The organism is Arthrobacter woluwensis (genome assembly GCF_030816155.1).
Taxonomy (GTDB): domain Bacteria; phylum Actinomycetota; class Actinomycetes; order Actinomycetales; family Micrococcaceae; genus Arthrobacter_E; species Arthrobacter_E woluwensis_A.
Window position 1 is genome coordinate 2,863,434 of sequence record NZ_JAUSXR010000001.1, and the last position, 114,074, is coordinate 2,977,507.

99 protein-coding genes, 1 tRNA gene and 4 pseudogenes (2 of these 104 cut by a window edge) are annotated in these 114,074 nt (G+C 68.2%); 59 read left to right on the forward strand and 45 right to left on the reverse strand.

All coding sequences use genetic code 11. The features are described from left to right. Positions 1–458: the 3' end of an FtsX-like permease family protein gene (locus tag QFZ52_RS13080; RefSeq protein WP_307498027.1), read on the forward strand. It extends 898 nt beyond the left edge of the window; the window shows 458 of its 1,356 coding nt (coding positions 899–1,356); the start codon falls outside the window, past its left edge; it ends in the stop codon at positions 456–458. An 89-nt stretch (positions 459–547) separates the two neighbouring features. Here the strand turns inward: QFZ52_RS13080 and solA are convergent, their stop codons facing one another. The 3 genes from solA to QFZ52_RS13095 form a co-directional block, all read right to left on the reverse strand. Continuing rightward, positions 548–1,726, reverse strand: a complete 1,179-nt coding sequence (gene solA, locus QFZ52_RS13085; RefSeq protein ID WP_307498028.1) for an N-methyl-L-tryptophan oxidase — start codon at positions 1,724–1,726, stop codon at positions 548–550. Between the two features lie 136 nt (positions 1,727–1,862). Further along, positions 1,863–2,900 (reverse strand): LacI family DNA-binding transcriptional regulator, encoded by a 1,038-nt coding sequence (locus QFZ52_RS13090; protein WP_307498029.1) that lies wholly within the window; start codon positions 2,898–2,900, stop codon positions 1,863–1,865. 1 nt (position 2,901) lies between these two features. Next, positions 2,902–4,146, reverse strand: coding sequence for a Gfo/Idh/MocA family protein (locus QFZ52_RS13095; RefSeq protein ID WP_307498030.1), 1,245 nt, complete (start codon positions 4,144–4,146; stop codon positions 2,902–2,904). 272 nt (positions 4,147–4,418) lie between these two features. Between QFZ52_RS13095 and QFZ52_RS13100 the strand changes: the two genes are divergently transcribed. The 6 genes from QFZ52_RS13100 (at position 4,419) to QFZ52_RS13125 (ending at position 9,783) form a co-directional block, all read left to right on the forward strand. Beyond that, on the forward strand, positions 4,419–5,729 hold the full coding sequence (locus tag QFZ52_RS13100) for an ABC transporter substrate-binding protein (protein ID WP_307498031.1): 1,311 nt from the start codon (positions 4,419–4,421) through the stop codon (positions 5,727–5,729). Positions 5,730–5,795: 66 nt separating this feature from the next. Then, complete coding sequence (locus tag QFZ52_RS13105) at positions 5,796–6,764, forward strand: carbohydrate ABC transporter permease (RefSeq protein ID WP_307498032.1); 969 nt, start codon at positions 5,796–5,798, stop codon at positions 6,762–6,764. Further along, positions 6,761–7,699, forward strand: coding sequence for a carbohydrate ABC transporter permease (locus QFZ52_RS13110; RefSeq protein WP_307498034.1), 939 nt, complete (start codon positions 6,761–6,763; stop codon positions 7,697–7,699). Before QFZ52_RS13105 ends, QFZ52_RS13110 begins: the two co-directional genes overlap by 4 nt. Before the next feature lie 82 nt (positions 7,700–7,781). Continuing rightward, entirely contained in the window at positions 7,782–8,573 is a 792-nt protein-coding gene (locus QFZ52_RS13115) for a DeoR/GlpR family DNA-binding transcription regulator (protein ID WP_307498716.1), read from the forward strand. 130 nt (positions 8,574–8,703) lie between these two features. After that, positions 8,704–9,168 (forward strand): type II 3-dehydroquinate dehydratase, encoded by a 465-nt coding sequence (gene aroQ / locus QFZ52_RS13120; protein WP_307498035.1) that lies wholly within the window; start codon positions 8,704–8,706, stop codon positions 9,166–9,168. Positions 9,169–9,231: 63 nt separating this feature from the next. Continuing rightward, positions 9,232–9,783, forward strand: a complete 552-nt coding sequence (locus QFZ52_RS13125) for an NUDIX hydrolase (protein WP_307498036.1) — start codon at positions 9,232–9,234, stop codon at positions 9,781–9,783. A gap of 10 nt (positions 9,784–9,793) precedes the next feature. Here QFZ52_RS13125 and QFZ52_RS13130 read toward each other — a convergent pair whose 3' ends face one another. Beyond that, positions 9,794–10,978: a MarP family serine protease gene (locus QFZ52_RS13130; RefSeq protein ID WP_307498717.1), complete on the reverse strand. Its 1,185-nt coding sequence runs from the start codon at positions 10,976–10,978 to the stop codon at positions 9,794–9,796. 179 nt (positions 10,979–11,157) lie between these two features. On the opposite strand from QFZ52_RS13130, the gene QFZ52_RS13135 reads away from it, so the two are divergent. Next, a complete protein-coding gene (locus QFZ52_RS13135; RefSeq protein WP_066215953.1) occupies positions 11,158–11,835 on the forward strand; it encodes a Crp/Fnr family transcriptional regulator in 678 nt (225 codons plus the stop codon). A 90-nt stretch (positions 11,836–11,925) separates the two neighbouring features. On the opposite strand, the gene QFZ52_RS13140 is transcribed toward QFZ52_RS13135, so the two are convergent. The 3 genes from QFZ52_RS13140 to QFZ52_RS13150 are packed head-to-tail and all read right to left on the reverse strand — an operon-like array spanning position 11,926 to position 13,531. Next, a complete protein-coding gene (locus QFZ52_RS13140) occupies positions 11,926–12,849 on the reverse strand; it encodes an NUDIX hydrolase (protein ID WP_307498037.1) in 924 nt (307 codons plus the stop codon). A gap of 23 nt (positions 12,850–12,872) precedes the next feature. After that, entirely contained in the window at positions 12,873–13,373 is a 501-nt protein-coding gene (locus QFZ52_RS13145) for a RidA family protein (protein WP_278267336.1), read from the reverse strand. Positions 13,374–13,375: 2 nt separating this feature from the next. Continuing rightward, entirely contained in the window at positions 13,376–13,531 is a 156-nt protein-coding gene (locus QFZ52_RS13150) for a DUF4177 domain-containing protein (protein ID WP_169795532.1), read from the reverse strand. Positions 13,532–13,568: 37 nt separating this feature from the next. Here QFZ52_RS13150 and QFZ52_RS13155 point away from each other — a divergent pair, with 37 nt between their 5' ends. The 8 genes from QFZ52_RS13155 (at position 13,569) to QFZ52_RS13190 (ending at position 23,548) form a co-directional block, all read left to right on the forward strand. Continuing rightward, complete coding sequence (locus tag QFZ52_RS13155; protein ID WP_307498038.1) at positions 13,569–15,875, forward strand: transglycosylase domain-containing protein; 2,307 nt, start codon at positions 13,569–13,571, stop codon at positions 15,873–15,875. A gap of 2 nt (positions 15,876–15,877) precedes the next feature. Then, on the forward strand, positions 15,878–16,861 hold the full coding sequence (locus QFZ52_RS13160) for a metallophosphoesterase (RefSeq protein ID WP_307498039.1): 984 nt from the start codon (positions 15,878–15,880) through the stop codon (positions 16,859–16,861). 99 nt (positions 16,862–16,960) lie between these two features. Further along, positions 16,961–17,374, forward strand: coding sequence for a hypothetical protein (locus QFZ52_RS13165; protein WP_307498040.1), 414 nt, complete (start codon positions 16,961–16,963; stop codon positions 17,372–17,374). Further along, on the forward strand, positions 17,371–17,784 hold the full coding sequence (locus QFZ52_RS13170; RefSeq protein WP_307498042.1) for a hypothetical protein: 414 nt from the start codon (positions 17,371–17,373) through the stop codon (positions 17,782–17,784). Before QFZ52_RS13165 ends, QFZ52_RS13170 begins: the two co-directional genes overlap by 4 nt. A gap of 192 nt (positions 17,785–17,976) precedes the next feature. Next, positions 17,977–19,836, forward strand: coding sequence for an ABC transporter ATP-binding protein (locus tag QFZ52_RS13175; RefSeq protein ID WP_307498043.1), 1,860 nt, complete (start codon positions 17,977–17,979; stop codon positions 19,834–19,836). Beyond that, positions 19,833–21,791: an ABC transporter ATP-binding protein gene (locus QFZ52_RS13180; RefSeq protein ID WP_307498044.1), complete on the forward strand. Its 1,959-nt coding sequence runs from the start codon at positions 19,833–19,835 to the stop codon at positions 21,789–21,791. Before QFZ52_RS13175 ends, QFZ52_RS13180 begins: the two co-directional genes overlap by 4 nt. A gap of 146 nt (positions 21,792–21,937) precedes the next feature. Further along, positions 21,938–22,014, forward strand: a tRNA-Pro gene (locus QFZ52_RS13185). Positions 22,015–22,126: 112 nt separating this feature from the next. After that, complete coding sequence (locus tag QFZ52_RS13190) at positions 22,127–23,548, forward strand: glutamate decarboxylase (RefSeq protein WP_307498045.1); 1,422 nt, start codon at positions 22,127–22,129, stop codon at positions 23,546–23,548. Positions 23,549–23,873: 325 nt separating this feature from the next. On the opposite strand, the gene QFZ52_RS13195 is transcribed toward QFZ52_RS13190, so the two are convergent. Then, a complete protein-coding gene (locus QFZ52_RS13195) occupies positions 23,874–24,137 on the reverse strand; it encodes a hypothetical protein (RefSeq protein WP_278267346.1) in 264 nt (87 codons plus the stop codon). A gap of 197 nt (positions 24,138–24,334) precedes the next feature. On the opposite strand from QFZ52_RS13195, the gene QFZ52_RS13200 reads away from it, so the two are divergent. Then, positions 24,335–25,594 carry a helix-turn-helix domain-containing protein gene (locus QFZ52_RS13200; protein ID WP_307498046.1) on the forward strand — a complete coding sequence of 420 codons (1,260 nt, stop codon included), beginning with the start codon at positions 24,335–24,337 and terminating at the stop codon, positions 25,592–25,594. Positions 25,595–25,833: 239 nt separating this feature from the next. Here QFZ52_RS13200 and QFZ52_RS13205 read toward each other — a convergent pair whose 3' ends face one another. Beyond that, on the reverse strand, positions 25,834–26,751 hold the full coding sequence (locus QFZ52_RS13205) for a phosphoribosylaminoimidazolesuccinocarboxamide synthase (RefSeq protein WP_307498047.1): 918 nt from the start codon (positions 26,749–26,751) through the stop codon (positions 25,834–25,836). Then, complete coding sequence (gene purD / locus QFZ52_RS13210) at positions 26,748–28,070, reverse strand: phosphoribosylamine--glycine ligase (protein WP_307498048.1); 1,323 nt, start codon at positions 28,068–28,070, stop codon at positions 26,748–26,750. Before purD ends, QFZ52_RS13205 begins: the two co-directional genes overlap by 4 nt. A 220-nt stretch (positions 28,071–28,290) precedes the next feature. On the opposite strand from purD, the gene QFZ52_RS13215 reads away from it, so the two are divergent. Together QFZ52_RS13215 and QFZ52_RS13220 are read left to right on the forward strand one after the other, a co-directional pair. After that, positions 28,291–29,307, forward strand: coding sequence for an asparaginase (locus QFZ52_RS13215; protein WP_307498049.1), 1,017 nt, complete (start codon positions 28,291–28,293; stop codon positions 29,305–29,307). Positions 29,308–29,315: 8 nt separating this feature from the next. Further along, on the forward strand, positions 29,316–29,696 hold the full coding sequence (locus QFZ52_RS13220; protein WP_307498050.1) for a sterol carrier family protein: 381 nt from the start codon (positions 29,316–29,318) through the stop codon (positions 29,694–29,696). A gap of 3 nt (positions 29,697–29,699) precedes the next feature. Here QFZ52_RS13220 and QFZ52_RS13225 read toward each other — a convergent pair whose 3' ends face one another. Further along, positions 29,700–30,419, reverse strand: a complete 720-nt coding sequence (locus QFZ52_RS13225) for a Pr6Pr family membrane protein (protein ID WP_307498051.1) — start codon at positions 30,417–30,419, stop codon at positions 29,700–29,702. 168 nt (positions 30,420–30,587) lie between these two features. After that, positions 30,588–31,973 (reverse strand): sugar porter family MFS transporter, encoded by a 1,386-nt coding sequence (locus QFZ52_RS13230; protein WP_307498052.1) that lies wholly within the window; start codon positions 31,971–31,973, stop codon positions 30,588–30,590. A gap of 284 nt (positions 31,974–32,257) precedes the next feature. On the opposite strand from QFZ52_RS13230, the gene QFZ52_RS13235 reads away from it, so the two are divergent. Further along, positions 32,258–32,662: a thiol-disulfide oxidoreductase DCC family protein gene (locus QFZ52_RS13235; RefSeq protein WP_307498053.1), complete on the forward strand. Its 405-nt coding sequence runs from the start codon at positions 32,258–32,260 to the stop codon at positions 32,660–32,662. A 124-nt stretch (positions 32,663–32,786) separates the two neighbouring features. Here the strand turns inward: QFZ52_RS13235 and QFZ52_RS13240 are convergent, their stop codons facing one another. From QFZ52_RS13240 to QFZ52_RS13260, 5 genes are all read right to left on the reverse strand, one after another. Continuing rightward, the gene (locus QFZ52_RS13240) at positions 32,787–34,163 is read right to left on the reverse strand and encodes an MFS transporter (RefSeq protein WP_307498054.1); all 1,377 of its coding nucleotides are present in this window, start codon (positions 34,161–34,163) and stop codon (positions 32,787–32,789) included. Beyond that, on the reverse strand, positions 34,156–34,317 hold the full coding sequence (locus QFZ52_RS13245; protein WP_307498055.1) for a hypothetical protein: 162 nt from the start codon (positions 34,315–34,317) through the stop codon (positions 34,156–34,158). Before QFZ52_RS13245 ends, QFZ52_RS13240 begins: the two co-directional genes overlap by 8 nt. Positions 34,318–34,482: 165 nt before the next feature. After that, a complete protein-coding gene (locus tag QFZ52_RS13250; protein WP_307498056.1) occupies positions 34,483–35,274 on the reverse strand; it encodes an SDR family oxidoreductase in 792 nt (263 codons plus the stop codon). A 56-nt stretch (positions 35,275–35,330) separates the two neighbouring features. After that, positions 35,331–36,065: an aspartate/glutamate racemase family protein gene (locus tag QFZ52_RS13255; RefSeq protein WP_307498057.1), complete on the reverse strand. Its 735-nt coding sequence runs from the start codon at positions 36,063–36,065 to the stop codon at positions 35,331–35,333. A gap of 103 nt (positions 36,066–36,168) precedes the next feature. Beyond that, the gene (locus QFZ52_RS13260) at positions 36,169–37,632 is read right to left on the reverse strand and encodes an NCS1 family nucleobase:cation symporter-1 (protein WP_307498718.1); all 1,464 of its coding nucleotides are present in this window, start codon (positions 37,630–37,632) and stop codon (positions 36,169–36,171) included. Between the two features lie 557 nt (positions 37,633–38,189). Here QFZ52_RS13260 and aceE point away from each other — a divergent pair. Both aceE and QFZ52_RS13270 read left to right on the forward strand, forming a co-directional pair. Next, entirely contained in the window at positions 38,190–40,937 is a 2,748-nt protein-coding gene (gene aceE, locus QFZ52_RS13265) for a pyruvate dehydrogenase (acetyl-transferring), homodimeric type (RefSeq protein WP_307498058.1), read from the forward strand. 102 nt (positions 40,938–41,039) lie between these two features. Further along, positions 41,040–41,690 carry a nucleotidyltransferase family protein gene (locus tag QFZ52_RS13270; RefSeq protein WP_307498059.1) on the forward strand — a complete coding sequence of 217 codons (651 nt, stop codon included), beginning with the start codon at positions 41,040–41,042 and terminating at the stop codon, positions 41,688–41,690. A 50-nt stretch (positions 41,691–41,740) separates the two neighbouring features. Here the strand turns inward: QFZ52_RS13270 and QFZ52_RS13275 are convergent, their stop codons facing one another. The 6 genes and pseudogenes from QFZ52_RS13275 to QFZ52_RS13300 all read right to left on the reverse strand — a co-directional run bounded on the left by QFZ52_RS13275 (position 41,741) and on the right by QFZ52_RS13300 (position 49,054). Beyond that, positions 41,741–44,563, reverse strand: coding sequence for a molybdopterin-dependent oxidoreductase (locus QFZ52_RS13275; RefSeq protein ID WP_373425718.1), 2,823 nt, complete (start codon positions 44,561–44,563; stop codon positions 41,741–41,743). A gap of 162 nt (positions 44,564–44,725) precedes the next feature. After that, a pseudogene (locus QFZ52_RS13280) lies at positions 44,726–45,622 on the reverse strand (FAD binding domain-containing protein); the annotation flags it as partial. 129 nt (positions 45,623–45,751) lie between these two features. Then, entirely contained in the window at positions 45,752–46,066 is a 315-nt protein-coding gene (locus QFZ52_RS13285) for an XdhC family protein (protein ID WP_307498721.1), read from the reverse strand. Positions 46,067–46,727: 661 nt separating this feature from the next. Continuing rightward, positions 46,728–46,940, reverse strand: a pseudogene (locus tag QFZ52_RS13290) (XdhC family protein); the annotation flags it as partial. A gap of 67 nt (positions 46,941–47,007) precedes the next feature. Beyond that, positions 47,008–48,555: an NCS2 family permease gene (locus QFZ52_RS13295; protein WP_307498060.1), complete on the reverse strand. Its 1,548-nt coding sequence runs from the start codon at positions 48,553–48,555 to the stop codon at positions 47,008–47,010. A 13-nt stretch (positions 48,556–48,568) separates the two neighbouring features. Next, on the reverse strand, positions 48,569–49,054 hold the full coding sequence (locus tag QFZ52_RS13300) for a nucleoside deaminase (protein WP_307498061.1): 486 nt from the start codon (positions 49,052–49,054) through the stop codon (positions 48,569–48,571). Between the two features lie 391 nt (positions 49,055–49,445). Here QFZ52_RS13300 and QFZ52_RS13305 point away from each other — a divergent pair, with 391 nt between their 5' ends. Continuing rightward, positions 49,446–50,795, forward strand: a complete 1,350-nt coding sequence (locus QFZ52_RS13305; protein ID WP_307498062.1) for an 8-oxoguanine deaminase — start codon at positions 49,446–49,448, stop codon at positions 50,793–50,795. Positions 50,796–50,894: 99 nt separating this feature from the next. Here QFZ52_RS13305 and QFZ52_RS13310 read toward each other — a convergent pair whose 3' ends face one another. Beyond that, the gene (locus QFZ52_RS13310) at positions 50,895–51,104 is read right to left on the reverse strand and encodes a hypothetical protein (RefSeq protein WP_307498063.1); all 210 of its coding nucleotides are present in this window, start codon (positions 51,102–51,104) and stop codon (positions 50,895–50,897) included. Between the two features lie 412 nt (positions 51,105–51,516). On the opposite strand from QFZ52_RS13310, the gene pucL reads away from it, so the two are divergent. After that, positions 51,517–52,428 (forward strand): factor-independent urate hydroxylase, encoded by a 912-nt coding sequence (gene pucL, locus QFZ52_RS13315; RefSeq protein ID WP_307498064.1) that lies wholly within the window; start codon positions 51,517–51,519, stop codon positions 52,426–52,428. Between the two features lie 273 nt (positions 52,429–52,701). Next, positions 52,702–54,171 (forward strand): nucleobase:cation symporter-2 family protein, encoded by a 1,470-nt coding sequence (locus tag QFZ52_RS13320; protein WP_278267372.1) that lies wholly within the window; start codon positions 52,702–52,704, stop codon positions 54,169–54,171. 62 nt (positions 54,172–54,233) lie between these two features. Here the strand turns inward: QFZ52_RS13320 and QFZ52_RS13325 are convergent, their stop codons facing one another. Together QFZ52_RS13325 and QFZ52_RS13330 are read right to left on the reverse strand one after the other, a co-directional pair. Further along, the gene (locus QFZ52_RS13325; protein WP_307498065.1) at positions 54,234–55,040 is read right to left on the reverse strand and encodes a hypothetical protein; all 807 of its coding nucleotides are present in this window, start codon (positions 55,038–55,040) and stop codon (positions 54,234–54,236) included. 293 nt (positions 55,041–55,333) lie between these two features. Then, positions 55,334–56,090, reverse strand: a pseudogene (locus QFZ52_RS13330) (IclR family transcriptional regulator). Positions 56,091–56,318: 228 nt separating this feature from the next. Between QFZ52_RS13330 and QFZ52_RS13335 the strand changes: the two are divergent. The 6 genes from QFZ52_RS13335 to QFZ52_RS13360 all read left to right on the forward strand — a co-directional run bounded on the left by QFZ52_RS13335 (position 56,319) and on the right by QFZ52_RS13360 (position 63,272). Beyond that, positions 56,319–57,734, forward strand: a complete 1,416-nt coding sequence (locus QFZ52_RS13335; protein ID WP_066216008.1) for an NAD-dependent malic enzyme — start codon at positions 56,319–56,321, stop codon at positions 57,732–57,734. A gap of 74 nt (positions 57,735–57,808) precedes the next feature. After that, positions 57,809–59,407, forward strand: coding sequence for a malate synthase A (aceB, locus tag QFZ52_RS13340; protein ID WP_307498066.1), 1,599 nt, complete (start codon positions 57,809–57,811; stop codon positions 59,405–59,407). Next, complete coding sequence (locus QFZ52_RS13345) at positions 59,407–60,672, forward strand: DUF6986 family protein (RefSeq protein WP_307498067.1); 1,266 nt, start codon at positions 59,407–59,409, stop codon at positions 60,670–60,672. The genes aceB and QFZ52_RS13345 overlap by 1 nt, the downstream gene beginning before the upstream one ends. A gap of 18 nt (positions 60,673–60,690) precedes the next feature. Then, positions 60,691–61,521, forward strand: a complete 831-nt coding sequence (locus QFZ52_RS13350) for a bifunctional allantoicase/(S)-ureidoglycine aminohydrolase (RefSeq protein ID WP_307498068.1) — start codon at positions 60,691–60,693, stop codon at positions 61,519–61,521. Between the two features lie 153 nt (positions 61,522–61,674). Beyond that, positions 61,675–62,340 carry a type IV toxin-antitoxin system AbiEi family antitoxin domain-containing protein gene (locus QFZ52_RS13355; RefSeq protein ID WP_307498070.1) on the forward strand — a complete coding sequence of 222 codons (666 nt, stop codon included), beginning with the start codon at positions 61,675–61,677 and terminating at the stop codon, positions 62,338–62,340. Then, positions 62,337–63,272 carry a nucleotidyl transferase AbiEii/AbiGii toxin family protein gene (locus tag QFZ52_RS13360; protein WP_307498072.1) on the forward strand — a complete coding sequence of 312 codons (936 nt, stop codon included), beginning with the start codon at positions 62,337–62,339 and terminating at the stop codon, positions 63,270–63,272. Before QFZ52_RS13355 ends, QFZ52_RS13360 begins: the two co-directional genes overlap by 4 nt. 145 nt (positions 63,273–63,417) lie before the next feature. Here the strand turns inward: QFZ52_RS13360 and QFZ52_RS13365 are convergent, their stop codons facing one another. Genes QFZ52_RS13365 through QFZ52_RS13380 form a run of 4 tightly spaced genes read right to left on the reverse strand, consistent with a single transcriptional unit; the run spans position 63,418 to position 69,753 of the window. Further along, positions 63,418–66,588, reverse strand: a complete 3,171-nt coding sequence (locus tag QFZ52_RS13365; RefSeq protein ID WP_307498074.1) for a glycoside hydrolase family 2 TIM barrel-domain containing protein — start codon at positions 66,586–66,588, stop codon at positions 63,418–63,420. After that, positions 66,585–67,499 (reverse strand): carbohydrate ABC transporter permease, encoded by a 915-nt coding sequence (locus tag QFZ52_RS13370; protein WP_307498075.1) that lies wholly within the window; start codon positions 67,497–67,499, stop codon positions 66,585–66,587. Before QFZ52_RS13370 ends, QFZ52_RS13365 begins: the two co-directional genes overlap by 4 nt. After that, the gene (locus QFZ52_RS13375; protein ID WP_307498077.1) at positions 67,496–68,419 is read right to left on the reverse strand and encodes a carbohydrate ABC transporter permease; all 924 of its coding nucleotides are present in this window, start codon (positions 68,417–68,419) and stop codon (positions 67,496–67,498) included. Before QFZ52_RS13375 ends, QFZ52_RS13370 begins: the two co-directional genes overlap by 4 nt. Further along, positions 68,416–69,753 (reverse strand): ABC transporter substrate-binding protein, encoded by a 1,338-nt coding sequence (locus QFZ52_RS13380; protein ID WP_307498078.1) that lies wholly within the window; start codon positions 69,751–69,753, stop codon positions 68,416–68,418. Before QFZ52_RS13380 ends, QFZ52_RS13375 begins: the two co-directional genes overlap by 4 nt. Before the next feature lie 136 nt (positions 69,754–69,889). On the opposite strand from QFZ52_RS13380, the gene QFZ52_RS13385 reads away from it, so the two are divergent. From QFZ52_RS13385 to QFZ52_RS13395, 3 genes are all read left to right on the forward strand, one after another. Continuing rightward, positions 69,890–70,489, forward strand: a complete 600-nt coding sequence (locus QFZ52_RS13385; protein ID WP_307498079.1) for a TetR/AcrR family transcriptional regulator — start codon at positions 69,890–69,892, stop codon at positions 70,487–70,489. Positions 70,490–70,568: 79 nt separating this feature from the next. Beyond that, a complete protein-coding gene (locus QFZ52_RS13390; protein ID WP_307498080.1) occupies positions 70,569–71,213 on the forward strand; it encodes an NADPH-dependent F420 reductase in 645 nt (214 codons plus the stop codon). Between the two features lie 155 nt (positions 71,214–71,368). Continuing rightward, a complete protein-coding gene (locus QFZ52_RS13395) occupies positions 71,369–72,427 on the forward strand; it encodes an App1 family protein (protein WP_307498082.1) in 1,059 nt (352 codons plus the stop codon). 29 nt (positions 72,428–72,456) lie between these two features. Here QFZ52_RS13395 and QFZ52_RS13400 read toward each other — a convergent pair whose 3' ends face one another. Both QFZ52_RS13400 and QFZ52_RS13405 read right to left on the reverse strand, forming a co-directional pair. Further along, entirely contained in the window at positions 72,457–73,041 is a 585-nt protein-coding gene (locus QFZ52_RS13400) for a histidine phosphatase family protein (protein WP_307498083.1), read from the reverse strand. 129 nt (positions 73,042–73,170) lie between these two features. Continuing rightward, positions 73,171–73,905, reverse strand: a complete 735-nt coding sequence (locus QFZ52_RS13405; protein WP_307498084.1) for an NUDIX hydrolase — start codon at positions 73,903–73,905, stop codon at positions 73,171–73,173. A 102-nt stretch (positions 73,906–74,007) separates the two neighbouring features. Here QFZ52_RS13405 and QFZ52_RS13410 point away from each other — a divergent pair, with 102 nt between their 5' ends. From QFZ52_RS13410 to QFZ52_RS13420, 3 genes are all read left to right on the forward strand, one after another. Further along, on the forward strand, positions 74,008–75,006 hold the full coding sequence (locus QFZ52_RS13410; RefSeq protein ID WP_307498085.1) for an SPFH domain-containing protein: 999 nt from the start codon (positions 74,008–74,010) through the stop codon (positions 75,004–75,006). A 12-nt stretch (positions 75,007–75,018) separates the two neighbouring features. After that, positions 75,019–75,921: a hypothetical protein gene (locus tag QFZ52_RS13415; protein ID WP_307498086.1), complete on the forward strand. Its 903-nt coding sequence runs from the start codon at positions 75,019–75,021 to the stop codon at positions 75,919–75,921. A gap of 79 nt (positions 75,922–76,000) precedes the next feature. Next, positions 76,001–76,549 carry a hypothetical protein gene (locus tag QFZ52_RS13420; RefSeq protein WP_307498087.1) on the forward strand — a complete coding sequence of 183 codons (549 nt, stop codon included), beginning with the start codon at positions 76,001–76,003 and terminating at the stop codon, positions 76,547–76,549. Positions 76,550–76,577: 28 nt separating this feature from the next. On the opposite strand, the gene QFZ52_RS13425 is transcribed toward QFZ52_RS13420, so the two are convergent. After that, the gene (locus QFZ52_RS13425) at positions 76,578–76,766 is read right to left on the reverse strand and encodes a KOW motif-containing protein (protein ID WP_307498089.1); all 189 of its coding nucleotides are present in this window, start codon (positions 76,764–76,766) and stop codon (positions 76,578–76,580) included. Between the two features lie 61 nt (positions 76,767–76,827). Here QFZ52_RS13425 and QFZ52_RS13430 point away from each other — a divergent pair, with 61 nt between their 5' ends. Next, positions 76,828–77,451: an adenylate kinase gene (locus QFZ52_RS13430; RefSeq protein WP_307498090.1), complete on the forward strand. Its 624-nt coding sequence runs from the start codon at positions 76,828–76,830 to the stop codon at positions 77,449–77,451. Positions 77,452–77,518: 67 nt separating this feature from the next. Beyond that, a complete protein-coding gene (locus QFZ52_RS13435; RefSeq protein WP_307498091.1) occupies positions 77,519–78,001 on the forward strand; it encodes a GNAT family N-acetyltransferase in 483 nt (160 codons plus the stop codon). A gap of 56 nt (positions 78,002–78,057) precedes the next feature. Here QFZ52_RS13435 and QFZ52_RS13440 read toward each other — a convergent pair whose 3' ends face one another. From QFZ52_RS13440 to QFZ52_RS13450, 3 genes are read right to left on the reverse strand one after another with little or no spacing between them, the layout of a single operon-like run. Continuing rightward, positions 78,058–78,666: a DnaJ family domain-containing protein gene (locus QFZ52_RS13440; RefSeq protein ID WP_307498092.1), complete on the reverse strand. Its 609-nt coding sequence runs from the start codon at positions 78,664–78,666 to the stop codon at positions 78,058–78,060. 4 nt (positions 78,667–78,670) lie between these two features. After that, complete coding sequence (locus QFZ52_RS13445; RefSeq protein ID WP_307498094.1) at positions 78,671–79,063, reverse strand: OsmC family protein; 393 nt, start codon at positions 79,061–79,063, stop codon at positions 78,671–78,673. 41 nt (positions 79,064–79,104) lie between these two features. Further along, positions 79,105–80,529: an APC family permease gene (locus tag QFZ52_RS13450; RefSeq protein WP_307498096.1), complete on the reverse strand. Its 1,425-nt coding sequence runs from the start codon at positions 80,527–80,529 to the stop codon at positions 79,105–79,107. Positions 80,530–80,701: 172 nt separating this feature from the next. Between QFZ52_RS13450 and QFZ52_RS13455 the strand changes: the two genes are divergently transcribed. Then, positions 80,702–81,133, forward strand: coding sequence for a MepB family protein (locus tag QFZ52_RS13455; protein WP_307498097.1), 432 nt, complete (start codon positions 80,702–80,704; stop codon positions 81,131–81,133). A 54-nt stretch (positions 81,134–81,187) separates the two neighbouring features. On the opposite strand, the gene QFZ52_RS13460 is transcribed toward QFZ52_RS13455, so the two are convergent. After that, the gene (locus tag QFZ52_RS13460) at positions 81,188–81,601 is read right to left on the reverse strand and encodes a hypothetical protein (RefSeq protein WP_307498098.1); all 414 of its coding nucleotides are present in this window, start codon (positions 81,599–81,601) and stop codon (positions 81,188–81,190) included. Between the two features lie 371 nt (positions 81,602–81,972). On the opposite strand from QFZ52_RS13460, the gene QFZ52_RS13465 reads away from it, so the two are divergent. From QFZ52_RS13465 to QFZ52_RS13480, 4 genes are all read left to right on the forward strand, one after another. Further along, positions 81,973–83,226: a hypothetical protein gene (locus QFZ52_RS13465; RefSeq protein WP_307498100.1), complete on the forward strand. Its 1,254-nt coding sequence runs from the start codon at positions 81,973–81,975 to the stop codon at positions 83,224–83,226. A gap of 89 nt (positions 83,227–83,315) precedes the next feature. Beyond that, the gene (locus QFZ52_RS13470; RefSeq protein ID WP_307498101.1) at positions 83,316–83,678 is read left to right on the forward strand and encodes a hypothetical protein; all 363 of its coding nucleotides are present in this window, start codon (positions 83,316–83,318) and stop codon (positions 83,676–83,678) included. Further along, the gene (locus tag QFZ52_RS13475; protein WP_307498102.1) at positions 83,599–88,767 is read left to right on the forward strand and encodes a hypothetical protein; all 5,169 of its coding nucleotides are present in this window, start codon (positions 83,599–83,601) and stop codon (positions 88,765–88,767) included. The genes QFZ52_RS13470 and QFZ52_RS13475 overlap by 80 nt, the downstream gene beginning before the upstream one ends. A 303-nt stretch (positions 88,768–89,070) precedes the next feature. After that, entirely contained in the window at positions 89,071–89,790 is a 720-nt protein-coding gene (locus QFZ52_RS13480) for an AAA family ATPase (RefSeq protein WP_307498103.1), read from the forward strand. A gap of 107 nt (positions 89,791–89,897) precedes the next feature. Here QFZ52_RS13480 and QFZ52_RS13485 read toward each other — a convergent pair whose 3' ends face one another. Further along, positions 89,898–90,383 carry an SRPBCC family protein gene (locus QFZ52_RS13485; protein WP_307498104.1) on the reverse strand — a complete coding sequence of 162 codons (486 nt, stop codon included), beginning with the start codon at positions 90,381–90,383 and terminating at the stop codon, positions 89,898–89,900. An 18-nt stretch (positions 90,384–90,401) separates the two neighbouring features. Beyond that, entirely contained in the window at positions 90,402–90,773 is a 372-nt protein-coding gene (locus QFZ52_RS13490) for an ArsR/SmtB family transcription factor (protein WP_307498105.1), read from the reverse strand. 290 nt (positions 90,774–91,063) lie between these two features. On the opposite strand from QFZ52_RS13490, the gene ggt reads away from it, so the two are divergent. After that, on the forward strand, positions 91,064–92,845 hold the full coding sequence (gene ggt / locus QFZ52_RS13495; RefSeq protein ID WP_373425719.1) for a gamma-glutamyltransferase: 1,782 nt from the start codon (positions 91,064–91,066) through the stop codon (positions 92,843–92,845). Between the two features lie 97 nt (positions 92,846–92,942). Here the strand turns inward: ggt and QFZ52_RS13500 are convergent, their stop codons facing one another. Further along, a complete protein-coding gene (locus QFZ52_RS13500) occupies positions 92,943–93,866 on the reverse strand; it encodes a hypothetical protein (protein ID WP_307498106.1) in 924 nt (307 codons plus the stop codon). A 469-nt stretch (positions 93,867–94,335) separates the two neighbouring features. Between QFZ52_RS13500 and QFZ52_RS13505 the strand changes: the two genes are divergently transcribed. From QFZ52_RS13505 to QFZ52_RS13515, 3 genes are all read left to right on the forward strand, one after another. Next, complete coding sequence (locus tag QFZ52_RS13505; RefSeq protein WP_307498107.1) at positions 94,336–95,769, forward strand: AAA family ATPase; 1,434 nt, start codon at positions 94,336–94,338, stop codon at positions 95,767–95,769. 2 nt (positions 95,770–95,771) lie between these two features. Then, complete coding sequence (locus tag QFZ52_RS13510) at positions 95,772–96,416, forward strand: hypothetical protein (protein WP_307498108.1); 645 nt, start codon at positions 95,772–95,774, stop codon at positions 96,414–96,416. Between the two features lie 63 nt (positions 96,417–96,479). Further along, the gene (locus QFZ52_RS13515) at positions 96,480–96,875 is read left to right on the forward strand and encodes a VOC family protein (protein ID WP_307498109.1); all 396 of its coding nucleotides are present in this window, start codon (positions 96,480–96,482) and stop codon (positions 96,873–96,875) included. 448 nt (positions 96,876–97,323) lie between these two features. Here QFZ52_RS13515 and QFZ52_RS13520 read toward each other — a convergent pair whose 3' ends face one another. Then, positions 97,324–97,752, reverse strand: coding sequence for a hypothetical protein (locus QFZ52_RS13520; protein WP_307498110.1), 429 nt, complete (start codon positions 97,750–97,752; stop codon positions 97,324–97,326). 422 nt (positions 97,753–98,174) lie between these two features. Between QFZ52_RS13520 and QFZ52_RS13525 the strand changes: the two genes are divergently transcribed. The 10 genes and pseudogenes from QFZ52_RS13525 (at position 98,175) to QFZ52_RS13570 (ending at position 109,371) form a co-directional block, all read left to right on the forward strand. Further along, the gene (locus QFZ52_RS13525; protein WP_287904579.1) at positions 98,175–98,957 is read left to right on the forward strand and encodes a hydroxypyruvate isomerase family protein; all 783 of its coding nucleotides are present in this window, start codon (positions 98,175–98,177) and stop codon (positions 98,955–98,957) included. A 71-nt stretch (positions 98,958–99,028) separates the two neighbouring features. Then, positions 99,029–99,907, forward strand: coding sequence for a 2-hydroxy-3-oxopropionate reductase (locus tag QFZ52_RS13530; protein ID WP_307498111.1), 879 nt, complete (start codon positions 99,029–99,031; stop codon positions 99,905–99,907). A gap of 196 nt (positions 99,908–100,103) precedes the next feature. Then, complete coding sequence (gcl, locus tag QFZ52_RS13535) at positions 100,104–101,882, forward strand: glyoxylate carboligase (RefSeq protein WP_307498113.1); 1,779 nt, start codon at positions 100,104–100,106, stop codon at positions 101,880–101,882. A 142-nt stretch (positions 101,883–102,024) separates the two neighbouring features. Then, on the forward strand, positions 102,025–103,161 hold the full coding sequence (locus QFZ52_RS13540; RefSeq protein ID WP_307498114.1) for a glycerate kinase: 1,137 nt from the start codon (positions 102,025–102,027) through the stop codon (positions 103,159–103,161). 12 nt (positions 103,162–103,173) lie between these two features. Further along, positions 103,174–104,533: pseudogene (gene allB, locus QFZ52_RS13545) on the forward strand (allantoinase AllB). Between the two features lie 9 nt (positions 104,534–104,542). Continuing rightward, the gene (locus QFZ52_RS13550; RefSeq protein ID WP_307498115.1) at positions 104,543–105,223 is read left to right on the forward strand and encodes a winged helix-turn-helix domain-containing protein; all 681 of its coding nucleotides are present in this window, start codon (positions 104,543–104,545) and stop codon (positions 105,221–105,223) included. Positions 105,224–105,470: 247 nt separating this feature from the next. Next, positions 105,471–105,950 (forward strand): thioredoxin-dependent thiol peroxidase, encoded by a 480-nt coding sequence (bcp, locus tag QFZ52_RS13555; RefSeq protein ID WP_066216386.1) that lies wholly within the window; start codon positions 105,471–105,473, stop codon positions 105,948–105,950. Positions 105,951–106,145: 195 nt separating this feature from the next. Further along, positions 106,146–107,192, forward strand: coding sequence for a GAF domain-containing protein (locus tag QFZ52_RS13560; protein ID WP_307498116.1), 1,047 nt, complete (start codon positions 106,146–106,148; stop codon positions 107,190–107,192). A gap of 284 nt (positions 107,193–107,476) precedes the next feature. After that, positions 107,477–109,000: an acetaldehyde dehydrogenase ExaC gene (exaC, locus tag QFZ52_RS13565; protein ID WP_307498117.1), complete on the forward strand. Its 1,524-nt coding sequence runs from the start codon at positions 107,477–107,479 to the stop codon at positions 108,998–109,000. Then, positions 109,000–109,371, forward strand: coding sequence for a DUF779 domain-containing protein (locus QFZ52_RS13570; RefSeq protein WP_307498118.1), 372 nt, complete (start codon positions 109,000–109,002; stop codon positions 109,369–109,371). Before exaC ends, QFZ52_RS13570 begins: the two co-directional genes overlap by 1 nt. A gap of 108 nt (positions 109,372–109,479) precedes the next feature. On the opposite strand, the gene QFZ52_RS13575 is transcribed toward QFZ52_RS13570, so the two are convergent. The 4 genes from QFZ52_RS13575 to QFZ52_RS13590 all read right to left on the reverse strand — a co-directional run bounded on the left by QFZ52_RS13575 (position 109,480) and on the right by QFZ52_RS13590 (position 113,550). Next, a complete protein-coding gene (locus tag QFZ52_RS13575) occupies positions 109,480–110,280 on the reverse strand; it encodes an ABC transporter permease (RefSeq protein ID WP_278267423.1) in 801 nt (266 codons plus the stop codon). A gap of 11 nt (positions 110,281–110,291) precedes the next feature. Beyond that, complete coding sequence (locus QFZ52_RS13580) at positions 110,292–111,227, reverse strand: ABC transporter permease (RefSeq protein WP_307498119.1); 936 nt, start codon at positions 111,225–111,227, stop codon at positions 110,292–110,294. 2 nt (positions 111,228–111,229) lie between these two features. Then, positions 111,230–112,417, reverse strand: coding sequence for an ABC transporter substrate-binding protein (locus QFZ52_RS13585; protein ID WP_307498121.1), 1,188 nt, complete (start codon positions 112,415–112,417; stop codon positions 111,230–111,232). Positions 112,418–112,545: 128 nt separating this feature from the next. Beyond that, a complete protein-coding gene (locus QFZ52_RS13590) occupies positions 112,546–113,550 on the reverse strand; it encodes an ABC transporter ATP-binding protein (RefSeq protein ID WP_307498122.1) in 1,005 nt (334 codons plus the stop codon). A 312-nt stretch (positions 113,551–113,862) separates the two neighbouring features. On the opposite strand from QFZ52_RS13590, the gene QFZ52_RS13595 reads away from it, so the two are divergent. Further along, positions 113,863–114,074, forward strand: the beginning of a protein-coding gene (locus QFZ52_RS13595; protein WP_307498123.1) for a FadR/GntR family transcriptional regulator. Its footprint extends 571 nt past the window's final position; 212 of the gene's 783 nt are visible here — the first part of the coding sequence; it begins with the start codon at positions 113,863–113,865; the stop codon falls past the right edge of the window.

Sequence of the window (114,074 nt, forward strand, 5' to 3'; positions counted from 1 at the left end):
GAGCGGTCGGTCTCGCGATGGCCGCCATCACGGAGGACCACCCCATGGATGACGCCTCGCGCTGGCTCATGCGGGACATCTCCACCGGGGTGCTCGTGACGGTCGCGGCGTCGTTCGTGATGGTCGCGTGCTCCGTCGGGATCAACCAGGCCGCCTCGACCCTGGACCGCGCCGCCGTGCACGTCTCGCTGGACCGGCTCGGCATGCCCCGCGCCGTGATGGTCGAGGCGAGCCGCCGTTCCGTCATGTCGGCCTTGTGGGTGGTGGCGGGCGGCTCCGCGGCGTGCGCCGCAGGTCTGCTGTTCCCGCTGGTGGGCTTCGCCGTCTTCGTTCAGCCGCTGGCCGTGATCACGACGGCGGCCGTGTTCGTGGCGGGCTTCCTGGTGGTCCGCGGCGCGGCGGCGCTGGCCGCCCAGCTGGTGCCGGGGATCCTGGCCCGGCCGGAGCGCGTGCTCTAGAACGCACTTCTGAGGACGAAGGGGTGGACGCCGGCGGTTTCCGGCGTCCACCCCTTCGTTCCCGGCTCCGTTCCCGGCGCGGCGATGGCTCAGTGGTGGAGCTGGAATGTGGGCACGAAATCGGGGTCCGTGATCGCCGGCCTCCGCAGCGAGAACGCTTCGATGGGGTGCGACGTGGAGCCGTCGGTCAGCAGCTCCGCGAGGATGCGCCCCATGAGAGACGCGAACTTCCCCGCGTGCCCCGCCCCGTTGAACACGGCCACATGTGGCGCGCCCGGAATGGTGTCCAGCACGAAGTCGCGGTCCGCCGGCATGTCATATACGCACGTCTTGTTCGCATACACAGGCCCGACGGCGCCCGGCAGGTGCCGCCGCAGGAACCCTTCCAGCAGCGCGGCTTCCTCGGCGTCGCCTTCGTAGACGCGCTCGTCGCTGCTGATGAAGCGGCCGCGCATGTCCCGCGCGATCTTGACCGCCGGCTCACCGTAGACCGGGAACCCGTAGTGGTCCTGCTCGCCGTGGAAGATCCAGATGGGGAACCGGTCCGGGGTGAACTCGGACAGACGGGCCGACGTGAAATAGCTGACCTGTTCCTGCGACAGCGTGAGGCGGTAGTTCAGCCCGAGGTCCGGCATCAGCTCGCCGAGCCACGAGGACACGGCCACCACGAGCCGGTCCGCATGAAAGTCGCCCCGCGTCGTCCGGACCGTCACGCTGTCAGGCCTCACCTCGACCCCGGTGGCCCGGGTGTGCGGGAGGAAGGTCACCCCGTGGGCGAGGGCCAGGGAGGTGTGGGCGGCGACGCTGGCCCGGATGTCGATCAGCCCGCCGGCCTCCTGGTACATGCCGGTGACATCATCCTCGATCCGCCACTGGGGCCAGCGGCGGCGGATCTCGTCCGCGTCGAGGTCCTCATAGGGGATGCCCTGCGCCGCGAGCGCGCTGCGGTAGCCGTCCAGGGAAGCACGCGCCGCGGGTGCTGAAGAGGCGAGGTCCAGCCCGCCCGTCCGGAGGTAGAGCGGCAGTCCGGACTGTTCCTCCACGTGCGCCCAGGCGTCGAACATGGCGGGCGTCAGGGCCGTGTACGCGGTGCTGTGATACGCGTGCCGGATGATGCGGGAGACGTCACCCGAGGAGTTCCGCGTGTTGACCAGCTCGTCCTGCTCCAGGACGAGCACACGGGTGCCCGGGGTCTGAGAGAGCCAGTAGGCGGCCGCGGAGCCGATGGCCCCCGCGCCGATGACGATGTGCGTGTACCCGCCCGGCATGGCGTTCTCCCGTCGTTGAGCGATCCTTCCGAGAGTGGCACACGGGCTGTGACGCACGGTAGTCCGTGACGCCGCTTTGCGGGCGGCGGAAGTGCGGGGCGACGGGGGTGGTGGAGATGCGCGGCGGCAGGTGCGCTCAGGAACCCTCGGCCCGGCAGCCACAGGACCGCCGCAGGATCAGCTCGCACTCGAACACCTGGTTCCGGGAGGGCTCGTCGCGCTCGGCCCCGATGATCGCCCGGACGCCGGCCTCGGCCATCTCCTTGACGGGCTGCCGCACGGTGCTCAGCGGCGGCCAGCAGTATTCCGCCTCGGCCGAGCCGTCGAACGCCATGACCGCCACGTCGTCGGGCACGCTGAGGCCGGCCTCCTGGACCGCACGGAGGAAGCCGATGGCCTGCTGGTCCGAGCTGATGAAAACAGCAGTCGGCCGGGGCGTGACGGCGAGGAACTGCTTCCCGGCCTCGTAGCCGCCCTGCCGGTCGAAGGTGCAGCGGAAGATCCGGCCTTCCGATTCACCCAGGCCTTGCAGGGCCGCACGCCAGCCACCTTCGCGGCGGTCCGGCGCATTCCCGGTGGTGAGGCCCATGACCAGGGCGATGTCCCGGTGGCCGTGCGAGGCCAGGTGCTCCACCGCGCGTCGTGTGCTCTCGGAGAATTCGGGGCCGATCGCGTCCACGGACGGGGACTCCTCGGAGAAATTGAGCAGCACCGTCCGCACGCCGCGCTCCCGGAGCTCCTGGATGTCCGGCTGCACCAGGACCGAGCAGAGGAACACGCCATCCACCTGCCGGTCGATGAAGTTCCTGAGATGCCGCCGCTCGACGGACAGCGAGTCCCGGGAGTCGGCCAGGAGCATGGCGAACCCCTGTTCCTCCGCGGCCTGCTCGACGGCCTCGGCCAGGCTCGCGAAGAACGGGTTGCTGATCTTCGGGACCACCATGCCCAGAATCTGCGACGACCCCTTCTTGAGGGCCCGCGCCGCCGCATTGGGCCGGTAGCCGAGCGCCGCGATCGCCTGCCGGACCTTCTCCTCGGTGGCCGGGGCCACGTTCTTGGGGCCCCCGTTGACCACATAGCTCACGACGGCGGTGCTGACGCCCGCCAGGCGGGCGACGTCCTTCCGCGTGATCACGGGTCGGGGTGAAGCGGAGAGGTCCGGCATAGCCACCATGCTAGCCGCGGGCGGCCTCGGTGCTGCGGGCTGCCGGAAGCTCCGGGGCGTCTCCGAAGTCGTGGATGGGGAGCCGTTCCCCGCCCCGCAGCGCCGACTGGTGGGCCACGATGCCCGGCAGCGTGAAGCGGGCGGCCGTCCAGGCGTTCACGGGCGGCAGCGTGCCGGCGGCCACGGCGGTCACGAAGTCGTCCACCAGGAAGGCGTGGCTCCCCTCGTGCCCGCTCGGCAAGGCGCGGAGCTCCGCGGGGAGCCGGGACGGATCGTGGACGGGGGCGAGGCCCGAGACGAAGGCGTCGCGGAGGGAGGGGTCGACGTCGGCGAGGGACGGGTCATCAAGCGGGATGCTGGGCAGGGTGCTGATCTGCTCACTCACATCGGTGAAGCCCTCCTTGTCCTGCCACACGGCCGTCTCGACGAGCTGCTCGAAGCTGCCCTCGGTGCCGAAGTACCGGAACCGGCTCTCGCGCAGATGAGACGGGTAGCCCACGCGACGGAATTCATTGATGCGGATGCTCCCGCCGCCGTCCATCTCGAACAGGGCCGTGGCGTTGGAGAAGTCATTGTCGAACATGCTGATCTCTCGGTCGAAGACGCCGTCGCCACGGTCGTCCCGGACGCCGATGCAGCTCACGCTCGTCACATGGCCCCCGATGCCGCCGAGGACGCCGCCCAGGGAGTGCGTCGGGTAGAGCATGGGCGGGTAGCTGGCGGTCTTCTGCCACTCCTCCCCGCCGCTGTACTGGTAGGCGGCGTAGAAACCGAGGTCCATGTCGTGAACGTAGTCGCCTTCGGCATAGAAGATCCGGCCGAACGCGCCTTCGGCCTTGCGGTCGCGCGCGTAGATCGTGGCGGGGTTGTAGTAGCTGGTCTCGCCCATCATGTAGGTCAGCCCGGTCTCGTGGACGGCCTCGATGATCGCGGCGATCTCCTCTTCGCTGATCGCCATCGGCACAGCGGAGTAGACGTGTTTGCCCGCCTTGAGGGCCTGGACCACCAGCGGCCCGTGGGTCCAGCGCTGCGTGAAGATCGCGACGGCGTCGACGTCGGAGGCCAGCATGTCCTCGAAGCTGGGGAAGGTGCCGGCCAGGTTCTGCCGGGCTGCCAGCGTCTCCGCCCGCTCGGCGAGCACATCGGTGACATAGACGTCCCGGACAAGGGGGTGCGCCTTGAAGAGTTTGGCGAACTGGCCGGAGAACTGGCCGGCGCCGACGATTCCGAGGGAGAACGGTGAGATCTGAGTCATGCGGAAGAGTCTCCCAGCACGATCTACTCGAGTCAATAGGTTCGAGATTCTTCCTGAAATGCTTGCGTTACATAGAAGTGACCCGTGTAGATTGTTGGCTCAGGCCTCCCGTTGAACCCCGCCAATCCGTGCCACGGAGGCCGTTGTGCCGACGCGACACCCAGATCGATTCTGAATCTTTATGTTTGCGAAGGTTTCTTCTTGTTCACTTTTGTTCCATTGACTGCTAGTGTGGCGCACATCACAGGCAATGGGTTCTTGAAGGAGAAAAAATGCCACAGCCTCAGATGCCGGCCGGCAGCGTAGTCGCCCCGCGTCGCACCGTTCTCAAATCCTTCGCTCTCGGCGCGGCCGGCCTCGCCGGCGTTCCGCTGCTCGCGGCGTGCACCGGCGGCTCCGGCCCCTCCGGTGGCGGCTCCGCGGCCACCACGTTCACCCTGGGTTCGAGTCTTTCCGACGAGGTGCCGAAGAAGGCCCTTGCCGACACGCTCGCCGCCTTCCAGAAGAAGGCCGGCAAGTCCGCCACCATCAACACCGTTCCCCACAACGATTTCCAGAACAAGATCAACTCGTACCTGCAAGGGTCCCCGGACGACGCCTTCACCTGGTTCGCCGGCTACCGCATGCAGTACTACGCGGGCAAGGGACTTCTGGCGCCCATCGACGACGTCTGGTCCAAGATCGGGGGCAACTACTCGGACGCCCTCAAGAAGGCCTCCACCGGCCCCGACGGCAAGATGTACTTCATCCCGAACTACAACTATCCCTGGGGCTTCTTCTACCGGAAGAGCGTCTGGGCGGCCAAGGGCTACGAAGTCCCCACCACGTTCGACCAGCTCAAGACCCTGTGCGCCAAGATGAAGAGCGACGGCATCATCCCGATCGGCTTCGCCGACAAGGACGGCTGGCCGGCGATGGGCACCTTCGACTACCTGAACCTGCGGCTCAACGGCTACCAGTTCCATGTGGATCTCTGCGCCCACAAGGAATCGTGGGACCAGAAGAAGGTCAGCGACGTCTTCGACACCTGGAAGGCCCTTCTGCCCTACCAGGATCCGGGCGCACTCGGCCAGACCTGGCAGGACGCCGCCAAGGCTCTCGCAGGCCAGAAGACCGGTATGTACCTGCTCGGTTCCTTCGTGACGCAGCAGTTCACCGATCCAGCCGTGCTCAAGGACATCGACTTCTTCCCGTTCCCCGAAGTGGCGGTCGAAGGCCAGGAGGCAGTGGAGGCTCCGATCGACGGGTTCCTGCTGTCCAAGAAGGGCGGCGACAACCAGGCGGCCAAGGACTTCCTGGAATTCATGGGCGCCCCGGAGGGCCAGGACGCCTACTACAAGGGCGACCCCTCCAACATTCAGACCGCGAAGGGCTCCGATCAGAGCAGCTTCACCGCCCTGAACAAGAAGTGCGCGGACGTCATCGGCCAGGCGAAGTCCATCACGCAGTTCTTCGACCGCGACGCCCTCCCGGCGATGGCCAACAACGTCATGATCCCGGCGCTCCAGGCCTTCCTCAAGGACGGCACCGTCGACGTCAAGAATCTCGAGTCCCAGGCCAAGGCCCTTTACTCGGCCCAGTAGCCCGGACCCACCCGGTGGCCGGGGCGCTCTCCAGGACGCCCCGGTCACCGCTGCAAGGAGACCCCCATGACCACCTCTTCCACCGCCTCCCGGACGGGCGGCGGCCCCGCACCCCGGAAGGGCCCGGGCCGGAAGCGCCCGGGCCGCGTCCGCCGGCTCAGCAGACGCGATGTGCTCGTCCTGAGCGCCATGGTCGCCATCCCGACCCTCATCCAACTGGTCTTCGTCTGGCTGCCGACCCTCTTCTCCATCGGGCTCAGCTTCATCAAATGGAACGGCCTGGACTTCGCGGACATGAAACCCGCGGGCGTGGACAATTACCGCTTCATCCTGCAGGACTATCCGCCCTTCTGGCCCGCCATCCAGCACAACGTCCTCTGGCTCGTGTTCCTGGCCGTCATCGCCACCCCGATCGGCCTGCTCCTCGCGGTCCTGCTGGACCAGAACATCCGCGGGACCCGGATTTACCAGAGCATCTTCTTCGGGCCTGTCATGCTCTCGCTCGCGCTGGTCGGCATCATCTGGCAGCTCTTCTACCAGCGGGACAACGGCCTGCTGAACTTCCTCCTCGGCACCGCGGGGACCCCGCAGGCGGTCGACTGGTTCGGGGACTCCTCGGTCAACATCTGGGCCGCGCTGATCGCCGCCACCTGGCGCCACGCCGGCTACGTCATGCTGCTCTATTTAGCCGGTCTCAAGGGCGTGGACCCCACGCTCCGTGAGGCGGCCGCCATCGACGGCGCGAACAGCTTCCAGACCTTCTTCCGCGTGGTGTTCCCGGCGATGAAGCCCGTGAACATCGTGATCGTGGTCATCACCATCATCGAATCCCTCCGCGCGTTCGACGTCGTCTACGTGATCAACCGCGGCACGAACGGCCTGGAGCTCCTCTCTGCGCTGGTCATCCAGAACCTGGTCGGCGAAGGACAGGTCCTCGGGGTCGGGTCGGCACTGGCCACTGTCCTCCTGGTGGTCTCCCTCGTCCCGATCGTCTTCTATCTCACCCGCACCTTCGGAAAGGACAGCAGATCGTGAGCAGCACCACCGCACCCCGCACCCGCAGCGCCGGGCGACAGGCCGGCGTCGCCGTCGCGCACGACGCCGTGCAGCGGGGCTCCAAGCGCAAGCGCCACTATGGGACGCACCTCTTCCTCGTGGTGATGGCCGTGATGTGGCTGGTGCCGCTCGGCTGGGCGCTGTACACCGCCCTCCGGCCGAGCTGGGCGACCAATCAGTACGGGTACTTCAGCGTCCAGGGCCCTTTCAACTTCGACAACTTCGTGCAGGCGTGGACCCAGGGCGGGTTCTCCAAGTACTTCTGGAACTCGGTGATCATCACGGTGCCGGCCGTGCTCCTGACGCTGTTCCTCGCCTCGCTCATGGCGTTCGCCGTCAGTCGTGTGAACTGGAAGTTCAACATCACCCTGCTGATCATGTTCACCGCCGGCAACTTGCTGCCGCCCCAGGTGCTCGCCGCACCGCTGTTCCTGATGATGAAGCACTTCCAGGTGCCGTACGCCGTCAGCGACTCCGGCAACATGCTCAACACCTACTTCTCCGTGATCGCCGTGAACACGGCCTTCCAGATCGGCTTCTGCACCTTCGTCCTGTCGAACTACATGAAGGCGCTCTCCCCCGACCTCACGGAGGCGGCGCTCGTGGACGGGGCCGGACTGTGGCGGCAGTACTGGGAGATCATCATGCCGCTCTGCCGTCCGGCCTTCGCCGCGCTCGGCACCCTGGAAGTCATCTTCATCTACAACGACTTCTTCTGGCCGCTGCTCTTCATCCAGAACGGCGACCGGCTTCCGGTCACGACGGCGATCAACAACCTCCAAGGCCAGTTCTTCAACGACTACAACCTCCTGGCGGCCGGTGCGGTGATCACGGTGATCCCCACCCTGGTCATCTACCTCCTGCTGCAACGGCAGTTCGTCGCGGGCCTCACCCTCGGGTCCAGCAAGGGGTGAGCCGCGCCGTCAGCCCCGCTCCGACACCGCAGCACTAGACTTCATCCAGACACAGGAGACGATCATGAGGAGCGAGTCGCACATGCTGCAAGCCGCCCGGCATCAGGCCATCCTGGAGATGGTTCAGAAGGAACGCATCGTCAAGGTCTCCGATCTCGCCGACGCCCTCAAAGTCTCCGCCATGACGGTCCGCCGTGACATCGAAGCCCTCAGCGACACGGGCCTGCTGGAGCGGATCCACGGCGGCGCCAAGATCCTGGGCGACGCCGGAACCCACGAACCGGGTTTCGAACTGAAGTCCACGCAGTTCACGGCGGAGAAGCAGGCCATCGCGGCCGTCGCCGCGGGCTCCGTCTCCGAGGGCATGGCGGTCGGGCTCAGCGCCGGGACCACCACCTGGGCGCTCGCCCAGGAACTGGTCAAGGGTCCGGCGATCACGGTGGTCACCAACTCCATCCGCACCGCGGAGATCTTCTACCGCTCCACCGTGGTCAACCCGAAGACCGAAGTCATCCTCATCGGCGGCCAGCGCACGGCGTCGGACGCCCTCGTGGGGCCGGTCGCCACCCAGGCCCTGAAGAGCATGAACCTGGATGTCACCTTCCTCGGCGTGCACGGCATGGATCCGCAGGCCGGATTCAGCACGCCGAACGTCCTGGAGGCCGAGACGGACCGCGCGTTCCTGGCGTCCAGCCGCAAACTCGTCGTGGTGGCCGACCACTCCAAATGGGGCATCCAGGGCATCAGCAGCATCGCGGCCCTCGAGGACGCGGATGAGCTCGTGACCGACCCCGGGCTGGGACAGAAGGCTCAGGCGATCCTCGCCGAAAGCGTCCGCCGTCTCCGCATCGCACCCCTCGCGCCGGCTTCCTGAACTGAGCTGACCAGATGCGCCGGCCCGGACGCCGCGAGATAACAGATGACGCCCTGAAACACTCGTTTTCGGGGCGTCACCTGTGACTTCGCGAGCGACTTCCCGGGAGGCTGAGGAGTAGGGTGAAAACATGACCGAGTCCGCAGCCGACACCCCCGTCCGCAAGACCATCCTGGTTCTCAACGGCCCCAATCTGAACCTTCTGGGCACCCGCGAGCCGGAGAAGTACGGGCAGGCCACGCTAGCCGACGTCGAGTACCTCTGCGAGACGGCCGCGGCACGGCATGGCCTGGAAATCCGGGCGTTCCAGTCGAACCACGAGGGCGCCCTGGTGGACGCGATCCACGAGGCCCGGCATGACGCGCTCGGCATCGTGATCAACGCGGGCGCCTACACGCACACGTCCGTCGCGCTGCGGGACGCGATCTCCGCCGTCGCGCTCCCCGCCGTCGAGGTGCACATCACCAACGTCCACCGGCGCGAGGAATTCCGGCACCACTCGTACCTCTCCGGGGTGTGTGAGGCGGTCATCGCCGGCGCGGGCGTGCTGGGTTACCGTTTCGCCATCGACTACCTGGCCGAGCGGGACGCCTGAGCTGAGGGGCGTCGACGGCGGCGCGACCGGCCGTCGCACGGGCCGCGGGGCTATCATTCCCAGGTGACCCTCCTCGACTCCGCGCTGCACGCCGTCTCCACCTGGAAGCCCCTGTCGCCTTCCGAGGAGGCGGAACAGGCCGAATTCCTGGCGGCCCTGGATCAGGGCGCCGACGTGCTGTCCCGGCGTCCCCTGCCGTCACATCTGACGGCCAGCGCCTTCATCGTCGACGCCGAGCACGACCACGTCCTGCTGGTGTTCCACGGCAAAGGCAAGTTCTGGGTGCAGCCCGGCGGGCACCTGGAGAGCGAGGACGCCGGCATCCTGGAGGCGGCCCTCCGCGAGGCCACGGAGGAGACCGGGCTCCGGCCCGAGCAGCTGAGCGGACTCCGAGTCGTGGACCTGGACCATCACCAGCTGTCCGGGGCATTCGGGCACTGCCGGTCCCACCTGGATGTCGGCGTCGCGATGATCACGGACGGCACGCCCGAACCCACCTCGAGCGAGGAGTCCGAGGACGTGCGGTGGTTCCCCGTCAACGACCTCCCCGAGGACGCCGTGCACGGCTTGGGTTCCCGGCTCGCGGACGTTCTGGAGCGCCTGCGTCAGGTTTGAGGAATTGCCGCTACTTGGTGGTGCACTGGCCCGGGGACACCGGAACGTCCAGGCTCGGGGCCCGCGTCGCGACAGGCTTGAGTCCATCCATGGTGATGGCGAAACCGACCCCGCTGCTGGCGCTGGCCTTCGCGAAGACCACACCGGCCACCTGACCGTCGGGGCTCAGCAGCGGTCCGCCCGAGTTGCCCGGCTGGACGTCTCCGGCGATCTGGTAGACGTCACCCATGACGTGGTTCTTCCCGTAGATGTCCGGGATCTCCACCTGGGAGATGCCCTGCACGCGAGCGGGCTTCGCCTGGAACGGCCCGCCGTGCGGGTACCCCTCGAAGGCGGCTTCACTGCCCGTCGGCAGGTTGGTCCGCAGCGGCAGGGGGTGAGCCGTCAGGCCGTTGACCGCCAGCACCGCGAGGTCCCGCTGCGGATCGAAGTACACCACGCGGGCCGCCAGGGCGGAACCGTCCGGGGACTCCACCACGGGTTCGCTGACACCGGCCACCACGTGGGCGTTCGTCACGACACGCTCGGAGGACACGACGAATCCGGTGCCCGTCTGGTTCTGCCCGCACTGGAACGCCGTGCCGGTGATCTTGAGGACCGACTGTGCGGCGTTCTTCAGTTCCGGCGTGTCCGCGGAGCCCACCGGAGCGGGTCCGGTCAGGAGCGGCGCGGCGCTGTCGATGATCTTGGGGATCCCCTCGCCCATGAGGCTCGACCGCAGCTGGGCCATGGCGCCCTGCACGGGGGCGGGGGTGGCGCCGTCGATGAACCTGATGACCCGCGAACCCGCCACCTGCTGGGAGATGACCGGAACACCCATCGAGTTGAGGCCGAAGGAGAGCAGGGACATGACCAAGGCCGTCATGACCACGCTGGCCGCGGCCCCTGCGAGCCGGTCCAGGCCCCGCAGGGAGCGGACTGCACGCGCCGAGCGGATCCGGTGGCCCACCGAGGCGCCCAGGCTGTTGCCGAGGACCACGAGCACGACGGCGGTCACCACCACGGCGGTCAGGCGCCACTTCGCGTCGCTCACGAGCGAGCTGACCAGCGGCATGGCGAAGAACGCCGCCACCGCGCCGAGCGCGAAGCCGACGATCCCGCCGACGGTGACCAGGAAACCGTTCCGGAAGCCGTAGATGGCGTACGAGATGAGCGTCACCAGCAGAACCAGGTCCAGTACGGTCAACCCGAACACGGTGTTCCTTCCAGTCACGACGAATCCTTGCGTCCGCCATGCTACTGAGCACGCCTGACATTTTGCCGTGAAAGACTGGTCTTCACGGCCCCTGCCCGGCACGGGCGCCGGTGCGCGCCGCGCATCGGACGGCATTTTCTGAAAGAATGTGCTCAGCGTCAATTTTCAGAGGAGATTACATGGACATCGAGGTACTGCGCCGGGCACCGCTTTTCGCCACATTGGATGACGACGCCTTCCGCCTGCTCACGGACGAGCTGAGCGAGGTGGACCTCTCCCGTGGTGCGTCCGTCTTCCGGGAAGGCGACCAGGGCGATCAGCTCTACTTCATCGTCTCCGGCAAGGTGAAGCTCGGCCGCACGTCCGCGGATGGCCGCGAATCCCTGCTGGCCATCCTCGGCCCGGGTGAGCTCTTCGGCGAGATGGCCCTGTTCGACCCGAGCCCCCGCACGGCGACCGCCACGGCCGTCTCCGAGACCCGCCTGGCCGGTCTGAAGAACGAGAGCCTCAACGCTCTCCTCCGCACGCGCCCCGAGGTCTCCGCCCAGCTGCTCCAGGCGCTGGCCCGCCGTCTGCGCCGCACCAATGACTCGCTGTCCGACCTGGTGTTCTCCGACGTCCCCGGCCGCGTGGCCAAGGCGCTGCTGGACCTGGCCGACCGCTTCGGCCGTCCCGCCACGGACGGCATCCTGGTGGCTCACGAGCTCACCCAGGAAGAGCTGGCCCAGCTGGTCGGCGCGTCCCGCGAGACCGTGAACAAGGCCCTGGCCGAGTTCGTGCAGCGCGGCTGGCTGCGCCTGGAGGCACGCGCCGTCGTGATCCTGGACATGCAGCGTCTCCGCCAGCGCTCCCGCTGAGCACACCCGCTGACGAAGTAGGCCCGGCACCCCGCGAGGGGTGCCGGGCCTTTCGTGTTTCCCAGCTGCTGTGGTTCCGGGCCGGCCCGGTCAGGACGACGGCGGGACCACGGGAAGCGCGGTCGTCGCCGGCGGGCTGGGCGGCACGACCTCGAGCTTGAGATCGCCGTCCACCTCCACGAGCGTGGGCTGGTAGACGTGCGTCTTGCGCTTGTGACTCAGGTACGCGACGCAGCCCTTGGCCGTGCCGAGCTTCTCGAGGATGATCTCCGTGCCGGGCACCATGAGCTGCCCCAGCGTCCTGCCCCGGGTGTTCTCCTGGCTGATCTCATCACCCAGCGAGGTCCCCGTGCGGTCGCTCAGGAGCTTGGGGGCGCAGACCCAGCGGCCCCAGACGCCCTTGCTCCCTAGCAGTCGGGGCTCCTGACCCAGCGGAAGCGTCGCCGCGAAGTAGCGGGTGTTGAACCGCCGGTGGGCGAAGTCGGGGCTGAGCCAGTTGACCAGCGGCTTCAGGAGGTCCGTGCGGAGCGAGAGCCCGCGACGGTCCAGGACGTCCGCCAGGGTCTTGTCCTGTGCGGCCACGGCTTCCCGCGCCGCCATCCACTCCTGCGGGTTGGTCACCGCGACCGTGCTCCCGGCGTCGGGGCCGGCCAGCAGGACACCCGTCTCCTCGAACAGTTCCCGGATCGCTGCCACGACGTGACGGCGGGCCAGCGCGGGGTCCTCGATGCCGAGGGCGTCAGCCCACTGCGCCGGTGACGGGCCGATCCAGGGCATGGGGTCGTCGTCGTGCTCCTCGACGGAGCCGCCCGGGAAGGAGACCACGCCGAGCGGCGAGGATCCGCTCCGGTACGCGAGCCAGGTGGACATGCCGTCCGGCGTGTCCTTGATCAGGACGACGCTGGAGGCATAGCGGGGAGCCGCGGGTGTGCGCTCTCCGTGTTCGAGCCAGCTGCGTGCGGCGTTCTCGAACTGGACGGGCAGCTCGAAGAGCCGCTTTGCTGCTTGGGGCACTGCTTCGGCCTATCTGACAGGATTCAGGCGAACTCGGCGATGAGTTCGACCTCGACGGGGGCGTCCAGCGGGAGGACCGCGACGCCGACGGCGGAACGGGCGTGCTGCCCCTTCTCACCGAAGATCTCGCCCAGGAGCTCGGACGCGCCGTTGATGACGCCGGGCTGGCCGGTGAAATCGGGGGTGGACGCCACGAAACCGACGACCTTCACGATCCGGGTGACCCGGTCCAGGTTGCCGATGACGCTCTTGACGGCCGCCAGCGCGTTGATGATGCTCGTGGCCGCGAGTTCCTTGGCGCGCTCGGGGGTCACGGTGCCCTCGGCGCCATCCGCGGAGACCTTTCCGGTCGCTGGGAGTTTGCCTTCAATAAAGGGGAGCTGACCTGCGGTGTAGACGTGGGCGCCGCTGACCATGGCCGGCACGTAGGCCGCCACCGGCGCGGCGACCTCCGGGAGGCTCAGTCCGAGCTCCGCCAAGCGGGCCTCGATCGCGCTGTTCTCAGCATTGACGTGGGACGACATGCTCAGGCCTTCTCCCTCTTCAGATAGGCGACCAGGCCGTTGCCGTCGGGTCCGGGGACCACCTGGACGAGTTCCCAGCCATCGTCGCCCCAGGTGTCCAGGATCTGCTTCGTGGCGTGGATGATCAGTGGTACGGTCGCGTACTCCCATTTGCTCATGGGGTCAAGCGTAATGGCTCCGGTTAGACTGGAGAACATGGCTCAAGCGAAGAATCCGCTATTCGACACTGCCACGGTCTTGGGGAAGATCGTGGCATTTCTGGGCGTCAGTGCTCTCTGCGGGGTCCTGGTGGCAGGACTCCTGGTCCCTGCCGCCGCGGTGACCGGCAGTGCGGCGAGTGGCTCCGTCCAGTTCTTTGAGGACCTTCCCGGAGAATTGACGGTCGCTCCCCCGGGGCAAGCGACCCGTGTCCTGGCGGCCGACGGCTCCCAGATCGCGACGATCTTCGCTGAGAACCGGACCCGTGTGGCGCTCAAGGACATCTCCCCGTTCGTCAAGGACGGGATCGTCGCCATTGAGGACAGCCGCTTCTACGAGCACGGCGGCGTGGACCCCACCGGCATCGCACGTGCCCTGGTCGCCACGGCCAAAGGCGGACGCCAGGGTGCCTCTACCATCACGCAGCAGTACGTCAACAACGTCATCAACGAATCCCTCGTCGCCGAGGGCCGTTCCGATGAGGTGAAACTGAACGGCACCTCGAGCAAGACGGTCGGCGTGAAGCTCCGTGAGATGAAGCTCGCCATCGCGCTCGAGAAGAAGATGTCCAAGGACCAGATCCTCGAGGGCTACCTCAACATCGTCTTCTTCAACGCGAACGCCTATGGCATCGAGGCCGCGGCACGGTACTTCTTCTCCACGTCCGCGAAGAATCTGACGCTGCCCCAGGCCGCGATGCTGGCCGGCGTGGTCAACAACCCGTCGGCCTACGACCCGGTGACCAATCCGGAGAACGCCAAGATGCGCCGCGATCTGGTCCTGAACGCCATGCTGAAGAACGGCAAGATCACCCAGAAGCAGCACGACGACGCAGTCAAGACCCCGGTCACCACGAAGGTCACCGTGCCTCGTCAGGGCTGCCAGTACGCCGCCACGGCCCCGTACTTCTGCGACTACGTGCAGCACCTCATCCTGAACAACCCGGCCTACGGTGACACCCCTCAGGACCGCCTGAACCTGCTGCAGCGCGGCGGTCTGACCATCAAGACCACCCTGGACCCGCGGCTCCAGAAGCCCGCCCAGGTGCAGGTGGACGCTTCCGCCGGACCCGAGAACACGGACAAGTGGGGCGCGTCCCTCATCACCGTCCAGCCGGGAACGGGCAAGATCCTGACGATGGCGCAGAACAGCCGGGTGGTCAAGACACCGGGCATCCCCATGGTCACCGACTACAACTTCAACGTGGACCGGGCCGATGCGAACGGGAACTCACTCGGGGGCATCGGCGGTTTCCAGCCCGGTTCAACCCTGAAACCGGTCACTCTGGCCGCCTGGCTGAACGAGGGCAAACGCACCGATGAATACGTCGATTCGACGCGGCGTGTTTACCCCATCGACTTCCCCTGGAAGACGACGTGTAAGCCGGTGGAGGGCGCGTTCGACCCGTCCATCCCGGGCTCCCAGGAACTCCAGAACGCCACGGACGGCAACTACCGTCGCATGACGGTCCGCGAGGGCATCACCCTCTCCGTGAACACCGCGACGTTCGCCTCCGCCGCCGCTCTGGACGACTTCTGCGACATCCAGCGGATGGCCGACGCCCTGCAGATGCACACCGGTGACGGCAAGAGCAAGCTCGGTCTGAACACCCTCGGCAACCTGCTCGGTGGCAACAACGTCGCCCCGCTGACCATGGCGAGCGCGTTCTCCACCTTCGCCAACAACGGGACCTTCTGCGAGCCGATCGCGATCGACTCCGTGGTGGACGCCCAGGGCAAGAAGTACCCGGCCCAGACCTCCAGCTGCAAGGAGGTCATCAAGCCGGATGTCGCGAAGACCGTCACGAACGTGCTGCAGGACGTGATGAGCAAGGGCTCGGGTGTCCTGATCCCGGAGAAGGTCCAGGCTCCGATTGCGGGCAAGACCGGTACCAACAACACGAACAGCCAGACCTGGGTTCTCGCGTACACCAAGGGCCTGGTCACCGCTTCGTACTTCGGGCAGGTCTACGGCGATCCGAACCAGTTCGTGGGTCAGAACATTCGCGTGAACGGCCAGTACTACGACTCCATCGACGGCGCGTACATCGCCGGTCCTCAGATGGCGCGCTACATGCAGCAGGCGGCCGGGCTCTACGACACGGGCGAGTTCGACCCGGCACCCGATTCCCTCCTGGGCACCTCCTACGTCCCGCCGCCCGTCCAGCCCGAGACCCCGGCCACGAACACGCCGGAGGACAAGAAGCCCACGGACACCAAGCCGACCAGTGGCAACACCGGAGGCGGCGGGAACAACGGCGGTGGCAACAACAACGGCAAGCCCAACCCCAAGAAGACGCCGTGACCATGGGTGACCCAACGACCGGGCAGCTGAACGCTGCCGCGTCGCTTGCAGGCCGCGTCCGGGAAACCGGGCGCGGCCTCGCCGCAACCGCAGCGAAGACGGCCGTGCTGGCCGGCGTTGCGGGCGCTGCGGGCCTGGCGTATGGCTCCTGGGAGAAGAATCAGTTCGGCGTCCGCCGCGAGGAACTGGCTATCCTCCCCGAGGGCAGCGAGCCGTTCCGCATCCTCCACCTGAGCGACATCCATTTCATTCCGGGCCAGCGCAAGAAGGCCGACTGGCTGCGCTCCCTCGACGAGCTCCATCCCGATCTGGTGGTCAACACCGGCGACAACCTGAGCCATCGGGACGCCATCGATCCGCTGCTGGACGCTCTGAAACCACTCCTGAACCGGCCCGGCGTCTTCGTTCCCGGCTCAAACGACTACTACGCGCCCCGACTGAAGAGCCCTCTGGCTTACTTCGCGGGCCCGTCCCGCCAGCGCAAGGAACCGGTCGCACTCGACTGGCCGCGCCTGCGCGCCGGGTTCGGCATGTCCGGGTGGGTCGATCTGACCAACCGCAACCAGTCTCTGGTGTTCAACCGGATGCGGTTCGACTTCTCCGGCATGGACGATCCGCACATCGAGCGGGAGAAGTTCACCGGCTGGCCCCAGGGCATCACCGCCGGGGCGGCCCCGTCGCTGCGCATCGGCGTCGTGCACGCCCCGTATCAGCGGGCGCTGGACACACTCACCGAAGCCGGCGCCGAATTGATCCTCTCCGGCCACACCCACGGCGGCCAGGTCTGCATCCCCGGCTACGGCGCGCTCGTCTCCAACTGCGATCTGCCCACCTGGCGGGCCCGCGGCCTGCACGATTGGGAGACCAACGGACACACGACGCCGGTCAACGTCTCCGCAGGAATCGGCACCTCCCGCTTCGCGCCGTACCGCATCGCCTGCCGTCCGGAGGCCGTGGTGCTGGAGCTGACGGCGCGCGAGGGCTGACCCGCCGCCACGGTTGCGTGCTCAGTAGTTGCGGGTTCCGCGCCCCGGGACCCGCAACTACTGAGCACGCAACCAGCCGGACCGGCTAGAGTCCACCCCATGGGGGACACACAAGAAATCACGGCGCCGGCCTTCTCATCTACGGCCGGCACAGTATCAACGGCCGGCACCGCTCGCGCGACACCGGCCGCCCTCTGGCTCTTCACTGTCCTGGCCGCGATCTTCCTGTGGTTCCCCGTGTCCGGCATCGGCGGCGGACTGGCCTCCGTGCCGCACACCGGCAGAGGGTGCGACGCCGGCTCCGGGCCGATCTGCGGGAACCAGGCCGAGGCGCTGTGGGCTTCTGTCATGTTCGCCGCAGTCATCGTGGTGCTGTATCTCGGCGCCGTGGTGATCGTCGCCGTCGAGCATCGCGGGCGGACCAGGAGCCTCCGCGCCTGGCCGCCGCTTCTGGCCTTGGCGGGCTACGTCGCGGCACTGTTCCTGGGTTCCTACCTGCTCGGCCGCTCATGACGCACACGCTCACGGCCGCGAAGATCTCGCCCGCCTGGGGAAAGCAGAACCTGATCCTGCTGTGGTCCCTGTCCGCTTTCGCCGTGGTCCTGCTCGTGGCGCCGGCGATCGGCACCGGGACCCTGCTCGCCCAGATCCCCCATACCAACCGCGGTTGCACGGCGGACGACGGTCCGATCTGCGGCGATCAAGCGTTCCTTCTGCAGTTGTCCTCGGTGTCCGCTCTCATCCTGCTGTCCTTGTACGCCTACGGAATGCTCATCCTCAAGGTCGGATCGAGGGAACAGGGCTCGTGGAGGCCGATGTTGTCCGCGGGGCTGGCCGTGCTCGGCTGTGCCCTCCTGGTGCTGGCGATCGCGTACGCCGTGGAACTCAACCGTCCGCCCGCCGTGCTGCCGCCGGGCCTCTGACCGGTCCTGACCACGGGTCCTGACCACCGGCCGCCGCACCCCTCCCCCGGGGCCTTCCGCCCCGGCCCACGCCCACTTGCGTTCATCTGAAGCCGTGTGACAGACCGGGCATAAAACCCCGGCGTAGGCTGGTTGCCACAGGTAACGAACACTCACGGCACGGCTCATCGGGAAGCGAAGCGATCACCCAGTATGGCGCAGACTCAGACCACGTTCTTCCACTCACTCAGTCGCCTTTACCCCCATCTGAAGCCGATCATGCCGCGGCTCGTGATGGGCCTCCTCTCCGCGCTGGGCGCCAGCCTGGTCGCCCTGGCGATCCCGCAGGTGCTGCGGAGCCTCATCAACGACTCGCTGCACCCCGGTGGTCAGCCCTCCGAGGTCTGGATCGCCGTCGCGGCCGTCCTGGGGCTCGGCGTCCTGGAAGCCGGGCTGATCGCCCTCCGCCGCCAGTTCGTCATCAACCCGGCCACAACCGTGGAGAACGGCCTGCGCGTCTCCCTGTACCGGCACCTGCAGGATCTCGCCGTCGACTTCCATGACCGCTGGGGCTCCGGTCAGCTCCTCTCGCGCGCTATGGCGGATCTCAATTTCCTGCGGCGCTGGATGGCGTTCGGCGCGATCATGCTGGTGGTCACGTCGCTCACGGTCGTGATCGGCGTGGGCATCATGTTCAGCATGAGCTGGCAGCTGGCGCTCGTCTTCCTGGCCGCCGCCATCCCGATCGTCGCCACCGGCACCCGCTTCCGCCGCAACTTCCTGCGCGTCGCCCGCCGCAGCCAGGACCAGGCCGGCGACCTGGCCACCGCCGTGGAGGAGTCCGTCCACGGCATCCGCGTGCTCAAGGCGTTCGGCCGCGGCCGCGAAGCGCTCGAGAACTTCAACAACCAGGCCGAGGAGCTCCGCCAGACCGAAATCCTCAAGGCCCGCCAGCTGGCCTTCTTCTCGCTCGTGTCCACCCTCCTGCCGGAACTGGCCCTCGGCGTCGGGCTGGTGCTCGGCATCGCCCTCACGGCGGACGGCCAGCTCAGCATCGGCGCGCTCGTGGCCTTCTTCGCGACGGCGGCCGTGGTCGCGGGACCGGTCGAGGCCGTCGGCATGCTGCTCTCCATGGCGCTGACCGCGAAATCCGCCATCGACCGTCACTTCGAAGTCATGGACAGCCCCGTCACCATCGCTGGCCCTGCCGCTCCACACCGCCCGGCCGAGATCGACGGCGCGGTCCGCTTCGAGGGCGTCCGCTTCGCCTTCGCGGACAGCCTGGAGGCCAACCCGGACGACCCGCAGTACCTCCTCGAGAACATCACCCTGGACCTCGCCCCCGGCGAGACCATGGCCCTCGTCGGCGTCACCGGATCCGGGAAGTCCGCGCTCCTGCAATTGGTGCCGCGGCTTTACGAGGTCACGGACGGCCGGATCACCATCGACGGCCAGGACCTGCGCGAGTTCAGCCTGGCCGAACTGCGCAGCATCGTGTCCGTCGCCTTCGAGGACACCACGCTCTTCTCCAGCTCCATCCGGGACAACGTGCTGCTGGGCGCGCCGGCCGACGTGACCTCCACCGAGGAGAGCGCGACGGCGGCACTCACCGAGGCGCTCGACGTCGCGCAGGCATCGTTCGCGTACTCCCTGCCGGACGGCGTGGACACCCGCATCGGCGAGGAGGGGCTGAGCCTGTCCGGCGGCCAGCGGCAGCGCATCGCCCTGGCCCGCGCGATCGCGGCCCGGCCAAAGGTCCTGGTGCTGGATGACCCGCTGTCGGCCCTCGACGTCGCCACCGAGGAACTCGTGGAAGCCCGGCTCCGGGAGGTCCTGAGCGAGACGACCACGCTGATCGTCGCCCACCGCCCGTCCACCGTGGCCCTGGCCGACCGGGTGGCCCTGCTGCAGGACGGCCGGATCGCCGCCGTCGGGACCCACAGTGAGTTGCTCGCGACGAACGAGCACTACCGCTACGTCATCGCGAGCCTCGACCCGGATCCGGTCGATCTGGACAGCGAGCTCGAAGACGAGCTGGAGGACGCGGAGTTCGACAACGAGGTGAACGCATGAGCACGGCACAGACCACGACGCCCGGCTTCGGGACGTCGAACGAGGACTCCTCCCGGCTCGCCGCCGCGGAGAGCCGGGCCGTGCGCAAGCGGTCCCTGAGGCTCCTCGGCTCGCTGATCCGGCCTATCCGGGTCAGGTTCTGGCTGACGGTCGCCATGGTGGTGATCTCGCAGGCCGCACACGCCGCAGGGCCGGCGCTCATCGCCTTCGGCATCGATCGCGCGCTCCCGGCCCTGACCCACGGCGACTCGGTGCCCCTGCTCCTGGCCGGCGTCGCGTATCTGCTGGCCGCCGTCGTGACGGCGTGGCTGACCGCCCTGTACGTGACGAGCACCGCCAAGCTCAGCCAGGCGATGCTGCTGGACCTGCGGGTCCGCGTCTTCCGGCACACCCAGCGGCTCAGCCTGGAATTCCACGAGAAGTACACCTCGGGCCGGATCATCGCCCGGCAGACGTCGGACCTGGAGGCGCTCCGGGAGCTGCTCGACTCCGGGGTCAGCTCCCTCGCGGCCGGGTTCATGTTCATGGTGTTCACGGCGCTGACGGTGTTCGCGCTCGACTGGCCGAGCGGCCTGATCATGCTCGGCGCCGCCATCCCGGCGACGTTCCTGACACGCTGGTACCAGAAGCGCTCCGAGATCACCTACCGCGAATCGCGCGTGGTGTCCGCCCGGATCATCGTCCACTTCGTGGAGACCATGACGGGCATCCGCGCCGTGAAGGCGTTCCGCAAGGAGGCCCAGAACACCCGGGAGTACACGGACCTGTCCGAGGAGTACCGGCAGGTCACCGTGCGCTCCATCAACCTCAACGGCATCTTCCTTCCCGCCCTGGTGCTGCTCGGCAACATCACGGTCGTGGTGGTCCTGGCCGTGGCCGGGTTCCGCGTCCTGCACGGCGAGCTGGCCGTCGGCGTGCTGCTGGCGCTGGTCCTGTCGGTCAAGCGGTTCTTCCAGCCGGTCGACCAGATGGCCATGTTCTACAACTCGTTCCAGAGCGCTCAGGCCGCCCTGGAGAAGGTGTCCGGACTGCTCGAAGAGGTCCCGACCGTGCGTCCGCCGCGCGAGCCGGTGCCACTGCCCGCAGCCGAGGGCCGAATCGAGTTCAAGGAGGTCGAATTCCGGTACGGCGACGGGCCCGTGGTGGTCCCGGAGCTGAACCTCACCATTCCGGCGGGGCAGACCGTGGCGCTGGTCGGTCAGACGGGTGCGGGCAAGTCCACGCTCGCCAAGCTGATCGCCCGCTTCTACGACGTGAGCGCGGGCTCCCTGACCCTCGACGGGGTCGAGCTGTCCCGGATCTCCACGCCGGAGCTACGGCGGGCCGTGGTCATGGTGACGCAGGAGGCGTTCCTGTTCAGCGGCAGCGTGGCGGACAACATCGCCCTGGGCCGTCCAGGAGCCAGCCGCGAGGAGATCGAGGCCGCGGCCCGGGCCGTCGGCGCGGACACCTTCATCCGCGCCCTCCCCGACGGGTACGACACCGACGTGAACAAGCGCGGCGGGCGCGTCTCCGCAGGGCAGCGGCAGCTCATCAGCTTCGCCCGCGCGTTCCTGGCCGACCCGGCGGTGCTCATCCTGGACGAAGCCACCTCTTCCCTCGACATCCCCAGTGAGCGGCTCGTGCAGGAAGGCCTCGCGCGGCTCCTGGGCGGCGGCGCGGACTCCCCCACCCGGCGCCCCGCGGCCGACGACGGCGCAAGCGGGTCCGCCGTCGTCGCGCCGGAGAGCGGGGCCGGGGAAGCCGTGCCTGGGGAAGCTTCTGGCAGCGAGGCGGCAGCGCACCGGCGGACGGCCCTCATCATCGCGCACCGGCTCTCCACGGTGGAGATCGCGGACCGCGTCCTGGTGGTCCATGACGGACGGATCGTGGAGGACGGGACCCCGGAACAGCTCATCAGCGACGGCGGCCGGTTCGCCGCCCTGCACGGCGCCTGGCGCGACTCGCTGGTGTGAAGCGTCCCCGGTGATGGGCGCCATCGGGCCTGATCACCGGGGAGTCACGGGCCCGAAGCGGTCCGGCCTCCGCCGATTTCAAAACTCGGGCCGGATCCGCTATTCTTGTAGGGTTGCTTGTCGGGGAAACCCACGGGTCAACGGATCGGGATGTAGCGCAGCTTGGTAGCGCGCTTCGTTCGGGACGAAGAGGTCGCAGGTTCAAATCCTGTCATCCCGACCACGGAAAAGCCCCGCTCTCAGGAGCGGGGCTTTTGCTTTACCCGGGCAGGTTCCCAGCCCCTTCCCAGCCGACGGGGGTTCACCGCGCCAGGCCGCTCTCCTAGGCTGGGCACATGACCGCTCCCCGCAGAAAGTCCCATCACTCCTCCGCCTTCGGCAGCGACACCTCGAACGCGTCCATCGAGCTGAATCCCCTGTTCAGCCGCCCGGGTGAGGCCACGGAGTTCCCCCGCTTCACCCTTCCGGAGGGTGCCGCGTTGCCCTCGACGGCGTACCAGATCGTCCACGACGAGGCTATGCTGGACGGCAACGCCCGCCTCAATCTGGCCACGTTCGTGGGGACCTGGATGGAGGCCGAAGCCGGCAAGCTCTACGCCGAGACCGTCGATAAGAACATGATCGACAAGGACGAGTACCCGAAGACCGCGGACATCGAACACCGCTGCTGGCGCATCCTCGCCGATCTGTGGCACGCACCCGATCCGGAGCGTTCGGTGGGCACGTCCACCATCGGATCGTCGGAGGCCTGCATGCTGGCGGGTCTCGCTCTCAAGCGGCGCTGGCAGCACGCCCGGCGGAAGGCCGGCCTGTCCACGGAACGGCCGAACATCATCATGAGCTCCGCGGTCCAGGTCTGCTGGGAGAAGTTCTGCAACTACTTCGAGGTGGAGGCCCGGTACGTCCCGATCTCGGAGGATCACCCGGTCCTGGACGGCCACGAGCTCGAGAAGTACGTGGATGAGAACACCATCGGCGTCGTGGCGATCATGGGCGTGACCTACACGGGCATGTACGAACCGGTCGAGAAGATCTCCAAGGCACTCGACGCCCTCCAGAAGGCGAGCGGCCTGGACATCCCGATCCACGTCGACGGCGCCTCGGGGGCCATGGTGGCGCCGTTCCTCCAGCCGAAACTGGCGTGGGACTTCCGCGTGCCCCGCGTCATCTCCATCAACACCTCGGGCCACAAGTACGGCCTCGTCTACCCCGGCCTGGGCTGGGTGGTGTGGCGGGACGAGTCCGATCTGCCGGAGGACCTGATCTTCCACGTCAGCTACCTCGGCGGCGACATGCCCACCTTCGCCCTGAACTTCTCACGCCCCGGCGCCCAGGTGCTCCTGCAGTACTACCTGTTCCTGCGGCTCGGCCGGGAGGGATACCGCTCCGTGCATGCGGCCTGCCGCGACGTCGCGCACTACCTGGCCCACGAGATCGGGGCCATGGAGCCCTTCCAGCTCTGGAACGACGGCTCGGACATCCCCGTCTTCGCGTGGCGGCTCAAGCCCGGCTTCGCGGGCGAATGGACCTTGCAGCATCTCTCGGACCGGCTCCGCATGGCGGGGTGGCTGGTGCCCGCCTATCCGATGCCGGACGGAATGAAGGACCTGACCGTGCAGCGCGTCGTGGTCCGGAACGGTTTCACCCGCGATCTCGCGGAGAGCTTCCTGCAGGACCTGCGCACCGCCGTCGAGTTCCTCGAAAAGGCCCCGACGCCGCTGCCGGAACCCGGCGAGGCGAACGCGTTCCACCACTGAGCCCGTCAGGGGGCCGGACCTTCTGTGACCTCGTCCTTCCGCTGATGTGAAGTTCGTGACCGCGGCCTTCACACGACGGCGGGCGCGGAGGGCCCTGCGCGGGTCTCGGAGGGGCTTCGTGGGGCCGTGGAATTCGGCCCGCCTGACAATCTCCGCTCCTGGTCCGAGGCCCTTTTTGACATTCCCTGTCACCTCGGGAATAGAGCACTCCCGGGACGAAATAGGGCGCCGCTCTCCGGGCAACAGAAAGCGGGTGCCTCGCACATTTGCGAAGCACCCGCTCCTGGTGTCTCAGGTCCCTCCGGAGGAAGGGCCGGACGACGGTTTAGAAGGGATCAGGCCAATTGCCCACGTTGAGGCGGGCGGTGTCCGTGACGAGGCTGGTCTTGGTCTTGGGACCGGCCGCGAAGGTGGTGGGATCGGGCCAGTTTCCGACATTCAGGCGCGCCGGGTCGGGCCAGTTGCCCACTGCCTGTACGCTCGAAGGATCGGGCCAGTTGCCGACGTTGGCACTCGCGGCGGGGACGCTCAGCGCACCGAGGCCCAGGGCCGCAGCCAGGGCAACGCCTGCTGTGAGTTTCTTCAACATGTTCTGCTCTTCCGTGTGGATCTATGGGGAGTGTGAGCTTCAGTGGCACATACCGCCAGCGATGCGTTGGTACTGACTGGATCGGGAGATCGCTACGGACAAAAGATGATCCGCATTGACATACATTGTAAAGTAATCACAAACGATAATGTCAAGGTTTGAGTGGCTTCCCGGTCTCTTAAACTTGAGGAGGGGCAATGGGCAGCGGATTTGGTGAGCGGCTTCGGGCCGAGCGCCTGGAACGCGGAATGACGCAGGCTGAGCTGGGCAAGGACCTGTACTCGCCCAGTTACATCTCCCTGTTGGAGACCGGCCGGCGGGAGCCGACCCGGGACGTCATCCAGGAACTCGCCCGGCGTCTGGAACTCGCCCCCAAGGCGCTCGAAGAGTGGAACAACCGGGTCACGCAGAACGACGCGGACTACGTCCTGGCCGCCCTGTACGCCCGCCAGGCCTGGGATCTGCGCGACTACGAGCTGGCAGCCCAGCACGCGGCGGAAGCCGCTCGCATCGCCCTGGACGCCAAGAACGTCAGCGCCTGGTGGAACATGCGGTACATGCAGGCCGAGTGCCTGCTCAAACAGGGCAAGTACTCCGAATGCCAGGGTGTGGTGGAGCAGCTCGTGGAGCACCGCCTGGCCGTCGAGAGCGCGGGGCTGGGCGTGCGCGCCCGCCAGATGCTCGCCGCCGTCTGCCATGGTCAGGGCCGGCTCGCGGACTCCGTGGAGCATGCCCGGCAGGCTGTGGCCCTCGGCGCTCAGCTCCCCAAGGACTCCCCAATCTACTCCAGCGCGCTGCGGATCTACATCGGGGCCCTGGCGGAGACCGGCCGTCTGGACGAGGCCTGGGAACAGTGCAAGATTCTGTCCAAGGAAGTCAGCTCCAAGTCCGTCGATCACATGTCCGGCATCGTCGCCTGGGTGATCGGCAACGTCGCCTTCATGCGTCACGACTACGAGGAGGGCGTGGCTCAGCACGACCGCGCCGCCAAGCTCCTCTCCCCCGGCAACGACATCGAGCAGTGGGCCAACTTCAACAAGGCCTCCGCCGCCATGCGCCTGAACTCCGGGATCGTGGAGGCGTCCACGCTCGCGGCGCTGGAACGCGCCGAACTCGCGCACACCATCGTCTCCGGCACCTTGCGCGACGGGCTCGAACTCCGGTTCATCCGTGCCAAGTGGCTTTACTTGACGGATGAGCTTCCTGCGGCCATCGAGATCCTGCGCGAGGTCGTGGCACAGGAGGATGAGATCGGCATGCACGTCGCGGCCGAGGTCCACCTGCTCCTGGGCAAGGCCCTCAAGGCCACCGACGACCTCCAGGAGGCCATGGCCTACCTGTCCCGGGCCCAGCAGCTCTTCGCCTCCGCCGGAGCCTCCGAGGGCATCCAGCAGGCCATGGACGCCATGCTGGAGATCCGACTGGCCGAGCGCCGCGCCAAGGCCAACAGCGCCTGACGCGCCGGGCTGCGCACAGCAGACACGAAGGAGGGGTTCGACGGCGGTGCTCACCGCCGCCGAACCCCTCCTTCGTTGTCTCATGCGCCGGCCGGACAACTACCGCGCGGCGCTCCCCCAACCCGAGTTCGTGGTTTCCGGGTGAGTTCGTGGACAGAATCCACGAACTCAACCGGAAACCACGAACTCAGCGAAGACCGGCCGAGCGGATGGGCCGACGCCGTGGGGCGGGGCTCCGGCTACGCCTCCGGGTCGAAGGCGCGGCCGGTGAGCCGTTCGTAGGCCTCAATGTAGCGGGCGCGGGTCTTCTCCACGACCTCGGCAGGCAGCGCGGGCGGCGGGGTGTCCGACGACTTGTCCCAGCCCGATTCCGGGGAGGAGAGCCAGTCGCGGACGAACTGCTTGTCGAAGCTCGGCTGGGCCTTGCCCGGCTCGTAGGCCAGCGCATCCCAGAACCGGGAGGAGTCCGGGGTCAGGACCTCATCGCCCAGGGTGATGACACCCGTGGCCGGATCGGTGCCGAATTCCACCTTGGTGTCGGCCAGGATGATGCCGCGCTTCCGGGCGATCTCCTCGGCCCGCGTGTACACGGTCAGGGTCAGCTCGCGCAGACGGTCTGCCACGTCAGGACCCACGGCGTCCACCACGGCTTCGAAAGTGATGTTCTCGTCGTGTTCGCCCACCTCGGCCTTGGCCGAGGGGGTGAAGATGGCCGGTTCCAGGCGGGACCCGTCCACGAGTCCCTCCGGCAGCGGCAAGGAGCACACGGTACGGGATTCCCGGTACTCGGCCAAGCCGGAACCCGTCAGGTAGCCGCGCGCGATGCACTCGACGGGGAACATGTCGAGCTTCTTGCACAGCATGGCGCGGCCCACCACGGCCGCGGGAACGCCGTCGGCTTCGGTGGAGCCGAGCACGTGGTGCTCGACTCCGAGCTGGTCGAACCACCACAGGCTCAGCTGGGTCAGGACCTTGCCCTTGTCCGGGATGGTCGATTCGAGGACGTGGTCGAAGGCGCTGATGCGGTCACTCGCCACCACCAGGAGACGGTCGGTCGGCGCGTCCGGCCCGACGGGCTCGTAAAGATCGCGGACCTTCCCGGAGTAGACGTGCCGGTACCCCGGCAGCTCCAGGACCTCGGTGTCCAGCCCGCTCATGCCTGCTCCCCTTCCGTGGCCACATGACGCCCCGGCGCCCGGCGTGACGCCACCACGATGTCCCCACGGGCGGCCTTCGCCGCGATGTCACGGCGGAACTGCCCGCCGTCCAGCTGAATGAGTTCGATGCCGTCGTAGGCCTTCTCGCGGGCCTCCACCAGGTCATCGCCCAGCGCGACGACGGCGAGCACGCGGCCGCCCGCGGAGACCACCTTGCCTTCGCCATCCAGCGCCGTCCCGGCATGGATCACGTGGACGCCTTCCAGCGCATTGGCTTTCTTGAGCCCGCGGATCCGGTCGCCCTTGCGGGGAGTGTCCGGGTAGTTCTCCGCGGCCAGGACCACGCACACCGCGCTCTCGCGGAACCAGCGGAGGTCCTCGGCCTGGTCCAGCTCGCCCTTGGCCGCGGCGAGGAGCAGTCCGCCGAGCGGTGTCTTGAGGCGGGCCAGCACGGCCTGCGTCTCCGGGTCGCCGAAGCGGGCGTTGAATTCGATGACGCGCATGCCGCGCGAGGTCAGGGCCAGTCCGCAGTACAGCACGCCGATGAAGGGGGTGCCGCGGTGGGCCATCTCGTCCACGGTGGGCTGGGCGACCCGGTCGATGACCTCGCCCACGAGTTCCTCGGGGGCCCAGTCGAGCGGGCTGTAGGCGCCCATGCCACCGGTGTTGGGGCCCTCGTCGTTGTCGAAGATGCGCTTGAAGTCCTGGGCCGGAGCCAGCGGGACGGTGGTCTTGCCGTCGCAGAGCACGAAGAGGGAGACCTCGGGGCCGTCCAGGAACTCCTCGATCACCACGGTGCCGCCGGCGTCGAAGCAGGCCTGCGCGTGGGCCAGCGCCTCGTCACGGTCCGACGTGACGACCACGCCCTTGCCGGCCGCCAGACCGTCGTCCTTGACCACGTAGGGCGCGCCGAACGTGTCCAGGGCGTCCGCGGCCTCGTCGGCGTTCACGGCGACCTTGGCCAGGGCCGTGGGCACGCCGGCTTCGGCCATGACCTGCTTGGCGAACGCTTTGGAGGCCTCGAGCTGGGCTGCCTCGCGGCTCGGGCCGAAGACCGGGAATCCCGCCTCGCGCAGAGCGTCGGAGACCCCGGCGGCGAGGGGCGCCTCGGGGCCGACGACCACCAGGTCCACCTCGAGCTTCACCGCGAGCGCGGTGGCCGCGGCCGGGTCATTGGCGTCGACGGCGTGGCACGGGACCAGCTGCGCGATTCCGGCGTTGCCGGGTGCTGCGTGGACCTCCGCGACCTGCGGATCGGAGAGGAGGGAGCGGATAATGGCGTGTTCGCGGCCACCCGGGCCAAGGACGAGTACCTTCACAGACACCAAGGGTACTGGGCGGGCCTCGGGCACGCCCAGTCCACGAGGAACGGTGACGTCCCGGCGGGCCCGGACCCGGTATGCGCCGGTGCGCGCTCGGCCTGCGCGCTCGGTATGCGCTCACCTTGTGTGCTCAGCAGATGCGAGTGCACGGCCGAAACACCCGCAGCTGCTGGGCACGCAACCCGGGAGGACCGGCGCGGGGCCATAAACTGGCGGTATGCCCCACACCTCACAGGCGACCTTCGACGCCGACTCCGCGGTGGAACTCGCCGTCCTGGAACGCAGCGGCTTCATCGAATCGCGCCACCTCGGGTCCGCCGTCGTGCTCTCCGGAGACGGCCACGTGGTCACGGCCCTCGGGGACGTGGACGCCCCCGTGTTCGCCCGCTCCGCGCTCAAGCCGTTCCAGGCGCTCGCCTCGATGCGCGCGGGTGTCCCCCTGCGGGGCGCCCAGGTGGCGCTGGCCGCCGCCAGCCACGTCGGGTCGCTGGAGCACATGGACGTGGTCGAGGGGATGCTCCGGGCCGGCGGCAACAAGGAGACAGACCTCCAATGCCCGGCGGACTGGCCGCAGGACGAGACCGCCCGCAACTGGCTGGTGCGCACGGACAAGGGCCGCAGCCGGGTGGCGTTCAACTGCTCCGGCAAGCACGCCGCGTTCCTGTGGGCGTGCACCGAGAACGACTGGAACAAGTCGGGCTACCTGGAACCGAACCACCCGCTGCAGCGCCTGGTGGCCAGCGTGATCGAGGAGTTCACCGGCGAGCGCATCGCTCACCTCGGCACGGACGGCTGCGGCGCCCCGGTCGCAGCGGTCTCCCTGACGGGGCTGGCCCGCGCGTACTCACGGCTGGCGCAGGCGCCTGGTGACAAGAACGCCGACGCCCGTGCCGCCACGATCGCCACGTCGATGCTCGACTACCCCTGGGCCGTCCAGGGCAAGGGCGAGGCGAACACCGTGGTGATGGAGGAACTGGGCGTGATCGCCAAGCTGGGCGCCGAGGGCGTCATGGTCATGGCCGCGCCCTCCGGCGCGACGGTGGCCCTGAAGATCCTGGACGGCAACCTCCGCGCGGCGTCCCTCGTGGCGCTGACCCTGCTGACCGCGGCCGGGGCCCTCGAAGTGGGACCCGTGGCGGCCGTCCTGGAACAGATCGTGGAACCGGTGCTCGGCGGCGGGCGTCCCGTGGGTGGCCTCCGCCTGGGCACTCCCGTCATGTCGCTGCTGGGTTAGGAGCGGGAATGGCAGGCGCACGACGGCGGATCGACGTCGCGGAAGGCCAGGCGGCGCTGGCGTCATGGCAGGCGGCCCGGGCCGGGTCATCGGACGCGGCCCTTCCCCGCGCGACGACCGCCATGGCCGTGCGGTACGCGCTGGAGGAACTGACGTCCCGCGCCCCCGGCAACTCCGTGGAGGTCCGGGTCCCGCCGTTCGGAGTGACCCAGTGCATCGAAGGCCCCCGGCACACCCGCGGAACCCCGCCCAATGTGATCGAGACGGATGCCGTGACCTGGCTGGAGCTCGTCACCGGAACCCTGAACTGGGCGGACGCCGTGACGGCCGGTCGCGTGGTGGCGTCCGGGACGCGCGCCGACCTCAGCGAGCAGTTGCCGCTGAGCTGAGCCTCAGGCGTCGAGGGGCCCGTCCGGTTGCGCATCCGGCTCGCGGTGCTGGTGCAAATGGACGCGCGAGCCCGCCAGCCGTGTGGACAGCGCCGCGGCGGCCACGAACACGAACGCCGCCACCGCGATCACCACGCTCATGACCGCCACCTGCCCGTACCCGGAGATGCGCGGATCGAGGAAGGGATAGGGGTACCAGTCCACGAGCGGGCCGCGGACCAGGCTGTACACCAGGTACAGCGCGGGGTAGGCGAGCCAGATGAGCGCCGTGCGCAGGCCGATCCGCGGCGACGGCAGATCGACCAGCCAGTCGATGACCGTGATGGTCGGAATCGTGTAGTGCAGCACCACATTGACCCAGGGCAGTGAGGTGTCGACGTCGATGTCGGACAGTAACAGGCTGTAGACCACGCCCGTGATCGAGATGTAGACGGTGGCCGCGCCCCGGAGATAGTCCAGCCAGCGGGCGCCCCTCCCACGCCACGCGGCGACGGCGGCGATCGTCAGCACGACCACCACGATCACATTCGACTGGATGGTGAAGTAGCTGAAGAAGTTGCTTACTTTCCCAGGCGGCGTCCGCAGCAGCAGGGCGACCAGCTGCGTCACGATGGCGGCCAGTCCCAAGAGCGCGAAGAACGCGCGGAACAGCGCCAGTCCGCGGTTAACGGGAGCGCCCCGGTGGGCGGCGTCGTTGCTGTTCACCCTGCGATTCGTGTCCACACTGCGAGTCTAGGTCCGCCCGGCCGGAACGGCGAGGGTTCCGGCGTCCTCAGAGCCGCCCCAAGCCTGGGCGGCGAGGCGCGCTCAGCCGCTCCCCTCCCCCGGACACGACGACGGCGGCGCCCCCTCAGCGTGAGGGGGCGCCGCCGTCGTAATGCGGACTGAGGGCTAGCCCTTCGCCTCCCAGCGGCCGCCGTTCTCCCAGAAGATGCGGATGTCCTCGAGGTTCTTGCCCTTGGTCTCCGGGGCGAACTTGTAGACGAAGCCGAACGCCGCCAGCGCCAGGAGGCCGAAGACCAGGAACGTCCCCACGCCGCCGAGACCGCTGAGCATCGGCAGGAACAGGAAGCCGACGATCACGTTGGCGACGAGGTCGCTCGTCAGCATGACCGAGGAGCCCAGGGAGCGGAGCCGAGCCGGGAAGCTCTCACCGGCGTAGACCCACACCAGGGCGCCGAAGCCGAACGTGAACCCGACCGTGAAGAGCAGGACCCCGATGAAGCCCAGGGCCGTGAGGATGCCGCCGAAGCTGCTGCCACCGGCGATGAAGACCCCCACCAGGAGGATGTTCGCCGCGATCATCATCGCGATGCCGCCGAGCAGGATCGGACGGCGCCCGACCCGGTCCACGAGGGAGAGCGAGATGAAAACGGCCACCAGAGCGACGGCCTGGACGAGCGCGGGCAGGCCCAGGATGGCGGCGTTGCCCTCGAAGCCCATGGACTTGAAGAGGATGGGGCTGTAGTAGACGATCGCGTTGATGCCGGTGATCTGGATGAAGAAGCCGAGGATGACCACGAAGATGGTGGCGCGGAGGTAGGGCTTGCAGAGCATCTCCTTGAGGGCGCCGCCCTTCTCCTCGCTCAGCGCGGCCCGCATGTCGGCGATCTCGCGGTCGATGTCCGCGTCGGGTTCGATGTTGGCGAGGGTGGCGCGGGCCTCGTCGATCCGGCCCTTCATGACGTACCAGCGGGAGGTGTCCGGGATGCGGATCACGAGGAAGAAGACGAGCAGGGAGGGGATGGCGGCGAGGCCGAGCATCCAGCGCCAGGCGCCGGCGTCAGAGAGCGCCCAGGCCACGAGGTACCCGAGGATGATGCCGAACACGGTGGCCACCTGATACGCCACGAGCATGGCGCCGCGGATCTTCGCCGGCGAGCTCTCGGCCACGAACACCGGGACCACCACGATGGAGACACCGACGGTCAGGCCGAGGAACAGACGGGCCGCCACGAGGACCTCGAGGTTCGGGGTCAGGCCGCTGAGCAGGGCGAAGACGGCGTAGCCCGCGGCCACCAGGACCATGGAGAGCTTGCGTCCGAGCTTGTTGGCAAGCACGCCGCCGAGCAAGGCGCCCACCACCTCGCCGATGACGACCGTGGTGGTCACCAGGCCCAGGCCGGCATCGTCGAGCCGGAACTCATCCTTGAGGAAGAGCAGCGCGCCGCCGATGTTGGAGGAGTCGTAACCGTAAATGATGCCGACCGCGGCGGCGGTAATGCCTGCCAGAAGCCCCGCACGGGGCGTGCTCCTGATGTCCTGGATAAGCGACACTGCATCTCCTGAAGGTTGGGGACCGATCCGGCCCTTTCTGTCCTCGCGGCCGGGGCCGGGCGGGGACCAGAGGAATTCTGTTGTCCTCAGTCTACGCAGAGTGTGATTGATCTCGCACTATTGAAGGCGATATTGATCACAAAAAATCATCATTGTGTGGTTTTGGTCACTTCGAGGGGCGGGCGGGATCACAGACTCACACTTCCGCAAGCGGAGTTACGATGAGAGCAGGCCACGCGCCCGGATCACCGGAACCGCGGGCCGCAAGGACTACGGGGGTTCTCATGGACGCGGTGTTCGACGGGCAGTGCGGGTTCTGCACCCGCGCCGTGGGCTGGGTGCGCCGGCTGGACCGCCACCGCAGGATCACCTTCCACCCGTTCCAGGATCCTCTCACGCTGGACGCCTTCCGCCTGAGCTACGAGGAAGCGCGGTCCTCCGTCTGGGCCCTGACCGACGACGGCGGTCGGCACGCCGGCGCCCGCGCCATCGCCGCGATCCTGGACACCGCCGTGGGAGGCCGCTTCTTCGCCACGTTCTACCGGATCCCCGGCGTCGGACGCGTGCAAGAGGCCGCCTACCGCTGGATCGCCGCCCACCGCTACCGGCTGCCGGGCGCCACTCCCTGGTGCACGGAACACCCCCAGGACTGCTCCGCCGCCGTGCCGGGAGCCGGCTGCGCGCTCTGAGCCGGTCCGACTCGCCTTAAGCCGGCCCGACTCGCCTTAGTAACCGGGGCTGACAGCCCACACACCAACGCCCCAGGGACGCGGTTCACACCGCGTCCCTGGGGCGTTCTGCGAGCGAAGGGCCTCAGGCAGCCTGCTCCGTGAGAGCCGCCGGGTTCGGCGGGATGGGCTCGATCCGGCCGAGCACCACCGTGTAGAAGATGATGCCGATGACCAGCATGACGCCGGCCACGACGAACGCCATCGCGAAGCTGCCCGTGAACTGGACGATGAAGCCGGTGACGATCGGCGCCGTCGTGCCGATGATGTTGTTCACGGTGTTCATGACGGCTCCCGTGGCGCCCACGGCGCCTTCCGGGGCGATCAGGGCCGGCAGCGAGTTCGTCACGCTGAAGGCGATGGTGATGCCCGTGGTCCCGAGAGTGATCCACACGAGCGACCAGAAGAGGTCCGTGGTGAAGGCGGTGCCGGCGATCGTGATGGCCAGCAGCATGCCCCCGATGATGAAGACGCGGCGGACGGTGGTGCTGGACTTCCCGTTCTTGATCAGACGGTCGAGCCACCAGCCGGGCAGGGCGTACTGGACGATCACGGCGAACAGCCACGGAATGGCGGTGACGAGGCCGGACTTGGCGACGTCCATGTGCATCTGGGACTGCAGGAAGCCCGGGAGCCAGGTGAGCAGCATCCACTGGACGTAGCCCGCACAGCCGAGGCCGAGCGACATGCCCCACACCTTGCGCTGGCGCAGGATGTAACCGAGGTTGTTGAGGGGGTTGGGCTTGGGGGCGTCCTCATCCTGAGCACCGCCGGAGACGATGTGCTCGAGCTCGGCGTCGCTCAGCTTGCCCTTGCGGTTCATCTCCTTGGGGTCCCGGTAGCGGAAGAAGAAGACGGCCGTGTAGATGAGGCTGAGGACACCGATGGTGATGAACGCGCCGCGCCAGCCGAACATGGCCACGGCGGCGCCGACGATCGGGAAGCCGATCACATTGGACAGGCGCTGACCGCTGTCGAAGATCACGGTCGCCATGCCACGCTCAGACCGCGGGAACCAGTAGCCGGTGGTCTTCATGGCGCCCGGGAAGATCGGAGCTTCGGCGAGGCCGAGGATCAGACGGGCGACCAGGAGCAGGCCCATGCCGCTGACCGCAGCGGTCAGGAAGCAGGAGATCGCCCACAGTGTGGTCGCGACCCGCATGACCCACTTGATCCCGATCTTGTCCAGCAGCATGCCCATGGGGATCTGCATGATGGCGTAGGTCCAGCCGAAGCTGCCGAGGATGATGCCGATCTGGCCTTCGGTCATGCCGAATTCCATCCGCATATCGTGTTCCGCCACGGACATCGAGCTGCGGTCGATGTAGTTGATGAGAACCGCGAAGAACAGCAGGATGCCGATGGACCAGCGGACCATGCCCCTCTTGCCCGCCCGCGCGATGTTCGCCGGAAGCGGCGTGGTGGCCGAGTTCTGATCCACGGCCCTCTGATTGTCAGACATGGCGTCCCCCCACCGGGACGCTCGGGCTGAATCGCCCGATCGTGAGACCTGCTACGACGGCGATCAGAATCTGGAGGAAGAGCGGCCGGTGACCCGGCGTCTTCGTCCGCGGGGCCGAACTCGCCTTCAGCTCCGCTTCGGTGGGGATCTTCATGTCCTGAACCATTCTCTTGGGATTGCGCCCGGTTTCCGGGTGAACCCCAAGGTAACGAAGATCACATCGATTCCACAAGGGAATAATTTGTTTCCATCATGTGAAATCAGTAATATCCGCTTTATTCGGAATGGCTCATAATTTCAGGCCCTCCCCGGAAGGCCCTCAACCCCGTCCGACGAAGGGCATGCCGGCCGCCGTGACCAGGAGGCTGCCCACCGAGGCGCTCGGCGGCATCGACGCCATCAAGAGCACCGCACGGGCCGCGTCCTCGACCGGGAACATGGGCTCGACTTTGCGCGAACCGTCCGCCTGCAGCGCTCCGTCCCCCACGCCGATCACGTCCATGATCTCCGTGCGGGTGTTGCCGATGTCGATCTGGCCGCAGCTGATGCCGAACGGCCGCCCGTCCAGTTCGATGCTCTTGGTCAGGCCGCTGATGGCGTGCTTGCTCACCGTGTAGGCCACCGAAAGGGGGCGGGGTGAGTGCGCCGAGATCGAGCCGTTGTTGATGATCCGGCCGCCCTGAGGCGCCTGCTCCTTCATGACGCGCACCGCCTCCGCCGCACAGAGGAACGAGCCGGTGACGTTGATCCGCAGGGTCTCCTCGAAGCCCTCGGGATCCACGGCGTCCACCGCCCCGCTGGGGCCGAAGATCCCGGCGTTGTTGAACAGGACGTCCACCCGTCCGAAACGCTCGCGGGCCGCGGCGAAGAGGCGCGCGACGTCGTCGGGGACGGTCACGTCGCAGGGCGCCGCGAGCGCCCGGGGCGAGCCGGCCGCGGTCTCCTCGAGCGCGGCGGCCCGCCGCCCGGCGAGCACCACGCCCCAGCCCTCGGCCAGGAAGAGGCGCGCGACCGCGCGACCGATACCTGACCCGGCCCCCGTGACGACCGCGATCCTCGTGGGGGCACTGCTGTCCGTCGACTGGGCTGCGCTGTTCACTGTGCTGTTCATGGCGCTGTGGTGTTCATGATCGATCCTGCTCTGCTGGAACCGGGCTGTTCTGGGGACTACCGTACGGGACCCTGGGTGATGGGCCAGCCGATGACGGTCTTGGGCCGCGGCGTCGCGTAGGTGCGGACCTTCGAGGTGGACAGGCCCAGCCGCACGAGCGATTCGGCGATCAGCACGGCCGCGGCCACGCCGTCCACCACAGGGACGCCGCAGCGCTCCCGGATCTGCTCGTCGAGATTCGCCATGCCGCCGCACCCGAGCACGATCACCTCGGCCTTGTCCTCCGTGACGGCGAGCTCGGCCTGGCGGACGATCGCCTCGACGGCGCGGTCCGGGTGCTCTTCGAGTTCGAGCACGGCCATGCCGCTCGCGCGGACCGAGGCGCAGCGGTCGTCCAGGCCTGCCAGCTTGAGCCGGTCCTCGATGAGCGGCACGGCCCGGTCCAGCGTGGTGACCACGGAGTACTTGTGGCCCAGGAACATCGCGGTGCTCGCGGCGGCCTCGGTGATGTCCACCACCGGGACATCGAGCAGCTCCTGCAGGCCCTCCCGGCCGTGCTCGCCGTAGCCGGCCTGCACGACGGCGTCGAACTCGCCGTCGTAGTTCACGATCGAGTCCATGACCGCGATCGCGGCGAGGTAGCTTTCAAAGTTCCCCTCGCAGGAATCTGCGCCGAACCGCGGCGTGATGCCCACGATCTCGGTGTCGGGGGCGGCGACGGCGCGGGCCTGCGCCGCGATGGAGTCCGTCATGGTCTGAGTGGTGTTGACGTTGGCAACCAGGATTTTCATGTGTTTCTCCCCAGGATCCGGCGGGGCGCGGATGCCGCGCCCCGCCGTCGTCTGCTGTCGGTGTCTGTGGCTCAGTCGGTGTCTGTGGCTCTGCGCCGGCGGGCTAGTGCGTGCTCGCCACGGCGATCACTTCGCCGTCCGAGTCGAGGTACCGGGCGCCGCGGTCCGCGATGAAGTAGTAGACCAGAGCGCCGATGCCCGCTCCGAAGAACCAGGCGAACGCCGCCAGGTGATCCAGGGCCGGGACGAAGGCGATCAGCACCGCCACGGCGGCGGCCACCAGGAGGGCCGTGATGGCCTTGGGGTTGAAACCGCGCTTGTAGAAGTACGGGCCCTGCTCATCCTCGGTGTACAGCTTGACCACTTCCACCTTGCCGCGGCGGACCAGCCAGTAGTCCGCCATGACCACGCCGAACAGCGGGCCGAGGAGGGCGCCCAGGCCGCCGAGGAAGTACACGATGACGAACGGGTTGTTGTAGAGGTTCCACGGCAGGATGACCAGGCCGATGGTGCCGCTGACCCAGGCCGCCCGGCGGAAGTCGAGGTGCTTGGGGAAGAGATTGGTCAGGGCGTAGACGGGGGCCACGAAGTTGGCCATGAGGTTCACGGCCACGGTCAGAACCAGCAGCGCGAGGCAGGCCAGCACCAGCAGGAGGGTGTTGGGGATCAGCTGCACCACGTCGGACGGCGAGGTGATGAGGGTTCCGTTGATCTTGAACTGACCACCGGCCAGGACCACCACGATGCCGCCGAAGAGCAGCATGTTGATCGGGATGCCCCAGAAGTTGCCCTTGACGATCGAGCTCTTGCCCACCGCGTTGCGGGTGAAGTCGCAGAAGTTCAGGACGAAGGTGCCGTAGATGGAGACCCAGAGCGCGCCACCGGCGAAGATGTTCCGCCAGGTCTCGCCGGCGTCCATGTGCTTGATGCCGTTGATCTCGATGGTGCCGCCGGCCTGCACGAACACCCAGATGGCCAGGGCGGCCATGGTCACGAGGATGATCGGTCCGGCGAACGCTTCGTACTTGCGGATCATCTCCATGCCGAAGCTGACGATCACCAGTTGGATGATCCACAGGATGACGAAGGCGATCCAGCCGAGCGTGGACAGGCCGAGAACGTCGTTCCGGTCCAGGGGCGCCAGTCCCGGGATCAGCTTGATGATCATGATCCGGAAGATCACCGAGGCGAGATAGGTCTGAATGCCGAACCAGGCGACCGCGACGGCGCCGCGCACCACGCTGGCGATCTGCGCGCCGCGGATGCCGAAGCTGATGCGGCTCATCACCGGGAACGGGACACCGGTCTTCTGCCCCATGAACCCCGAGAAGTTCAGCAGGAGGAACAGCAGGACCGCGCCGACGCCGAGCGCCAGCAGGATCTGCCAGGCGCCCATGCCCAGGGCGAAGAGGCCCACCGCGAAGGCGTAGTTGCCGAGGCTGTGCACATCGTTCGCCCAGAGGGTGAAGATGCTGTACGCGGTCCAGGTACGCCCGGCCTTGCGGGTGGGGGCGAGGTCCTTGTTGTACAGCCGGGGGCTGAGTTCGACGCCGGTCATCTCCGACATCCGGGGAAGGTCACCCGTGAAGTCGTGGTGATGGTGGTGGTGATGATCCGGCGTTTCCGGACCTGGCTGAGCCGCCACCGGGGTGGTGGGCTCGACGCCGCTGGGGTTCGTCTGCATGGGTGCTCCGTTTCGATGCTGACGGTTCCGCACCCGTCGGTCGCGGACTCCCCATTGGGCCGGCTTCCATAATGCGGAACTGATTTATTGAAGTATGGAATACAGAATATGGCCCGGATCACAGGCGGTCAATGGTTCCGCGGTGTCCGCAGTCACATTTGGCATACCAGCCTGGTCGTCCGGAGCGTCTCCCCTGGTGGGCGGCCGGGGGGCGGCGAGGTCCGGCCTGCCGGCCGGTCTCGAATGCGGGGCTGACGCCCCTCTGGTCGCGCTGATACCAGGCGAAGCAGCCCGGACTGTCGCAATCCGAACGGTGGGAGATTCCGTTGACGCCGAGCGGAGTGCCCGATAATCTCGATAGACAAAATTATTTTTTCGCATGTCGGAAAGACGTTGCCATCGCGACGCCAGCCCAACCATTCGATGAAGAGAGGTCCCCTGTGGCTGCTGAAGAAATCACGCCCTCCATCCTGAGTACGCTCACGAACAACCTGCCGGACTCGGATCCCGAGGAGACCGGAGAATGGGTTGAATCGTTCGACGCCCTGGTGCGTGAGCAGGGCACGGAGCGCGCTCAGTTCGTCATGCGCTCCCTGCTGCAGCGGGCCGGGGCCCAGTCCGTGGGCGTCCCCATGGTCACGACCACCGACTACGTGAACACCATCCCGGCCGATCAGGAACCCGAGTACCCGGGCAACGAGGAGTACGAGCGCGCCTACCGCCGCGCCATGCGGTGGAACGCCGCGATCATGGTGCACCGCGCGCAGCGGGCCGACATCGGCGTCGGCGGCCACATCTCCACCTACGCCGGCGCGGCGACCCTGTACGAAGTCGGCTTCAACCACTTCTTCCGCGGCAAGGACCACCCGGGCGGCGGCGACCAGGTGTTCTTCCAGGGACATGCCTCACCGGGCATGTACGCCCGCGCGTTCATGGAAGGCCGTCTCACCGAAGAGGATCTGGACGGCTTCCGCCAGGAGAAGTCCAAGGAGGGCCACGCGCTCTCCTCGTACCCGCATCCCCGCTTGATGCCCCACTTCTGGGAGTTCCCCACGGTCTCCATGGGCATCGGCCCCATGAACGCCATCTACCAGGCGCAGGCGAACCGCTACCTCCAGGACCGCGGCCTCAAGGACACGAGCGACCAGCAGGTGTGGGCGTTCCTCGGCGACGGCGAGATGGACGAGCCGGAGAGCCGTGGTCTTCTCCAGCTCGCGGCGAACGAGGGGCTCGACAACCTCAACTTCGTGATCAACTGCAACCTCCAGCGCCTCGATGGCCCGGTGCGGGGCAACGGAAAGATCATGCAGGAGCTCGAGGCGTTTTTCCGGGGCGCGGGCTGGAACGTCATCAAGGTCGTCTGGGGCCGCGAGTGGGATGACCTGCTGGCGAAGGACCGGGACGGTTCGCTGGTGAACATCATGAACGACACCGTCGACGGCGATTACCAGACGTTCAAGGCGGAGAACGGCGCGTTCATCCGCGAGCACTTCTTCGGGCGCAGCGCCCAGACGAAGGAGCTGGTCTCCGACCTCACCGACGACCAGATCTGGAACCTCAAGCGCGGCGGTCATGACTACCGCAAGGTGTACGCGGCCTACAAGGCGGCCACCGAGTTCAAGGGCAAGCCGACCGTCATCCTCGCGAAGACCGTCAAGGGCTACGGCCTGGGCGCGCACTTCGAGGCCCGGAACGCCACCCACCAGATGAAGAAGCTGACCATGGAGGACCTCAAGGCCTTCCGCGATCTGCTCCGCATCCCGGTCAGCGACGAGGTCCTCGAGAAGGACCTCTACCGCCCGCCGTACTACCACCCCGGCATGGACGCCCCCGAGATCGAGTACATGATGGAGCGCCGCTCGGCTCTGGGCGGGTCCGTTCCGGAACGCCGACCGGACCATGTCCCCGTGACGCTCCCGGACGCGAAGTCCTACGAGATCGCCAAGAAGGGCTCCGGCAAGCAGAAGGCCGCCACCACCATGGCCTTCGTCCGCATGCTCAAGGATCTCCTCCGGGACAAGGACTTCGGCAAGCGCCTGGTCCCCGTGGTCCCGGACGAATCCCGCACCTTCGGCATGGACGCGTTCTTCCCGACGGCCAAGATCTACAACCCCAAGGGCCAGAACTACCTGTCCGTGGACCGCGAACTGGTCCTCGCCTACAAGGAGTCCCCGCTCGGCCAGCTGATCCACCCGGGCATCAACGAGGCGGGCGCCGTCGCCGCCTTCACCGCGGCCGGGACCGCCTATGCCACGCACGGCCAGCCCCTGGTGCCGATCTACGTGTTCTACTCGATGTTCGGTTTCCAGCGCACCGGCGACTCCTTCTGGGCCGCGGCGGACCAGATGACGCGTGGCTTCATCATCGGCGCCACCGCCGGCCGCACCACGCTCACCGGCGAGGGACTCCAGCACGCCGACGGCCACTCGCCGCTGCTCGCGAGCACGAACCCCGCCGTCGTGACGTATGACCCGGCGTACGGCTACGAGATCGCCCACATCTTCCGCGACGGTCTCGAGCGCATGTACGGCCCGGACTCCGAGGACCGCAACCTCATGTACTACCTCACGGTGTACAACGAGCCCATCACCCAGCCGGCCGAGCCGGAGAACCTCGACGTCGAGGGCGTCCTCAAGGGGATCTACAAGGTCGCCCCCGCGGAGGATGCCGAGGGCAAGCCGCGAGCCCAGATCCTCGCCTCGGGCGTCTCCGTCCCGTGGGCCCTGGACGCCCAGCGGATCCTCGCCGAGCACTGGGGCGTGGCCGCGGACGTCTGGAGCGTCACGAGCTGGAACGAACTGCGCCGCGACGGCCTGGCCGCCGAGGAACACGGATTCCTCAACCCGGGCGAGGAACCGCGGGTGCCGTTCGTGACCCGGCAGCTCGAGGGCGCCGAGGGTCCCGTGGTGGCCGTGTCCGACTACATGAAGGCCGTGCCGGATCAGATCCGCCAGTTCATCCCGAACGAGTACGGCGTCCTCGGCGCGGACGGCTTCGGCTTCTCCGACACCCGCCAGGCAGCCCGCCGCTTCTTCAAGAACGACACCCACTCCGTGGTGGTCAAGACCCTGCAGATGCTCGCCCGTCAGGGCAAGGTCGACCCCCAGGCCCCGGCCCAGGCGATCGAGAAGTACAGCCTCCTCGACGTGACCGCCGGAACCACGGGAGGCGCGGGCGGCGACGCCTGATCCACCTGACGCGACTGACGCGCCGAGACGCCAAAGGTGCCCGTATCCGCGAGGAATACGGGCACCTTTCGGCGTCTCGCGGGAAGGACTTAGGGTGACAGCATGACCCCGAGCACAGCGGCCACGGCCGTCCTCCTCGCCGCGGGCGCCGGGACCCGTCTGGGCCTCGGCCCCAAGGCGCTGCTGCGACGCCACGGCACTCCCCTGGTGGACCATCTCGCGACCGTGCTGCACGACGGCGGCTGCCAGGGCGTCGTCGTGGTGCTGGGCGCGGAGGCCGGGCGGGTGCGCGAGGAGGCCGCGCTGACGGACTGCGCCGTCGTGGTCAACGACGACTGGCCCAGCGGCATGGGAGGCTCGCTGAAGGCCGGGCTCGCGGCCGTGCCGCCGGGGCATCACGCGCTGGTCGCCCTGGTGGACCAGCCGGCGCTCACCGCGGAGGCCGTCGCCGCGCTGCTGGCCGCACACCGGCCGGGGCGCGTGACCGCCGCGGCGTACCCCGACGCGTCGGGAGAGCTGAAACGAGGGCATCCGGCGCTGTTCGACGCGTCGCTGCTGGCCGCCGTCGCGGACTCGGCGCACGGCGACGCCGGGGCCCGGGACTTCCTCCCGCGCGCGTCCGGAATTGGTGGACCTGGTCGATTGCCGGGTCTGGGGCGACGGGCGGGACGTGGACACCCCCGCGGATCTGCCGCTGCTGGAAGGGTGACTTCTGGAACGCGGACTTCTGAAACGCTGACGGCCGAACCGTGAACGTGCCGGGGCCCGGGACCTGAGGTCCCGGGCCCCCGTCGGGCAGTGACTTACACCAGCGTCAGACCCGCCTCCTTGAGCCCCAGGTACACGGCGTCCTGGGTCAGCGGCAGCGTGCTGAACCGGACCCCCGTCGCCTGGCGGATCGCATTGGACAGGGCCGGAGCCACCGGGTTGAAGGGGCTCTCACTCATGGACTTGGCGCCCAGCGGGCCCGTGGAATCCTCGGTCTCGGCGAAGTACACCTCACTCCGAGGCGTGTCCGCGAAGGTCGGGATGTGGTACTGCCGCAGGATGTCGGTGTAGACGCGTCCGGTGTCGTCGACCCGCACCGCCTCGTACAGCGCCGCGCCCAGCGCCTGCGCGATCCCGCCCTCCACCTGCCCCCGGCACTGGCGCGGATTGACGACCTTGCCGGCGTCGGCGGCCTGGACGCTCTGGAGGATGCGGATCTCGCCCGTCACGCGGCTGACCGCCACCCGGAAGCCGTGCACATTGAAGGCGACGGAGCGCGGCGTGCCACCCCATTCGCCGTCGGCCACCAGGGACAGACCGCGCTCGACGGCGGCGGCGTGCAGCCGCTCGAGGCTCACCGTGCCGCCGGGGTGGGCGACGCCGTCGGGCCCCAGGACGCAGTCCTCCACCGGGGCGCCCAGCAGGTCGGCGCCCAGCGTACGGAGCCGGTCCGCGAGCTCCGTGGCCGCCGCGAGCGTGGCCTTGCCCGCCACCACGGTCCCGGTGGACCCGAAGGCCCCGGTGTCATGCCGGGTGTTCGCCGTGTCCGCCTGGCGGTAGTCGACGGCGTCGGTGCTGGTGCCGAGCGCCTCAGCGGCGAGCTGGGTGTGCACGGTGGTGGTGCCGTTGCCGAACTCGGCCGTCCCGAACTCCACGAGGTACCGGCCGTCGGCCCCGAGTGAGACCCGGCTGTGGGAGAAGTGCCCGCGCGGCGGGACCGTGTCGATCATGGACAGCGCACTCCCCTCCCCCACGAGCCATTCCTCGCCGAGCTCCGTGCCGAACGACGCCTCCCGTTCGGCGCCGCGGCGCAGGGCGTCCTCGGCGAGCTGCACGCACTGGTCCAGACCGTAGCTGCCGTAGAGCACGTCCTCCTCGGGTTCGCTGTGCGAGGAGAGCATGGGGTCGCCCTTCCGGACCATGTTCTTCCGGCGGAACTCCCAGGGGTCCATGCCGATCCCGTGGGCCAGCTCGTCCATGGCGGATTCGACCGCGAAGATCATCTGGCTGAGGCCGTAGCCGCGGAAGGCGCCGGAGGGCAGGGTGTGGGTGTAGACGGCCTGGGCGTCGAGCCGCTTGTTGGCGCAGTTGTAGACCGCCACGGACTCGCCGCAGCCGTGGAACATGACGCCCGGGCCGTGGTTGCCGTACGCCCCGGTGTTCGTCAGAACGTCGAGCTGGAGCGCCGTCAGCGTGCCGTCCCGGCGGGCCGCGGCCTTGAGCCGGATGTGGAACGGGTGGCGCGTGGTGGTGGCCGTGAACTGCTCGGAACGGGTGAATTCGAGCTGCACGGGCACCCCGAGTTCCAGGGCGGCCAGAGCGGCGAGGTCCTCGGTGATGACCTCCTGCTTCCCGCCGAAACCGCCGCCGACGCGGCCTGTCAGGACCCGGACGCTGTCCCGCGGCCGGTCGAAGATCCGGGCCAGGGTGCGCTGTGCCAGGAACGGCACCTGGGTGGAGGAGCGCACCGTGAGCACGCCGTCCTCCACCCAGGCGATGGAGCAGTGGGTCTCCAGCGCCACGTGCTGGACACGATGGGTCCGGTACTCCTTCTCGTGGACCACGTCCGCCGTGGCGAACGCGGCGTCCACGTCCCCCAGCTCGGAGTGCAGTTCGGCCAGGACGTTGTCCTGCGGCCGGGAGATCCGGGCGACGGCGCCGTCCTTTTCCCCGTGCACCGTGGGCGCCCCGGGCAGGATGGCCTCCTCCGGCGTGAACACGGCGGGCAGCACCTCGTACTCGACCTCGAGGGCCCGGACCCCCGCTTCGGCGGACTGAACGGAATCGGCGACGACGGCGGCCACCCGCTGCCCGACGAACCGCACCACGGTGTCCAGCATGCGCATGTCATCCGGGTCGTCCTCCACCAGCTCGTGCTGCGCGGTGGAGTAGAGGAGGTCCGGGACGTCCTCATGCGTGAAGACGCGTACGACGCCGGGCACGGCCAGGGCGGCCGACGTGTCGATCGAGACGATCCGGGCGTGCGCGTGCGGCGAGCGCAGGAGCTTCATGTGCAGCAGTCCCGGGAAGTCCGCGGGATCCACGTCCAGGGTGTACTGCACGGCGCCCGTGACGACGCCCGGCCCGGCCGGGGCGGGGACGTTGTCCCCCATGCCGCCGCTGTGACCGCGGTTCTCGCCGTCGGCGTCGCCCCGGATCGCATCCTCGATGGCCCGGTAGCCGGTGCAGCGGCAGAGGTTGCCCTTCAGGTTCCGGGGCAGGTCCAGCTTCTGTTCTTCGGAGAAGGTGGCGCTGGTCATGATCATGCCCGCCGTGCAGAAGCCGCATTGGAAGCCCTGGGTCTCCAGGAACTGGCGCTGCATCGGGTGGAGGGCGCCGGCGTCACCCGGGGAGTCTGCGTCGTGGTCGCCGTGCGAGCCGTGCGAGCAGGTGGCGGCGAGGCCCTCGATGGTCGTCACCTCGTGGCCTCCGGCGAGCGCGGCCGGGTAGAGGCACGAATGCACGGGCTTGCCGTCGACGTGCACGGTGCAGGCGCCGCAGTCGCCGCCGTCGCAGCCCTTCTTCACGCCGGTGTTGCCCTGTTCGCGCAGGAAGGTCCGGAGGCACTGCCCGGCGCGCGGTTCGGCCGTGGCGGGGCCGCCGTTGATGACGATCTGCGGCTCAGACTCCACGCCCAGTGCTGTCCCCAGTCCCGTCCCCACCGCTGAGTTCGTGGGTTCCGTGTGAGTTCGCGGATCTTGCCCGCGAATTCGACCGGAATCCACGAACTCGCCCGAGGTGGGCGGGTCGCCGAGCGCGTCCAGGCCGATCGCGGCGAGCTCCGCGGACGCCTCCTTGGGCGCGACGGGCGGCCAGAAATCGCCGGACACGACGACGCCGTCCCCGCCTCCTGCGGTCGCTGCACCGCCCAGCTCGGCCAGGATCTCGCGCGCCAGGCGCAGCGTCATGTCCCGGCGCCACGCGGGAAGCCCGTGGATGTCGTCGTGCCAGAGCGCGTCCGGGACCACCGTCACGATGTCCCGGGTCAGGGCCGACGCGTCCGGGAGGGACGGCGCTCCCGCCGTCCCCTCGTACCGCAGCTGAACGGGCCGCTTCGTGGACGCCGTGATCGTCAGGACGAAGGTCCCGTCCTCGTCCAGGCGCCCGATCAGCAGCACGCCGGACCGGCCGAGCTTGCTGAGCGAGAGGCGCCGGAACGCCACCCGGGCGCGCAGGGCCGTCGCGGGCAGGAAGACGCTCCGCAGCAGTTCACCGGGGGCCAGGACGTTCCGCGCGTCGCCGGTCACGAAGTCGGCGACCGGCACCCGGCGTGACGTTCCGTCCGGGGAGAGGATCAGCGCGACGCCGTCGAGCCCTGCGGTCAGGGAGATCATGGGACCGGCGGGCAGGGAGGTGCAGAGGTTGCCGCCCAGGGTGGACATGTTCCAGATCTTGAAGGACGCCACGAAGGAGTCGCAGGCGGGGCGGAACAGCGCGAGGCCCGGCCAGTCGGCGCGGCCGGTCAGTTCGCCGGGCAGCGCGTACACGCGGGCCACCGTGCACGTGGCGGCGAGTTCGAGCCCGTCCTCGTGCACGGTCACCGGCTCCCAGCCGGCGTCGTGCAGACTCAGCAGCCTCTTCAGGGTGCTGCTCCCGTAGGAGTACAGGACCGTCCCGCCGGCCAGCCACGCATCCCCGTCACGCCACTGCGCCGGGTCGGCCGTGGGCACCACCTGCTCGATGGTGTTCATGTCCATGTCGTCCTCCTTACTGCGATGCCCCGGCGCCGGAACGGTGCTTCGTCGCGCCGTCCCGCCGCCGGTGGCAGGGTCTTTCCGATGTGCCGGCCGTGAGCGCACGGCCTGGCGAGCTGGTCAGTGATGTGGTCAGTGATGCAGGGGGCCGCTCCCCCGCGAGAGGGAACCCGCCGTGCCGGGCGCGCCGTGCAGGACGCCCACCAGCTCCGCGGCGATCGACACCGCGACCTCCGCCGGGGTGACGGCGCCGAGGTCCAGTCCGATGGGTGAATGCAGCCGGTCCAGGAGACCAGATTCCAGTCCCTGGTCCACGAGGGACGCGCGGCGCTGCCGGTCGCTGCGCCGCGACCCGAGGGCCCCGACATAGGCCAGGTCCAGACGCAGCGCGGTGAGCAGCAGAGGGACGTCGAACTTGGGATCGTGGGGAGAGAACGAACAGCACACTGCGTTCGTCCAGCAGCCCCTCCTCGGCCTGGCGTTCCAGGTAGCGGTGCGGCCAGGTGCGCTCCACGGCGTCAGCCGGAGCGAACCGCGTCTGGGACACGAACCCGGGCCGGGCGTCGCACAGGGTGACGTGGAAGCCCAGGAGTTTCAGGACCGGGAGAAGCGCCTCGGAGAAGTCGTTCGCCCCGACCACCACGGCCCGCGGCGCGGGGAGCCGGCTTTCCACGAACAGCTCCAGCGGGCGCGTGCCGGCCTCGCCATCGTGGCAGCCTTCGGGCGGCGCCACCCGGACGAGCCCGGAGCGGCCCTGCCGGAGCAGCGGCTCCACCTGAGTGCGGGCCCGGGCCAGGAGTTCCTCCTGGATCGGCTCGGGTGCGGCCCCCAGACCGAGCAGGCCCACCCAGGCCTCCCGGGCGATGCCGGCCCCCGACGACGGCGCGGCCAGCGTCACTGCGGGCGCGCCGTCGTCGTCGAGGCGGCGCAGCAGCGCCACCGGCGCGGAGGCGAGGGCCATCCGCTCGGGCTCGCTGAGCCGGCTCAGGTGGATTTCCAGCTCCCCGCCGCAGGTCAGTCCCACCGCGAACGCGTCCTCGGCGCTGTAGCCGAAGCGTTCGCGACGAGCCCTGCCGCAGGCCAGGACCTCCTGCGCCGCGGCCACCACGGCGCCCTCGACACAGCCTCCGGAGAGACTGCCGAGGATGCCGCCTCCCGCGGCGACGAGCATGGACGTCCCCGCGGGGCGCGGTGTGGAACCGCTGGTGGCCACGATGGTCGCGACCACCAGGTCCTCGCCGTCGCGGGCGGGGGCCCAGCCGTCGAAATGCCGTCCGAGTTCCAGCACCGCGCTCCTCCTTTCCTCAAGGTTCCTTCTCACGTGCGGGGCGTCCGGCGCCGGTGCGCCGGATGTTCCTGTCAGGATGCCCCCTGCGGGGCGGTTCCCGTCAGACGCCCATCAGCGTGTTGATCGGGCCGCGGGCGAAGTAGACCAGGAATCCCACGGTCACCACCCACATGAGCCAGTGGACCTTGCGGGCCTTCCCGGAGGCCGTGGCGACCACGGTCCAGGAGATGAAGCCCGCCCCGATGCCGTTCGCGATCGAGTAGGTCAGCGGCATGGTCACGATGGTCAGGAACGCGGGCAGGGCCACGGAGAACTTGTCCATCCGGATCTCGCGGATCTGGGACATCATGAGGGCGCCCACCACCACGAGCGCTCCGGCCGCCACTTCGAGCGGGACCACGGACGTCAGCGGGGTCAGGAACATCGAGCCGATGAACAGCAGGCCCGTGACGATCGACGCGAGGCCGGTGCGTGCGCCTTCGCCGATGCCGGCGGCCGAGTCGATATAGACGGTGTTCGAGGAGCCGCTGTTGAGGCCACCCGCCACCGCGCCGAAGCCTTCCACGATGAAGGCGCTCTTCAGCCGCGGGAAGGTGCCGTCCTTGTAGGACAGTCCCGCGCTCTTCGCCAGGCCGGTCATGGCGCCCATGGCGTCGAAGAAGTTGGTGAAGACCAGGGTGAAGACGAGCATGGTCGCGGCCAGACCGCCGATCCGGCCGAACGCCCCGAAGAAATCGACCTGGCCCACCAGGGACAGATCCGGCACGGAGACCAGCTGTCCCGAGATGACCGGGGTGTTCAGGTGCCAGCCGCCCGGGTTGTCGGGTCCGGCGGCGCCGATGTGGAAGACCTGTTCCGCCACGACCGCCAGGATGGTGGCCACGACGATCCCGATCAGGAGACCGCCCTGCACCTTGCGCGCCACGAGGACGCTCATGAGGAGCAGCCCGATGATGAACACGAGCGTGGGGATGGTGGCGATGGACCCGTCGGTGCCGAGCTGGACCGGCGGACCGCCGGGGGTGCGCGTCACGAAACCGGAGTCCACGAAGCCGATGAAGGCGATGAACAGACCGATGCCGACCGTGATCGCAGCCTTGAGTTCCTTGGGCACGGCCTTGAAGATGGCCGTCCGGGCGCCGGTGATGCCGAAGAGGACGATCAGGATGCCGTTGATGACCACGAGGCCCATGGCTTCGGGCCAGGTGACCTCGTGGATGACGGAGACGGCCAGGAAGGAGTTGATCCCGAGACCCGCGGCGAGGCCGAACGGGAGCCGCGCCACCAGACCGAAGATGATGGTCATGACGCCGGCGGTCAGGCCGGTGACGGCCCCGACCTGGAGGGCGGGAAGCCAGCCTCCGAGGACGTCCCGCGGGGCGCGGTCCGCCGAGAAACCGCCCAGGATGAGCGGGTTGAGCACCACGATGTAGGCCATGGTGAAGAACGTGACCACGCCGCCGCGGATCTCACGGGCCACCGTGGAGCCGCGCCGGGTGATCTCGAAGAAGCGGTCCAGGGGGCTCGTGCCGCCCGGAGTGCCGCTCGTCTGGGCAGGTCCGCCGGACGGGCCGGCCTTCTTGCCCCGTGCGCTGGTGTTCCCTGAATTCCCGCCGTGAGTACCGGACTGGGTTGAGGTGATGGACATCGGGACGCCTCCCTCAGTAATCGATCCGGGAGTCGAGCGTGTTCCAGGTGGTGAAGGGGTCCATGCGCTGGGGGCCTTCGGCGTCCAGCTCGGCCCGGATCACCGGCATGATGCCGCGGGTCTCCGGCTTGTCGAAGTAGTCGTAGAAGACGGCGTCGTCGAAGCCTGCGGAGGCCGCGTCATGGCGGTCCGCCGCGAAGACCACGCGGGAGACGCGGGCCCAGAGTGCGGACGCGAGGCACATGGGGCACGGCTCGCAGCTCGTGTAGAGGGTGGCGCCGCTGAGGTCGAAGGTCCCGAGCGCCGCACAGGCGGTGCGGATGGCGGTGACCTCGGCGTGGGCCGTGGGATCGTTGGTGGCGGTGACGCGGTTGACGCCGTCGAAGCGGTGACCGTCGGAGGTGACGATCAGGGCGCCGAACGGGCCTCCGTTGTTGAGGACGTTGTCTGTGGCCAGCTGGACTGCGGCGGCCAATTCCTTGGTGGCGGTGGTGCTCATCTCAGAGACTCCCTTGCGAAGGCTGGATCCGGCCGCGCGGAAGCCACTGAGAGCTGCGCGGGCTTCGTCGACCAGGATCCAACGTTGTGCTGTGAAGGATTTGTTGTAACGCCTGGTAGATAGCGTCCCGTGTTCGGGGTGCCCGCCTTTGGCAGGAACGAATCTAGCAGAGGACCTGTGAGCTGCGCCACACTTTTTTGAAATTTGATTTCCATCTTGTGGAACAATGCGGCTGAGCTGGGAGGACACCGTCCCCTTGATGTTTCCGCGTCTCCAGCAAGGCGGTCATGATTGACCGCGAACCGGCCCGGCCCTACCCTGATGACACCTGGATCAGCAGACAGGCCATAACTGAGCTGGCACACATTCCCCGCACGGAAGGAAGCCAGCCATGAGCCGGATCTGGATCAAGAACCCCCTCGCCGCTTACACCGCCACGGAGCAGGATGCCGGCGGCGGCATCGTCACCAAGGACGGCGTGATCGCCGAGATCCTCGCCTCGGGCCAGAGCCCCGCGACGCCGGTCGACGAGACGTTTGACGCCTCCGCCCACGTGGTCACGCCGGGCCTGATCAACACGCACCACCACTTCTACCAGACGCTCACGCGCGCCTGGGGACCGGCCGCGAACGCCAAACTGTTCCCGTGGCTGAAGAACCTCTATCCGGTCTGGGCGCGGCTCACCCCGGAGAGCCTGGAGCTCGCGGTCACCGCGGCCCTGGCGGAGCTGCTCCTCTCGGGCTGCACGACGGCGGCGGATCACCACTACGTCTTCCCCGCCGGTCTCGACGACGCCATCGACATCGAGGCCGGCGCCGTCCGCAGCCTCGGCATGCGCGCGACCCTCACCCGCGGCTCCATGACGCTCGGCGAGAAGGACGGCGGACTCCCGCCGCAGAGCGTGGTCCAGGACGGCGACACCATCCTGGCGGACGCCGAACGGCTGATCGACACCTATCACTCCACCGCCCGCGACGCCGACCTCCACATCGCGCTCGCCCCCTGCTCGCCGTTCTCGGTCACGCGGGAGATCATGACAGAGAGCGCCGACCTCGCCGCACGCCGGGGCGTCCGACTGCACACCCACCTCGCCGAGACCCTCGACGAGGAGGACTTCTGCCGGGAGATGTTCGGCCTGCGCACCGTGGACTACCTCGAAAGCGTCGGCTGGCTGGGGCCGCAGAGCTGGCTCGGCCACGGCATCCACTTCGACGACGCCGAGGTGGCCCGGCTGGGCGCCGCGGGCACCGGCGTCGCGCACTGCCCGACGTCGAACATGCGTCTTGCCTCCGGCATCGCCCGGGTGGTCGAGCTGGAGGACGCGGGAGCTCCCGTGGGCCTCGGCGTGGACGGTTCGGCCAGCAACGACGCGTCGAACATGATCCAGGAGGCCCGGCAGGCCCTCTATCTGCAGCGGCTGCGGTACGGCGCGGACATCCCCGTGGAGCGCGCGCTCGGCTGGGCGACGCTCGGATCTGCACGCGTGCTCGGGCGGGATGCCGACCTGGGCTCCCTCGAGGTGGGCAAGCAGGCCGATCTGGCGTTCTTCCGCCTCGACGGACTCCGCTTCTCCGGCAGCCACGATCCGCTCGCGGCCCTGCTGCTCTGCGGCGCCGACCGTGCCGACCGCGTCATGGTCGGCGGACAGTGGCGCGTGGTGGACGGCGAGATCCCAGGTCTGGATCTGGAGGACCTCATCCGCCGGCACAGCGCCGCCGCGCGCCGGATCATCTCCGTCTGACGGCACACCCACCTGGTCCCGCACACCGAAGAACCCCCGGGCGTCGTCGACCGGGGGTTCTCAGGGTTCGGGGCGAGTTCGGACTCTGGAGCCAGTGCCTCAGGAACCGGAGGCGGGCTTACGGAAGAAGGGCAGACCCTTGACCCAGCGGTTGGCGGGGCGGCCCTTGGCAGCCTCCGCTTCGCGGGCCCGGCGATAGGCCGGCAGGCAGAAGTCGGGATCGGTGCCGCCGAGCGGCAGGTAGAACTCCTGAGTGCGGGCCTGAGCCGCGAGTTCGTGAATCCGTGTGGTGCTGCTGCGATCCTGCATGATCTACTCCTTACCGTTCGCCCAGGGTCCGCATCGAGCGGACGATCCGTAGCTGATGTTCCGCTTACTTCCGTATTGCGGAAGAACTTTTCTGTTCTACGAAAAGTCTACGGAGGGGCCCCCGGGGCCGTCAAGACCCCCTCCGGGGACGTCATCAACGGCCACTGTCACAATCGCCTCTTTTGAATCAGTCAGAAAATGTGATTTACAACACCGGAAACCCGGGTCTAGGATGAGTCTCAATTCGTGACGCAGATCACGAATACCTGAGAGCAGCAGGCAGGGTCGTAATGAGCTGGCATCCACGGATGTCGGCTCATTTTTTTGTGCCGGGATCCGCCAACAGGCGCCGCACGGCGCACGACACGACAACGGTGGACTGAGCATCCATCAGGAAAGTTGGGACAAGACCATGAGCAACAACATCGTCCTCGGCAAGAACCAGTACGGCAAGGCGGAGAACCGCGTCGTCAAGATCACCCGCGACACGGACCGCCACGAGATCGAGGATCTCAACGTCACCTCGCAGCTCCGCGGCGACTTCACCGCGGCGCACATCGACGGCGACAACGCCCACGTGGTCCCCACCGACACCCAGAAGAACACCGTCTTCGCCTTCGCCCGTGACGGCATCGGCTCCCCCGAGGAATTCCTCATCCGCCTGGCCAACCACTTCACCGGTGAGTTCGAGTGGGTCACGGGCGGCCGCTGGGAAGCCGAGCAGTTCGCCTGGGAGCGCATCCTCGCCGGCGGTGAGGAGCACAACCACTCCTTCGTCCGCAAGGGCCAGGAAGTGCGCAACGCCGTCGTCACCAAGGACGGCGACGACCTTTACGTCATCTCCGGCCTGAACGACCTCACGGTCCTCAAGTCCACCCAGTCCGGCTTCGTGGGCTACCCGAAGGACAAGTACACCACCCTGCAGGAGACCACGGACCGCATCCTGGCCACCGACGTCTCGGCCCGCTGGCGCTACCGCAACGACGCCGTCGCCGAGGGTGGCATCGACTACAACGCCACCTACGAGTCCGTGAAGGCCCTCCTCCTGGAAGGCTTCTCCGAGGAGTACTCCTACGCGCTGCAGCAGACCCTGTTCCAGATGGCGCAGAAGGTCTTCGCGGCACACCCGGAGATCGACGAGCTGCGGTTCTCCACTCCGAACAAGCACCACTTCGTGGTGGACCTGTCCCCGTTCGGTCTCGACAACCCCGGCGAGGTCTTCTTCGCCGCGGACCGCCCGTACGGCCTGATCGAGGCCAACTTCGAGCGCGAGACCATCTCCGACCCGGGCAACGCCTGGGACGGCATCGTCGGCTTCTGCTGATCCCCTGACTCGCCCGGGCTGCGCGCCACCAGCGCCCCTCGTGCCTGCTCTGCACCGAGGCGGCCGCGAGCGCAGCCCGGGTGACACCCCCTCCCGGAGCGCACCCACCCGGCGACCCGGCGTCGTCGTTCCCTTGATCTTGTGACCGTTTCCGGCAATGGCGCCGGAACGCGCCGCACCACCTTCCCAGGCCCCCGGTGCCCCCACCGATGCCGGCCGATCGTCGCAACGCCGCGGCACCCCATCAATCATTAGGCAGACAGGAAGTCTGAAATGAGTGCAACAACCGTCAAACCCACCACCCGGCCGGAGGATGAGCGCCTCTCCCTCGGCAGCACCTTCGCGTACGGATTCCAGCACGTCCTCACCATGTATGGCGGGATCATCGCGCCGCCGCTCGTCATCGGCCAGGCCGCGGGCCTCAAGCCGGACGAGATCGGCGTCCTGATCGCCAGCTGTCTGTTCATGGGCGGCGCGGCGACCCTCCTCCAGACCCTCGGCATCAAGTTCTTCGGCTCGCAGCTCCCGCTGGTGCAGGGCGTGTCCTTCGCGGGCGTCGCCACCATGGGCGCGATCGTCTCCCAGGGCGGCGGTCTCCCGGCCGTGTTCGGCTCGGTGATCGTGGCCTCGATCATCGGGCTCGTGATCGCACCGCTCTTCTCGCAGATCCTGCGCTTCTTCCCGCCGGTGGTGACCGGCACCGTGATCACCACCATCGGCCTCACGCTGATGCCGGTGGCCGCCAACTGGGTCATGGGCGGCAACGCCAAGGCCGACAACTACGGCAGCATGGCCAACGTCGGGCTCGCGGGCCTGACCTTCGTGATCGTCCTGGTCCTCTCCAAGGTCGGCAGCGCCACCATCTCGAGGCTCTCCATCCTGCTGGCCATGGTGATCGGCACGATCATCGCCGTGTTCACGGGCCAGGCCAACTTCTCCAACGTGGGCAACGGACCGATCTTCGCGTTCCCGACCCCGTTCGCCTTCGGCCTGCCGACATTCAACGTGGCCGCCATCATCTCCATGTTCATCGTGATCCTGGTGACGCTGACCGAGACCAGCGCGGACATCATCGCCGTCGGTGAGATCGTCGGCACCAAGGTGGACCGCAAGCGCGTGGCCGATGGTCTCCGTGCGGACATGATCTCCAGCGCCGTCTCCCCGGTGTTCGGTTCCTTCACTCAGAGCGCCTTCGCCCAGAACGTGGGTCTGGTGGCCATCACGGGCATCAAGAGCCGCTTCGTGGTCAGCGCCGGCGGTGTCATCCTGATCGTCCTCGGTCTGCTCCCCGTCATGGGCCGCGTGGTGGGCGCCGTGCCCATGCCGGTCCTCGGCGGCGCGGGCATCGTCCTCTTCGGCACGGTGGCCGCCTCCGGCATCCGCACCCTGTCCACGGTGGACTACAAGGGCAACATGAACCTCATCATCGTGGCGTCCTCGCTGGGCTTCGGTCTGCTGCCGGTGGTCAAGCCGGACATCTACCACGCTTTCCCGGACTGGTTCGTGACCATCTTCCACTCCGGCATCAGCTCGGCCGCCCTCATGGCGATCCTGCTGAACCTCCTGTTCAACTACTTCAAGACCGGCAACTCCAAGAACTCCTCGGTGTTCGTGGCCGGCACGGACCGCGTCCTCACCCCGCAGGACCTCCGCGGCTTGCGGGAGGGTGACCGCTTCGAGAACGGCAAGCTGATCGACTGCGACGGCAAGGAAGTCAAGGTCGAATCCGGCGGGGCCCACTAGCGCCGTCCTTGTCCTCCACGCGAGGGAACAGCTGATGCCCGGAAGATGTGCTCTTCCGGGCATCAGCTGTTCCCTCGCGGAGTGGAAGGCTCCCAACCGGCCTTCAGCAGCGCTTCCCGGACACGCACGACGGCGAACGGCCGGCTTCCCTTGAGGTCACCGTGGCCGATCCGCACCTCCGTCCACCCGGCTTCCTCGGTCAGCCGCTGACGCTCGAAGTCGCGACGGAACTGCGCGGAGTCCCGGTGAGTCTCGCCGTCGTACTGGAGGGAAAGCCGCCACCCCGGATAGGCGAGATCCGGCCAGACGCACGGTCCTCGCCAGGGGAGATCGAGAGCGTGATTGAGCACGGGTTCCGGCAGGCCGTGATCGGCCAGCGCCAGCCGGAGAAAGGTCTCCTGGGCGGAATCCGCGCCGGCCCTGATGAGGTCCAACGCTGCTCGGGCGTTCTTCACCCCGCGTTTTCCCGGATGCGCCGCGACGACACGTCGGAGGTCGGCCGTGGTGCACAGGGGGATTTTCGGGCGTGGGTGGGATTCCGGATGCTCGCTGACGAAGTAGTCCCCCACGGCGACGAGGTCATGAAGTGGGAGCAGTTCGGCCAGGTCAAGGAACGTACGCGCCGGGGAGGTCACCCGCACACCCTCCGTCACGACCACCTCACCCGGAGCGAAGCTCAGCTTCCGGCCGGTGACCCGCCTCCGCCGCGGCTGCCCGGAGCCACGCGACCGCGCCAGTCGGATCTCAGCCGAGGCCTGGATCCAGAAGGGCAAAGGCGCACCCCAGATCCCAGCAGCGCTGAGGTCCACCAACGTGACCGAGGGGTCGAGTTCCGTGTAGGCGCGCAGAGCGTCCGCGTGAGACTCCACCGGCCCCGAAGGAATTCGGATCCCTCGCGACGGAGCGTGCAGATCCGACCCGTGGGTCCGTTTCCGTGGAACACCCAGCCGGTCGGAATGCGGGAGAGCGAAGGAGGTGCTCACCAACTCGGGTGGCAGGGATGTAGGGCGGCGGGGCATGCCTCATTCTGCCCACCCGCACACACCTCGCGAGACGTTATCCACAGGATCACGAAGCCCCACACCGCGAAGTCACAGATGGCGCCCCTAAAACCTCTCGGTAGGGGCGCCATCTGTGACTTCGCGTGGGGAGGGAGAGAGGGTCAGACCCGGTTGAACTCCTGGGACAGGGCGTGGGCGGCCTCCGTCAGCATCGGGACGGCCCGCTCGGAGAACGCCTGGTCCACGCGGGTGATCGGGCCGGAGACCGAGATGGCGCACGGGGTCGGCGCGTTCGGCACGGCCATGGCGAAGCACCGCACGCCGAGCTCCTGCTCCTCCTCGTCGATCGAGTAGCCGCGTTCGCGGATCAGGGCGAGGTCGTCCAGCAGGGCCTCGACGGACCCCAGGCTCTTGACGGTGGGCGTCGGCATCCCGGCGCGCTGCACGATCCCGCGCACGGTCTCGTCGTCGAGCTGAGCGAGGATCGCCTTGCCCACACCGGTCGCGTGCATGTGGGCACGGCGGCCCACTTCGGTGAACATGCGCATGGCGTGCGGCGAGGGCACCTGAGCGACGTAGATGATCATGTCCGTGTCCAGCACCGCCATGTTCGCGGTCTCGCCGAGACGGTCCACCAGGAACTTGAGCTGCGGGCGCGCGACGGCGCCGAGCTGCATCGAGGCCGCCTCGCCGAGGCGGATCAGCCGCGGGCCGAGGGCGTAGCGCCGGTTGGGCAGCTGCCGGATGTAGCCGAGCGACACGAGGGTCCGCAGGAGCCGGTGGATCGTGGGCAATGGCAGATCCGTGGAGGAGGACAGCTCACTGAGCGTCACGTCTCCGCCCGCATCAGTGATGAGTTCCAGCAGTTCAAAGACCGCGTTCCACGGACTGAACTCCGCCTGAGGTCTTCTCCGCCATCTCAACTCCTTCCCGCTTCGTTGCGTATGGTGCGGTACCGTCCGGTAAATCTTATCCGCATAGTGGAAAGAGCCGTGGACCGTCTGCCTACCATCCAACAGTTAGAAACGGTCCAGAAGCAAGAGCAATTGCTCTTGTCTTTCCACTTTGTAGAGAATAATATCCATAATACGAAAACATCTCGCGGGAGGCTGACGCTCCGCGGGCCCAACACTGGAGGAGAATTCAATGGCGAATCCCAGCCCCGGAAATTCCATCACCCTGCGGGTCGAGGCCCCCTCGAGCTTCACCGCGACCAGCGAACTGGCCGCCGCCGTCGGCAACGCCGGCGCTGCCGTCACCGCACTGGACGTGGCGGAATCCCACCACAACACCATCGTCGTCGACGTCACCTGCAACACCACGGATGACGAGCACGCCAAGCGCGTCGAAGCCGCCCTGAACGCCCTCGACGGCGTCAAGGTCCTCCACGTCTCGGACCGCACCTTCCTCATGCACCTCGGCGGCAAGCTCGAGGTGGTCCCGAAGGTCCCGCTCCGCAACCGTGACGACCTGTCCCGCGCCTACACGCCCGGCGTCGCCCGCGTCTGCATGGCGATCGCCGAGGATCCCTCCGCCGCCCGCAACCTGACGGTCAAGCGCAACACGGTCGCCGTGGTGACCGACGGTTCCGCCGTCCTGGGCCTCGGCAACATCGGCCCGGCCGCCGCCCTCCCCGTCATGGAAGGCAAGGCCGCCCTGTTCAAGCAGTTCGCCAACGTCGACGCCTGGCCGGTCTGCCTGGACACCCAGGACACCGAGGAGATCATCCGCACCGTCAAGCTCCTGGCACCCGTCTTCGGCGGCGTGAACCTCGAGGACATCGCCGCTCCCCGCTGCTTCGAGATCGAGGCCCGCCTGCGCGACGAGCTCGACATCCCGGTCTTCCACGACGACCAGCACGGCACCGCGATCGTCACCCTCGCCGCCCTCGTCAACGCCCTGCGCGTGGTGGGCAAGAAGATCGAGGACGTCAAGATCGTGGTCTCGGGCGTCGGCGCCGCCGGCTCCGCCATCATCCAGCTCCTCAAGGCCCAGGGTGCGCAGCACATCATCGCCGCCGGCCGCTCCGGCGCCATCCACAAGGGTGAGAGCTACGACGACCACCACCGCACGTGGATCGCCACCAACACCAACGAAGAAGGCTTCTCCGGCAGCCTCCACGACGCGCTCGTGGGCGCCGACGTCTTCATCGGCGTCTCCGCTCCGAACATCCTCGCCGAGGAGCACGTGGCGTCCATGGCCGACGACGCGATCGTCTTCGCCATGGCCAACCCGACCCCCGAGGTGGACCCGGTCGTCGCGTCCAAGCACGCCGCCGTCGTCGCCACCGGGCGCAGCGACTTCCCGAACCAGATCAACAACGTGCTGGCCTTCCCGGGCCTGTTCCGCGGTCTTCTGGACGCCGGGGCCAGCGACATCACGCCGGACATGCTCGTCGCGGCCGCCGAGGCCATCGCCAACCGCGTGGCGGATGATGAACTCAACGCCAGCTACATCATCCCGAGCATCTTCGATCTTCAGGTGACCAAGGACGTCGCCGCGGCCGTCGCCGCTGCCGCCCACGCCAATTCGGCCGCTGCTGAGGCAGTGGCAGCCCTCTGACCGGCTGGGTAATCCAGCACTCGCCGTCCGGCCCCGCGGGGCCGGACGGCACCGTGGAGAAGTAAGGACAGCACATGACCATCACCGTCACCAACCCCCAGCCGGTGGAGCGCGCCGAGGAGATCCTCACCCCGGAAGCCCTCGCTTTCGTGGAGGCCCTGCACCAGAAGTTCGCGGCACGCCGCAATGAGCTGATCGACGCCCGCGTCACCAAGCGCGAGCAGGTCGCCAAGACCGGGACCCTGGACTTCCTTCCCGAGACCGCCGAGGTCCGCTCGGGCGACTGGAAGGTCGCCGAGGCCCCCGCGGCCCTGCAGGACCGCCGCGTCGAGATGACCGGACCCGCCTCGCCGGCCAAGATGGCCATCAACGCCCTGAACTCCGGCGCCAAGGTCTGGCTCGCCGACCTCGAGGACGCCAGCACCCCGACGTGGCACAACGTCATCGACGCGATCCTCAACCTGCGCGACGGCGCCCGCGGCACCCTCTCCTACACCTCCCCGGAGGGCAAGGAGTACCGGCTGCGCACGGATGCGCCGCTCGCCGTCGTCGTGACCCGTCCGCGTGGCTGGCACATGGACGAGAAGCACGTCCTGGTGGACGGCCAGGTCGCCGTGGGCGCGCTCGTGGACTTCGGTCTGCACTTCTTCCACGTGGCACAGCAGCTGATCGAAAACGGTCACGGCCCGTACTACTACCTCCCCAAGATGGAGAGCCACCTCGAGGCCCGCCTCTGGAACGACGTCTTCACCTTCGCCCAGGAGTACGTCGGCATCCCGTACGGCACCATCCGCGCCACCATGCTGATCGAAACCATCCCGGCCGCGTTCGAGATGGAGGAGATCCTCTACGAACTGCGCGATCACGCCTCCGGCCTGAACGCCGGCCGCTGGGACTACATGTTCAGCATCGTCAAGTACTTCCGCGACGCCGGCGAGGACTTCCTCTTCCCGGACCGCGCCTCCGTGCAGATGACCGCGCCCTTCCTGCGCGCCTACACGGAACTGCTCGTGAAGACCTGTCACAAGCGCGGCGCCTTCGCCATGGGCGGCATGGCCGCCGTCATCCCGAACCGCCGCGAACCCGAGGTCACCGAGGCCGCATTCGCCAAGGTCCGCAACGACAAGACCCGCGAGGCCACCGACGGCTTCGACGGCTCCTGGGTGGCGCACCCGGACCTGGTCCCGATCTGCGTCGAGGTGTTCGACTCGTTCCTCGGCGACAAGCCGAACCAGCTGGACAAGCAGCGCCCCGAGGTCGAGGTCACCGCAGCCCAGCTGCTCGACGTCGCCTCCGCCAAGGGTGAGGTCACCGAGGCCGGCCTGCGCCTGAACCTCTACGTGGCCGTGGCCTACACCGCCGTCTGGATCTCCGGCAACGGCGCCGTCGCCATCCACAACCTCATGGAGGACGCCGCCACCGCCGAGATCTCCCGCTCCCAGGTGTGGCAGCAGATCAACGCCGGTTCCGTGCTGGCCGACACCGGCAACACCGTCACCCGCGAGCTCGTCCGGCAGATCCTCACCGAGGAGACCGACAAGCTGCGCGGCGAGGTGGGCGAGGAGGCCTTCGAGAAGTTCTACTCCCCCGCCAGCGAGCTGATCGCCGAGCTGTGCCTGGGCGAGGATTTCGTCGACTTCCTCACCACCCCGGCCTACGAGCTGGTCGACTGATGGCGGGCACTTCACTCTCCGCCGCCGATCTGGCGGACGTCGAAACCCGGCTCGCGGCCACGGACACCCTCCTGGACCGCAACTACCCGGGCGATGACGGCAGCCGCCAGCCCATCCACACCGTCTACGTCTCCGCGGACCGCTTCACGCCGGACTTCGCCGCGGAATGGGGACAGGCCGCGAACGACGTCGTCGCGCAGCACGGCGGGCTCGAGGCCCTGGGCGCGCTGCTGGGTCAGTCCGAGGAGCTGAACGCCGCCGTCGCGCCGCGCGTCGCGGCCAAGCTCGCGAACGAGCCGATCGAGGACCTCCGTCTCGACTTCGAGGACGGCTACGGCAACCGTGGCGACGAGGCTGAGGACGCCGACGTCGTGACCGCGGCCAAGGCCGTCCACCAGGCGGTGGAGGCCGGCACGGCTCCCCCGTTCATCGGCATCCGTTTCAAGTGCTTCGAGGCTCCCACCCGGGCCCGTGGCCTGCGCACGCTGGACCTCTTCGTCTCCACCCTGGTGGAGCAGGGCGGCCTGCCCGACGGCCTGGTCCTGACCCTGCCGAAGGTGACCACCGTGGACCAGGTCACGGCCATGGACCACGTGGTCTCGCGCCTCGAGGAGATCCACGGGCTGCCCGCCGGCCGCTTGCGCTTCGAGGTGCAGGTGGAGACGCCGCAGCTGATCCTCGGCCATGAGGGCACGCACCCGGTGGCGCAGCTGCCGCACGTCGTGCCGGGCCGCATCAGTTCGCTGCACTACGGCACCTACGACTACTCCGCCAGCCTGCAGATCGCCGCCGAGTACCAGTCCATGGAGCACCCGGTGGCCGATGTGGCCAAGGAGATCATGCAGCTGGCCGTCGCCGGGACGGGCATCCGCCTCTCCGATGGCTCCACGAACATCATCCCCGTGGGCGACAACGTGGAGAACGCCTGGAAGCTGCACGGCCGCCTGGTCCGCCGCTCCCTGGAGCGTGGCTACTACCAGGGCTGGGACCTGCACGCCCACCAGCTGCCGAGCCGGTTCGCGGCGAGCTACGCCTTCTACCGCGAGGGCCTGGCCGCGGCCACCACCCGCCTGAAGAACTACTTCTCCCAGACGGACGCGGGTGTCATGGACGAGCCCGCCACCGCGCGGGCGCTGGCCAACTTCGTCCTCCGCGGCGTCCAGTGCGGCGCGGTCGGCGAGGACGAGGTCCTGGCCCTGACCGGCGTCGCACTCCCGGAGCTGACGGTGCTCGCGCACCCGCGGCTCGCCACCACTTCTCACTGATTCACGAAGGAGTCCTTCATGGGAAATCTCTACTACCCCACGGGTGGCCTGCCGCCGCAGACCCATCTCACCACCGAGCGCGCGATCGTCACCGAGGCGTACACGGTCATCCCCAAGGGCGTTCTCACGGACATCGTGACGAGCCTCCTGCCGGGCTTCACGAACACCCGTTCGTGGATCATCGCCCGCCCGATCTCGGGCTTCGCCACCACGTTCTCCCAGCTCATCGTCGAGGTGGGGCCGGGCGGCGGCGCGCCGAAGGCCGAGTTCGAGTCCGGCGTCGAGGGCGTCATCTTCGTGGTCAAGGGCACGCTCACGCTGAACCTCAAGGGCGAGCAGCACGTCATGGAGGAAGGCGGCTACGCCTACCTGGCCGCCGGCGACGAGTGGGGTGTGGAGAACACCACCGGTGACATCGCCACGTTCCACTGGATCCGCAAGGCCTACGACCGTCTCGAAGGCTACGAGGCCACGTCCTTCGTCACCAACGAGAAGGACGTCGAAGGCACCGCGATGCCGGACACCGACGGCGTCTGGAAGACCCAGCGCTTCGTGCCGTCAGACGACCTGGCGCACGACATGCAGGTCAACATCGTCACCTTCCAGCCCGGCGGCGTGATCCCCTTCCCGGAGACCCACGTCATGGAGCACGGCCTCTACGTCCTGGAGGGCAAGGCCATGTACCTGCTCAACAAGGACTGGGTGGAGGTCGAGGCGGGCGACTACATGTGGCTCCGCGCATTCTGCCCGCAGGCCTGCTACGCGTCCGGCCCCGGCCAGTTCCGCTACCTGCTCTACAAGGATCAGAACCGCCAGATCAAGCTCACCGGCGCTCCGCTGCCGGGCTGACCGGCACCGGTCTTCCGGCGCTGAGGCGCTGACCGCGACGGCCGCCGTCGTGCACTCTCCACGGAGGGGCACGACGGCGGCCGTCGGCGTTGGGGGGAGGCGCGGGGCGGAGTGGCTATGTTCGTTTATAGCGCTCAGCGCTATAATTGATGTATGACATATGAGGCTGTGACCATTCTCGGTCACCTTGGGGAGGTCCGTGGAGGCCTGGTAACTTCCGCCCAGGCCAGTGCGGCGGGTGTTTCGCCGTTCCAGGTGTCCCGGATGGCGGATGCGGGAGTGCTGATTCCCGTGGGGCGTCGGGGTGTTTATCGGATGGTCGGGGCGCCCGAACTCGAGCATGAGGACATCACGGCGACATGGCTGTCACTGAAAGGGATCGACGCCCCGGCGTCGGAGCATGGCGCGCAGGGTCTGGTCGTCGCCGGTGTCGACGCCGCGATCCTGCACGGCCTCGGTGATTTTTACCCCGGTGACCACGAGTTGATCTCTGCATCCCGGAAGACCACACGGCAATCGGATGTGCGGATCCGGCACGCGCAGCTGCACCCAGAGGACGTGACGTGGGCCGCCTCGGTGCCCGTGCTGACCGTCGAACGGATGATCGCAGACCTCATGGCCACCTGGGTCGAGTCGAGCCTGGTGATCGACGTGGTCAGGGACGCGATCCAGGCTGGACGGCTCGTTCACCCTCAACGGCTTTCCGAAGCGCTGGCACCGATGGCTGCGGCCCGGGGTTTCGCGGCCGGTGACGGTGCTGCAGTCGCGGAGTGGCTGTACGAACACGCCGGACTGCAACCGCTAGGAGCTGTCGCGTGAGCGAAGGCTACGCCTCGTGGACGGCACTGGCTGCGGCACTGAAGGCCAAGGCCCAGCAGGACCTCAAGAACGGCGCGACCACTAAAAGCGTGCACGAGCAGCTGACGATCGCTCGTTTCGACCGGTTCCTCTCCCGTGTCTTCGCCGATGGTGGCGAAGGCTGGATGCTCAAGGGTGGAAACGCCATGCTCGCGCGCATCCCTGACACCCGGGCCACGAAGGACCTGGATCTGGGAACCGATCAGGACCTCGACGACGCGATTCGCGACCTGGAACAACGCACTCGTGTCGACTTCGGCGACCATCTGCGCTTCGAACTGGTCCGCACGATCGCGACCGGCCGCGGCAGCAATCAACCCGGAGTCCGGTTGCGCAAGGCCGTGTTCGTCGCCCGCGACGCTGAGACCGGCAGGAACCTGGGCGAGGTCTCCGTCGATGTCGCTCTTACTCCCGCGCCCATCGGAAAAACGGACGTTGTGCAACCGGCCAACCGCATGGCGCTGGGAAAGAAACTCAGAACGTCCCCCTACCGGCTCTACCCCTTGGCCGATCATGTCGCCGACAAGGTCTCCGGCGTCATGTCGACCTTCGGTGGCCGGCCCTCCACGCGAGTGAAAGACCTCGTGGACCTGGTCGTCATCGCGGGTACTCAGCAACTCAACGCCAGAGAGCTCCAGAAAGCACTGGACGCCAGAAAGGCCACCGGTCAGCTCTCCCCCGAGAACATCACTTTCCTGATTCCCAGGCCATGGACGACAACTGCTGGACGACGCGAGTTCGAACGCCTGGCGCACGTCGTCGGCGCCGACCTGAATCCCGTGAACGCTGAGGCGCTCGTCGGGCGGATGGTGGATCCTGTGCTGTCCTCCGAACCGATGCCGGACGCTGTGACCTGGGTGCCTGGGCACGGGTGGGTCGGAAGCCCGGAGTAGGCGGCGTCGCAGAGCCGTCAGCGGAGGGACGAGCTTCCTCAGCGCTGAGCCGCTGACCGCGACGGCCGCCGTCGTGCACTCTCGAAGGAGGGGCACGACGGCGGCCGTCGGCGTTGAGGCACAGGCGCGGGGCCGCGCCTCCCGCTCAGAGCGCCGTGAACCTCAGCAACAGCGTCCGGGCCTCGGGGCGCAGGGCGTGCTCGGGCCACACGTCCGGACCACAGGCCCGCGAGCCGAGGCCGTTCTGCGCGGCGTCGAGGTAGAGCCACGTGCGGCGGGATTCCGGGAGCTCGTGCGGGTGCGCGGCGCCGGAGAGCTCCTGGGCCGTGTGCCGGGACAGCGTGAACCCGGGCAGGCGCCCGGCGGCGTCCCGCTCCGCCTCCACCCGGAGCCAGGGCTTGCCCGGACCACCGTCGCTGCCAGCACCGCCAGCACCGTCAGCACCACCACCAGCGCCCCCCAGCAGCAGCTCCAGTTCCCGCACGTCGCTCCGGTGACCGTTCTCCTGAGGCCGCGAGTACGCCGTCCCCAGACCCTCCACGGAATCCGCATACCGCCCGACGAGCGCCGCGTGACGGCTGTCCGGGTACGACTCACGGGGACCGGTGCCGAACCACTCCGCGCCGGACACCTCCGACGGCAGGCCGAACCGCACCCCGATCCTGGGCAGGAGCAGGTCCCAGGCCCGGTCAGGGACGTGGTTCCCGCTCGGAGTGAGGTCGAGCCGCAACCAGAGTTCCTCCCCGGACAGCTCCCAGTGCTCGTCGAGGTGGAAGGACCGGGCGGTGTCCGCGGCGGCGTACCGGGCGCGGACCGTGAGCGAACGGTCCGTCGCCTCCATGGATTCGATCCGGCGGTGGAGCCGGTCCAGTCCGGCCGACCGCCATACCTCCTCCCAGGTCGGCGCGGGCTGACCCGTGCCGAGCCCCCGGACGCCCGGCGAGCGCGGGTCGGCGGCGTCATAGGAGCCGAAGCCCTGCCCGCGGTCGTTGTCCGTGGGCGCCCGCCAGAGCTCCAGCCGCGGCGCCTCCACGGACTGTCCGGCCAGCGAGGTGAGCAGGCCGCCGTCGAACACCGCAGGGCCCAGCTCCAGCCGGCGCGGAACACCGGAAGAAGCACCGGAGGAGGCGCTGGAAGAGGCCGCCGCCGGACGGGGCCCCGCACGACGTTCCCGCGCGGGGGTCAGGTCGAGCTGAGCGGACGCGAGGACGTGCCCCTCCTCCGCCCACGCGGTGTCCGCGGCGAGCACGACCTCGGCCGTCAGCCATGTCTCACCCTCCGGGGACACCGGCACCGCGGGAAGAGCGTAGGCGGCCGACGCCCCGGCAGCCAGCGCCCCGCCGTCGTCGCCCACGATCGCAAGCGCACCCGTGTCCACCGGGCGCCCGTCGTGCTCCAGCCGCAGGTTGATCCGCACGTCCGACGCCGGCGCGCTGTGGCGGCGGTTCTCCACTCGGACGACGGGTGCAGCGGCCGTCCCGCTCAGCGTCAGCCGCAGCGGCGAGACCACCTGGCGGTACTCGTGGAGTCCCGGGCTGGGGGTGCCGTCGGCGAGGACCATGCCGTCCATGACGAAGTTCCCGTCGTGGATCTCCTCCCCGAAGTCACCGCCGTACGCGTAGAACGGGATGCCGTCCTCCGCGTGGCTGAGCAGTCCGTGGTCGCGCCATTCCCAGACGAAGCCGCCGTGCAGCCGGGGGTGCCGGTCCACGAGGTCCTCGTACTGGTCGATCGCTCCCGGTCCGTTGCCCATGGCGTGGATGTACTCGCAGAGGATGAACGGCTTGCGGCGCTGCCGCAGCGACTCCGCGGCACTGCACCCCAGCAGGAGATCGGTGGCGCCGTCCGTCCCGATCGACTCGGTCTCCGGGATGGAGGAGTACATCCGGGAGTACACATCGGTGTACGCGCCGGTGTAATCGCCCTCGTAGTGCACGGGCCGCTCGGGGTCCCTCGCGTGCACCCAGGCGGCCATGGCGGCGAGGTTCGCGCCGGTTCCGGATTCGTTGCCCAGCGACCACAGGACGACGCTGGGGTGGTTCTTGTCGCGCTCCACGGTCCGTTCGATGCGGTCCAGCAGCGCGTCGCGCCAGACGGGGTCGTCGCCGGGGTTGCCGTCCCAGCCGTGCCGCTCGAAGCCGTGCGTCTCCAGATCGCATTCCAGGATCACCCAGAATCCCAGCTCATCGGCCAGATCCAGCAGGCGCGGATGCGGCGGGTAGTGGCTCGTGCGGATCGCGTTGACATTGAAGCGCTTCATCAGCAGCAGGTCCTCGCGGGCGAACTCCTCGTTGAAGGCACGCCCCCGCTCGGGATGCGTCTCGTGCCGGTTGACGCCGTGGAACACCACGCGCCGGCCGTTGACCAGGAACCGGTCGCCCTCGATCCGCACCGTGCGGAAGCCGATCCGCTGGGTGACGGTCTCGCCCTGCGCCTCGACGGTCGCCTCATAGAGCCGCGGCGTCTCGGCACTCCACGGCTCGACGCCGGCCACCACCACCGGGGTCACGTCGCCGGGGCGCTCCCAGACGACGTCGACGTCCAGTTCCGCGATCCGGAACCGGACCGGGAACGCTGCCTCCCCCGCACTCACCTCGGGCACGATCGTGCCCTGCCCGGTTCCGGATGCGTCGCCGTCGTACGCGGTGCGCAGCCAGAGGTCATCGATCCCGCCCACGGGACGCGCCAGCAGCGTGACCGAGCGGAAGATGCCCGGCAGCCACCACTGGTCCTGGTCCTCGAGATAGCTGGCGGCGGACCACTGGTGCACCCGGACCGCGAGCACGTTCTCCCCCGGGCGCACGGCCTCGGTGACGTCGAATTCCTGCGCCAGGCGGCTGCCCGACCCCACGCCGATCTCCGTCCCGTTGATCCACACCTTGTACCGCGACTCCACCCCGTCGAAGCGGAGCAGGACGCGTTCGGCGCCGTCGAAGCTCTCGGGCAGCGTGAAGACGCGGCGGTGGTCACCGGTCGGGTTCGCGTCCGGGACGAACGGCGGCTCACAGGGGAACGGGAACTGGACGTTCGTGTAGATCGGACGGCCGTACTTCCCGTCACCCTGGAGCACCCAATGGGACGGGACCGGCAGGGTGTCCCAGTCGTCGGTGCTGAAGCCGGGGGCCGCGAAGTCCTCGGCGCCTTCGCCGTCGGGCAGGGCCAGTGCCCCCGCCGGGGTTCCGGGCGCGGCCGGAAGGAGGCGGAAGTCCCAGTCGCCGTCGAGGCTCAGCTCCGGGGCGTCCGAGGCGAGCCGCGCACGGGCCGGGCTGCGGCGTCCCTCGCCGGGCGCGGTGCTGGTGAGGTAGGCGGCGGTCATTTGACGGCTCCTTCGGTCAGGCCCCCGCGCCAGAAGCGCTGCAGGACGATCATGGCGATGGCCAGCGGGATGATGGAGAGCAGCACGCCGCCTGTGGTGAGTTCGTAGAACTCGGGCAGGCGGTCCACCTGGGACAGCCAGTTGTTCAGGCCGAGCGTGATCGGGTACAGCTTGCTGTCCGAGAGCATGACCAGCGGCAGGAAGTAGTTGTTCCAGATTCCGACGAGCTGGAACAGGAACACCGTGACCAGGGCCGGCGTGAGGACGCGCAGACCGATGGTGTGGAAGATCTTCAGCTCCCCGGCGCCGTCGATGCGCGCCGCCTCGATCAGGGCCGTGTCCACCGTGGCCTGGGCGTAGATGCGGCAGAGGAACAGGCCGAACGGGGACACCAGGGACGGGATGAGCACCGACCAGTAGGTGTTGGCGAGGCCCAACTGGCTGAACAGCAGGAACATGGGCAGGGCCGTGGCGGTGCCCGGGACCAGGACGCCGCCGAGGATTGTGCCGAACACGGCGTTGCGGCCACGGAACTCGTACTTGGCGAGGGCGTAACCGCCCGCGGCGGCGAGATAGGTCGCCAGCAGCGCGCCGACTCCGGCGTAGAGGACCGAGTTCAGGAACCAGCGGAGGAAGACGCCGTCGTCGTAGCTCAGCACCCTCGCGAGGTTGTCCCAGAGGGCGAACTGCCCGGAGAACAGGAAGCCGTTCGTGGAGAAGAGGTCCTGCGTGGTCTTGGTCGACGCCACCAGGACCCAGTACACGGGCACCAGGAAGTACAGCGCGACGACGACGAGGATCGCCGTGACAATGATGGTGCTGGACCGCTTGCGGCCGGTGCGCGGTGCGGCGCCGGAGCGGGACGCCTCGGCGGCGCGACGGGTGGCGGGAGTGGCCGTGGTGCTGGTCATGAGGACTTCCTGTTCGTGAGGCGGAGGAAGACGAAGGAGAGGATGAAGGCCGCGAGCGCGATCAGGACGGCCTGCGCGGCGGCGACGTTGTAGTCGTTGTAGGCGAACGCCGTCGAGTAGGCCGAAAGGTTCGGCGTGTACTGGCTGTCGATGGCCGGGGCCGAGGTCTTCAGGACCTGAGCCTCGGCGAAAAGCTGCAGGGTTCCGATGATGGAGAACACCGTGGTCAGGACCAGCGCCGGGGTGATGAGCGGCAGCTGGATGCTCCGGGCGATCCGCCACGGCGAGGCGCCGTCCACGCGGGCCGCCTCATAGAGCTCGGCCGGGATGGCCTTGAGCTGCGCGACGATGATGAGCATGTTGTAGCCCGTGTAGCTCCAGGTCACGATGTTCGCGATAGACCACAGCACGTGATCGGGCCCCAGGAAGTCCAGCGTGATGCCCATGCTCCCGGCGATGTCGATGAACGGGCTCAGGCCGGGCACGTAGAGGAAGGACCACAGGATCGTGGCGATCACGCCGGGCACGCCGTATGGCATGAAGTAGGCGGCGCGGAAGAAGCCGGGCCACCGGGCCGAGGCCGATTCCAGCAGGAGGGCCAGGACGGTGCAGAGGACGATCATGACGGGCACCTGCACGACGCCGAACAGCAGCACGCGCCCGATCGAGGCGATGAAATTGGCGTCGCCGAGGGCCTGGGCGTAGTTGTCGAAGCCGGCGAACCCGCTGGTCACGCCCTTCTCCCCGAAGAGCCCGCTGCGCGTGACCTTGGTGAAGCTGGAGACGAGGGCCACGAGGATGGGCAGGACGAAGGTCAGGGTGAAGAGGGCCAGGAAGGGCGCCAGGAGGATCCAGGGGGCGCGGGCCGCGGCCCGGGATCGGCCGCCCCTGGACGGTGCTGCGGCTGGTGTGCTGCTCATGCCTGTTCCTTCCTGATGGTCAGGCCCTTGTTCCTGAAGACGGTCATGACGTCCTTCTCGGCGGAGGCCACAGCGTCCACCAGGGAGGTGCCGCTCGCCTTCTTCCGGAAGCCGTCACTGAGGATGTTGAAGCTCTGTTGCGTGACAGGCCACCAGGACCACTTCGGGTTCTGTTCGCGGCTCGCCGGGATCAGCACGTCCTTGAAGTAGTTCTGCCCGCTGAAGAACTCCGAGGGCTGCTGACGGGCGGTGCCGACGAAGTCCTTGGCGGGTGACCAGCCGATGCCGCTGTGCTTGATCATGGCGTCGATGCCCTCGTGGGAGGTCGTCAGCCAGACGGCGAATTCGAGGGCCTCGCGGGGGTGCTTGCTGCCGGCGAGGATGGCCGTGGTGGAGCCGCCGAGGTAGCTGGACCCGAACCCGGTCTTGCCCCAGACCGGCATGGGGGCGGCCTTCCATTTGCCCTTGCCGCCGCTGACGCCTTCCACGAGGGCGTCGCCCCAGCTGCCGGACGTGATGGAGGCGATGCCGCCCTTGGCGGCCGCGGCGAACCAGGCCGGGCTGTAGTGGGCGAAGCCGGTCTGGACCAGGCCGTCGTCGATCGCCTTGTCGAAGAAGCGCGCGACGTTCAGGGTGGCGTCATCCGTCATGTTGATGACCCAGCCGTCCTCCTCGGGCCGGAACCAGGTGGCGCCCGCCTGGCCCGCGAAGCCGGCGAAGGGGCTCGCGTCGCTGATCGCGAAGCAGTCGATGTAACTGCCCGCGCGCCGCAGCTCCTTGCCCACGGCGGCCCACTCGTTCCAGGTCTTCGGAGGGGTGGCCCCCACCTTCTCGAGGAGCGCGGGCTGGTAGAAGGTCGCCATGGGGCCGGAGTCCTGAGGGATCCCGTAGACGCCGCCGGTGAAACTGACCTGGCCCCAGAGCGTGGGGTCGTAGAGCGGGGCGAACTCCTGCGCGCCGTAGCGGTTCAGGTCCACGAGGCCGTTGACCAGCATGAACTCGGGGATGGACCGCAATTCGATCTGTGCCAGATCCGGGCCGGCGCCGGCGGCGAGCGCCGAGTACATCTTCTGGTATCCGCCCGAGTTGCCTCCCGGGATCCAGACCACGTCCACCTGGACCTGGGGATTCTTGGCGTTCCAGAGGTCGGCCACCTTCTGGAAATCCTTGAGCCAGGCCCAGTAGGTGAGCCGGATCTTCTCCCCCGTCGCGGCGGGGATGGCCGGATCGGCGTTGACGGAGTGCGTGCCGGGAGTGGCGCAGGCGCCGAGTGCGGCCAGGGACAGGGCGCCCAGCCCTGTGCCGAGCAGCCGTCTCCGGGAAACATGGGGCATGACACATACCTCTCTGTACCTGTAGCGGGCGCCGGACGACGGAGGCCGGCGCGGCCAGTGTGACGAGGCTAACACAAATTTCGAGTACTCACTCTGATTTCACCGAGTTCGCCACACCGGCGCTAAGCTCCACTCCATGAGCGTCCAGCGAGCACCCCGCACCGGCAAACGCGGCCCCTACGCCAAGACGGCGGCGACCCGCCAGAAGATCGTCGACGCCGCCCTGAACGTGTTCGCCACGCGCGGCTATCACGCGGGAAGCCTGCAGGATGTGGCCGACGAGGTGGGCATGAGCCAGACGAGCCTCCTGCACCACTTCAAGCGCAAGAGCGACCTCCTCCTGGAAGTCCTCGAACAGCGCGACATCGGAGGCGTGTCCCGCCTCGGACCCATGCCGTTCCGGGACATGGTGCTCCTGCAGGCGCGGGCCAACGTGGACATCGCGGGCCTCACCCAGCTCTACGCCGTGCTCAGCGGCGAATCGACTACGGAAGGCCATCCGGGGCGGGATTACTTCACCCAGCGCTTCGAGCGGCTGCGAGAGGAGTACACCAGCGAACTCGAGGCGCTGCGTGCAGCCGGGAAGCTGCGCCCCGGCGTCGACCCCGCGCAGGCGGCCGCATCCCTGATCGGCCTCTGGGACGGTGTGCAGCTCCAGCGCCTCTACGCGCCGGACACGGTGGATGTGGCCGCCAGCCTGGAGGCCTATCTCGACCTGATCCTGCTCCCGGAGTGACCCCGGCCCCCACTGATTCATTCCGCGTCATATTTCTCAATGCCGGAATGGAGTCCGCCCGGAGCCGGTTGTGCCGGACATGAGCGAAACCATTGGAATCATCGGAGCAGGAAACATCGGCAGCCAGGTCGCCCGCAAGGCGGTAGAACTGGGGTACGACGTCGTGATCAGCAACTCGCGCGGGCCGGAGACCCTCACTGAGCTGGTGACGGAGCTCGGCCCCCGGGCGCGGGCCGCGACGGCTGAGGAGGCGGCAGCGGCCGGCGACTTCGCCGTCGTCACGGTCCCGCTGAAGGCCTATCAGGACGTCCCCGTGGCGCCGCTGGCGGGCAAGGTCGTCATCGACACCAACAACTACTACTGGGAGCGCGACGGGCACATCGACGCCCTGGATCGCGGCGAAGCCACCACCTCCGGACTCCTGCAGGAACACCTGCCCGAGTCGAAGGTCGCCAAGGGCTTCAACCACATCGCGGCAGCCGACATCACCACGGACGGCGCCCCCTCCGGCACGGAGAACCGCCGCGCCCTGGCCACCGCGAGCGACGTCCCCGAGGCGGCAGCCCTCGTCACGCGCCTCTACGACGAGTTCGGCTTCGACACCGTGAACGTCGGCCCGCTCTCGGAGAGCTGGCGCGTGGAGCGTGACCGCCCGGCGTACGTCGTCCGGCAGAACGCGGCCGAGCTGGAAGCGAACCTGGCGAAGGCGCCGCGCACCATCTGAGCCAAGGGCTCCCTGAGTCGGACGGGTCGGACGGTCGGCCCGGGGACCACCGCTGTTCGCGGGGTGCACAGTTGTGACACCGTCCGGACCAGGGCAAACAGACTGCGGGCCGCGCCGCCGGGGCGCGGCCCGCAGTCTGTGACAGAGTTAACCCCATGCAGCATGAGCCAGCCCGCCGCTCCTGGGCAGGCAACCCGCTCTTCGGGGCGGCCCACAGGATCTCCTCCTTCATCAATTCGGCGCGCCTGAAGATGGCCCGGAAGACGCATTTCCAGCCTGCGACCGTCCCCTATATGGGCTATGGCTCCACCACGCAGGTCCGGATCCTGGCCCGCGTCATGCTCGCCTCCCGTCTGCTGCCGGGCAGTCGCGCCGACCGCGCGGCCCGGAACGGCAATCAGAACATCCGCGGCTGGCGCGCCTTCACCTCTGTTCCGATTCCGGAGCGCGAAGTGGACATCGAGATCGGCGACGCGCGGGTGCGGGTGAAGGCGGACCGCGGCGGCCTCGTCGACACCACCGTGGAGGTGAGCCTGGAACCGGGCTGGCACACCGCCACGATCCGCGCCTCCGGGACTCCCGCCGCCGAGGCGGCGCTGCTGGTGCTGCCGCCGGACATGGAGTTCGGCATCCTCTCCGACATCGACGACACGGTCATGGTCACGGCGCTCCCCCGGCCCCTGCTGGCGTTCTGGAACGCCTTCGTCCTGAACGAACGCGCCCGGATGGCCACCACCGGCATGGCCGTGCTGTACGAACGGATTCTGCGCGCCCACCCCGGCGCCCCCGCGTTCTACCTCTCCACCGGCCCGTGGAACGCCGCCCCGACGCTGAGCCGTTTCCTGCACCGCAACCTCTACCCGGTGGGACCCATGCTCCTGACCGATTGGGGTCTCACCGAGGACCGCTGGTTCCGCAGCGGCCGGGAGCACAAGCAGGACAACCTGGAACGGCTGGCGCAGGAATTCCCCCGGGTGAAATGGCTCCTGGTGGGCGACAACGGCCAGCACGACGAAGCCATCTATTCGGAATTCGCCCAGCGGCATCCCGAGAACGTGGCGGCCGTCGCCATCCGGCAGCTCTCCGTGGGCGAAGCCGTCCTGGCCGGCGGACACACCCCGGACATGGACCACTCGGGTTCGGCCATCCCGTGGGTCTACGCCCCGGACGGCGCCGGGCTGGCGGAACAGCTCCGGAAGATCGGGCTCGTCTAGGCCCGGACTCGTCCCGTCCGGACCGGCTGCTAGTCCCGGACGAGCTGCGCGGCGGTCTCCACCCCGGCGACCCGGACCTCGCCCGTGGCGGCATCCCAGACCAGGGTGTGCACGGAGCAGTTGGTGAGCGTGGAGTAGTCGTACGCCTCGCCGACCAGCGTGCGCAGGACCATGGCCATCCAGCCGCCATGGCTCACGACGGCGATCTCCTCACCGTCGAATGCCGCGGCCAGTTCCTCCAGCGCTCCGAACGCTCGCGCGCGCAACTCCTCATCGCTCTCCCGGCCCGGGATCTGCTCGCGGTCGGGGAAGAGGCGCTTGACGTCGTCGTCGTGCATGCCTTCGGCCTCGCCGAAGTGCCGCTCCATGAGGCGGGCGTCCGCGGCGGGAGCGGGGAGGTCCTGCGCGTCGGCAATGGCCCGGCCGGTGGCCACGGCGCGGCCCAGAGTCGAGGTCACGACGGTGGCCAGCGGCACCTCACGCAGCGCCTCGGCGACCCCTGCCGCTTGCTCGACGCCGGTCTGGTTCAGAGGGATGTCCGTCTGCCCCTGGAAGCGGCGCTGCACGTTCCAGTCCGTCTGGCCGTGTCGGACGAGATGCAGAGTGCTTGCCATGGGATGCCTTCCGGAGCGGGGTGGGTCTGATTCCAGTGTCTCAAAGACGGGCGCTCCGACGAACCAGCCGGCCGCGGTCCGGGCCGCCACCCGCGATGCGCGCCTCGAACCCCGGCTCAGACCGGAGCGTCAAACCACCGGTCGCATGAGCGGCGGGTTCAGCACCGCGCGGTTTCCTGTGCGGGCCTCCGGTGCCAGCCGGTACAGGGCGGCAGGCCGGCCGGCATCGCCCGAGGACACCTCGCCCGTCTCCTCGAGGAATCCCGCGGCGCCCGTGGCCTTGCGGTGGAAGTTCCGCGGATCGAGGCGGACGCCCCACACCGCCTCATAGACGCCCCGCAGCTGTGCGATGGTGAATTCGTCACCGCAGAACGCCGCCCCCAGGGGCGAGTACTCCAGCTTGGCGCGCGCCCGCTCCACGCCGTCGGCCAGGATCCGCGCATGGTCGAAGGCCAGGGCGCCGGCGTCGCCCAGCACCCGGTCCACCGGGACCCAGAGGGCCTCACTCGCGTCGCCGCCGCCCGCGACCACGGGGAAGTCCGGCGCGAGCACCAGGTGGGCGACCGTCAGGACATCGCCCCGGGGGTCACGGCCGGCGGGGCCGTAGCTGGCCAGCTGCTCGAGATGGCCGGGCAAGCGTTCGACGCCGGTCTCCTCGGCGAGCTCCCGTCGCGCCGCCGCGGGAAGCTCCTCCCCCGGCAGGACGAAGCCGCCCGGCAGCGCCAGCCGGTCCTTGAACGGCTCGAGCAGACGGCGCACCAGCAGCACGTGCAGCGCGGCATCGCGCACGGTGAGCGCGACGATGTCCACGGTGACCGGGAAGGCGTGGAAAGCAGCGAGGGAGTCAGACTTCCGGTTCGTCATGATGCTCAGCCTAGCATTTATCGTCACCTTGACATTAATGGCCGAGACCTTCTAGAGTTCAGTTATCGTCAAGTTGACGATAACTAGTGAAGGAGAGACATCATGACCACCATCAAGAGCTACCCCTGGATCAACCACTTCCTCGGCGGCCCCACCGGCTACGTGGTCCACGTCCAGGGTGGGCAGGTCCGCCACCAGGGAGTGGGACAGGCGTTCTGGTACCGTCCCGGGATCTCCGTGCTGAGCGAGATCCCCGTGGAGGACCGCGAACTGCCGACCCTCTTCCACGCCCTCACCCAGGATCACCAGGACGTCAGCGTCCAGGCCAACATCACGTACCGCTTCACCGACCCGGTGCTCGCGAGCGCCCGCCTGGACTTCGGCCTCAAGAAGAAGGACGAGGCCCCCGCGACCGGCGCCCAGCAGGTCGAGACGATCATCGGCCAGCTCTGCCAGGCGGCCGCGAACGACCACGTCGCCCGCTTCACCCTGGCCGACGCCTTAAGCAACGGGGCTGCCCCGCTGCGGGACGTCCTGTTCGGGACCCTGACCCGGGACGCCCGCCTCCAGGACACCGGGATCGCGGTGCTCGGCGTGCACGTCCTCGCCATCCGGCCCGAGGCCGAGGTGGAGCGTGCGCTGCAGACCCCGGTCCGGGAGCAGCTCCAGGCCGAGGCGGACCGCGCCACCTTCGAACGGCGGGCACTCGCCGTCGAACGTGAACGCGCCATCGCCGAGAATGAACTGGCCAATCAGATCGAACTCGCGGCCCGCCGGGAGAACCTGGTGGCCCAGGAGGGCGCCAACGCCCGCCGTGAGGCGGAGGAACGCGCAGCGGCCGCCGGCATCGAAGCGCAGGCCGCGGCCGAGCGCGGCGCGATCGCGGCGGAGGCCGAAGCTGGCAGGATCAAGCTGGTGGGTGAAGCCGAGGCGGCCCGCGAGAAGGCCACCATGGACACCTACCGCGGTCTCGACCAGGGCATCCTGCTGGCGCTGGCGCTGAAGGAGGCCGCGGCGAACCTGCCCGGCATCCAGAACCTGACCATCACTCCGGACATGCTCGGAACCGCACTGGCCGCCCTGACCGCGGCGAAGAAGTAGAGAGGACTGATCATGGCCAATCCCCGGATGGTCCTGGTCCACCGCCGGACCGAGCTGGACGAACTTCTGGACCGGCACGGGACGCGTGGCCAGGTGGAGTTCTTCCTCAAGGTCCGCGACCGCGATCTGGCGGAGGTGCAGGCGGCGCACGACACCCTCACCGAAGCCCGCGCCGCGCTCCGCCAGGCGGTTCCCGCCGGCTGGCGGACGGGAGAAGTGGAACGCGCGGACCTCAGCCGCTTCCTCATGGCGCCCGACGACGTCGTGGTGGTGGTCGGGCAGGACGGCCTGGTGGCGAACACGGCGAAGTACCTCGCGGGCCAGCCCGTGATCGGCGTCAACGCCGAGCCGCGCCGCAACCCGGGAGTGCTCGTCCGCCACAGCCCGCAGCGGGCGGCGGCGCTGCTCGCCCAGGCCGCCGCCGGGACGCCGGGCGCCTGGGGTCTGCCGCAGGAGCGGCTCTCCATGGTGACTGCTCGCACGGATGACGGTCAGGAGCTCTCCGCCCTCAACGAGGTGTTCCTGGGGCACGCCTCGCATCAGTCCGCGCGCTATGAACTGCGCACCCCGGACGGGCAGCGGGAACGGCAGTCCTCCTCCGGCCTCATCGTCTCCACGGGAACCGGGTCCACGGGTTGGTGCGCGTCGATCGCCGGGGAGCGGGGAGGACGGACCCTGCCCGCGCCGACCGATCCGCAGCTGGCGTGGTTCGTCCGCGAGGCCTGGCCTTCCCCGGCGACCGGGGCGACGCTGACCGAGGGGCTCCTCCAGCCCGGCGAGTCTCTCAGCGTCACGGTGTCTTCGGAACAGCTCGTGGTGTTCGGCGACGGCATGGAGGACGACCGGCTGACCTTGACCTGGGGCCAGGAGGTCCTGGTGGGACTGGACCCGGCCCCCTTGAATCTGGTGGCGTGAACCCGGCCGTTCACTGCTTCCCCGACGATCGTGATGGGATCGTCACCGCCGTCTCCCTCATCTCCGCCAGAATGAGGGCATGAGCACTCGCAGCGATCCTGCCACGCGCCTCTGGCGCCTGTTCAACCTCGGTCTTCTCGGCCTCGGCGTCCTTTTGCTGGCAGGTTTCTTCGGGATGATGGCTCTGAACGGCCAGAAGTTCCCGCCGTCCGCCCCGTGTTTGCCCCCGGCGTTTCACCTCAGCGCTCCGACCGCCCACCCCGGGGACACCCTGACCGTGGAGGCGCCCGACGCCGAATGCCATCCGCATTACGGCGCGAATGCTCAAGCCGAGGTCCAGCTGATGGACCGGACGTCCACGAGCGTCGTCCGGCTGCTCGTCCCGATGAGCGACGACGGCGGCTTCCGCACCACCCTGAATGTGCCGGGAAATGTCCCGCCCGGCGACTACACGGTCACCGCCACCCCGTACGGCATCGACACCTGCTTCGATTCCGCCCGCCGCGCGGGATCGACTCCGGACCGCCAGAACTCCGGGGCCGCGGCCTTCGCTGCCCACGCCGACGCCGGGCCTCCCCTCGCCAGCTGCGCGGCGCCGCAGAGGCCGCTGGCCGTCGTCGCGCGCTGAGTCCTGCTGTCCTCAGGGCATCCGGCGGTCAGCCGGTGATCCGGACGTTTTTCGCGAGGGTCTTGAACCGGACGGCGTCGGGCTGAAGCACGGTGAGGGTGACCGCACCGGTCTTGCTCGTGTTGACGTCCTGCACGATTCCGGACTTCCCGGCGTGGGTGCCCGCGATGACGTCGCAGCGCTGACCGTTCTGCACGGACACGGATTCCTGGTTCATGCGGCCATGATACTGAGGAGGATTCCCCTGACCGGCACGGGCCTCTGGGTAGGCTGGGGCCATGAGCCGAGCGTCCGTGGATTTCCCCCTGCCCCGAAGGATCCTGATCTACGGCGTGGCCGGAACAGGGAAGTCGACGGCGGCGGCCCGGCTGAGCCGGATCACGGGGATCCCGTGGCACTCGTCGGACGATGAGATCGGCTGGCTGCCTGCGTCCGAGGCACCCTGGGCCAACCGCACCGATGAGGACATGAGAGCCATCGCGGAGGACATCGTCGCATGCGATGAGTGGATCCTGGACAGCGCATACCGTCAGTTCCGGGACGCGGCGCTGGCCCGGGTGGAACTGGTGGTCGGGCTGGACTACTCGCGGTTGTTCTCGTTCGGCCGTCTGGTGCGGCGGACGTTCCTGCGGGTCAAGGACCGCACGCCGGCATGCAACGGGAACATCGAGACCCTGCGGCAGACATTTTCCAACGATTCCATCCTGCTGTGGCATTTCCGGAGCTTCCCGGGGAAGCGTGCCCGGATCCATGCCTGGGCGGACGACCCTTCGGCCCCGCCCGTCCTGGTGTTCCGCAAGGCCGCCGAGCTGGACCGCTGGCTCGAGGCGCAGGCGGCACCCTCGTCCCGTCGCCCGGAGACCCACGACGGCGAGCGGGCCCCGTCCTACGACGGCAGATAAAACAGCTCCGACACCGTCAGGAAACACGCCGGAAATCGTCGACTGCGATGGTGAAGGGGTGGAAATCATGATCGAACGTGCCCGGCTCACCACCCCCGCGCTGGAAGACTTCCTGACCACCCATCAGGCCGAGCTGTCGCAGACCGCGCCCGCGGAAAGCTGCCATGCCCTGGACGTCGACGCCCTCCTGCACCCTTCCGTCCGCCTGTTCGCTGCATACCTCGGGCGGGAGTTGATCAGCACGGGAGCCCTCAAGGTGATCGACGGCACCCACGAGGAGCTCAAGTCCATGCGCACCCACCCGGACTACAGGGGCCGCGGTGTGGCTCGCCGCATGCTGGACTTCCTCCTCGAGGATGCCTGGCGCCGGGGCGTCACCCGGGTCTCCCTGGAGACTGGGAGCATGGCCTTCTTCGAACCCGCCCGAGCCCTGTATCGGCAGGCGGGTTTCCGGGAATGCCGGCCTTTCGCGGACTACGCCGAGGATCCGAACAGCGTCTTCATGAGCCGCGAACTCGCCGGCCAGGCGGTCCTCGCGGTTCCCGCCTGACGCAAGGCGGGCCGACGGGAGGCGCGCTGGCGGTGCGATCGCCGGGCGGTGCCGCGCTACGCCTCGCCGCGCCAGAGCCGGCGCCACCAGCCGTGGCCGGGTTCCGGCGTCGGCGGTTCTTCAGGACGCGCGACGACGGCGGCGCGACGTGAGCGCCAGCGTTCTACTTCCTCCTCGACGTCCCGGGTCGGCGTCACGACCGGCGGACCGCCTTGCAGCTGCCGGCGGGCGTTGATGACGCGCCGGTTGAATTCCTCGAGCGCCTCGCGGACCTGACGTTCGCCGGGCAGCCCGTCCAGGGTGGAGTCGAGGTCACGGTCCACGGTTCTCAGGAGGATCGCCTCCGGAGCCAGACCGCTCAGGTTCTCGCGCTGGATGAGGCCCTTGAGCCACCAATCAGGGTCATAGCCGCCGTCCAGACCGGGGATGGGTTTCCCCGCGTACTGCAGGTTCTCGAACTTGCCCTGGGCCATGGCTTCACGGACCAGGTAGTCGGCGCGCGCCGCGGTGTTCACGCGGGAACGCTTCTCCCGGAGCGCTTCCTGTTCGGCCTCGTGGGCGCGTTCCTCCTCGGTCAGCGCTGCGCCGTCCGCCCCGGCACGCAGCACCGCGGCCCGTTCCAGACGGGCCTCGAGCGAATTCCTGCGGGAACCACCGGTGGCCATGGTTCTACGGTACTTCCTGCAGCAGCTCGACCGTCACCTCAGGTTCGGCGGCCAGGGTGGCGTGGATGGTGCAGTGCCTGCTGGCGCGCAGCAGGGCCTGCTGCTGGCTGTCGGTCAGCCCCTCCGGAAGGCCGAGCCGCACGACGATCGACCCCATCCGCCGCGGCTTGTTCGCCATGTCCCCGTCCACCTGGACAGTCAGCGGGGCGGACAGTTCGATGCCGTTGCGCTGCGCGTAGTCGGACACCACGGAGAGGATGCACGATCCGAGGGAGCCGAGAAGAAGTTCGGTGGGCATGAACGTCCCGATCCCCACCTCCACCGAGCTGTCGCCGGACCGGACGGTGAAGTTCTGCGCCGCCGTCTGCTGAGCGGTGATGCTGTAGTGATCTGCCATGGGAGCCTCCTCGGGCCTGGGTCGGACGTCTGGTCGTGTGTCTAGTCGCGTGTCGAGTCGTGAGCGGGACCGGCGGCTGGCGCCGGAGTGTCCGGCCTGTCCGTCGACGGGGAGTCGGTGCCACGTCGACGCAGGTGCTGGATCACGGCCACGGCGATGCCGAGGACCAGCCAGACGGCGCCCACGGTCAGAGCGCTGATGTTCGCGAAGGCGATCACCACCAGGAAGAACACGATTCCGACCACCGGCACGACCAGGTGCACCAGGCGGTTGCCGCTCTTGCGTTTGATCAGGAAGTACCCGATCACGGAAGCGTGGAGCAGAATGAACGCGCTCATGGCCCCGATGGAGACCGTGGAGGACAACAGGTCCAGCCCGTCGGGCTCGGCGGCCGCCCACACCGCCAGAATCAGAGTGACCGCGGTGACGAGCACCGTGGCGAGCGCCGGGGCCGAGCCGTTCCGGGTCACCTTGCCGAACACGGCAGGGAAGCGGCGTTCGCGCGACATCGTCATGACCACCCGGCTCCCCGCGGCCAGGCCCATCATTCCGGCGAAGCTCGCACCCAGCGCCTTGGCGATGCCGAGGAGCGTCGCAAGCCACGGAGCCACTTGCGAGCGGATCGTGTCGTAGAAGGCGGTGCCCTGCGCCTCAGGATCGGCGGCCAGCTGCGCCGGCGACGGAACCGTGATGAGCTCCACGATGTAGCTCTGGAAGAGGAAGAGCACACCCGCGATCACGAGGCACGCCAGCATGGCCTTTCCGACCATCCGACTGCTGCCCTTGGCCTCCTCGGCGAAGGTGGCGATCGCGTCGAACCCCAGGAACGCCATGGCCGCGATCGACACCGCGCCCAGGACGGCGGCCAGAGAGAACCCGTCCACCCCCGCGATCGGTGACAGCGGGGCCTGGTGGATCCCGGATCCCGCGATGGCGGCCAGCGCTGCGACGAGGACGATCGCCAGCACGGCCACCTCGGCGATCACCACGGCCATCGCCGCACGGGCGAGACTCTTGCCGCCGGCGAGGTTCAGCCCGGTGGTCAGGAGGACGGCGAGTGCCGTGAAGACCCAGGCGGGGATGGCGGGGAGGAAGGAGTGCATGGCCAGCCCGGTGAAGAGGAAGGCCACGCTGGGGATGAGGAGGTAGTCCAGCAGGACCATCCACCCGGCCACGAATCCCGCGCCACGGCCGATGCCCGCCGTGGCATAGGAGTACACCGACCCGGCGGCCGGGACCACCCGCGACATCTGGGAGTAGGAGATCGCCGTCAGTGCCATGATCAGCGTGGCCACCACGTAGACCGTGACCACCGCGCCACCGCTCTTGGCGTAGATGGGACCGAAGATGCCCACCGGCGCGGCCGGCCCGATGAAGACCAGGCCATTGCCGATCAGTTGCTTGAGACCGAGCGAACGGCGCAGGCCTCCCTCCGGCACCGTGGTGGCTGTATGCGTTTCTGACATCTGCACGCTCCTGAAAACCTGCCCGAAGGCTCGTGGTGGAACGCCCTCCTCCCCAGGACGGACCGTCTTTCAATTCTGCGCGCCCTCCCCAGGCCCGCATAGGGGTAAGGGCTGTATGTGGACAAGGTATTCCCGGATGAGGAGCGCCGCCGTCGTGCGGTAGCGTTGCCGGATGCTGTTCAGTGCACTGGAGGAATACGCGGCCGTCCTGGGAGAACCGTTCACGGTGACCCCCGAAGCGCAGAACAGCGACTATGAATCAGGCGTCGCCCACCTCAGGGGAGCGTCCTGGCATGTCCGGACCGCACGGATCACGCCCACCAAGCCGGGCGCGTTCCTGGCCTTCTGGCGACGCGACGACGACGGCGCCACGGCCCCGTTCGGCCGCGAGGACGTCGGCGCAGGATTGATCGTGTTCGTGGAGGAGGAAGGACGCCGCGGCGTCTTCCGGTTCACGGACGCACACCTCGAGGACCTCGGCATCACCACCGGGTCCCGTCCGGGCAAACGCGGTTTCAGGGTGTACCCGTCGTGGTGCGAAGGGCTCAACCCCCAGGCCACGAAGTCCCAGCGCGCACAGGCGCCGGCATTCCAGGAGTACTGAGCCCCGAGTACGCCGGGCCGAGTCTCGCCCACAGCACGGCTCTTCCTCTCAGGACTACTTCTCGGCCTCGCCTTCGGTTTTCCGCCGCATCATGCCGGGAAGAAACAGGACGTCCGTGAGCAGAGCCGTCGCGCACAGCGTCAGGAACGGGATGGCCGTCATGTTGAGGAAGAAGACGGTGCTTCCGATCAGCCCACCCGGGACAGCCTCGTAGACCGGCTTCACGTTGGCGAGCACCAGGAACCCGAGCGCCAGGATGACCGCGCGGATCACCATCCGGACCCACGCTCGTCCCACGCTCTGGATCCTCGGGGTGATCCACAGCCCGAGGAGGGCTCCGGCGACGATCGCCAGGAGGAAAGGTGGGAAGTCCGTCGCCTTCTCAACGGCGAGCCACGGGGTCGCCGCCAAATAGCACAGCAGTGCTATAAAAGGGAGAACATGGCGTTTGAAGGCCTCGGAGATCACGATCCAACGCTAACAAGAAGCCCGGCTTCGCGCGGCTCCACGCACAAAGAATGGACAAAACCCCCGCGTCCACTGCGGGATTTAACTGCCGCGAAACAAAATCAACTATCTGGTCGCATCGCTCGCGGTTCAGTGATTCGAAATGTGAACCTACTGCTTCACAAATCGCCCACACCTCATGACAGGCGCCCCAATCGAAAACAAGCTCTCACCTTGGAAAACTCTCACGATGCGGAATGCTGAAAAGTTTAAGCCCCGTTAACTGAAATCTTCTTGACATGCTTGTCACGCATTTGTGTAATTGGTAGCAGTAGTTGTGGTTTGGGGACCATCCCTGAGTTCCACACCTGGTGTGACCGAGGGGAGGGAACATGCCATCCAGGAAAGGCTCGCAGTCGCGGGCTCTCCGCCTGTTGCGCTATGCGGCTCTGGCCGCAGGCACCGGCGCGGGATGGCTCCTCCTGTCCGCGGCACCCGCCTCCGCCGCCACCGACGACGGATCCTCGCAGGGTCTCCTCGGCTCCGTGACCAGCTCGGTCAGCTCGACGGTGGGCGGACTTTCCCACGACCTCGGCTCGGCGACCCGGACGTCCGCTCATGCGGCCCCCGCCCGGCAGGCACCCCCCGTGCACACCACGCCGGCACCGCAGGCTCCTCGGACCGCACCCGCGCCGGCAGCCCTTCCGGTCACCCTCGGCTCGACCGTCTCCGGACTGAGCGGGACCGTCACCCGGACTCTCAACACCACCACGGGCAGCGTCGCCTCCACCACCTCGACCGTCACGTCGACCGTCCGGTCCGTGACCGCCGTCGTTCCTCAGGTGCAGAAGGTCGCAGCCGACACCGTAGCCTCCACCACCAAGACCGTGTCCACGGAGATCACCTCCGTGACGGGCGTGGTGAACCGGACTGTGAAAGCCACCGCCCCGGCGCTCGCTCCCACCGTGGACGCAGTGACCGGCGTCGTCGACAAGTCCGTGGCCTCCGCCGGTGACGCCGTGAGCGGGACCGTCAAGGACCTGCCGGTCGCACAGATCACCGCACCGATCGCGTCGGTGACCACCGGCGTCGACCGGGCCGTCAAGGACACCACCGGACAGGTCGGCGGCATCGTCGGTTCGGTGACCGGTCCCGGCGGTCTCGTCCCCTCGCTTCCCGGGGCAGTGCTCCCGGTCCCCGGCGTCACCCCCACGGTCCCCGTGACGACGCCTGCCGCTCCTCGGATCCCGGCCCTGCCGGTCCCCGCCCGCACCGTCCCGGCCGCCGGCCAGGCGGCTGCGACGGTCGGCTCCGCGGCGACCACGACGACGGCGGCCGGCACCCTCCGCTGGACCCCGGCGGACGCGGCCCTGGCCGACGTCGTGAAGGCTGCCGACGGCGGCAAGGCCTCCGTGCCGACGGCCACGGAGCAGCAGCCGAAGCGCCCCACCCACACTCCGGAACCGCTGAACATCACCAGCGGCCTGAGCTCCTCTTCTTCGTCGCAGACGGGCGGCGGCGCCGTCGCCGCCCTGCCTCCGAACGGTTTCATTCTTCTCCCCCACCAGGCCGGCGACGCCGGTGCCCGCACCGCAGGCACCCCGCCCGCCTCCGCGGCTTTCAGCCCCGGCTCCACTCCTGACTGATCACGGGAAGCGTCTGCGCCAGACCGGCAGACACCTCATCCGAGCGCTTCGCGGCGCTTCCCGCATCATCATCATTCAGGAGAAATACAGTGAACAGGCATGCACGCCGGGTACTTCTCGGCACCTTCTTCGCCTGCGGCTTGTACGGCATAGGCCAGACCGCAGCAACAGCAGCCCCCTCCAACGACACCACCCCTCCGGCGGCCGACCCTCAGGTGGCCACCGCCAAACCGTCCCTCTTCGGAGCGGTCTCCGGCCTCACCCGCCAGGTGACCGGAACCGCCACGGCGACCGTCAACCAGACCGTCGGAGCCCTCACCGGGCGCGACGTCGACGGCGGCCAAGGCACCTGCCCCCGCACCCGCGACCGATGTGGTCCGGAAGGTCGCCGCGAAGGCGATCCCGGCCTCGCCGGCTCCCAGCGTCCCGGCGCCGCACGTCCAGGCGCCTGAGGCGATCACCCCGCAGAACGTCGTGAAGCGGGTGGCCCCGGCCAGCCGTCCGATCGCTCAGGTCATCACCCCGGCGCCGGGCAACGGCCGCCACGTGGCGGAGCCGACGACGGCGAACGGTCAGGCCAACGCCTCGGCCGGGAACGCCACCGCCGGAGCCCAGACCTCGACGCGGGTCCACGCCCCGAGCGCTCACACGCCGACCACCCACGTGCCGTCGACGCACACGCCGTCCACGCACGTGCCGAGCGGCACCGGCCAGGGTTCCGGGAGCACGGCTCCTTGCGGCTGCCCTGACGGCACGCACTCCACCACCGGGAAGCTGCTCGGCGGGGTCGTCGACCCCGTGGCGACCCCCGTGGAGAACGTGCTCGGCGGGCTCATCGGCAAGGTTCCGGGACACGGAAACGGCAAGCCGCCGGTGGATGTGCCGGGTCTCCCGGTTCCGCCTCTCGACGGCTCCGGCGAACTGCCGGGCCTGCCGGGTCTGCCGATTCCGGGCGGGACCGGTCCGCTTCCGGGTGGTCCGGGTTTTCCCGGTATCCCTGGTCTTCCGGGTCTGCCTGGCCTGCCTGGTGGTAACCCCGGAACCCCGGGCACTCCCGGCACTCCGGGTACTCCCGGTACTGGTGGGGTCATCCCCGGTGGGAACAACGGCACCCCCAAGGGCGTCGAAATCCCCGTCCCCGGCATCGGCACCGTCCGCGCCGGAACCACCCCCAACGGCGGAGTCAGCGTCGGCAAAAACCTCAACGTCGCCGGCGTCAAAGACCTCTGGGACCTCACCGTAGGACCCAACGGAGCCTCCACCACCGACCGCATCGGCACCGACACCACCAACGTCTTCGTCGACGCAGCCGCCCCCCTCAAAAACGGCAAACCCCACCTGAACATCGAACTCCCCGGACTCACCGGTGGTAACCCCGGAACCCCCGGCGGAACCATCCCCGGCCTCCCGGGCCTGCCCGGTCTGCCTGGAACGGGTGGCACCATCCCAGGTCTGCCTGGCATTCCGGGCCTCCCGGGTGGCAACCCCGGCACTCCGGGTACTCCCGGCGGAACGGTCCCCGGCCTGCCTGGCCTTCCGGGTCTGCCTGGCCTTCCCGGTGGTAACCCCGGCACCCCCGGCGGAACCATCCCCGGCCTCCCGGGCCTGCCCGGTCTCCCGGGAACCGGTGGTAACCCCGGAACCCCGGGAACCCCCGGTACTGGTGGGGTCATCCCTGGCGGGAACAACGGCACCCCCAAGGGCGTCGAAATCCCCGTCCCCGGCATCGGCACCGTCCGCGCCGGAACCACCCCCAACGGCGGAGTCAGCGTCGGCAAAAACCTCAACGTCGCCGGCGTCAAAGACCTCTGGGACCTCACCGTAGGACCCAACGGAGCCTCCACCACCGACCGCATCGGCACCGACACCACCAACGTCTTCGTCGACGCAGCCGCCCCCCTCAAAAACGGCAAACCCCACCTGAACATCGAACTCCCCGGACTCACCAGCGGAACCCCCGGAACCCCCGGCGGAACCATCCCCGGCCTCCCGGGTCTTCCCGGTCTTCCGGGAACGGGTGGAACTATCCCCGGCCTGCCTGGCATTCCGGGCCTCCCGGGTGGCAACCCCGGCACTCCGGGTACTCCCGGCGGAACGGTCCCCGGCCTGCCTGGCCTGCCCGGTCTCCCGGGAACCGGTGGTAACCCGGGAACCCCGGGCACGAACCCGGGCGGTCTGCTGGGAAGCCTGCCGAACGTCATCGGCGGACTCATCCCCGGCGGCACCGGCACGATCCCGGGCCTGCCTGGTCTGCCTGGTGGTAACCCCGGAACCCCGGGCGCTCCCGGTACTGGTGGGGTCATCCCTGGCGGGAACAACGGCACCCCCAAGGGCGTCGAAATCCCCGTCCCCGGCATCGGCACCGTCCGCGCCGGAACCACCCCCAACGGCGGAGTCAGCGTCGGCAAAAACCTCAACGTCGCCGGCGTCAAAGACCTCTGGGACCTCACCGTAGGACCCAACGGAGCCTCCACCACCGACCGCATCGGCACCGACACCACCAACGTCTTCGTCGACGCAGCCGCCCCCCTCAAAAACGGCAAACCCCACCTGAACATCGAACTCCCCGGACTCACCAGCGGAACCCCCGGAACCCCCGGCGGAACCATCCCCGGCCTCCCGGGCCTTCCGGGCCTCCCGGGAACGGGTGGAACTATCCCCGGCCTGCCTGGTCTTCCGGGTCTGCCTGGCCTTCCCGGTGGTAACCCCGGCACCCCCGGCGGAACCATCCCCGGCCTCCCGGGCCTGCCCGGTCTCCCGGGAACCGGTGGTAACCCCGGAACCCCGGGCGCTCCCGGTACTGGTGGGGTCATCCCTGGCGGGAACAACGGCACCCCCAAGGGCGTCGAAATCCCCGCCCCCGGCATCGGCACCGTCCGCGCCGGAACCACCCCCAACGGCGGAGTCAGCGTCGGCAAAAACCTCAACGTCGCCGGCGTCAAAGACCTCTGGGACCTCACCGTAGGACCCAACGGAGCCTCCACCACCGACCGCATCGGCACCGACACCACCAACGTCTTCGTCGACGCAGCCGCCCCCCTCAAAAACGGCAAACCCCACCTGAACATCGAACTCCCCGGACTCACCAGCGGAACCCCCGGAACCCCCGGCGGAACCATCCCCGGCCTCCCGGGTCTTCCCGGTCTTCCGGGAACGGGTGGAACTATCCCCGGCCTGCCTGGCATTCCGGGCCTCCCGGGTGGCAACCCCGGCACTCCGGGTACTCCCGGCGGAACGGTCCCCGGCCTGCCTGGTCTTCCGGGTCTGCCTGGCCTTCCCGGTGGTAACCCCGGCACCCCCGGCGGAACCATCCCCGGCCTCCCGGGCCTGCCCGGTCTCCCGGGCGGCAATCCCGGAACCCCCGGCGGAACCATCCCCGGCCTGCCTGGCCTTCCGGGTCTCCCTGGAACGGGTGGCACCATCCCCGGCCTGCCGAACATCCCGGGCCTCCCGGGCGGCAACCCCGGTACACCGGGAACCCCCGGCGGTAACCCCGGCGACATCCTGGGCAGCCTGCCCGACCTGATCGGCGGACTCATCCCCGGCAGCGACGGCACCACGCCTGGTCTCCCGGGCCTGCCCGGTGGCAACCCCGGAACCCCGGGCACCCCCGGTGGAACCATCCCCGGCCTGCCGGGCCTTCCGGGCCTTCCGGGGCTCCCGGGTGGTAACCCCGGCACTCCGGGTACTCCCGGCGGAACGGTCCCCAGCCTGCCTGGCCTTCCGGGGCTCCCTGGAACGGGTGGCACCATCCCAGGTCTGCCGAACATCCCGGGCCTCCCGGGCGGCAACTCCGGCGACTTCCTGGGCAGCCTGCCCGACCTGATCGGCGGACTCATCCCCGGCAGCGACGGCACCACGCCTGGTCTCCCGGGCCTGCCAGGTGGCAACCCCGGAACCCCGGGAACCCCCGGTGGAACCGTCCCCGGCCTCCCGGGCCTGCCCGGTCTGCCTGGAACGGGTGGAACCATCCCGGGTCTACCTGGTCTGCCTGGTGGTAACCCCGGTACCCCGGGAACCCCCGGCGGTAACCCCGGCGACATCTTGGGCAGCCTGCCCGACCTGATCGGCGGACTCATCCCCGGCAGCGACGGCACCACGCCTGGTCTCCCGGGTCTGCCCGGTGGTAACCCCGGTACCCCGGGAACCCCCGGCGGAACCGTCCCCGGCCTGCCTGGCCTTCCCGGTCTCCCGGGAACGGGTGGCACCAGCCCCGGCCTGCCGAACATCCCGGGCCTCCCGGGCGGCAACCCCGGAACCCCGGGAACCCCCGGCGGTAACCCCGGCGACATCCTGGGCAGCCTGCCCGACCTGATCGGCGGACTCATCCCCGGCAACGACGGCACCACGCCAGGCCTCCCAGGCCTGCCCGGTGGCAACCCGGGTACTCCCGGCGGCACCATCCCCGGCCTGCCGAACCTTCCAGGAGTTCCAGGTTTGCCTGGGACTGGCCCAGCCGACCTTCCGGGTGGACTCTTCAATGACATCCCGAACTTGGTCACTGTCATTCCCGGCGAACTTCTGAATGGAGTTCTCGGTAACGGCGGAACGGGTACCGTCCCGGGTCTGCCGAGCATCCCGGGCCTGCCGGGCGGCAACGGCGGAACCGGCACCATCCCCGGCCTGCCCACCATCCCGGGCCTCCCGGGCGGCAACGGCGGAACCGGCACCATCCCCGGCCTGCCCACCATCCCGGGCCTCCCGGGCGGCAACGGCGGAACCGGCACCATCCCCGGCCTGCCCACCATCCCGGGCCTCCCGGGCGGCAACGGCGGAACCGGCACCATCCCCGGCCTGCCCACCATCCCGGGCCTCCCGGGCGGCAACGGCGGAACCGGCACCATCCCCGGCCTGCCGAGCATCCCGGGCCTCCCGGGCGGCAACGGCGGAACCGGCACCATCCCCGGCCTGCCCACCATCCCGGGCCTGCCGGGCGGCAACGGCGGAACGGGTACCGTCCCGGGTCTGCCGAGCATCCCGGGCCTGCCGGGCGGCAACGGCGGAACCGGCACCATCCCCGGCCTGCCCACCATCCCGGGCCTCCCGGGCGGCAACGGCGGAACCGGCACCATCCCCGGCCTGCCGAGCATCCCGGGTCTCCCGGGCGGCAACGGCGGAACCGGCACCATCCCGGGCCTCCCGGGCGGCAACGGCGGAACGGGCACCATCCCCGGCCTGCCGAGCATCCCGGGTCTCCCGGGCGGCAACGGAACGGGAACCGGCACTCCCGGCACCGGTTCGGGCACGGATACCGGAACCGGCACCGGCACCGGGTCGAACTCCGGCAGCGGAACCGTTCCGGTCTCCGTTCCTGGCGTCTTCGTCCCCGGCTCCGCTCCGGGTAACGGAACAGGTTCCTGGGTCGATCCGGCCACGGCCGGCTTCGATCCTTACTCCCTGAACGGGTCTTCGGCGGACATCGCCGGCGATCCTTCCAAGGAACTGGCCCGCACGGGCGCCATCCCGGCAGAGGCCACCCTGGTGGTGGGCCTGCTGATGATGGTCGGAGGATTCCTCCTCATGCCGAGGCGTCGCGGCTGACCCAGGAGCATCCGCTTCCTGAACCGGTCCGGCCGGGTGGGCGATGATCATCGTTCACCCGGCCGGGCTCCGCCGGTCCTCCCGGGCCGGCCGACGCACAGCACGAACCCTCATCCCCTCACACTCCCCCCACTCCGCACCCCGTGAAGCACCCGCAACCGTCCGGGAACGGCCCCGCCGTTCCCGGACGGTTGTCCCTTGCCTCCTGTCCCGGCGACCGTCGTCGTACGGCGACGGTTTATCGCACAAGCGGGCTACATCCGCGCGCCCCTTCTTGTCAGTGAGCTCAGATAGCCTGCTCTCATGACATGGGCCGAGTATCCGATCCGGCGCGTGGAACCGGACGATCGCAGGCCGGCTCCGCGCGGCGAATGGCCTGCCACGCTGCCGCCGGTCGCCCAGCTGCTCGACGAAGGGCTGGACCTCGGCCCGGCCACGGTGTTCGTCGGGGACAACGGCACCGGAAAGTCCACCCTGGTGGAGGCCATCGCCCTCGCCTTCGGCTTCTCTCCGGAAGGCGGTTCCACCGGCGCGATGCACTCGACGCGCGTGTCCGAGTCACCCCTCCATGAACATCTCCGTCTGATCCGCAATGCCGGCGCCTCCCGGCGTGGATACTTCCTGCGGGCGGAAGCGATGCACGGCTTCTTCACCTATCTCGAACGGAATCCCAGGATCCCGCCCGAGGCCGCCTTCCACGAGCTGTCCCACGGCGAGTCATTCCTAGAACTGGCGGTCGATCGCTTCCGCGGCGCCGGCCTCTGGATCCTCGACGAACCCGAATCCGCTCTCTCCCTCTCCGGCTGCCTCGCGCTCATGGGCATCCTCAAAGACCTGATCGACCGCGGCGATTCCCAGGTCATCCTCTCGACCCACTCCCCGCTCCTCGCCGCCCTCCCAGGAGCCACCATCTACGAGGTCGGCGCGTGGGGCCTCCGCGCCGAACCCTGGGACGACCTCGACCTCGTCAAGAACTGGCGCAATTTCCTGAACGAACCCGAGCGCTATCTCCGCCACCTCTGATCGCCCACCGTCCCACAGGGCAGAAGAACGACGACGGCGCGCGGCCGCCGCCCTGCCCGGGCACCTGGCCGCACACCGCCGTCGTCGTGCGTGCGTCTGCGGGAGCTTTACTCCGCGAGGATTGCGTCAATCTGTCCCAGCGCCTCCTTCATGCCTTCCTCCATACCCATCTCCACGAGCTCCTGGAGCTGTTCGACGGTGTCGTTGTGGGATTCGATGGTCATCCGGGTGCGCCCGCCGAGATCCTCGAGCGTGATCCGCATGGTGCCGGAGGGGGTGTTCGGGTCCGGGTCGCCATTCGTGTCGGCGAAGCCGTCCTCGATCTCCAGGCCGGTGGGACGGGAGATCGAGAGGAACTTCCACCAGCCGTGGGCCTTCTCGCCCTCCGGGCCGGTCATGTGATACCTGGCCTGGCCGCCGGGAGCGAACTCGAACGCGGTGAACGTGGCGGGCCAGGTCGGCGGGCCCCACCAGCGCTCGAGCTGACGTGGATCCTCCCAGAGCCGCCAGACGCGGTCCACGCCGGCGTCGAACTCATTGACGATGGTGAGGGTCAGGGCCTCGTAATCCTTGACCGAGCTGATGACTGTCATGTCGTTGCCTTCCTGTGCCTACCGAGTGTCCTGCGAAGTGAAGTCCTGCGGTGTTTCGGCGAGGATCCGGTCCATCCGGAGGAAGCGTTCGCGCCAGATCTCCTCGTAGCGGTCCAGCACCCTGCGGGCCAGGGCCAGTCGTTCGTGATCGGCGCTCACCATCTGCTCCCTCCCCCGCTTGTCCTTGCGGACCAGGCCGGCACGTTCCAGGACGGCGACGTGCTTCTGAACCGCGGCGAAACTCATGGCGTAGAGGGCGGCGAGGCCGGACACGGAGCGTTCGGCCAGGGACACCTGCGTGAGAATGTCGCGTCGGGTGGCATCGGCGAGCGCCTGGAAGAGTCGATCGAGCTCTTCCGGCTCGGGGGTTCGGAGCTGTTCTACAACCATTTGGTTGTACGTTATCGCTCGGAGACGGTTGCGTCAAGGGTTCTGCGCCCTTCTTCGCGTTCTGCGCCTCAATGGGGGCGCAGAATTCGATTTCGAGCGCAGAACGGCCACGCGGAACAGGCCGCCCCCACCAGCCACACCCCCACCCCGCGTCACGAAACACCCACCCATTGCCCCGCCCCCACCCCGGCAGTAGCGTGACAGAACCGTCAAGTTGCATGACTCGATCAGGAGGATTCACGTGAACCGGTTACCCAGAAGAGCCGCAGCCGGCGCTCTCCGCCCTGGCACTGGCCCTCACCGCCGGGGCGGCGTCACTGCCCGCGGCCCACGCCGAGCCCCGGCACACCGAGAAGACGCCGACGGCCACGGGTTACGGCGGGGCCGTCAGCACCGTCGACCCCGAGGCCTCCGCCGCCGCCGTCGAAGTGCTCCGCAAGGGCGGCACCGCGGCGGACGCCGCCGTCGCGGCCGCTGCGACGCTCGGCGTGACCGAGCCCTACAGCGCCGGGATCGGGGGCGGCGGCTATTTCGTCTACTACGACGCGAAGTCCCGCACCGTCAGCTCCATCGACGGCCGCGAAACCGCGCCGGCCGGCATCACGCACGACGCGTTCATCAACCCCGCCACGGGCCAGCCATACCCCTTCACTCCGGAACTCGTCACGAGCGGCGTCGCCGTCGGCGTGCCCGGAACGCCGGCCACCTGGGCCCGGGCCCTCCAGCGGTGGGGCAAGCTCAGCCTGGGCGAGGCCCTGAAACCCGCCATCCGGGTGGCCGACCGCGGCTTCGTCGTCGACGACACGTTCCGCCAGCAGACCCTCGACAACAAGGCCCGCTTCGCCGCCTTCACCTCCACCAGCAAGCTGTACCTGCCGGGCGGGGACGCTCCGGCGGTGGGCACGGTGTTCCGCAACCACGATCTCGCCGCCACGTACCGGCTGCTCTCCAAGGGCGGCGTCGACGCCTTCTACCGGGGCCCTCTGGCCCGGGAGATCGCGCAGACCGTGCAGGCTCCCCCGAAGTCGCCGGACACCACGCTGCCGGCGCCGGTCGGGTCCATGACCGCGGCCGATCTGGCGAAGTACACGGTCGCGGACCAGGGCACCACCCACGTCAGCTACCGCGGCCTGGACGTCTACGGCATGGCGCCGTCCAGCAGTGGCGGCACCACCGTGGGCGAGGCGCTGAACATCCTGAAGACCTCCGAACTGTCCGGGATGAGCCCCACCCAGGCTCTCCACCACTACATCGAGGCAAGCTCCCTGGCCTTCGCGGACCGCGGGAAGTACGTGGGCGATCCGGCCTTCGTGAACGTCCCGACGGCGGCCCTGACCGATCCGTTGTTCGGCAAAGAGCGCGCCTGCCTGATCGATCCGGCGAAGGCGCTGCCGAAGCCGCTCGCACCGGGGGATGTCACGAACTACGACGGCGTCTGCCCGGCCTCCACGGCGAAGACGGCCGAGGAGCGCGACACGGAGAACATCTCGACCACGAACCTGACGGTGTCCGACCGCTGGGGCAACGTCGCGGAGTACACCCTGACGATCGAGCAGACCGGCGGATCGGGCATGGTCGTGCCGGGCCGCGGCTTCCTCCTGAACAACGAGCTCACCGACTTCTCGACTGTCTGGAGCGCCGCCGATCCCAACCGGATCGAGCCCGGCAAGCGCCCGCGATCTTCGATGTCGCCGACCATCATCCTGCGTGACGGCAAGCCCTTCCTGGCCCTGGGCTCGCCCGGCGGCTCGACCATCATCACCACCGTGCTGCAGACCATCCTGAACCGGGTGGATCTGGGGATGAACGTCTCGGACGCGATTGCGGCCCCGCGGGTGTCCCCGCGGAACGGGGCGACCGTGGTGGCGGAACCGGCGTTCATCGAGAAGTACGGCGCCGGGCTGGGCGCGCTCGGCCACAAGCTGGTCGCCTCCGGAGACTCCTTCACCTCGGCCTCGGAGATCGGGGCGGCCACGGCGATCGAGTTCCGGCCGGACGGCAGCACCGTCGCGGCGGCCGAGCCGGTCCGGCGCGGCGGGGGTTCGGCGATGGTCGTGTCCGGCAGACGCTGAGCCGGCCACACGCGAAAGGCCGACGACGGCGGAACGAGGGTTCCGCCGTCGTCGGCCTTCTCTGTGTCAGCCTGCGTGTCTGTTCAGTATGCCGTGGTCACCAGGCGAAGACGCGGGTGGTGCTGGGCAGGACCGGCATGGTGCTGGCTCCGCCGTGGATGTCGGCGTCATTGGCGGTGAGGCCGTTGGGGTCGTAGTAGGAGGCGACGTGATGGGCGCTCAGTCCGATGACCACCTGTCCCGTGCCACAGCTGCGGGCCGAGATGGTGGTGAAGTTCTGCCAGCCGCTGGCCGACGCCGGGCGGACCGTGCGGGACGTCCACTGGGTGGGGGTCGCGCCCGGGATGAGGTACTCACGAAGCTCGCCGGTGGAGAGGGTCGCCAGCAGAACGGCGGTCGGCTTGCCGTTGACCGTGGTGGACGGCGCGGCGCCGATCGCGTTGATGGCCGCCCCACCGCCGAAGACCTTGACCGGCGCCCCGATGGTCTTGCCGGAGAAATTGACGGCGTAGCGGTAGAGGTCACCGGCCGTAGTCAGCCGGTACAGGTAGTCCTGGCCTGGGGTGTTCGCGACGGCCGACGGGAGGTAGGCGGTGGTGAGGGACTTCTGGAACCAACCGCTGCTCATGCTGGTCACCGCGCCGTCGACGTAGCGCTTCCACGTGCCGTTCGCCTGCTTCTCCGAGCGGGAGCGGTAGAACTTCGCGGTGCCGTCCGAGGCGGTGCCGAAGTAGCTCTCCTGGAACGTCGTCGCGTCACCCGCCGCGCCGGTCTGGCGGAGGTAGGTCGCATCGAAGGGCACCGGCGCGGAAGCGTTCTGCTCCCAGGTGAGCTTCGAGTTGCTGAGACTGACGACGCCGACGCTCCGGTCCGCGTTCACCGTCCGCATGCCGGTGTAGCAGTCGGCCGGGGTCGGCGTCGGGGTGGGGTACTGGGTGGCCGCCTGGGCCGGAGTGGCGGCGGTGGTGAAAGCCAGCGCCGCGACGGCGAAGCCGCCCAGGAGTCTGCCGGTGAGTTTCATGGGGATCCTTAGGTATCAGCGAACAATCGGGTTAATCCAATCGATGTATGACCAATCGAAGTGCAACCCCCGCCGGCCCTTTTCACGGGAGGGTTACGGGGTTGCCCGAAGGTCTGGGCAAGCGCGCGGATCCCTGCTTGACTGGGCCTATGGCGCATCCCCTGGCGTACATCCACTTTCCCGGCGCGGCGCGGCAGGCGCTCGAGTTCGCTTCTGGAATGCTGACGAGACCCGTCGAATCGGTCGGGATCAATGAGTGAGCTCCGCGAAGTGTCATCCAGCCGATCAGAACCTGCTCCCAGTGCGTGATGCACTCGGCACCACCCAGCGGGACCACAGAACATCCCGCACCCCCGCCCTCCATCTCGCAGGCGAAGCGTTCTAGAACTGCCAGTTCTCATCGCGAGGAACCGCCATGACGCTAGACTCAGCCTGAAACCACAGCGCACGTCGACCGAAAGGACCACCAGTGCTCACGAGGATCGAGGTTCAAGGATTTAAGAACCTCCAGAACGTCGCGGTCGACTTCGGCGCATTCACATGCATTGCTGGTCCCAATGGCATCGGTAAGTCGAACATATTTGACGCGATCATGTTCTTGGCTCACGCGGCACATGGACCACTCCACGAGGCGGCTCAGCTCATCCGCGGAACAACCGATATACGCTCCGCAGATCCGCGCGAACTGTTCTGGAATGGCTTTTCAGAACCCAACCGGGAGATCAGCTTCGCCGCAGAAATGATCGTTCCACGCGAGGTCGAAGACGATCTCGGAGCAACGACGCAGGTCAAAACTACCTTTCTGAGATATGAGCTGAAGCTCGGGTACGAAGAACCTGAGGGGCTCGCAACTACCGGCAGATTGACTCTTCTCCACGAGCAGCTCGCTCACATCAACAAAGGAGAAGCCAAGCGGCACCTCAAGTTCCCTCATTCTGCGAAACAGTTCCGAAATGCCGTGGTTACTAATGAACGGCGAGGTGGGCTTTTCCTTTCTACCACGGAAAAGGATGAAATAACCGTAATTAACATGCACGGCGATGGAGGCAGTTACGGAAAACCATCGCCTCGTGCCGCCCAGAGGGCCGGTCGGACGATTTTGAGCACAGTAAACGTTACCGACTACCCTACAATCCTAGCCGCGCGCCGCGAAATGGAGAGTTGGAAACAGCTTGCACTCGAACCATCCTCGCTTCGCAAACCGAACAACTTCCACGACTCTCGCACGCTCGCCCCGGACGGCGACTATCTCGCGTCAACTCTCTACCGTATTGCAACGAACCACGAAGCCTCTGGTGAAGGTCACGCAGAGGATATCTATGCGCGGGTCGCGACTAGGCTTTCAGAACTTATCGGAATCGACGTAGATCGCATCGAAGTCGATCTAGATACCGTTCGAGAAGTTTTCACTCTTTATATGACTGAGCGGGGGGGATTACGGCTGCCTGCACGCGCACTTTCGGAAGGAACACTAAGGTTCCTCGCACTTTGCGTACTGTTGGAAGACCCTTCGTTTACGGGTGTAATTTGCCTCGAGGAACCAGAAAACGGAATTCATCCGGCCAACCTCCCTTCAATCGTTCGACTCGTGAGCGATATCGCCGTTGATGTTGAGGAGGAGCCGGGTGAGGACAATCCATTTCGGCAGGTGATCATAAATACACATTCGCCGGGAGTGATACAGCTTTGCGATCCAAATGAAGTAATCATGGCCGATGTAAGAAAGACGCGGTCTGATGATGGCACACCAGTTCGCGCTTTGCGATGCCTACCGTTCAAGGGATCATGGCGAACCGTGCCGGGTTTGCCGTACTTCGAGGAGGGGGATCTCATTCCCTATTTGACCACGCCGATCGGAGCGCAGATGTCGCTTCCCGCTGATCTTTTTGAAGGAATTTCCTGAAGATGAAACGTGGTGTATTCGTGGGCGAGGGGACGTCTGACGTCCCACTCATCCGCCTAGTATCGAACGTATTTGATGACCACAATCTCGAGGTCGACATTCGCCACTTCGATGTTGCCCAGATCCGCGGGGCGGGACGTTCCGTGGTGGAGAAGCTGGATGCTGCTAAAAGGGTCTACTCGGAGATTGACTTCGTTGTGATCCACAGGGATTGCGACAATCAGGATCCCGCGGTTAGGCATGATGAGATTTCGGCGTCGGTGGTACACGCATTTGGCGAAGGCTTTCCTACCGTGATGGTCGTGCCTAAGACTATGACAGAGGCTTGGGCGCTGTTGAGCGAGTACGAGATTCGCAGGATTGCCGGAAAGCCCAGAGCGGTCATTCCGCTGAACCTTCCGAGTAAAAAGCATGTTGAGGGAGTTCGAGACCCTAAGAAGGCCTTAGAAGAAGCCTTGCTCTTGGCAAGTGGGGAAACCGGACGAAAGCGGAAGCGTAAAGCTCAGGACTTTGTCCACCATCGAAGAATGGTCCTGGAGCGAGTTGACTATCGAACTTTGACGGGGCTTAGCAGCTGGGACCAAACCTTGGAATCCATCAAGGGGTGCATAAGGATTTTAGCTCCTCACCTTGAATATGCTGACTAGCAGTGTTCCTCGACCTCGATTGAACTGCTTCTCAATTTTCCGGATTCCTGCTTGACTGGGCCTATGGCGCATCCCTTGGTGTACATCCACTTTCCCGGCACGGCGCGGCAGGCGCTCGAGTTCTATCGGGGCATCTTCGGCGGCGAGCTGAGCCTGAACACGTTCGCCCAGTTCGGGCGCGACGACGGCCCGGCTGACGCCGTCGCTCACGGCATGCTGACGGGCACCGTGGAGCTGGCCGGAGCGGATGCCGCGGGCGAGGACCGGCCGTTCCAGGCAGAAGGACTGATGCTCTCCCTGCTGGGCACGGCGCCCGCCGAGACGCTCCGCACCTGGTTCGACCAGCTCTCCGACGGTGGCGACGTCGTGGACCCGCTTCAGGTGCGGCCCTGGGGCGCTACCGACGGGCAAGTCGTGGACAGGTACGGAGTGCGGTGGCTGGTGGGGTTTGAGGACTGAGCGGGGGCGTTTCGGACAACGGCTTCGGGAAGCCTCGGCGCCCCGAGCCCTTCACTTCCGGAAGTAGGCGCGGGTAGCCAGCGGATCAGACTAGTCAGCGCTTGCACTTGAGCCACCCGCTAGCCCCCAGACGCCTGTTACGCGTGGGAATCCGGCGCCCAACGGGGCAGTCGACCTGATCGTGACGCACATCAGGGTCCCACGGGTTGATCAAGCGATACGCAGGAACCTTCATTTGTCACCCCATCCCTCCAATTTAGTCATGACCTGGGCAACAAGAGGGAGCGCTGACAAAAATTTGGCAGCCCAGCTATCACAGATCTAGCCGAACCGAGGATACAGATTCTCACAGCCACTGGGCAGTCCGGTAACCACAGGCGAGTCAGCTTCCATAGGCACCGCACAAACCTTCAATAAGATCTAGACCCGCAGCGTATGGCAAGCACAACTATGAGTCGTCAGCCAAGAAGGAAGTGACCTGAGCCGACCTGCCACGAGGCGAAGTAGCCAATTGAGCCGGCAGCTTGAGGTCGATGACCAGCATCCCGTTCTCAACCGTCGGAACCCAACGCTTCGCTACCGTCGTATCGAGGCCGATATACCTGCTGAACATGGTTCCTGCGATAAGGACAACACTCCGGTTCGCATATTTTCCCGTTCCTTGTCGCCTCGCTGGATACGCATTGGGGGATTCGAGAGGGACGCCTTGGATGCCGATACGACGAGAGTCTTCCTCCCAAAGGAACTGGACACCTTCAGGCTCGCCAATGAGGCGATACGCGGCATCGTTTACCGAGAAGAGTCCCCGTTTCTGGATGGTGACGGCGGGAACGCTAGGAACGGGCGCGCTTCCCTTGTGGAACACCTTGAATGCCATGTGCACATCGTATGCGCACTCGAACGATCGATAGAAGAGTCCACCAAGACATTTTGGTCGCTATTGAAGATCCCAATCCCACGGCTATTCCCCTGAATCTCGCGGCAGCCCACTCCCACGCGGACTCTCACCGAGCATCACCAATGCGATTGCCGTTCCACAAGTTCTCTTCGCCCCCCACCGCCGAGCCTGTCTGGACTCAACGCCAGATAGCGCCCCACCCCGAACACGTCAGATTTTTGTATCCCATCCGCCCCGACGTGACCCACCCCACTTGACGCCCACCCTCGCCCCTCCGTAAACTTTCACTAAGCAAAACTTTCCTTCCACAATGTGGAATCTAGCCGGAAGCGGCGAGAGGACACGGACGGAAGGACTCCGAAGACCACCAGCAGGGCAAAGACGCCCGGGAAGGACACGACATGACCTACTCCGTGAACTGCTCAATCCTCTTGACCGAGCTCCCCCTCCTGGAGCGCCCGGCCGCCGCCAAGGCCGCCGGCTTCGACGCCGTCGAGTTCTGGTGGCCCTTCGCCGAGGCCGTCCCGGCCGATACGGACGTGGACCAGTTCGTCAACGCCATCAACGACGCCGGCGTCCAGCTGGCCGGCCTCAACTTCTTCGCGGGCGACATGCCCGGCGGCGACCGCGGCCTGGTCTCCTGGAAGGGCCGGTGCGGCGAGTTCAAGGACAACATCGACGTCGTCGTCGGCATCGGTGAGCGCCTCGGCACCAAGGCGTTCAACGCCCTCTACGGCAACCGCCTCGACGGCTTCACCCCGGAGGAGCAGGACGAGCTCGGCCTGAAGAACCTGGTCGCAGCGGCCGAGGGCGTCGCGAAGATCGGCGGCACCGTCCTCCTGGAGCCCGTCTCCGGCACCCCTGCCTACCCGCTCAAGACGGCCGCGGACACCTTCGCGGTCATCGCCAAGACCCAGGAAGCCGGCGTGGACAACGTCAAGTTCCTGGCGGACTTCTACCACCTGTCCGTCAACGGCGACGACGTGGCCGCCGTGATCGAGAACCACACCAAGGACTTCGGCCACATCCAGATCGCCGACAACCCCGGCCGCGGCGCCCCCGGCACCGGCGACCTCCCGCTCGGCGAGTGGGTCAGCCGCAGCCGCGAACTCGGCTACACCGGCTACATCGCCCTGGAGTACAAGCAGCCCCAGGAATCGGCCTTCTCCTGGCTGGTCCGCTGAGCGGCTGCCGCCCCGGCCGCCCCAGCACCACCACAGATTTTTAGCTCACCTCAGCTAGCAAAGGATTTCCAATGACCAACGTCACCGTGATCGGCCTCGGCATCATGGGCCTGCCCATGGCCAAGAACCTCGTCAAGGCCGGCTTCACCGTCACCGGCTTCAACCGCTCCCAGGACAAGATCGACGCACTCGTCGAGGCAGGCGGCAACGGCGCCGGCAGCATCGCCGAATCCGTCAAGGACGCCGACGTCATCATCACCATGGTCCCGGACTCCCCGGACGTCGAAGGCGTGGTCTCCGGCCCCGAAGGCGTCTTCGCCAACGCGAAGTCCGGCGCCCTCTGGATCGACGCCTCCTCCATCCGCCCGGACGTGGCCGCACGCCTCTCCGCCGACGCCCGTGAAGCCGGCCTCCGCCCGCTGGACGGCCCCGTCTCCGGCGGCGAGCAGGGCGCCATCGACGGCGTGCTGTCCATCATGGTCGGTGGCGAAGCGAGCGACTTCGAGGACGCACAGCCGGTCCTCAACGCCGTCGGCAAGACGATCGTCCACGTCGGGCCTTCCGGCTCCGGCCAGACCGTCAAGGCCGCCAACCAGCTGATCGTGGCCGTCAACATCCAGGCCCTGGCCGAGGCGGTCACCTTCCTCGAAGCGTACGGCGTGGACACCGACGCCGCCCTCAAGGTCCTCGGCGGCGGCCTCGCCGGCTCCAAGGTCCTCGACCAGAAGGGTCAGAAGATGCTCGACCGCAACTTCGACCCCGGCTTCCGCCTTGCCCTCCACAACAAGGACCTCGGCATCGTCACCTCCGCAGCCCGCGAAGCAGGAGTGGTGGTCCCGCTCGGCTCCGCCGTCGCCCAGCTGGTCTCCGCCCTCGTCGCCCGCGGCGACGGCGGCCTGGACCACTCCGGCCTCTTCAAGCTCACCACCGAGCTGTCCGGCAAGAACTGACCACTCCACCGACGTTGCGTGCTCAGCAGATGCGGCTTCCGGCCCGAAACACCCGCGACAACTGAGCACACAACACCCCAGACCGTACGACGGCGCGTGCGCACCACCCGCTCACGCATCACCTCCCGCAACAAGGCCGCGAGAGCAGCCCACGCGCCGTCGTCGCACCCCTTTCAGACTTTTCAAGGAGCAAACCATGGCAAAGATGCGCACCGTTGACGCTGCCGTAGCCATCCTGGTGAAGGAAGGCGCCATTGAGGCGTTCGGCCTGCCTGGCGCGGCGATCAACCCCTTCTATTCCGCGATGCGCGCCAACGGCGGCATCCGCCACACGCTGGCCCGTCACGTAGAAGGCGCCAGCCACATGGCTGACGGCTACTCCCGTGCCGCCGACGGCAACATCGGCATCTGCATCGGCACGTCCGGCCCCGCCGGCACCGACATGATCACCGGCCTCTACGCCTCCTGGGCGGACTCCATCCCCATGCTCTGCATCACCGGCCAGGCGCCGGTGGCGAAGCTGCACAAGGAGGACTTCCAGGCCGTGGACATCGAGTCCATCGCCAAGCCCGTCACCAAGATGGCCATGACCATCCTCGAGCCCGGCCAGGTCCCCGGCGCCTTCCAGAAGGCGTTCCAGCTCATGCGCTCCGGCCGCCCGGGCCCGGTCCTCCTGGACCTGCCGTTCGACGTGCAGATGGCCGAGATCGAGTTCGACATCGACGCCTACGAGCCGCTCCCCGTGGAGAAGCCCCGCGCCAACGCCGTGCAGCTGGGCAAGGCCCTGGACATGCTGCTCGCCTCCGAGCGCCCGCTGATCGTGGCCGGCGGCGGCATCATCAACGCCGGCGCCTCGGAGAAGCTCGTGGAGCTGGCCGAGATCCTGAACGTCCCCGTGATCCCGACCCTCATGGGCTGGGGCGTCATCCCGGACGACCACCAGCTGATGGCCGGCATGGTGGGTCTGCAGACCTCGCATCGCTACGGCAACGCGACGTTCCTGGAGTCCGATTTCGTGATCGGCATCGGCAACCGCTGGGCCAACCGCCACACGGGCGGCCTGGACCTCTACACCCAGGGCCGCAAGTTCGTGCACATCGACATCGAGCCCACCCAGATCGGCCGCGTGTTCGCGCCGGACCTGGGCATCGCCTCCGACGCCGGCGCCGCTCTCGAAGGCCTGGTGGAACTCGCCAAGGAGCGCCAGGCCGCCGGACAGCTGCCCGACTACACCGCCTGGGTGGACGCCGCGCAGGAGAAGAAGGGCAAGCTGCAGCGCAAGACCCACTTCGACAACGTGCCGATCAAGCCGCAGCGCGTGTACGAGGAGATGAACCGCGCCTTCGGCAAGGACACCACCTACGTCACCACCATCGGCCTCTCGCAGATCGCCGGCGCGCAGATGCTGCACGTCTTCGGCGCACGCCGCTGGATCAACGCCGGCCAGGCGGGCCCCCTCGGCTGGACCGCTCCCGCCGCCCTCGGCGTGGTGCGAGGCAAGCCCGGCGAGACCGTGGTGGCCCTCTCGGGCGATTACGACTTCCAGTTCATGATCGAGGAACTGGCCGTGGGCGCGCAGTTCAACCTCCCGTACATCCACGTGGTGGTGAACAACTCCTACCTCGGCCTGATCCGCCAGTCCCAGCGCGGCTTCAAGATGGAGCAGAACGTCTCCCTGGCGTTCGAGAACATCAACTCCCCGGAGACCGCAGGCTACGGCGTGGACCACGTCAAGGTGGCCGAGGGCCTGGGCTGCAAGGCCATCCGCGTCCAGAACCCGGATGACCTGGGAGCCGCTTTCGAGAAGGCCCGCGCCCTGACCGAGGAGTTCCAGGTCCCGGTGGTGGTGGAAGTGATCCTCGAGAAGATCACCAACATCTCCATGGGCACCGAGCTGGATAATGTGACCGAGTTCGAAGAGCTCGCGGAGAAGGGCGAGGACGCTCCCACCGCGGTGGTCTCCCTGCTCGACTGACACCTCCTCGTCCGGCCGGGCGCACCCGGCCGGACGAGGGCACCAGGCTTCATGCCTCACCCCGGGTGGCCCGCCGTCGCTGTCGTCAGCACGGCAGGCCGCCCGGATCTGAAACACCCACCGCACTGACGAAGGAGTCCACATGCGGATCGTGATCGCACCGGATAAGTTCAAAGGCTCGCTCTCGGCCCCCGAGGTCGTGGCGCACCTGGAAACCGGTCTGCGCGCCGTGGACGGCTCCCTCGACATCGTGGGCGTCCCCGTGGCCGACGGCGGCGAGGGCACCCTCGACGCGGCGATCGGCTCCGGCTTCTCCCGCCGGACGGTCCGCGTCGCCGGGCCCACCGGACAGCCCCTCGACGCCGACTTCGCCCTCCGCGGAGACGAAGCCGTCATCGAGATGGCTCTCGCCTCGGGCCTCGCCGTCCTCCCGGACGGCGTGAAGGACGGCCGCGGCGCCACCAGTCTCGGGACCGGCCAGCTCATCCGCGCGGCACTCGACGCCGGAGCCCGGACGATCGTGCTCGGCGTGGGCGGCAGTGCCAACACCGACGGCGGCGCGGGAGTCATCAAGGGTCTGGGCGGCCGCTTCCTGGACGCCTCCGGAGCCGAGCTGCCCGACGGCGGCGCCGCGCTGGCCGCGCTGGACCGCATCGACCTCTCCGGGCTGGACGTCCGCCTGGAACGGACTCGCTTCATCCTCGCCAGCGATGTGGACAACCCCCTCCTCGGAACCCAGGGCGCTCCGGCCGTGTTCGGACCGCAGAAGGGTCTGAGCCCGGAGGACGTCACCGAGCTCGACGCCACCCTGGCGCACTTCGTGGAGGTCCTGGGCCGCGAGATCGGCCTCCAGGCGTCCACCGCCGCGGCGGCACCCGGCGCCGGGGCCGCAGGCGGGGTGGGCTATGCCGCCCTCGCCGTGCTGAACGCCGAGCGGCGGCGGGGGGTCGACGTCGTCCTCGACTTCACCGGCCTGGCCGCGAAGCTCGACGGCGCCACCCTCGTCATCACAGGCGAAGGCAGCCTGGATGAGCAGAGCCTGGGCGGCAAGACCCCGATGGGCGTCGCCGACGCGGCACGCGCCGCGGGGGTCCCGATCGTGGCCGTCTGCGGACGCACCACCCTCACCGACGCACAGATTTCCACATCCGGAATCCAGACCGTGTACTCGCTGACCAGCATCGAGGAAGATGTTGAGAAGTGCATCACTCAGGCCGGACCGCTGGTGGAGAAGCTTGGCGGCATCATCGCCAACAGCCTGATCAAGCAGAGCAACTAGAACAGGATCAGCATGTCTGAAGAACAGAACACCCCCGCAGAGTTCGACCTCGTAATCCGCGGCCAGCGCGTCCTCACGAGCGCCGGCATCGCGCCGCGCGAGGTCGGCGTCAAGGATGGCCGCGTCGTGGCCATGGAGCCCCTCGGCAACAACCTGGTGGGCGCGGAGACCGTCGAGCTGGCCGATGACGAGACCCTCATCCCCGGCCTGGTGGACACGCACGTGCACGTCAACGAGCCCGGCCGCACCGAGTGGGAGGGATTCGCCTCTGCCACCCGTGCCGCTGCCGCGGGCGGCGTCACCACCATTATTGACATGCCGCTGAACTCCGTGCCGCCCACCACCAGCGTGGAGAACCTCGAGCTCAAGCGGTCCGTGGCACGGGACCAGGCGTTCGTGGACGTCGGGTTCTGGGGCGGCGCCATCCCGGGCAACACCGAGAACCTCCGCCCGCTGCACGACGCCGGCGTCTTCGGTTTCAAGTGCTTCCTCCTGCACTCCGGCGTGGACGAGTTCCCACACCTGGAGGCGGACGAGATGGAGACGGATCTCGCCGAGCTGCGCAAGTTCGACTCCCTCATGCTGGTCCACGCCGAGGACTCCCACGCGATCGACCGCGCCCCGCACGCCGAGGGTGACGTCTACGCGAAGTTCCTGGCCTCCCGCCCCCGCGGCGCGGAGAACAAGGCCATCGCGGAGGTCATCGAGCGCACCCGCTGGACCGGCGCCCGCTCGCACATCCTGCACCTCTCCTCCTCGGACGCGCTGCCTATGATCGCCACCGCCAAGAGGGACGGCGTGAACGTCACCGTGGAGACCTGTCCGCACTACCTGACCCTGAACGCCGAGGAGATCCCCAACGGCGCCACGGCGTACAAGTGCTGCCCCGCCCATCCGCGAGGCGTCCAACCGCGAACTGCTGTGGAAGGGCCTCGAAGAAGGCACCATCGACTGCATCGTCTCGGACCACTCCCCCAGCACCCTGGACCTCAAGGACCTGGAGAACGGCGACTTCGCCGTCGCGTGGGGCGGCGTCTCTTCGCTGCAGCTGGGCCTCTCGCTCATCTGGACCGAAGCGCGCCACCGCGGGATTCCACTTGAGAAGGTCATCTCCTGGATGTCCACCCGTCCGGCCGAGATCGCCCGGGTCCCCAACAAGGGCCTCATCGCGGTCGGTTATGACGCGGACTTCTCCATCTTCGCCGCTGATGACGCCTTCGTGGTGGACGTCCAGCGCCTGAAGCACAAGAACCCGATCACCCCCTACGACGGCCGGGCCCTGTCCGGCGTCGTGCGCAAGACCTTCCTCCGCGGCCAGGTGGCCGACGGCACCCAGCCGATCGGCAAGCTGATCCGCCGCGGGGGCATCTAGGCGGCAGGCATGAGCGCCCAGCCAGTACACCACCGCTCCGACGCCGGACATCCCGTGCCGGCGGGCGGTCCCCACACGGGGGCCGTCCGCCGGGCGGCGGCGCCGGATTCCGCGCAGGGTTCGCGTCCCCGCATGGCCGCGCACGGGGCCGCACTCTTCTTCCAGACTCCGGAGGAGCTGACGGACGAGCAGTTCGCACGTCTCGAAGAGCTCATCCTCACCCGCCTGCACCATCTGAACGCTGACGCCGAGGCGATGCTCTGGAACGTCCCGGACGCCGAGCTCGAAGACGCCCGGGAGACCGCCCTGGCCGAGGACGCGGCAGCCCTGGAGGCCGCCGATGCGGTCGCCTCGGGGGACGACGGGCTCGTCCATGAGGTCGACGTCGACCTCGCCGCCGACCAGGTGCGCGTGGACGGGGTGCCCGTCTCCTTCAGCGGCGTCGAGTACCGCCTGCTCCGCTACCTGGTGCAGCACTGCTCGCGCTCCGTGCCGCGGCAGGAACTCGCGGATTTCCTGATCTCCCTGGACGCGACCGCCGCGCCCCGGTCGATCGACGTCTATGTGAGCCGGATCCGCCGCAAGCTCGGTCCCGTGCGTCACGTAGTGGAAACTGTGCGCGGAGGCGGATACCGTTTCCAGGCAGGCAGGCACTCACGGGTGCGCGGCCCCGCCGAGTACAGCATCTGAAAGACAGCGCCTGACCCGCCCGCAGCGCCGGAGCGGAATAGGCGGGGCCCCGGAAGCGCTGTATCCCTCAGACACGAGGAGGGCCGGGGCATCCCGACCGTCCGGACCGGAACTCCGCGGCGCCGCGGGACTCCGACCGAAACCGCGGAGACCACCGAACCCGCCCGCCGCGACCGACCCGCTCCGCCAGGCCCCTGCGCGGCAGAGACCACTGACCTGAGACCACTGACGAGAACGAGGATCCACCATGACTGCACCGAGCACCGTCAAGCTCCTTCCGGGCACCGAAGCCCCTGACTTCGCCTTGACCGACGCCCGTGGCGAGACCCACAGCCTCTCGGACTACCGCGGCAAGAACGTGGTGGTGTACTTCTACCCGAAGGCCGCCACCCCCGGCTGCACCACCGAGGCCTGCGACTTCCGCGACTCCCTGGCCAGCTTCAAGGGCCACGGCTACGAAGTGCTGGGCGTCTCCCCCGACAGCCAGGAGGCCATCTCCTCCTTCGCCGACGACTTCAGCCTGACCTTCCCGCTCCTCGCGGACGAGGATCACAAGGTCGCGCTGGCCTACGGCGCCTGGGGCGAGAAGCTGCTCGACGGCGAGGTCGTCGAGGGCATCGTCCGCTCCACCGTCGTGGTGGACCCGGAGGGCAAGGTCAAGCTGGCCAAGTACCAGGTGGCCGCCGAAGGCCACGTCTCCGAGCTGAAGACCGAACTAGGTCTCTGAGCCCTCTGCACTGAGGGCCCGCATCTGAGGGCCCCGCACCGCGGGTTCCTCTCCACAGGTTCCTCCGCACGAGCCGCCCGGCGGCCGCCGTCCCTTCGGGGATACGGTGGTCACCGGGCGGCTCGCGGCATTCCTGGGATGCACCGTCCCCACCCTGCAACGTCCTTGCTATGTGACGGGTGTCATACTGGGCGGGTGGAAAGCGGAATGCGCGCCGAAGTCGCGGACTCCTGGCACCGGTCCGCGGCGGCGGGCGTCCTCGCGGAGGAACCGGCGGCCCCGATCACCCTGGACCACGCGGATCTGAAGGACGTCCGCGCGGCTCATCCGCTCGCCCAGGTGTTCCCCCTGCTCGATGACGTCCTCGGCCAGGCCGCCCGGGACTGCGACGCCGTCATGGCCGTGTCGGACGAGGCCGGCCAGCTGCTCTGGGTCTGCGGGTCACCCTCGGCCCTGCGCAAGGCGGAAGGCATCGGCTTCGTCGAGGGCAGCAATTGGGACGAGCGCATCGCCGGGACCAACGCCCCGGGACTCGCGCTGCGGCTGGACGGGCCGTCGATGATCACCCGCTCCGAACACTTCCGGCAATCCGTCCGGAGCTGGAGCTGCGCGGCCGCACCGATCCACGACCCGGCGACCTCCCGGCTTCTCGGGGTGCTCGACGTCACGGGAGGGGACACGATCGTGGTGCCGCAGACGATGGCCCTGGTCAAGGCCGCGGTGCGCCTCGCCGAGTCCGAGCTCGCGCGCGAGGTGCGCGCCGCCGTCGCACCCGGGCCGGTGGCCCGGCCTCAGCTGCGGCTGGAACTTCTGGGCCGGAGCGAAGCACTGCTCCTCCTCGACGACGCCCGCGGCCACCGCGCGCGCCTCCGCCTCTCCCCGCGGCACAGCGAGCTGCTGGCCCTCCTGGCCAGCGCGCCCCAGGGCCTCTCCGGTGACGAGCTGGCCGTGCTCCTCTATGAGCACGACGGCGGCTCGTCCACCCTGCGCGCGGAAGTGAACCGCCTGCGCAACCTCCTGAGCGAGGAGTTCCTGGGCTCGCGGCCGTACCGGCTGCTGGCGGAGGTGAGCGGCGACTGGCTGGCGGTCGAGGCGAAAACTGGCCGCAGGCGACGTCGGTGGGGCGCTCCGCCTGTTCCACGGCCCGATGCTGCCACGGTCCACGGCGCCCGGCGTCGTGCGGCTGCGCGAGGGCCTCAGCCACCAGCTCCGGGCCGCACTCCTGCACTCGCGGCAGCCTGACCTCATTTCCGCCTGGACACGCTCGGCGTGGGGTTCGGACGACTACGAACTCTGGACCCGGCAGCGGGACCTCCTCTCCCCCGGCGCACCGCTGCGGGCCCTGGCGGAAGGGCAGCTGGCACGGCTGGAGCGCGAGCTGGGACTCTGAACTCGGCTTCTGGGCTCGGCTTCCCTGCAGCTCAGGACGGTCGGTCCACCGAAGCAACATCGCTGCAACGTCGCCGGTCCTAGTGTGTGAAGTGCGTCACTGTCGACGCGCAACATGCACAGGCAAGGGAGCACTCATGACCGTCTACGCAGCACCAGGCCAGGCCGATTCGCTGGTCACCGTCCAGCCGCGCTACGAATACTTCATCGGGGGCGAGTGGGTCGCCCCCGTCAAGGGCCAGTACTTCGAGAACATCTCCCCGGTCAACGGCAAGCCGTTCACCGAGATCGCCCGCGGCACGGGCGAGGACATCGAGGCGGCCCTCGATGCCGCACACGCCGCCAAGGACGCCTGGGGCAAGACCTCGGCGGCGGAGCGGGCCAACATCCTCAACAAGATCGCTGACCGGATCGAGCAGAATCTGACCATGCTCGCCGTCGCCGAGACGTGGGAGAACGGCAAGCCCGTCCGCGAGACGCTCGCGGCGGACCTGCCGCTCGCCGTCGACCATTTCCGCTATTTCGCCGGCGCCATCCGTGCGCAGGAGGGCGGCATCAGCGAACTCGACGAGAGCACCGTGGCGTACCACTTCCACGAACCGCTCGGAGTGGTCGGGCAGATCATCCCGTGGAACTTCCCCATCCTCATGGCCACCTGGAAGCTCGCGCCGGCGCTGGCGGCGGGCAACTGCGTGGTGCTCAAGCCGGCCGAACAGACCCCGTGGTCCATCCTCAAGGTGGTGGAGCTGATCGCCGATCTCCTGCCGGCGGGCGTCCTGAACGTGGTGAACGGCTTCGGCGTGGAGGCCGGCAAGCCGCTTGCCTCCTCCAGCCGGATCGCGAAGATCGCGTTCACCGGCGAGACCACCACGGGCCGGCTGATCATGCAGTACGCCAGCCAGAACATCATCCCGGTGACCTTGGAGCTGGGCGGCAAGAGCCCGAACATCTTCTTCGAGTCCGTGGCCGCCGAGGACGACGCGTTCTACAGCAAGTCCCTCGAAGGCTTCGCGATGTTCGCCCTGAACCAGGGTGAGGTCTGCACCTGCCCCAGCCGCGCCCTGGTGCAGGAATCCATCTACGAGCGCTTCGTCTCCGACGCCGTGATCCGCACCGAGAAGATCGTGCAGGGCAACCCTCTGGACGACGCCACCATGATCGGCGCGCAGGCCTCCCGCGACCAGCTGGAGAAGATCCTCAGCTACCTGGAAATCGGCAAGCAGGAAGGGGCGAAGGTCCTCACGGGCGGTGAGCGCAACGTCCTGGACGGCGATCTGGCGGAGGGGTACTACGTCCAGCCGACCATCTTCGAGGGGAACAACTCCATGCGGATCTTCCAGGAGGAGATCTTCGGCCCCGTGGTGTCCCTGACGTCCTTCTCCGACGAGGCCGACGCCCTGGGCATCGCCAACGACACCCTCTACGGCCTCGGCGCCGGCGTCTGGTCGCGGGACAACGCCCAGCTCTACCGCGCGGGCCGGTCCATCGAGGCCGGCCGCGTGTGGACCAACTGCTACCACGCCTACCCCGCGGGGGCGGCGTTCGGTGGCTACAAGCAGTCCGGCATCGGCCGGGAGAACCACAAGATGATGCTGGATCACTACCAGCAGACCAAGAACCTGCTGGTCTCCTACGCACCCGATCCGCTCGGTTTCTTCTGATGGCCCGTGTGGCGGTCACCGCGGAGGCGGCGGAGCTGATCCGCCGCCTCACGGCGGACCACGGGCCGCTCATGTTCCACCAGTCCGGCGGGTGCTGCGACGGGTCCGCGCCCATGTGTTACCCCGACGGCGAGTTCCTCCTGGGGGACGCGGACGTGCGCCTGGGCGCCCTCGCGGTGGGCCTGGAGCGGGAGGTTCCCGTGTGGATGTCCGCCGCGCAGTTCGAGTACTGGAAGCACACGCACCTGACCATCGACGTCGTGCCGGGCCGCGGCGCGGGCTTCTCCCTGGAGGCGCCGCTCAGCGTGCGCTTCCTGACCCGCTCCCGGATCCTCACGGACGAGGAGTACGCCGAGGATGAGGGCCTCTGACCACCCCTCTCCTTCGGAACCCACACGCGAAAGCACAGGTGGCGCCCCTAAAACTTCGGTTTAGGGGCGCCACCTGTGCTTTCGCGGAACGGGAGACTGACGGGCGCCCTACTTCCCCGCCACCGTGTCCGAGGACAGCTTCTGCGCCAGCCAGATCGGGACGATCGACACCACGATCAGGACCACGGCCACCACATTGACCACCGGCGCCTGGTTCGGGCGGAACAGGTTCTGCAGGATCCAGATGGGGAGCGTGGTCTCGCCCGCACCGATCGTGAACGTGGTCACGATGATCTCGTCGAAGCTGAGCGCGAAGGCCAGCAGACCACCGGCCAGGAGAGCCGAACGGAGCTGCGGGAACGTCACCTGCCAGAAGGTGGTGAACACCCCGGCGCCCAGATCCGCGGACGCCTCCTCGAGGCCGGGGTTGACCCGCCGCAGCCGGGCGATGACGTTGTTGAACACCGTCACGATGCAGAAGGTCGCATGGGCCACCACCACGGTGAACATGCTCAGCGGCACGCCCAGGATGGTGGTGAACATGTTGTTCAGCGCGATGCCGGTGACGATGCCGGGCAGTGCGATCGGCAGGATGACCAGCAGGTTCACCACGTCACGCCCGAAGAAACGGTACCGCTGCAGCGCCAGGGCGAGCAGCGTGCCCAGGACGAGCGCGATCAGCGTCGCCACGGCGCCCACCCAGAGGGAGGAGACCAGAGCCGAGCGCACGCCGTCGTTCTCAAAAGCCCGCGTCCACCACTCCAGGGTGAAGCCCTTGGGTGGCCAGCCGAAGGTGCGGTCGGCGTTGAACGAGTTGACCACCACCAGGAGCAGCGGCGCGTAGATGAACAGCAGGACCAGCCCTGTGATCAGGCCGAGGATCCCTTTGGCACTCCGTGAAAGTCTCATGGGACGCCTCCTTACAGCTCGTCCAGGGCGCCGGTCCGGCGCACCACCAGCAGGTAGATCATGATGATCGCGATCGGGATCAGGGAGACCGCCGACGCGAAGGGCAGATTGTTCGCCGCGCCCACATTGCTGTAGACCACGGTGCCGAGCATCTGGGTCTTGCCTCCCACGATCTGCGCCGTGATGTAATCGCCCAGCGTCAGCGAGAACGTGAAGATGGTCCCCGCGATGATCGACGGCACCAGCAGCGGCAGGACCACCAGGCGCACCGTCGTCCAGGGCTTGGCCCCCAGGTCACCGGAGGCCTCGAGCAGATTGCCCGGCACCTTCTCGAAGCCGGCGTGGATCGGCAGGATCATGTACGGCAGCCAGATGTAGGAGAGCGTGAGGATCACGGCCGTCTCCGAGTACCCGGGCGAGCTCACCCCGAGCGGTGCGCCCAGCCATTCGAGCAGACCGCCTTCGGCGAGCACATTGCGCCAGGCGTACGCCTTGACCAGGTAGCTCGCCCAGAGCGGCATGAGGACCGCGGCCAGCAGGAGTTTCTGCCAGCGGGCGGAGGCCACCTTCGCGATGAAGAACGCCAGCGGGATGGCGACGACGGCGTCGATCACCGTGACGAGCACGGCGATCCACAGCGTGCGCAGGGCGATGCCCTGGTACACCGGGTCGAAGAGCGCCTGCTTGATGTTGTCCAGGGTCCAGACCTGGGACACCTTGCCGGTGAACGTGTCCACGCTCCACAGCGCGGTGATGAGCAGGGTCGCGAGGGCCGCGATGTAGACGAGGACCAGCCAGCCGGCCGGCGCAGTGAGCAGACCCGCCAGGCGGGCACGGGGTGAGCGGTACAGGAACCCGGAGAGCGGGCTCACTTTGGCCCGGGGGACGCCGCCGGAGGCGCCTCCCCGTCCCGGATCGACGCCGGGCCGGCTGAGCTGGAGTGACATGATCAGCCCTTGATTTCCGTCCAGGCCTTGGTCCAGGCCGAGTAATCCGTGCACTTGGCATCGGTGCGGCCGTCCAGGCACTTCTCCACGGGCGTGGTCCAGTACCAGATCTTGGAGGCGTAATCGGCGTCCTTCACGTGGTAGCTGTCGCAGAACTTCTTGTCCGTGGTGAGCTCACAGGCCTTCGGGTTCGCCGGGGCCTCGCCGAAGTACTCGGCCACGGCAGCCTGGGCCTTCGGGCTCGCGATGTAGTCGAGCCACTTGTAGGAGCAGTTCGGGTTCTTGGTCTTGGACCCGATCATCCAGGTGTCGGACCAGCCGGTGGCGCCTTCCTCGGGAAGCACGGTGGCGACCTTGGTGCCGTTGCCGGTGGCGATGTTCGCGCCCACCTGCCAGGTGGTACCGATGACGGTCGAGCCGGAGGCGAAAGACTGGACCTCCTTGGTGACGTCGTTCCAGTACTCGCCGACGTTCTTCTTCTGGTCCTTGAGCAGGTTCTTCGCGGCGTCCAGCTGCTTCTCATCCAGCGCGTAGGGGTTCTTGATGCCCAGATCCGGCTGGTGCTTCATGAGGTACATGGCGGCGTCCGCGATGTAGATGGGCGAGTCGTAGGCGGTGACCTTGCCCGCGTGCTGCGAGCCGTCCTCGAACACCGACTTCCAGGACGTGGGCGCGGGGCTCACCTTGTCCGTGCGGTACATCAGGACGTTGGCGCCCCAGCCATGGGGAACGCCGTAGTTCTTGCCGTCCACGGTGTTCCAGGCCTTGTCCTTGAGGAACGGCGAGATGTCGCCGTAGTTCTTCAGCAGTCCGGTGTTGACCTGCTGGACGTCCCCGCCGGCCACCAGGCGCAGCGAGGCGTCGCCGGAGGCGGAGATGACGTCGTACTGACCGGTCCGCATGAGGGTGACGGCCTCGTCCGAGGTGCCGAACGGCTTGAAGCTGACCTTGCAGCCGGTCTCCTTCTCGAAGGGCGTCACCCAGTCGACCTTGGGGTCGTTGGAGCCGTCTTCGACGTAGCCGGGCCAGCCGAGGATCGACACCTGTCCTTCGCCCTGGCCGATCTCCTTCATGGCCGGGGTCTGGGCGGCGTTCCCGCCGCCTCCGCTGGAGGTGCCACAGGCGGTGAGGGCGAGCGCGGCGACGGCTGCGATGCCCGCCACCTTGAGGCGCATGCTGTTCTGAGCCACTGTTCTGTCCTTTCGGTGCTTACTGCTGAGTGAATCGTGAGGTCTTGATGAACGACGACGGCGCACGGCCGGCGGGGTGCCGGCATTCGCGCCGCGCCGGGTTCCGGGAGCCCGGGCCAGGCCGGGCGTCAGGCCGCCTCGGGCAGCCAGACGGCGTCCCGCTCGGCCCAGGAGACGGTGACCCGCCGGCCTTCGAGGGCGTCCGTGTCCGGCACGTCCTCGTGGATCAGCGCGACGACCGTCGGACCCGCGTCCAGGGCGATGTGGACCTGGGTGGCGTGGCCGATGTAAACGGCCGAGGTGACCTGGCCGCTCAGGGCGCGGGGGCCGGCGTCGTGCGCCGTGGCCTCCCAGTCGAGGCGCAGGCGTTCGGGGCGGAGCACGAAACTGGCGCCGGGGCCGGCTTCGGTGCCGCCGATCCCGGACGGGAGGATGTTCGAGGTGCCGACGAAGTTGGCCACGAAGCCGCTGAGCGGACGCTGGTAGATCTCGTGGGCGGAGCCGATCTGGGCGATCCTGCCGTTGCTGAACACCCCGATCCGGTCGCTCATGGTCAGGGCCTCCTCCTGGTCGTGGGTGACGAAGATGAAGGTGATGCCGAGCGACCGCTGGAGTTCCTTGAGTTCGATCTGCATCTGCTGGCGCAGCTTGAGGTCCAGGGCGCCGAGCGGTTCGTCGAGGAGGAGGACCTTGGGCTCCACCACGAGGGCCCGGGCGAGGGCGACGCGCTGCCGCTGGCCGCCCGAGAGCTGCGCGGGGCGCCGGTCCAGGAATTTGCCGAGCTGGACCCGGTCCAGGGCTTCCGCGGCGCGTTCCCGTCGCTCGGCCTTCGCCATCCCCCGGACCCGGAGCCCGTAGGCGACGTTGTCGATGAGGGACATGTGGGGGAACAGCGCGTAGTCCTGGAAGACGGTGCTGACGTCCCGTTCGAAGGGCGCCTTGGTGCTGACGTCCACTCCGTCGAGCTCGATGGTCCCCGAGGTGGGGAGTTCGAAGCCCGCGATCATGCGCAGCACGGTGGTCTTGCCGGAACCGGAGGGTCCCAGCATGGAGAAGAACTCGCCCTGGCGGATGTCCAGGTCCACCCCGTCCACGGCGTTCACCTCGCCGAAGGTCTTGACGAGGTTCTTCACGCCGGATGGCCGGGATCGCGTCCCGGGCTTCGGGGCCGTCCACCACCGGGGAGGAGGCCGGGTGGCGCATCGCCTGTTCGCTCATCGCAGTGCCTTTTCTGTGGTCAGGGGCCCTTTCACGGCCCGGAATCCGGAGTGCGCGGCCACCGTGACGTGGCTCACATGCAACTTCTGGGCTAAAGACTATTACTTAAGAGGATTTATGTATAGACCCTGATTCCGAGCCCGGCTAGCATGGCGTGTAAGCCGGGATCCCGGCCCGCTCCAGCCGCACCGACGCCGCGGGGAGCCACGCCAGGAGGGGGTTCACGGATGTCGCTCTCACCCCTCGGCGCGTCCCGCAGCCTCGCCGCGCTGTTCACCCCCATCAAGTCCGGAGGCCTGGTGGACGAGGTCTGCTCCCGGATCGAACTGGCCATCGAGACCGGCCTGCTCACGGCCGGGCAGCGTCTGCCCAATGAGGTGGAACTCGCCTCCGCCCTGGGCGTCTCCGCCGTCACCACTCGCGAGGCCCTCTCTCAGCT

Bases quoted from the DNA above. Each gene is read 5' to 3' on its own strand.
- QFZ52_RS13295 (WP_307498060.1), bottom strand. From the start codon at position 48,555: ATGTCCATCACCTCAACCCAGTCCGGTACTCACGGCGGGAATTCAGGG.
- QFZ52_RS13480 (WP_307498103.1), top strand. From the start codon at position 89,071: ATGACATGGGCCGAGTATCCGATCCGGCGCGTGGAACCGGACGATCGC.
- QFZ52_RS13310 (WP_307498063.1), bottom strand. From the start codon at position 51,104: ATGCAGGATCGCAGCAGCACCACACGGATTCACGAACTCGCGGCTCAG.
- QFZ52_RS13395 (WP_307498082.1), top strand. From the start codon at position 71,369: ATGCAGCATGAGCCAGCCCGCCGCTCCTGGGCAGGCAACCCGCTCTTC.
- aroQ (WP_307498035.1), top strand. From the start codon at position 8,704: ATGACCGAGTCCGCAGCCGACACCCCCGTCCGCAAGACCATCCTGGTT.
- bcp (WP_066216386.1), top strand. From the start codon at position 105,471: ATGACTGCACCGAGCACCGTCAAGCTCCTTCCGGGCACCGAAGCCCCT.
- QFZ52_RS13540 (WP_307498114.1), top strand. From the start codon at position 102,025: ATGCGGATCGTGATCGCACCGGATAAGTTCAAAGGCTCGCTCTCGGCC.
- QFZ52_RS13520 (WP_307498110.1), bottom strand. From the start codon at position 97,752: ATGGCATTCAAGGTGTTCCACAAGGGAAGCGCGCCCGTTCCTAGCGTT.
- QFZ52_RS13515 (WP_307498109.1), top strand. From the start codon at position 96,480: ATGGCGCATCCCTTGGTGTACATCCACTTTCCCGGCACGGCGCGGCAG.
- QFZ52_RS13165 (WP_307498040.1), top strand. From the start codon at position 16,961: ATGGGGGACACACAAGAAATCACGGCGCCGGCCTTCTCATCTACGGCC.
- QFZ52_RS13465 (WP_307498100.1), top strand. From the start codon at position 81,973: ATGCCATCCAGGAAAGGCTCGCAGTCGCGGGCTCTCCGCCTGTTGCGC.
- QFZ52_RS13390 (WP_307498080.1), top strand. From the start codon at position 70,569: ATGAGCGAAACCATTGGAATCATCGGAGCAGGAAACATCGGCAGCCAG.
- solA (WP_307498028.1), bottom strand. From the start codon at position 1,726: ATGCCGGGCGGGTACACGCACATCGTCATCGGCGCGGGGGCCATCGGC.
- QFZ52_RS13170 (WP_307498042.1), top strand. From the start codon at position 17,371: ATGACGCACACGCTCACGGCCGCGAAGATCTCGCCCGCCTGGGGAAAG.
- QFZ52_RS13345 (WP_307498067.1), top strand. From the start codon at position 59,407: ATGGCGGGCACTTCACTCTCCGCCGCCGATCTGGCGGACGTCGAAACC.
- QFZ52_RS13445 (WP_307498094.1), bottom strand. From the start codon at position 79,063: ATGGCAGATCACTACAGCATCACCGCTCAGCAGACGGCGGCGCAGAAC.
- QFZ52_RS13370 (WP_307498075.1), bottom strand. From the start codon at position 67,499: ATGACCAGCACCACGGCCACTCCCGCCACCCGTCGCGCCGCCGAGGCG.
- QFZ52_RS13415 (WP_307498086.1), top strand. From the start codon at position 75,019: ATGGCCAATCCCCGGATGGTCCTGGTCCACCGCCGGACCGAGCTGGAC.
- QFZ52_RS13260 (WP_307498718.1), bottom strand. From the start codon at position 37,632: ATGTCGGAGATGACCGGCGTCGAACTCAGCCCCCGGCTGTACAACAAG.
- QFZ52_RS13150 (WP_169795532.1), bottom strand. From the start codon at position 13,531: ATGAGCAAATGGGAGTACGCGACCGTACCACTGATCATCCACGCCACG.
- QFZ52_RS13115 (WP_307498716.1), top strand. From the start codon at position 7,782: ATGCTGCAAGCCGCCCGGCATCAGGCCATCCTGGAGATGGTTCAGAAG.
- QFZ52_RS13245 (WP_307498055.1), bottom strand. From the start codon at position 34,317: ATGAAGATCCCCACCGAAGCGGAGCTGAAGGCGAGTTCGGCCCCGCGG.
- QFZ52_RS13385 (WP_307498079.1), top strand. From the start codon at position 69,890: ATGAGCGTCCAGCGAGCACCCCGCACCGGCAAACGCGGCCCCTACGCC.
- QFZ52_RS13400 (WP_307498083.1), bottom strand. From the start codon at position 73,041: ATGGCAAGCACTCTGCATCTCGTCCGACACGGCCAGACGGACTGGAAC.
- QFZ52_RS13525 (WP_287904579.1), top strand. From the start codon at position 98,175: ATGACCTACTCCGTGAACTGCTCAATCCTCTTGACCGAGCTCCCCCTC.
- QFZ52_RS13195 (WP_278267346.1), bottom strand. From the start codon at position 24,137: ATGTTGAAGAAACTCACAGCAGGCGTTGCCCTGGCTGCGGCCCTGGGC.
- QFZ52_RS13380 (WP_307498078.1), bottom strand. From the start codon at position 69,753: ATGCCCCATGTTTCCCGGAGACGGCTGCTCGGCACAGGGCTGGGCGCC.
- QFZ52_RS13530 (WP_307498111.1), top strand. From the start codon at position 99,029: ATGACCAACGTCACCGTGATCGGCCTCGGCATCATGGGCCTGCCCATG.
- QFZ52_RS13305 (WP_307498062.1), top strand. From the start codon at position 49,446: ATGAGCCGGATCTGGATCAAGAACCCCCTCGCCGCTTACACCGCCACG.
- QFZ52_RS13095 (WP_307498030.1), bottom strand. From the start codon at position 4,146: ATGACTCAGATCTCACCGTTCTCCCTCGGAATCGTCGGCGCCGGCCAG.
- QFZ52_RS13420 (WP_307498087.1), top strand. From the start codon at position 76,001: ATGAGCACTCGCAGCGATCCTGCCACGCGCCTCTGGCGCCTGTTCAAC.
- aceB (WP_307498066.1), top strand. From the start codon at position 57,809: ATGACCATCACCGTCACCAACCCCCAGCCGGTGGAGCGCGCCGAGGAG.
- QFZ52_RS13240 (WP_307498054.1), bottom strand. From the start codon at position 34,163: ATGTCTGACAATCAGAGGGCCGTGGATCAGAACTCGGCCACCACGCCG.
- QFZ52_RS13215 (WP_307498049.1), top strand. From the start codon at position 28,291: ATGCCCCACACCTCACAGGCGACCTTCGACGCCGACTCCGCGGTGGAA.
- exaC (WP_307498117.1), top strand. From the start codon at position 107,477: ATGACCGTCTACGCAGCACCAGGCCAGGCCGATTCGCTGGTCACCGTC.
- QFZ52_RS13405 (WP_307498084.1), bottom strand. From the start codon at position 73,905: ATGACGAACCGGAAGTCTGACTCCCTCGCTGCTTTCCACGCCTTCCCG.
- QFZ52_RS13155 (WP_307498038.1), top strand. From the start codon at position 13,569: ATGGCTCAAGCGAAGAATCCGCTATTCGACACTGCCACGGTCTTGGGG.
- QFZ52_RS13175 (WP_307498043.1), top strand. From the start codon at position 17,977: ATGGCGCAGACTCAGACCACGTTCTTCCACTCACTCAGTCGCCTTTAC.
- QFZ52_RS13440 (WP_307498092.1), bottom strand. From the start codon at position 78,666: ATGGCCACCGGTGGTTCCCGCAGGAATTCGCTCGAGGCCCGTCTGGAA.
- QFZ52_RS13575 (WP_278267423.1), bottom strand. From the start codon at position 110,280: ATGAGACTTTCACGGAGTGCCAAAGGGATCCTCGGCCTGATCACAGGG.
- QFZ52_RS13550 (WP_307498115.1), top strand. From the start codon at position 104,543: ATGAGCGCCCAGCCAGTACACCACCGCTCCGACGCCGGACATCCCGTG.
- QFZ52_RS13365 (WP_307498074.1), bottom strand. From the start codon at position 66,588: ATGACCGCCGCCTACCTCACCAGCACCGCGCCCGGCGAGGGACGCCGC.
- QFZ52_RS13090 (WP_307498029.1), bottom strand. From the start codon at position 2,900: ATGGTGGCTATGCCGGACCTCTCCGCTTCACCCCGACCCGTGATCACG.
- QFZ52_RS13375 (WP_307498077.1), bottom strand. From the start codon at position 68,419: ATGAGCAGCACACCAGCCGCAGCACCGTCCAGGGGCGGCCGATCCCGG.
- QFZ52_RS13485 (WP_307498104.1), bottom strand. From the start codon at position 90,383: ATGACAGTCATCAGCTCGGTCAAGGATTACGAGGCCCTGACCCTCACC.
- QFZ52_RS13500 (WP_307498106.1), bottom strand. From the start codon at position 93,866: ATGAAACTCACCGGCAGACTCCTGGGCGGCTTCGCCGTCGCGGCGCTG.
- QFZ52_RS13135 (WP_066215953.1), top strand. From the start codon at position 11,158: ATGGACATCGAGGTACTGCGCCGGGCACCGCTTTTCGCCACATTGGAT.
- QFZ52_RS13320 (WP_278267372.1), top strand. From the start codon at position 52,702: ATGAGTGCAACAACCGTCAAACCCACCACCCGGCCGGAGGATGAGCGC.
- QFZ52_RS13350 (WP_307498068.1), top strand. From the start codon at position 60,691: ATGGGAAATCTCTACTACCCCACGGGTGGCCTGCCGCCGCAGACCCAT.
- QFZ52_RS13145 (WP_278267336.1), bottom strand. From the start codon at position 13,373: ATGTCGTCCCACGTCAATGCTGAGAACAGCGCGATCGAGGCCCGCTTG.
- QFZ52_RS13335 (WP_066216008.1), top strand. From the start codon at position 56,319: ATGGCGAATCCCAGCCCCGGAAATTCCATCACCCTGCGGGTCGAGGCC.
- QFZ52_RS13570 (WP_307498118.1), top strand. From the start codon at position 109,000: ATGGCCCGTGTGGCGGTCACCGCGGAGGCGGCGGAGCTGATCCGCCGC.
- QFZ52_RS13105 (WP_307498032.1), top strand. From the start codon at position 5,796: ATGACCACCTCTTCCACCGCCTCCCGGACGGGCGGCGGCCCCGCACCC.
- QFZ52_RS13235 (WP_307498053.1), top strand. From the start codon at position 32,258: ATGGACGCGGTGTTCGACGGGCAGTGCGGGTTCTGCACCCGCGCCGTG.
- gcl (WP_307498113.1), top strand. From the start codon at position 100,104: ATGGCAAAGATGCGCACCGTTGACGCTGCCGTAGCCATCCTGGTGAAG.
- QFZ52_RS13255 (WP_307498057.1), bottom strand. From the start codon at position 36,065: ATGAAAATCCTGGTTGCCAACGTCAACACCACTCAGACCATGACGGAC.
- pucL (WP_307498064.1), top strand. From the start codon at position 51,517: ATGAGCAACAACATCGTCCTCGGCAAGAACCAGTACGGCAAGGCGGAG.
- QFZ52_RS13430 (WP_307498090.1), top strand. From the start codon at position 76,828: ATGAGCCGAGCGTCCGTGGATTTCCCCCTGCCCCGAAGGATCCTGATC.
- QFZ52_RS13180 (WP_307498044.1), top strand. From the start codon at position 19,833: ATGAGCACGGCACAGACCACGACGCCCGGCTTCGGGACGTCGAACGAG.
- QFZ52_RS13450 (WP_307498096.1), bottom strand. From the start codon at position 80,529: ATGTCAGAAACGCATACAGCCACCACGGTGCCGGAGGGAGGCCTGCGC.
- QFZ52_RS13200 (WP_307498046.1), top strand. From the start codon at position 24,335: ATGGGCAGCGGATTTGGTGAGCGGCTTCGGGCCGAGCGCCTGGAACGC.
- QFZ52_RS13410 (WP_307498085.1), top strand. From the start codon at position 74,008: ATGACCACCATCAAGAGCTACCCCTGGATCAACCACTTCCTCGGCGGC.
- QFZ52_RS13190 (WP_307498045.1), top strand. From the start codon at position 22,127: ATGACCGCTCCCCGCAGAAAGTCCCATCACTCCTCCGCCTTCGGCAGC.
- QFZ52_RS13250 (WP_307498056.1), bottom strand. From the start codon at position 35,274: ATGAACAGCACAGTGAACAGCGCAGCCCAGTCGACGGACAGCAGTGCC.
- QFZ52_RS13220 (WP_307498050.1), top strand. From the start codon at position 29,316: ATGGCAGGCGCACGACGGCGGATCGACGTCGCGGAAGGCCAGGCGGCG.
- QFZ52_RS13160 (WP_307498039.1), top strand. From the start codon at position 15,878: ATGGGTGACCCAACGACCGGGCAGCTGAACGCTGCCGCGTCGCTTGCA.
- QFZ52_RS13100 (WP_307498031.1), top strand. From the start codon at position 4,419: ATGCCACAGCCTCAGATGCCGGCCGGCAGCGTAGTCGCCCCGCGTCGC.
- QFZ52_RS13435 (WP_307498091.1), top strand. From the start codon at position 77,519: ATGATCGAACGTGCCCGGCTCACCACCCCCGCGCTGGAAGACTTCCTG.
- QFZ52_RS13270 (WP_307498059.1), top strand. From the start codon at position 41,040: ATGACCCCGAGCACAGCGGCCACGGCCGTCCTCCTCGCCGCGGGCGCC.
- QFZ52_RS13425 (WP_307498089.1), bottom strand. From the start codon at position 76,766: ATGAACCAGGAATCCGTGTCCGTGCAGAACGGTCAGCGCTGCGACGTC.
- QFZ52_RS13490 (WP_307498105.1), bottom strand. From the start codon at position 90,773: ATGGTTGTAGAACAGCTCCGAACCCCCGAGCCGGAAGAGCTCGATCGA.
- QFZ52_RS13205 (WP_307498047.1), bottom strand. From the start codon at position 26,751: ATGAGCGGGCTGGACACCGAGGTCCTGGAGCTGCCGGGGTACCGGCAC.
- QFZ52_RS13455 (WP_307498097.1), top strand. From the start codon at position 80,702: ATGCTGTTCAGTGCACTGGAGGAATACGCGGCCGTCCTGGGAGAACCG.
- QFZ52_RS13355 (WP_307498070.1), top strand. From the start codon at position 61,675: ATGACATATGAGGCTGTGACCATTCTCGGTCACCTTGGGGAGGTCCGT.
- QFZ52_RS13300 (WP_307498061.1), bottom strand. From the start codon at position 49,054: ATGAGCACCACCGCCACCAAGGAATTGGCCGCCGCAGTCCAGCTGGCC.
- QFZ52_RS13580 (WP_307498119.1), bottom strand. From the start codon at position 111,227: ATGTCACTCCAGCTCAGCCGGCCCGGCGTCGATCCGGGACGGGGAGGC.
- QFZ52_RS13510 (WP_307498108.1), top strand. From the start codon at position 95,772: ATGAAACGTGGTGTATTCGTGGGCGAGGGGACGTCTGACGTCCCACTC.